Genomic DNA, 114,406 nt, shown 5'->3' with positions numbered 1-114,406 from the left:
TCCTCCTCCGTGTCAGGAATCGAGTTATGGCATTCACCTGACATTTGCGGAAGGGTCTACAAGGAAAGCCAATATCCTGCACCGGATCGAAGCACAAAGCTCTGTATCCCGAGCATTTACGGCACCGTTTACTGTAACGTACTTCCGGATATACGCCCGGTATGTTTCGCTTTTCATGGGTCGCCAGCAGGTCCCCAGTACTTTGCGTCCTGTTCCTTGCCAGCGATGCCCGACGTCAATCGAAATCCTGCCACATCCTACATTTCGTTCCGGGGGGAAACGCACATGACAATCCAGTTTGGAATCAAGAGCCTGTTGCGGACACCTATGTCGTTCGCATTTCTGACAATCGCTTCGATCGCCATTCCGGCTGCACAGGAGGCCTCAGCCGCTTCTCTGACGGAAGAGGAAGCGCGGCAGATCGGCATCGAAGCCTATGTCTACTTCTATCCGCTGATAACAATGGATATTACGCGCAAACAGCTGACCAACATGGAAGCGAAGGAAGGGGCGATCGGCGGGCCGCCCAATCAGTTCAACAATATCCGCGCATTTCCGGCGGCGGATATGAAAGCCGTAGTGCGGCCGAATTTCGATACGCTCTATTCGAGCGGCTGGCTCGATCTGACGAAGGAGCCGGTGGTGGTGACCGCGCCGGATACGGCGGGCCGCTACTATCTGCTGCCGATGCTGGACATGTGGACGGATGTGTTTGCCGCGCCGGGCTGGCGCACGACCGGGACATCCGCCGGAAATTTCCTGGTCGCACCGCCCGGCTGGAGGCCAGAACTTCGCGGCACGTTCGGCGAATTCAAGCTGCCGGAGGGGACCGAACGGATCGATGCTCCGACACCCTATGTCTGGATCATCGGCCGCACCAAGACCGATGGCCCCAATGATTACGATGCCGTCCACAAGATCCAGGACGGTTACAAGATCACCTCGCTGTCGCAGTGGGGTACGGACACAAAGCCGACCGCCGTCAAGATAGACCCATCCATCGACATGAAGACGCCACCGAAGACGCAGGTCGATACGGCGTCGGCGGAAGACTATTTCGCCTATGCCGCCGAACTCCTGAAACTTCATCCGCCGCACAGCACCGATCAGCCGATCATTGCCCGCATGAAGCGGATCGGCATCGAGCCCGGGAAGAGCTTCGATCTTTCCAAGGCCGATCCTGTCGTCCAAAACGCCTTGAAGACGGCGCCACAGGATGGGCAGGCACTGATGGGCTGGAAGCTGAAGACATTGGCCCGCGTGGTCAACGGCTGGTCGATGAATACCGACACGATGGGCGTCTACGGCAATTACTACCTGAAACGGGCGATCGTGGCGCAGCAGGGGCTTGGTGCCAATCTGCCCGAGGACGCCATCTATCCGCTCAACCTTGCGGATGAAAGCGGCAACCCGCTCGATGGACGAAGCAACTATACGATCCATTTCGAGAAGGAGGAGATCCCGCCGGTCAATGCTTTCTGGTCTGTCACCCTCTATGACAATGACGGTTTCCAGGTCGCCAATCCGCTCAACCGGTTCGCCGTCAGCAGCTGGATGCCGTTCCAGTACAACGCCGACGGCTCGCTCGACCTCTATTTCCAGACGGAAAGCCCGGGCAAGGATAAGGAATGGAACTGGCTGCCGGCGCCGAACGGCCCGTACAATCTGACGATGCGGCTCTATGCGCCGAAGGGGACCGCTCTGATCGGCAAGTGGAACCCGCCGCCGGTGACACGTGCGGCTCCAGCGGCTCCGCTCGCCGCTCAGTGACAAGGCTAAAGGCATCGGAAACCTTGGGGCGCGCGTCATGATCCACGCGCGTCCCGCCAAGCCATTCTTTTCCATCGACAGTTCGGCCCACATCGAAGCATTTCGCGCCCGCACCCGTTAAATAGGCGGTCGGTTTTGCACGGCTGACGAATGGGATTGCGATGGATAAGACCGCGACGATGACAACGGAACTGGCGCTGCTGCTGGCGCTTTCGACGCTCTGGGGAGCCTCCTATACCTTCATCAAGATCGGCGTCGAGACCATCCCGCCGCTGACACTGGTGGCAGCACGAACGCTCATTGCCGGCGCGCTGCTTCTCGCCATCATCGGCTGGCGTGGCCTCAAGCTGCCCCGCGATCGAAAGACCTGGACCTATTTTCTTTTTCAGGCCTGCCTCAACAGCGTCCTGCCCTTCACGCTGATCGCCTGGGCCGAGCGGACGACGGATGCCGGCCTGGCGGCGATCCTGAATTCCACGACACCTATCTTCGCCTTCCTGATCACGACACTGGTTACCCGGCACGAGGCCCTCACGGGTCGCAAACTATTCGGCGTGTCGGCGGGATTGGCCGGCACCGCGCTGGTCATTGGCCTTGGCGCGCTCGGCACTTTGGGGCAGGGGCTATGGGCGCAGCTCGCAATCGTTGCCGCCACGATCTGCTATGCGGGCGCTGCCGTCTTCGGGCGGAATTTCAGAGAGCTTGATCCGATGATGCCGGCCGCCGGTTCGTTGCTCGCAGGGGCGGTGATCCTCATCCCCATCAGCATCGTCATCGATGCTCCGTGGAAATTGAGCCCCAGCCTCGATTCGATCTTCGCGCTCCTTGCCCTCGCAGTCTTCTCCACGGCGCTCGCCTTTGTGATCTATTTCCGCCTCGTGCAGACGCTCGGTTCGGTCGGCGCGACGGCCCAGGCCTATCTCAGGGTGCCGATCGGCGTTGCAATCGGCGTCGTCTTCCTCGGCGAAACGCTGTCTTCGACGGCAGGCCTTGGGCTTGCCTGCATCATGGCCGGCGTCATTGCCATGACGCTGCCTGCCAGAGCGCGGGTCCGTCAGGCAATCCGATCCATGCCGCCATCGACATGAACGCCCGGCCTCGGTTCAGCCTCGCGGTCGGAGGCACCGGGGCCGCGACCGCTATTCGACAGATATCGAAAATCGCCTGTTGTCATCGCGCCGTCATTAATGATGAGGATACGGGGCGGACAATAGGGGATATTGGCGTGGACGCGAATGAAATGACCAGGGAGAAGACAGCGGCTCCACCGGCGGGTACGCCTGCGGAGGTGTTCGGCGCCTTTCTGAAACTTGGCCTCACATCGTTCGGCGGACCGATCGCGCATCTCGGCTATTTCCGCGACGAGCTCGTGACGCGGCGGAAATGGATCGACGAGAAGGGCTATGCCGATCTCGTTGCGCTCTGTCAGTTCCTTCCCGGTCCCGCATCGAGCCAGGTCGGTTTTGCCATGGGCCTCTTGCGCGGTGGGCCGCTGGGTGCGCTTGCGGCGTGGAGTGCATTCACGCTTCCGTCCGCGCTGATCCTCTTCATCTTCGCAACCGCCGCCACCGCGCTCGACAATCCTCTTGGACAGGGACTGCTGCACGGATTGAAGCTCGTTGCCGTCGCCGTCGTGGCACAGGCCGTCTGGGGCATGGCGCGATCGCTGACACCCGACAAGCCGCGCGCCGCCATTGCGCTGGCCGCGATCTTCATCGTGACAGCCGCGGGCGCGCTCGGCCAGCTCGCCGCCATCGCGCTGGGGGCAATTGCCGGGCTCATCCTTTGTCGCCAGGCCGCCGTCGAGCACAAGGCAGGTTTTTCGTTCGGAATATCGCGATCAACCGGCATTGTCTGCCTGCTGGCCTTCCTGCTCCTGCTGTTCGGATTGCCGCTTGTCGTCGCTGCCTTCGATTCCCAGGGGCTGCGCCTCTTCGATGCCTTCTATCGCTCGGGCGCGCTGGTGTTCGGCGGCGGCCATGTCGTCCTGCCGCTGCTTGAGGCGGAGGTCGTGAGACCGGGCTGGGTTTCCGAAAACGCGTTTCTCGCCGGTTACGGTGTTGCGCAGGCCGTGCCTGGTCCGCTCTTTACCTTCTCTGCCTATCTCGGGGCGGTTGTGGCGCCGGCTCCCAACGGTGTCGCAGGCGCAGCGATCGCCCTGGTGGCGATCTTCCTGCCCGGTTTTCTGCTGCTGCTCGGCACCCTTCCTTTCTGGGACAGGCTCAGCGCCTATCCACTGGCGCAGGCGGCCATGCGTGGCGCAAATGCCGCCGTGGTCGGCCTGCTGGGTGCAGCGCTCTACAATCCGGTATGGACGAGCGCGGTCCTGACATCGGCGGATTTTGCTCTTGCCTTGACCGGCTTTCTTCTGCTGGTCATCTGGAAGGCGCCGCCATGGATCGTGGTGGTGCTCATGGCGGCAAGTGCGATCCTGCTGCAGCTTTCCGCCTGACTCGTACGAGGCCATCAATCCCTTGGCAATAAAGCGGCTTCTATCGCCGCCCATGCCATCAGGCCAAGCCTTGCATCCGCAATGTCGCTGCCGCCATGAGCATGAAGGCTGGAGCGAGGCGTCGTCTCGCCCGGGAGCAGGACGCGATGGCCCGCCGCGGTATCAACGACCAGTGACACCGGCCTGCCGCTTCGTTCGCGACGGCTGGCAAGCTCGCGTGCGAACCTCTCCGATGGCCAGAGCGCATCATCGCCACCGGCCACGAGGATGATCTCTGCGGCGGTTTTCTCGATGGGGATCTCGGCCAGCCCCAGGGTCTCTTGGTTCGTCTTCAGGCATTTTTCGAAAAAGGAACGAAAGGATATCAGCCCATCGCGATAGTCCCGCTCCCAGGCAGTGTCAGCGGAAACGAAATCCAGCGACTCTCCCTTCCAGGACCAGGACGAGCGTTCGGGCCATTCCACGCCGTCTTTGCCGGGGCCGATATTACCCCAGACGAAGGCGGTTGGGCTGATCGCGACAACGGCGTTGATGCGCGGGTCCCGGATCGCGACGAGCAACGCGGCTTCTGCGCCTTTCGATGTCCCGACGAAGACGATGCGCCGGCATCCCCGCGAGATCAGATAGTCGATTGCCTCACAGAAGGTCTCCAACGGGATTTCGCAGATTCCAGGCGACTGTCCCATTGCGCCGAACCATTGCAACGCCAATGCCTTTGCGCCGGCCTCGGCAAAGAGCCTGGCGCGGTCGGTATCGACCCTGCCGCTGGAACCGCCGAGCACGACGACGCCGGTTTCGCCCGCATCTGGCCTGAAAACGAATGCACCGTTTATCCGGCCTTGGAGACGCTCGATTCTGCAGCCCTCCGTCGCGCTTGTTACCATACTGACATCTTCTTGAATTATCGGATGGTTCTCGACTGTCACTAGAGGCGGAGCCTACCATGGTCGAGCATGCGCGTGCAGGGTCTTCCTTCGAGGATGCCGATGTCGTCAGCAACTATCGCTATCGTCCGCCTTATCCCGAGGCGGTCTACGAGAAGCTGCTGGCCATCGCGCCGAAACGTGGCTGTCTGCTGGACATAGGCTGCGGCCCCGGCAAGGTTTCACGACCTCTCTCGCGGCATTTCGACAAGGTCATAGCTGTCGATCCGTCCCGCCACATGATCGAACTCGGTCAGAGCCTGGAAGACGGCCGGGCGCGCAATCTTCACTGGATCGTGGGTTTCGCCGAGGATATCGACATCCCCGATCGTCCCGATCTCATCGTTGCCGCCGCCAGCATTCACTGGATGGATCACCGGCGCCTTTTCTCGCGGCTGAAAACCTATGCGGCTGCCAATCACAAGGTGGCGGTGATTTCAGGAGATGCGCCCTTCCAACCTGCCTGGGAGGCCGACTGGCACTCGTTTCTTGCAAGGTGGGTTCCGGCCATGACGGGCAGAGCCTTCGATCCCGTCGGCAAGGAAGAGAGCTGGTCGGCTTACAAGGCGTTCCTCGACATCGATGGTTCCGAGCACTTTCTATCCGCCCCGTTTGAGCAAAGCGTCGAAGACTTTATCCGCTGCCAGCATTCGCGCGATACATTCGCGCCATCGCGCCTCGGCGACAGGATGACGGCTTTCGATGCCGAGATCAGGGAAATTCTCGCCCCCTATGCCTCTGCCGGAAAACTCAGTTTCACGGTCAAGACCAAACTGGTCTGGGGTTCGATCAGGTCATGACCATCGCCAGAGACTGAATTCAAAGCCGCAAGCTATCGTCCAGCCAGACCCGGAAACCGCCGCGGAAAGCATTGTCATTATTGCCGCGCCGGCACTTCGGGGGCAAATCCTTGAGCCGTCCGACATTGCCGCCGCCGATGACGATGTAGTCGGGCAACAGGGCAGCACTCAGGCGATCGGCAACGTCGAAGACCGATTTTCGCCATTTGCTCTTGCCGCGACCTTCCAGGCCGCGTTCGCCGACGTAGTCTTCGAAGGTCTTCTTCCTGTAGGGCATATGCGCCAGTTCCAAAGGCAGGCAGACATTGTCCGCGACCAGGGCCGAGCCGAGGCCGGTGCCGAGACCGAGGAAAAGCATACGGCCGGCCTCGTAGCTGCCGATCGCCTGCATCAGCGCATCATTGACCATGCGAACGGGCTTGCCGAGGGCTTGCTCGAAATCATAACCCTTCCATCCCGGACCAAGGTTGAACGGGTCCGCCGCGGCACGGTGGGCGGAGACGGGGCCGGGATAACCCATGGCGACGACGTCATAGTGCCAGTCGGCGGTGAGATCCTTGAGGGCGGCGACCATCTTTGCCGCCGTCATTTCGCGCCCCGAGACGACCGACCGCCGCTCGCTGCCGCTGCTGAGTTCCGCCTTCACATGCGAGCCGCCGATATCGACGGCAAGCACGATACGGCTCACCGATGCGGCCGCTTCCTTGCCATGCTCGCCTGCCTGAGTCGCATCTGGTGCTTCCGTCATGTCCGTCATGCTGGCGCTCCTCTCCGGGTTTGGCCTCAATCCTTCCCGCGCCATTCTATCGGGCGCAAGATAGGTGCCGGCTGTCAAGCCCGGTATATTGCGGATCGCCCAATTTCATCTCAGGATAGCGCATTCAGTGGAGAACCCTCAAGCGGAGGAACAGCACTTGGCCTTTCCGACACTGCCACCCGGTTCCGTCGAACCACCAGGTGCTCCCGGCATCGAGCCCCGCTGGACCTCCAGCGACAAGAGTGCGGTTGGCACATCAGTCAACTCGGCGAGCTGCGTCTGGTTCACCACGAGCCACGGCATTGTGAACGAGATCTACGCGCCGCGGCTCGACATGGCCTGTGTGCGCGATTTCGGCTTCATCGTTACCGCTCAGGGCTATTTCTCCGAGGAGAAACGTGATGCCGATCACAGCGTGCAGGCGATCGAGGATGGCGTTCCGGGCTTCCGCCTGGTCAATACCGCCCGCGACGGTCGCTATCGCATTACCAAGACCATCTTTTCCGACCCGGAGCGCGAGGTGGTGCTGCAGGACATTTGCTTCGAGGCTTTGACGGGCAGTCTCTCAGACTACAGGCTGCACGCGCTGATCGCCCCGCATCTCGTCAATGGCGGCGCAGACAACACCGGCTGGTATGCCGATTTCAAGGGCAGGCCGATGCTCTTTGCCGAGGGTTCCGGCCGCTCGCTCGCCGTCGCCGCCTCTGTGCCCTGGCTTGCGCGCTCGGCGGGTTATGTGGGCTTTTCCGATGGCTGGCAGACGCTGTCGCGCGGCGAGGGACTGAAGGAGGAATATTGCTATGCCGGCTCCGGGAACATCGCGCTGTCGGGGACACTGGATATTCAATCTGGGGGGGGCCGAGCAGACCAGGGACGGGCGCTGATCGCCATCGGTTTCGGCACGCAGCCGGAGGAGGCGGCCCTGCGGACGCTGCGCAGCCTGGAACAGGGCGTCGAGCCGGCGCTGAAACATTATCGCAGCGGCTGGCGAGAGTGGCAGGCCGGACTGCTCGCACTCGACGAGCCGCATGATCCGACCCAGCTGAACCGGTACCGGGTGAGCACCGGCGTGCTCGCCACCCACCGGGACGATGCCTCCGGCGCCATCATTGCCAGCCTTTCCATCCCCTGGGGCTTCAGCAAGAGCGATGACGACCTTGGCGGCTATCATCTGGTCTGGACGCGCGATCTGGTGGAAACGGCGGGCGGACTGCTCGCAGCCGGGGCAATAGCGGATGCGCGCTCCGTGCTCGACTATCTCGCCGTCATCCAGGAAGGGGACGGCCACTGGGTGCAGAATGCCTGGCTCGATGGCAGGCCTTACTGGAACGGCATCCAGATGGACGAGACGGCCTTTCCGATCCTGCTCTACGACATGCTGCTGCGCGCAGGCGCAATCGATGCCGCCGAGCGGGGGCGATATCTGCCGATGATCGAGGCTGCGGCGGGTTATATCGTCAGAAACGGGCCTGCCACCCAGGAGGACCGGTGGGAGGAGGATGCCGGCTATTCACCTTTCACGCTCGCTGTCGAGATTGCAGGCCTGCTTGCAGCGGCCGATGCCGTGGAAGCGGCCGGGCGGCTGGATGCGGCGCGCTATCTGCGCGAGGTGGCTGACGGCTGGAACGAGCGCATCGAGGAATGGACCTACGCCACCGATACCGAGCTGTCGCGCCGTGTCGGCGTCGAAGGCTATTATGTTCGCATCGCCTCGGCGACCGATGGCAGCCCGTCACTGCGGCGTGACTTCATTCCGATCCGCAATCGGGATGATCTCGGCGAGGTGCTTGAAGCGGACCTGCTGATCAGTCCGGATGCGTTGGCGCTCGTACGTTTCGGCCTGCGGGCCGCCGACGATCCGCGCATACTCGGCACAGTGGCCGTGATCGATGCGGAGTTGCGCCGCGACCTTCCTGCCGGTCCCTACTGGTATCGCTACAATGACGATGGCTATGGCGAGCGCATCGACGGCGCGCCCTTTGCCGGCAGCGGTGTCGGACGGCTGTGGCCGCTCTTGACCGGCGAGCGCGCCCATTATGAACTCGCTGCCGGGCGAGCCGGCGAGGCGCGGCGGATGCTCGCAGCACTCGAAGCCTCGGCAAGCGAAGGCGGGCTCCTGCCGGAGCAGATCTGGGACAGCGAAGACGTGCCGCGGCGCGAACTCTTCCTCGGCCGCCCCTCCGGCAGCGCCATGCCGCTCGTCTGGGCGCATGCCGAACATATCAAGCTGCTGCGATCGCTGCGCGACGGCGTGATCTTCGATATGCCGCCCCAGACCTTTGCCCGCTATGTCGCGGCAAAACCGGAACCGGCACCTTTCTCGTGGCGGCTGACGGCGCGGCAGGACCAGATGCCGGCCGGCCGCAAGCTGCGCATCGAACTGCCGTCACCCGCCCTGGTGCGCTGGTCCACCGACTGCTGGGCAAGTGCTACCGACAGCCCATGCCGTGACACCGGTTTCGAAACCCATGTCTTCGACCTGCCAACGGAGACGCTCGGTCCCGGCAAGATCGACTTCACGATTTTCTGGACGGATGTACAGCGCTGGGAGGGCGCGGATTTTCAGATCGAGGTGGTTTGAGGTTCGTGCCGTGCGCCGCCGAGCGGACACAAAGAAAAAGCGGCCGTTGCGGCCGCCGAAAAAACTCAGTTCATCGGGTGCAGAAATCAGGCCTTATATATCAGCCAGCTCTTGGTGAACTCCTTCTGCATGCCGTCCTCATAGACGGCGGTGCAGTTACGACCAGCGTTCTTGGCGCTGTAGAGGGCGATATCGCTCTTGGAATAGAGTTCGCCGGCATCGTCGGCATGCGAGGCCATGCAAATGCCGATGGAGACGGTGACCGGGCCGTAATTGACGCGCGTGCGGGAATTCTTGAAGGGTGTCGATTCCAGCGTCCGGCGGATGCGCTCGGCGATCGCGGTGACTTCATCCAGCGTATTGCCGTCAATGATCAGGGCGAACTCCTCGCCGCCGGTGCGGGCGACGAAGACATCGCGGCGGACGTTGCTGCGGATGACGGAGGCGACTGTCGCCAACACCTTGTCGCCCACCGGATGACCATAGGTGTCGTTGATCTTCTTGAAATTGTCGATGTCGGCCAGGAGCAGGGCGGTTACCGGGCGTAGCGCCGGAGTGTTGAAGACGGCCGCCAGACGGTCGTCGAACGCGCGACGGTTGGAAAGGCGTGTCAGCGAGTCGGTATTGGCGATGCGCTTGTATTCGTCGAGTTCCTTGCGGACCTGATCCATCTCCTGCGAGCGCTGAACCATGTCTTCGACGGTCTTTTCGCCATGGGTGATCGTATCGCCAGTTGCCTGGGTGAGCAGGTCGATGGCGTTTTCGATCAGGTCGGCGCTCGTCGTGCTCTTGGAGCTGATGCGCTTGCAGGTCTCGTTGAGCAGCCGATTGTAGCTTTCGAGCGAGGTCTGCTCCTGGCGCAGCACGCGCAGCAGGCCTTCCAGCTCACCGGCGATGCGGCTGTGGGCGTCGTCGAAAATCTTGGCGGGCGCCGTGTGGGAACAATGTTGCGAGCCAAGCGCATCGAGCTCGGCCTGCGACGCCTGGCTGCCGAGGGCGGCAAGGTCGCGGGTGAGTGCCGGATTGGAGCCGATATAGGCTTCGTAGAAGAGTTCGTAGTTACGGGGAATTGGCGCAACGCCCATGGAGCGCATGGCATAGGTGATCTGACCCGCCACATCGGGAACCTGCACCTTGGGCGCAACAGCCGTGTTCATCCGGCAACTCCTCATCCAATTCTTAAGCAATCTTCTATTTGTTACCTTAGATTTCTTGGGAAATGATTAAAGCGACATATACCAAAGATTACATACGATAAGTTTGACGGGCATCAATACTACGATCAGCCCTATGATTTTTCACAAATATTTGTAAGTTCGACTGCAACGGAGACACCTCTTATGCGCGAGGTGTTCCAAAAAAGTTCAATCGTTTTCTCTTTTTAGGGATTGTTTTCGCTTTGTTGACGGTCGGTATCTTTTGTCTGATCTGCAGACCGGCGTGGCGAGACCACAGATTCCATCTCAGGAAATCGAATTCATCGGGACCGGATCGCGGTCCCCGCCTTTGGGCATGAGATCATGGAATCGTCTCGCCACACGTCACCCGTCATTCTTGGTCTCGCCGTTCTCGCCGGCACCATCTTCCTTCTGCAGCAGAGTGGCTTTTTCAACGGCATCTTCAGCACAGACATCCTCGCCAGCGTGAAGGCAGAGGACGTCCTGAGCGCTGCCGATATCGCCACAATGGAGAAGCAGCCAGCCCCGTCCATGACGGCCGTCAATCTCGAAGGGCCTCAGGCGGCTCCGGTGCGGTAGAATATGGGATTTGAGGGGCGATCCGGCACGCGGCCAATCGCCCTTCACCACTTCCTTAGCCCAGATTCAGTTCCTGGAAGAAGTCGTTGCCCTTGTCGTCGATGACGATAAAGGCCGGGAAGTCCTCAACCTCGATCTTCCAGACGGCTTCCATGCCAAGCTCAGGATATTCCAGCACCTCAACCTTGCGGATGCAATCCTGCGCCAGACGGGCGGCCGGGCCGCCGATGGAGCCAAGATAGAAGCCCTGGTGCTTCTTGCAGGCTTCGCGCACGGCGCGCGAGCGGTTGCCCTTGGCAAGCATCACCATGGAGCCGCCGAAGGACTGGAACTGGTCGACATAGCTGTCCATGCGGCCGGCAGTCGTCGGGCCGAAGGAGCCGGAAGCGTAACCGGCGGGCGTCTTGGCCGGGCCGGCATAATAGACCGGGTGGTTCTTCATGTAGTCGGGCATGCCTTCGCCCTTTTCCAGCCGCTCACGGATCTTGGCATGGGCTAGGTCGCGGGCGACGATGATCGTGCCTGTCAGCGACAGGCGCGTCTTGACCGGATGCTTCGAAAGCTCGGCGAGGATATCGGCCATCGGCTGGTTGAGATCGACACGCACCATGGACTCGGAGAGCTTAGCCTCGTCGATCTCGGGCAGATACTTGGACGGATCGGTTTCCAGCTGCTCTATGAAAATGCCATCGCGGGTGATCTTACCCTTGGCCTGTCGGTCGGCGGAACAGGAGACGCCGAGGCCGATCGGCAGCGACGCGCCATGGCGGGGCAGGCGGATGACGCGCACGTCATGACAGAAATACTTGCCGCCGAACTGAGCGCCGACGCCGAGGCTTTGCGTCAGCTTGTGGATTTCCTTCTCCATCTCGATATCGCGGAAGGCGTGTCCGCCTTCCGAGCCTTCAGTCGGCAATTCATCGAGATAGCGAGTGGAGGCAAGCTTGACGGTCTTCAGGTTCATCTCGGCCGAGGTGCCGCCGATGACAACAGCCAGATGATAGGGGGGACAGGCTGCCGTACCCAAGGTGAGGATCTTCTCCTTGAGGAAGTCCAGCATGCGATCATGCGTCAGGAGCGAGGGCGCGCCCTGGAAGAGGAAGGTCTTGTTGGCCGAACCGCCGCCCTTGGCGACGAAGAGGAAGTCGTAGCTGTCGGTGCCTTCCTCATAGATATCGATCTGTGCCGGCAGATTGTTCTTGGTGTTCTTTTCCTCGAACATCTTGATGGGCGCGAGCTGCGAATAGCGCAGGTTCTTCTTTTCATAGGCGTCGAGAACGCCCCTGGAGAGGGCTGCGGTATCGCCGCCTTCGGTCCAGACGCGGCGGCCCTTCTTGCCCATGATGATCGCAGTGCCCGTATCCTGGCACATGGGCAACACGCCGCCGGCGGCGATATTGGCGTTCTTCAGGAGGTCGTAGGCGACGAAGCGGTCATTGTCGGTCGCTTCGGGATCGTCGAGGATCGCGGCCAGCTGCTTCAAGTGACCGGGGCGCAGCAGATGGTTGATGTCGGCAAAGGCGGTTTCGGCAAGAAGGCGGATACCCTCGGGATCGATGGTCAGGATCTCCTGGCCCTTGAAAGTATCGACAGAGACATGGTCGCTGCTGATCTTGCGGTAGGGGGTGTTGTCGGTGCCAAGTGGGAAGAGATCGTCAGCCATCGAAGTGACCTTTCTGGGTGGGATAGTTTGGAACGGGTCTAAATCTGGCACGAGCTAAAAGCAATTGGGAAGGGTGGGGGATTGGTGGTGAAAATTCCGCGGTGGTTTCGCTGCGGAAGGACCACATCTTTCAGCCATCATGGTTGCGATTGACCCAGCCGCGTTCGCGGCAGGCAAGTGAAATCTCTCGGCCAGTGGCTCCAGCAACCAGCATGGCAATAAGCTTTCATTTTACAATCGAAGAGTTTTAGTTGAGCGGCATGCCCCGTGACTCGAATTTCGAGAGACAGAGATGAAGGATATCGAGGAAGAGATTGGCAAGGAGTTCCGCGCAGGCGGGCACTTTTATGATATGCGGAAGATGAACTTCGTTGAGATCGAGGCTGTACGGGCTATCGAGACGATCCGCCGTATCGATCCGCAGAAATACAATTCGAATGAGAAATGCAAACTTGTGCTCCTCATCTGGCAGCTGCCTCTGTATGCACTATGGTGGCGAGATCGCTGTGTGCAAATGGGGGCCGACAGGATAAAATTTGAAGCATATGTCCGTGAATTGGAGAGAGTTGTCGAAGAAAAGCTAAAGGGACTGCTTTCATAAGACCCGCTAATTTTATGCTCCCGCATAAATGCAGTCCTCGGTGACAATCTCACAAGATTCAGGCGACGTCTGCCCTTATCAGGTCAAGTTGATCTGACCTAAAGATGAAGGAAGGATCCCGGCCATCTCAAACAAGAAAGGCCGGCTAAGCCGGCCCTTTCATACTTCAATTCATCAACTCACTTGGGGCTGATCATCGTCTCCGGGCGCACGATCGCGTCATACTCTTCCGACGTCACCAGCCCGCTCGCCAAGGCCTCTTCCTTCAGCGTCGTGCCGTTCTTGTGGGCCGTCTTGGCGATCTTGGCGGCGGCGTCGTAGCCGATCTTCGGGGCAAGGGCGGTCACCAGCATCAGCGAGCGCTCGAGGCCGGCCTTGATATTGTCTTCGCGGGCCTCGATGCCGACGACGCAATTGTCGGTGAAGGAGACGGCGGCGTCACCGAGCAGCTGCACCGACTGGAGGAAGTTATAGGCCATCATCGGATTGTAGACGTTGAGCTCGAAATGGCCCTGGCTGTCGGCGAAGGTCAGTGCGGCGTGGTTGCCGAAGACGTGGATGCAGACCTGCGTGAGAGCTTCGCACTGGGTGGGGTTCACCTTGCCGGGCATGATCGAGGAGCCGGGCTCGTTTTCGGGCAGCGCCAGTTCGCCGAGACCGGCGCGCGGGCCGGAGCCGAGAAAGCGGATGTCGTTGGCGATCTTGAAGAGGGCGGCGGCGGCCGCATTGATCGCGCCATGGGCGAAGACCATCGAATCATGCGAGGCGAGGGCCTCGAACTTGTTCGGCGCAGTCACGAAGGGCATGTCGGTGATGACGGCGATCTCTTCGGCAACCTTTTCGGCAAAACCGACCGGTGCATTCAGCCCGGTGCCGACGGCGGTGCCGCCCTGGGCGAGTTCGCAGAGGCCGGGCAGGGTCATTTCGATACGCTTGATGGCGGAGCCCACCTGCGCTGCGTAACCCGAGAATTCCTGACCTAACGTGAGCGGTGTCGCATCCTGCGTATGGGTGCGGCCGATCTTGATGATGTGGCTGAACTCCGTGACCTTCATGTCGAGCGCGGCATGCAGATGCTTCAAGGACGGCAGCAGGTGATGGGCGATCTGTTCGGCGCAGGCGATGTGCATGGCCGTCGGATAGGTATCGTTCGACGACTGACTCATATTAACGTGATCGTTCGGGTGCACGGGCTTCTTGGAACCCATGACGCCGCCGAGCATTTCTATCGCGCGATTGGAGATCACTTCATTGGCGTTCATGTTGGATTGCGTACCGGAACCCGTCTGCCAGACGACCAGAGGGAAATGGTCGTTCAGCTTGCCGTCGATCACTTCCTGGGCGGCATCCACGATAGACTTGCCGATGTCGGAATCGAGCTGGCCGAGCGCCATGTTGGCGCGGGCGGCCGCCTGCTTGACGATGCCGAGCGCACGCACGATCGAGAGCGGCTGCTTTTCCCAGCCGATCTTGAAATTGCCGAGAGAACGCTGCGCCTGCGCGCCCCAATATCGGTCGCTGGCGACTTCGATCGGGCCAAATGTGTCGGTTTCGGTGCGGGTTGAACTCATGGCTCATGCCTTCCTGTCACATGCTGTTGGGCAGTCTTTGAAGATGAGGACTTATAGGGTGGAAAACCTGCCAAGAAAACCAGACGCCACACGAAATATTGAAGACGGATCTCATGTTTTGCATCTCCGCCCTGGCGCTTCAGCGGCGTGTTTTTTCGGCCACGCAGGGAAATTAATGCAAATAGCGACAGAAAGCGCACTTTCTCAAACCGGAAAATTCGGTAAAAAATTAACTAATAATTTCATAATTTTGTGTGAACTGCTGCACGGCGCTTGCGTTCGACTCCGTCACACAAAGTTGAGCCTGAAAACGCTGGCGCCTCAGGCCGGTTTCTGATGAATGGGCCGCGGCTGCCGTGAAGAATTGATCTGAGCCATTTGCTCGACAACAGCATTATACTGGGACTGGAAAACAAGATGAAGTTCGTTTTGAAAAGCGCGGTTTCCGCATTGGCACTTTCCTGCGTAATGGGCGCGATTCCTGCGCATGCCTATACGCTGATGGATATGCTGCGCGGCGACCGGGCAAGAAGCGGTCAGAGCACGATCATCATGGACCCTTCGGCTCCAATGCGCGGCAATCCGGGCAATCGTAACGGGCTTGGCGGCGATATCGATCCGGAAGCGGCGCTGCCGAAGGTTTCCAGCCCGCGTTATTACACCTACAAGGCCGAAACGCTGCAGTTCGTCGACACGACGAAGTTTGCAGATCCCGTCGTCACCGGTGCAGTCGCCGACGTCTCCGGTTCAACCACTACCGACGGCGCTCCGCAGCGCCATTTTCTGACGGAAGCCAAGGTCCGCGCCAATCCGGATGTCGCCAAGGCCCTGCAGGGCTATTACGGCGACGGCAAGAACCCGCTGGTCTGGGTGTCCGGCGAGGGTGTCAACGAGCGCGGCAAGGCGGCGCTGAGCGTGCTCGCCGATGCGGCAAGCGTCGGCCTCGACCCCGCTGATTACGCAGTGTCCGAGCCGAGCATCGATCCGGCTAATCCGGATCCTGACGTCCGCGACCGTGCGCTGACGCAGTTCGAGCTCGCGCTTTCCTCCAAGGTTCTCTCCTATGTGCAGGATACGACCCGCGGCCGCGTCGACCCGAACAAGCTCTCCGGCTATCATGATTTCCAGCGCAAGGTCGTCAAGCTCGATCCGGTGCTGAAGCTGTCGCGCATGAGCCCTGACGTTGCGGCCTATCTTTCCAGCCGCAACCCCGACGGCACACAGTTCCTGGCGCTGAAGGCCGAGCTTGCGAAGCTGCGTGGTCTCGGCGATGGCTATGAAGAGCAGATCACCATTTCGCTCGACAGCCTGCTGCGGCCGGGCGACAGCTCGCCGGAAGTGGCCAATATCGTCAAGGCAATCCAGAAGCATGGTTCGGAAGGACTGAAGACGGCGCATGCTGCCACCTTCTCGGCCTATACCGGCAGCAGCGACTATTCGCCCGAGATCGTGTCACTGGTCGAGGACTTCCAGAAGGAACACGGCCTGAAGCCCGATGGCGTGATCGGCCAGGCGACCGTGCGCACCATGACTGGCGGCGACTCGAACGGCTCCAGGATCGGCAAGCTCGTCGTCGCCATGGAGCAGGCTCGCTGGCTGCCCGCGGATCTCGGCCCGCGCTACGTGATGATCAACCAGCCGGCCTTCATGGCCTACTACTATAACGACTCCAAGCAGCAGCTTGCGATGCGCACCGTCGTCGGCGGCAAGAACAACCAGACCTATTTCTTCGACGACGAGATCGAAACTGTCGAGTTCAACCCGTTCTGGGGCGTGCCGCAGTCGATCATCATCAACGAGATGCTGCCGAAGCTGCGCTCGGACCCGAACTATCTGGACCAGATGGGCTACGAGGTCCAAGTCGGCGGCCGCGCCGTTCCGTCCTCCAGCGTCGACTGGTACGGCTCGACCCAGAACATCTCGGTCCGCCAGCCGCCGAGCAGCGACAATGCGCTCGGTGAGTTGAAGATCCTGTTCCCGAACAGCCACGCCATCTACATGCACGACACGCCTTCGAAGAGCTTCTTCAAGCGTGACATGCGTGCGCTGAGCCACGGTTGTGTGCGCCTGTCCGATCCGCGCGCGATGGCCGCTGCCGTTCTCGGCACGACGGTCGATGACGTCGCCAAGCAGATCGCTACCGGCCAGAACCATGCCGTGAAGGTGCCGCAGAAGATTCCGGTCTACGTGTCCTATTTCACCGCATGGCCAAACAAGGACGGCGTGATCGAGTATTTCGACGATGTCTATGGCCGCGATGCCTATGTGGAAAAGGCATTCGATGTGACGACCAAGTCGCGTGAGGCGCAGATCTAACGCTTGACGCCGGATGAGGATTTTGACGGGCGGTCTTCGGGCCGCCCGTCTTGTATTTGAGGGTGCGAGTTGAGAAGAGAGGAGCCCTCAGCGCAATCGGCACGGCCAGCTCTATCAGCCCTCAAACAGCAACCTTTGCCTCAGCCCCCTTCAGCAATCCTTCCACCAATTCCACCGTCAGCTCATCATAGTGCGTGATGATCACATCCGGGTCCAAACTCGACACCGGTACATCCGAATAGCCGAAGGGAACCGCAATCACAGGCACCCCGGCGTTCTTGGCCACCGCAATGTCATTGATGCTGTCGCCGACCATCGCCGAGCGGGAGACATGGCCGCCGGCGCGCTCGATCGTGCCGGTCAGATGGCGGGCATCGGGCTTTCGATGTTCGAACGTATCGCCGCCGGTGATCACCTCGAAATAATGCGTCAGGCCGAGCTTCTCCAAGAGACCCGTGGCGAGACCTTCCAGCTTGTTGGTGCAGACGGCGAGCGCATAGCCATCGGCCTTCAGGCGGTCCATGGCAGCGACGAGGCCAGGGTAGGGCTCGGTATGACCGGGCATGTTCGCACTGTAATGGGCGACGAAGCGCTCGACGAGCGGGGCGAGTTCCTCCGACGAGATCGGGCGGCCCTGCAGTTTGCAGGCGCGCTCGATCATCACGCGGGCTCCCTGGCCAACGAGATGCGTGAGATCGTCATAGGTGACGGGCTCAAGATCAAGAGCGGCGATCGTGTAGTTCAGGCTTTCGACCAGGTCGACATGGGTATCGAGCAGCGTGCCGTCGAGATCGAAGACGACGAGGCCTTTATTCTTGGAGGGAGCCTGGCCGGCATTTTCGGGAGCGGGGGTCAAAGTCGTGCCTCTTTGCGGAGTAGGGTCATCCGGGAGTAGGCGATGAACAGGCGAAAAGCAACGGCGCACCGGCAGACGGAAAAGTCGCAGCCGAAACGCGTGGCTTTCAATCGCAGGACGATGATTTTGGCTTTCGTTTGCAATACGAGCCGTGTAAACAGCACATCCAACGCAATATCAGGAGCTGGCGGCGCATGGATGCCCGCGAAATGAAGATCAAGGCCGCCGAGGCAGCACTCGTCCATGTCGAATACGGCATGCGGCTTGGAATCGGGACGGGAAGCACGGCTGAAGAATTCGTCCGCCTGCTCGCCGAAAAGGTCGCCGCCGGTTTCAAGGTCGAGGGCGTTCCGACGTCCGAGCGCACGGCGCGGCTCTGCGTCGAACTCGGTGTCCCCCTGAAATCGCTGGACGAATTGCCGCAGCTCGATCTCACCATCGACGGTGCCGACGAGGTCGATGCGGCACTCCGGCTCATCAAGGGCGGCGGCGGCGCGCTGTTGCGCGAAAAGATCGTCGCTGCAGCCTCGAGCCGGATGATCGTCATCGCCGACGAAAGCAAGCTGGTCGAGACGCTCGGCGCCTTCGCGCTGCCGATCGAAGTCAATCCCTTCGGCCTCGTTTCTACGCGCATGGCGATCGAAAAGACCGCCTCGCGCCTTGGGCTTTCCGGCGAACTGACGCTGCGTCAGTCCGGTGACGGAGACTTTACGACCGATGGCGGACATCACATCATCGATGCATCTTTTGGCCGCATTCCTGATGCAGAGGCGCTTGCGAGGGAACTGAATTCCATACCCGGTGTCGTGGAGCACGGGCTTTTCATCAACATGGCGGCGCTTGCGATCATTGCCGGTCCTGCAGGCGCCCGTACGCTGCAGGCAAACAGATAACAGGAGCATAGAAACTCATGATGAACATTGCAGGTCTTGGCCGTCTTGCCGCTGCGACCATCGTTCTTTCCGGGCTTGCCTTCGGCTCTGCCGCAAGAGCGCAGGAAGTTTCCGAGGAGCAGCTGAAGGCTGCCCGCGCAGCCATGGATGCCATTGGCGCCACCACCCAGTATGACAACATCCTGCCGGGTCTGGCCGAGCGCCTGAAGGCCGGCCTCATCCAGGATTCGCCGAACTATCAGGACGTGATCACTGCGACCGTCGACACCCAGGCTCTGGCTCTGGCGCCGCGTCGTGCCGACCTCGAAAAAGAAGCGGCTCTGACCTATGCAAAGGCCTTCTCGGTAGAAGAGCTGAAGGCGATCGCCGACTTCTACAATTCCGACGTCGGCAAGAAGCTGCTGCGCGACGGCCCCGTCGCTTCGCGTGAAACCGCCAAGGCTGCCGATATCTGGGCGCAGGGCATTTCCCGTGATCTGGAAAAGCAGAGCAATGCCGAGCTTTCCAAGGTCATCAAGGCTCCGCCGGCGGCAACCGACAGCCCGGTAACGCCGGCTCCGGCAGCAGCGCCGGCTGCCCCCGCTGCTCCGGCACCTGCCAAGAAGTAAGACCATCCTTCATTTCGACAAAAGCCCGGCCTCGTCCGGGCTTTTGTTTTTGTGGCGCTGCCACCTATATGTTGAAAACCCGTCCAGCGATTCCCTCCGGAGATCATCATGCCTTCCTACGACTACGACCTCTTTGTCATCGGCGGCGGTTCGGGCGGCGTGCGAAGCGCGCGCGTTGCAGCCTCGCTCGGCAAGAAGGTGGCGATCGCCGAGGAATATCGCTACGGCGGCACCTGCGTGATCCGGGGCTGCGTGCCGAAGAAGCTCTTCGTTTATGCTTCGCAGTTCCACGAACATTTCGAGGATGCGGCCGGCTTCGGCTGGACGGTCGGCGAAAGCACGTTCGACTGGCAGAAGCTGATCGCGGCCAAGGACAATGAGATCGCGCGGCTGGAAGGGCTCTACAAGAAGGGCCTTGCCGGCGCCAATGCCGAAATCCTGGAGACACGCGCCGAACTCGTCGATGCGCATACGATCAGGCTCCTGAAGACGGGCGAGACGGTGACGGCCAGGACCATCGTGATCGCGACCGGCGGCCGGCCGAACCCGCATGAGGCGCTGCCCGGCCACGAGCTCTGCATTTCCTCCAACGAGGCCTTCCACCTGGAAGAATTGCCGAAATCGATCCTGATTGCCGGCGGCGGCTACATCGCCGTCGAATTCGCCAACATCTTCCACGGGCTCGGCGTCGAGACGACGCTGATCTATCGTGGTACCGAAATCCTCTCGCGCTTCGACGAGGACCTGCGCCGCGGGCTGCATGAGGCAATGGTCGCCAAGGGCATCCGCATCCTCTGCCAGGACGTGATGCAGAAGGTGACGAAGGGTGAAGACGGCCTCGTCATCGAGACGCTGAAGAACGGCACGCTCAACGCCGGTATCGTCATGCTTGCGCTCGGCCGCGATCCGAACACGAAGGGGCTGGGGCTCGAAAAGGCGGGCGTTGCAGTCAACGAGCGCGGCGCCATCATCGTCGACGATTATTCTCGTACCAATGTCGAGAACATCTATGCGCTCGGCGACGTCACCGATCGGGTACAGCTGACGCCGGTCGCCATCCATGAGGCGATGTGCTTCATCGAGACGGAATACAAGGACAATCCGACCAAGCCGGATTACGACCTCATCCCGACGGCGGTCTTCTCGCAGCCGGAGATCGGCACGGTCGGTCTTTCCGAAGAAGAGGCGGCCATGCGCTACAAGGAGCTGGAAGTCTATCGCGCCCAGTTCCGGCCGCTGAAGGCAACGCTCTCGGGCCGGGCGGAAAAGATGATGATGAAGCTGATCGTCGATGCCGCAAGCCGCAAGGTGGTCGGCGCCCATATTCTCGGGCATGACGCCGGTGAAATGGCGCAGATCCTTGGCGTCACGCTGAAGGCAGGCTGCACCAAGGACGATTTCGACCGGACCATGGCGCTGCACCCGACAGCCGCCGAAGAGCTGGTGACCATGTACGCGCCGAGCTACCGTATCCGCGACGGCAAGCGCGTCTGATCCATCCTCATGAATTGATTCCTGCCGCACGGGCGGCAGGCGAGGGTGATCCCTGTTTTATGCCGTCCTTGTCGCGAAACGGCTTCGCAGTTCTGCGCGACATGCTTAGCTCGTCAGGCGCGGCGCGCGGATAACCTTCAGGAACAGTGCCTTCATGGCATCAGCAATGCCCTCGGTCGGTGACACCTCGAAATAGAGGCCCGGCGAGGCGCAGGCGGCCATGCGCGTGGATATCTCGTTCTGGAAGGGCTTGATCCAGGTATTGTACCAGTTGTTGCTCGGCAGCGGCAGGTAGGTGGTGTATAGAATGGCGATCTTGACGCCGCGATCCTTGAGCGGCTTGCAGAAGGACGCGTCGATCGGCTCCTGGCAGCGGCCACCCGTTGTCTTCTTGGTGCAGGTCGAAGGCTTGTAGCTGTCGCCCACACCATCCGACACGAAGAACAGGATTTTTTCGGGCTTGGTGTTCGACGTGCCGTCGCCGGCCGGATCGATGATGGTGTTCATCTGCGTCATAGCACTGTCGAAGCTGGTGAGCTGGTCCTGATTGTAGTTCTGATAGGGAATGGTCATCAGGTCGACGGCGTTGGTGTAGTTTTTCACCGTCGTCAGATCCGAGGTGAGATTTGAGATCGTCGTCAGCTTGGCATCCTCTGCCTTGGTGCCGAAGGTGTAGACGCCCATGCGGAACTGGTCGGCGCTGACGCGTTCTGTCTTGGCCGTATCGGTCAGCGCCTGGGTTGCCTGGCGCACCACATCGATACGCATGGCGACGCCGAGGCTCTTGGCGATCGTGTAATTGTTGGAGGCCTGGTCCATCTGGTGGCAGGCGAAGGCGCAGCCGGTCTTGGCCTGCAGCTTGGAAACGTCGGTCGGCGTTGCGGCGACACCCATGGACGGCGTGTTATCCAGAAGGATGTAGAAATCCATGAAGGATGCGGTCTGATATTCCGCCGTCGCCGAGCCCGATATGGTGATCGAGTCCTGGCCGAGGATATGCATGAAGGTGGTGGGTACGGAGGCGCTGAAGGTGACCTTCGAATTGAGCTTGTTGGCCGTCTTGGTGACGTCGATGCTCAGATTCACCGCCACCGAGGTCAACTCGCCGGACATCTGCGAGAAAAAGATGCTGCGGGCATCGGTCTTGGCGACAGAGATGGTGCCGTCTCCCTGCATGGTCATGGCAGCCGCCACCGCATCCGATTTTTCGGAAATCGAGCCGACGGCTGCAGCATCGGCCGCGGCATAGAGCTCGGTGCGCAGGCTCAGTGCATGGGCATAGTCCAGCGCCAGACCGGCAGAGCCTACCAGCGGCACCATCAGCAACGCCGTCATGATGCCGAAATTGCCGGATCGGTCCGAAAGGAACGCGGACGAAAGGATACCCATGCTCAACCCCTATATTATTAGGGTCTGCTTTACATACGAAATCTAAATTAGCCGGAAAATAGCATGGTATATATCGCCTTAACGCCAGGTTCGACGTCGGACTGGCGCAACCGGAGTGACGCTGCGAGCCGGCGATGGAAACTCTTTCGGGGCGCCGAACGCGCTACTAGGCAAGGGAAGCCGAAAGGTTTATAAGCCGCCGCATTCTTTAACGGGCAGGCATCCGGGTAAACCGGGTGGGGAAGCAGATGAGCGACATGGCACAGAATTGGACCCCGAGCAGCTGGCGGAGCAAGCCAATCCAGCAGGTTCCGGAATATCCCGACGCGGCCGCACTGGCGGCGACTGAAGCCACGCTTTCCACCTATCCGCCGCTGGTTTTTGCCGGTGAGGCCCGCCGCCTGAAGAGCGCGCTTGCCAATGTCGCCGAAGGCAATGCCTTCCTGCTGCAGGGCGGCGATTGTGCCGAGAGCTTCCTGGAGCACGGCGCCGACAATATCAGAGACTTCTTCCGTGCCTTCCTGCAGATGGCCGTCGTGCTGACCTTTGGCGCCCAGCTTCCCGTCGTGAAGGTCGGGCGCATCGCCGGCCAGTTTGCCAAGCCGCGTTCGGCGCCGATGGAAACGCAGAACGGCGTTTCGCTGCCGAGCTATCGCGGCGATATCGTCAACGGCATCGAATTCACGCCGGAATCCCGTATCCCGAGCCCGGAGCGCCAGCTCGATGCCTACCGCCAGTCGGCCGCAACGCTGAACCTGCTGCGCGCATTTGCGATGGGCGGCTACGCCAATCTCGACAACGTGCACAAGTGGATGCTCGGCTTCGTCAAGGACAGCCCGCAAGGCGAGCGCTACCGCAAGCTCGCCGACCGCATTAGCGAAACCATGGATTTCATGAAGGCGATCGGCATCACCTCGGAAAACAATCCGAGCCTGCGCGAGACCGATTTCTTCACCAGCCACGAGGCGCTGCTGCTGGGTTACGAAGAGGCGCTGACCCGCGTCGACTCCACCTCCGGCGACTGGTACGCCACATCGGGCCACATGATCTGGATCGGTGATCGCACCCGCCAGCTCGACCACGGGCATGTGGAATATTTCCGCGGCATCAAGAACCCGATCGGCCTGAAATGCGGCCCGTCGCTGCAGCCCGACAACCTGATCGAGCTGATCGACGCATTGAACCCGGCCAACGAAGCCGGCCGCCTGACGCTGATCTGCCGCTTCGGCCATGACAAGGTCGCCGACAGCCTGCCGAAGCTCATCCGCGCCGTCGAGCGCGAGGGCAAGAAGGTCGTCTGGTCCTGCGACCCGATGCATGGCAACACGATCACGCTCAACAACTACAAGACGCGGCCCTTCGAACGGATCCTCTCGGAAGTCGAAAGCTTCTTCCAGATCCACCGTGCCGAAGGCACGCACCCGGGCGGCATCCATATCGAGATGACCGGCAAGGACGTAACCGAATGCACCGGCGGCGCCCGCGCCGTCACGGCCGAGGACCTGCAGGATCGCTACCACACCCATTGCGACCCGCGCCTCAACGCCGACCAGGCACTCGAGCTGGCCTTCCTGCTGGCCGAGCGCATGAAGGGCGGGCGTGACGAGAAGCGGATGGCCGCAAGGGCCTGAGGCGATTAGCCGATAGAGTTTGAAAAGCCCGGCCTAGAGCCGGGCTTTTTGTTTGTGGAGTCACAGGCATCGCCAGTACCCCCTGTGATAAGCCCACCGATAAGGGAGGCGAGGGCTTCACCGCAACTGAACATGAAGATGGTCGTCGTGACGCGCAGCGCGGCATCCCTGAAACCGCACATGATCGTCGGTGATGCCGAGCGCTTTTTTCAGATGCGGTTCAAGAAATACCTTCTCCACTCCGAACCGGCTCACGCCCTCGGTGGTGAGCCAATTCACCGCCGCCACCGTCCGTTGCTTCTGAAGCCGGTAGGCAGGAAACAGCGGCTGGAGAACATCGAGGTCCAAACGCCCCGTCAGCCAGTCGTTCCGCCCCTTGCATGGCTGCTCATCACTATTGGCGGGCTGTTCGAAAGCGAAATAGCCGATTGGTGAGCGGGTGACATCATCAAGGAAATTACCGCTGGAATCCTCGTAATAATAGGCGAAGTCGAGCTTCCTGCCGTCAGTATGCGACAAATGCGGCAGCAGCGGAAAGCCGGTCAGGAAGGGGAAATTGGCATCCAGTGCGATCGTTGTCGTGCCGGGAAATTGCCTGTCCATATTGTCTGCAAGGGCATAGGCCAGATTGCGCACTGCAGGCGTGACATAATTTCGATTGAGGGCGCAGTAGACCGGTGAGCGGACGACAAGCTTGTCTGCAGCGTCTGCCAGACAGGACAGGGGAACACGCCCGAAGATCGGCGCGACGATGCTGGTGACAATCGTCAGGCTGGTATAGACGAGCAGGAAGATTGCGAGCTTCGGCACAAATCTACGCACGGCCCAAAGGCGTGCAACCACGATGCCGACGAGATAAGCGAGACCGCCGATCTGTGTGAGCAGGGTCAGAAAGACGACGATTGCGAAGCGAAAGCCGAAACGAAGCATCTGATGCTTTTTTTCACCGGAGGTTGCGATTTTCTTCCATTGCCATTCTCATGAGCGATGACACAAGAGGTAAGTTTGATGCGAACACGTCCGGCCGCGCGGCTGCTTCTGCTCGATCAGTTCGGGTGCGTCCTGCTTTTCAAATTCGTCTTCAGATCGGGCGCGCTTGCGGGGCGGCAATATTGGGCGACGCCGGGCGGCGGGCTTGAGGAGGGCAAGACGTTCGAGGCCGCGGCCTTGCGCGAACTCGCGGAGGAAACCGGCCTCCATGTGGATCAGGTGGGATCATCGATCGGCAGCCGGTCTTTCGAATTTCAGCTCCACAATGGCGAGATGGTGCGCGCCGAGGAGCAGTTTTTTGTGGTGCGGACCGAGCGTGGGGCGATCTCCGATAGCGGCTGGACGGATCTGGAACGAGAGGTCATGGCGGATCACCACTGGTGGTCGACGGAAGAACTGCTTGCCAGTGCCGACGTCATTTTCCCGGATGGTATCGTCGATCTCATGAAGACCGCAGTCTCGCAGCCTGCGTTGCCTATCGCCATGAGACGCTGACCGAGGCCCTTGTCGTGACACCACGCGCCCTGTATGCATTGCGCATGACCCGTGTACCGACCCTGTCCGGCCTGTATTACGCGCTGCTCCCATAGAGCGGTGACGGTCATCTATTCGAAACCCGAACGCCGCACGGTCGGCGGCGCGTGTTTCAGCAGAAGGTCTCCGGCCTCACGGCCCCACTGGAGACCCTCATGACCATCAATTTTCAGCCTTCCATCAAGCTTCGATCGGAGTTTCTGCGCGTTCTCGCGGAGCGCGGATTCATCCAGCAGTGCACTGATCTCGAAGCCCTCGACAACCGGCTCGGCACCGGGATCGCGACAGCCTATAACGGTTTTGACCTCACGGCCGACAGCCTGCATGTCGGGCATCTCATCCCCATCATGATGCTGCGCTGGTTTCAGAAGACCGGCCACAGGCCGATCGCGCTGATGGGCGGCGCCACGACGCGGCTCGGCGATCCGAGCTTTCGCGATACGTCGCGGCCATTGCTCAGCGAAGAACAGATCGCCGCCAATCTCGCCGGCATCCGGCGCATCTTCGAGCGGTTCCTGACCTTCGGCGGCGGGCCGACAGATGCGCTCATGGTCAACAATGCCGACTGGCTTGGTAGCCTGAAATACCTGGATTTCCTGCGCGATGTCGGTCCGCATTTCTCCGTGAACCGGATGCTGACCTCCGAGAGCGTGCGCCAGCGGCTGGAGCGAGAGCAATCGCTCTCGTTGCTCGAATTCAACTACATGGTCATGCAGGGTTATGACTTTCACGTGCTTGCCGAAACGCATGGCTGCCTGCTGCAGCTCGGCGGTTCGGACCAATGGGGCAATATTCTCAGCGGCGTCGAGTTCGGGCGGCGTGCCGGCGGGCGAACGCTGTTCGGTTTGACGGCGCCGCTGCTCACGACCGCGTCGGGTGCGAAAATGGGCAAGAGCGCATCGGGCGCGGTCTGGCTGAATGCAGATCGGCTGTCGCCCTACGAATTCTGGCAGTTCTGGCGCAACACCGAGGATGCCGATGTCGGCCGCTTCATGCGGCTCTTCACCGAGCTGCCGCTTGACGAGATTGCGCGCCTGGAAGCTTTGCGCGGCTCCGAGATCAATGTTGCGAAGAAGGTGCTTGCCGACGCGGGTGACACGGCTCTGCCATGGCGCAGACGCGGCGACGCAAGCCTCCGAGACCTCTCGCCGCATGTTTGAAGAGGGCGAGGCCGCTGCAGGATTGCCGACGGTTGCCATCGAGGGCGATCTGCTGCGCCAGGGCCTGCCGCTGCCGGATGCGCTTGTCGCATCAGGGCTTGCAAGGTCGAAAAGCGAGGCGCGGCGGCTGATCCTCGGCGGCGGCGTGCGTGTCAACAGCAGCAACGTGTCCGATGAAGCCATGCGGCTTACCGATACCGACATGGAGGAGGGCGTCATCCGCCTGTCGGTCGGCCGGAAGAAAACATGTGCTGTTGCGGCCGGAACCGTAATGCCATCGCGAAAGGGCTGCCTCACACGGCAGGCGGCCCGCTTGCCGATGTCAAAGGGCATGGTGCTGACGGAAATGCCGCTGCAGGAAAGACCGGGCCTTGACGAAGCTCCATGTCCTGGGCGCGTCGGGCAGGAAACCATCGTCGTTCAGGATATCACTCAGCGGTGACGCGAAGAGTTCGGCCGCCTCGTTGCGGTCTGGTGCATGATGGGCGCCATCGAGGATCGCGGCTGATGTGGAGCGGCTCGATGCCAGAATGAAAAGCTCGGGGTGGCAATGAACGGGATCGTAGGCGAGGCCGATCGCGAAGGCGGTGGAGCGATCGATATCGGTGACGGCAACCTCCTCGGCAAGTTCGCGGGCCGCCTCGTCGAAGAGATCGACTTCTTCGCTGGCACCCGGCTCCGCATAACCGCCGATCAGATAAAGGGCGCCTGGATTCTGCTCCGCAGTCAGGCTCCGCTTGGTGACGATCACCTGCTGGTCCGCGGTAACAAGGATAATGGTGAGCCCCAGCGGATCGGAGCGCTCGGCGTCAGGGTGCTCCGCGGCAAAGCCGGCATGGCGGGTCACGACATAGGCGGAGAAGCTCGTGCTTTGGGCCATGATGGTCAATCCGCCATTCTCGATGCGATGCTCGGCCAAGCGCAGGAGCTGCCCGTCGAAGGCCGTTGGGTGTCTTTCGAGAAAGCGATCCCAGCCGGCCCGCCGCAGCGCCTCGACCGGCTCGGAAAGCCGGAAGGTTCCGGCGCAACGGCAATGAATATGATCGACTGATATTGTGAATGCCTGGTCTGCGAATGTCATGCGCGCAATGTCTTTCTCAGCAATTCGATCGTCTCGGCAACAGATGGCCCCTTTATCGGTGGCGGCTCGGCCCGCTCGCAGAATTCGCGCCAGATGAAGAAGGTCAGCTCGGCCCCATCGGTCGGGGTTTCGCCCGGGCCTTCGGCAAAGGTCTGCAGCAGACGGTAGCGCTGATCCTGCCAGAAGAGGTCTTCCACCCAGTCGTAGATCGGGATGATGTGGAAGTGGATGGGAAAGCCGGGCGAGTGGCCGTAGCGGCCAATATAGACGCGCTTTGCGCCGAGCACCTTACCGAGGGCATGCTGAGCTTTCGCCAATAACGGGCCGAGCTCGCACAAGGCTTCAGCCGACAGGTCTGCAAGATCGTTGGTGAAGCTTCGCGAACTGACCATGAGATAGCCCGGCAGGGCGGAATTGATGCGATGGTTCACCAGCCAGCCGGATGTTTCGGACACATGGAACTGTGCAGGAATTTCCAAGGATGCCTTCCTCTCTTGCGTGGGCATGCGCGCAGATTCGCAAATTGGCTGACGATGACGTGCTTCGGCAAGGGCCGTGACTTTCGCTTCTTGTCGGGCAAATTGCGGACGCACCGAGAGGGAATGTCTTGACTGAAATTGCATGCGCCATTTTCTGGCGGGAAGGCCGGGTTCTGCTGGTCAGACGTGCAGGGCACAAAGAGCGCTTTCCTGATTGCTGGGATCTGGTCGGCGGCCATGTTGAAGCCGGCGAGAGCCCCGCGGCGGCAATGGTGCGCGAGGCAAAAGAGGAAGTTGGCCTGACCCCATCCCGATTTCGAAAGCTCGCCGAGCAGCCCGAGGAAGACACCATCTATCATCTCTTCCTCGTGAGCGAATGGCAGGGTGGAGAACCTGTATTGCTGGGAGATGAGCATACGGCGGCGCAGTGGGCCACGCCCGTTCAGGCCGAGGCGCTGGACGATTTGGGCCACCCACAATGGTGTTCGATCTTCCACGAGATTCAAGAACAGTCTCTGGCCGGTGATATGCGTGGCTAATCGAAGTCAATTGCCTGAGACCGGACAATATATATAGATATATCTATATTTAAAGTGCGGGCCGGATTCCTGAATAAACGCGGCCCGCAATGTCTTACAGGCTCGTCGCAAGATCCCAGTTGTAGACGCAGCGATCAAGGCCGATGGCGATTTCCAGCACGAGAACATCCTGTTCCACAGCCGGGCCCTTTTTCGGCAGCGTCCTGTAGCGCTCGGGAAAATCCGTGCGGCGCGAGATAGAGCAGACTTCCATCCACTTGTCGCCGTTATCCACCTCCACATCGACTGTCGTCTGCGAATAGGCGGGCAGCCGGTCGGAAGGCACGATGCGGGTCGGCAGCGGGATGAGCGCGGCGATCATTCGGCGCACGGGCTCCAGCGCAGCGGCATGATAGTCGTTGCCGCTGTCAGCCGTGTAGGCGCACTGGAATTCCAGCTGCCAGAACTCCTTCAGGCGCATGTGCTTGGTCGGCTGCTCCTGCTCGCGCCGGTAGGATCGGCCGGCCTGCCAGACGCAGAGGGGCAGACGCGTCCTCGAATGATTGCCGAGAATGTGCTGCATGTAGACGTAGGTCGAGGGCGTCGTTTCCGGCCTCAGCACGAGCGGCGCCTCGGTCTCGGTCAGTTGCTCCTGCGCCCAGATATCGGCATTGGTGTAGGCGTCCGAAATGAGGGCGCGAGGCGTCAGCGCCGGCGCCTCGACCCTTCTGACATCCCACGCGGGGTTGACCGCTCGGAGGAAGGTTCGCACCTCCTCGGAAAAGAAACGGACCATGTGGTCACGCATGTTGATTTCGCGCTCTTCCCAGTGGACGAGCGAATTGACATTGAAAAGATTGAGCACGGTGCCTGTCTCCCTGGCAGCCCTAACAGAAGGATGGGGGCTTTACGTCCAGCAGTTCGCCGGACGCATCAGGGCATCCGGACGTTACGGCTGGACGCGGAGACCTCGTCCGCCAAAAGCGCGCAGAACGGCAACCTGCGGGCAGGTGCGGTCGAGACGGAAAAGATGCGCGCTGTTGGAACTCATGGCTGACGTCGTATCCGCGGGACCAGCGCTTGTCAAACCGGCTGCTCGCCTTGCGAGCAACGCTTCATCCATGCATTCTGCCGGCATGAGCGACATGGATCTGGACCATATTCTTGGAGAACTCGCGGCCCGCGAGCCGATCTTTCACCGGCGCGAATTCGGCACGTCGCGTGCCGATCTCGAACGGATGACCGATAGCAACTTCTGGCAGATCGGTGCGAGCGGAAAAGTCTATCAGCGCGGCTATGCGATCGAAACGTCGCTTGCGCGCTACGAGAAAGGGCCAGAGCCGCATGATTGGCCCTGCCGGGATTTCACCATCACGGTGCTGGCGGACAGGCTCTTCCTTCTCTCCTACATTCTCGAGGAGCCGCAGCGCGTAACGCGCCATTCGACCATCTGGCGTCAGGCCGCCGATGGCTGGAAGATCGTCTTCCATCAGGGCACGCCGATGGGGTGAGCCGGTTCGGCGCTCATCGCTATTGCACCAGTACCGACTGCTCGCAGTGAACATCCGTCACCCGCACATCGGCTTCGCCGATCTTGACGCCGAGCAGGGTGAGTGTGTTGACAAGCAGCTCGTCGAGCGGCTTGGCAAGCCCGGTCAGCGTATCGGCGACCGCGCCCTGGATGACGGCCTTCGGCAGGCCGATACCGAGACCGAGCATGGTGACCTGGATGTCGGCATTGGTAAGCAGGCTGGTGACCGTCGAGGTCAGCGTGTCCCTGGTCGAAACATTTTTGATGGTCTTGGCGGAAATGTCCTGCGCAGCTTGATGCCGGCAATCGAGCTGATGCCAAGAACATTCAGATCAAATGCAAGCCGCACCTGGGCGGTGCGCACGACTGCACCCGTGGTGCCGACGGCGTTGGAGGCCATTTCCTTCGGCGGCTCCCCGATCGCGAGCGTCAGTTTCGCGCCGGCAATGCCGGGGACTGCGGCGCTCAGGTTGACGGCCACCTGCTTCTTCTGGTTGGCGGCGATTGCGGCAGCCGAAAGGATATCCATCATTCTGGCATCGACATATCGCCCTGCAACTGATGATGCTCTGCTCCAACGCTTCAGTTTTCCTGAAGCCTTTGATCAGCGCTTTGGATTTGACTGGCTGTTGTGCCGACGTCACTCTCCGGACTATTTCAGGGGGAACGGACATGAACGAACATCATGCGGGCGGGTGCCTGTGCGGCGCAGTGCGGTTCGAAGCGCGGGAGAGGCCCGATGTCCTGGTCGGCTGCCATTGCTCGCAGTGCCGGCGACAGACAGGGCTCTATTATGCCTCGGCCGACGTGCCGGTTTCGGCCGTCACGATAACAGGCGAGGAAAACCTGCGCTGGTATCAGTCAAGCGATGAGGCCCGGCGCGGTTTCTGCTCGCAATGCGGTTCGGCACTGTTCTGGCAAAGGCTGGGCGGGCCGGCTATTTCCATCCTGGCCGGCGCTTTCGACGAACAGAACGGGCTCAGCTTCGGCTATCATATCTTCTGTGCCGGTAAGGGCGATTTCTACGAGATTCCAGATGGCGTTCCGCAATATGCTGCGGGACGGCCGTAGAGCTTTTTGATTCACGCAATTCCCTACGCAAAACCGCTACACGCCTTTGCTGGAATTGCTTTAGGCCTTCACGAAGCGGTAGGCGCTGTCCTTGCGTTCGGCATGACCGACGCCCGGATAGGACCAGTGATAGCCGAGCAGCTTGATCTTTTCCGAAGCAGCGCGGTCAAGAAGCATCCGGCGGTTTTTCAGGGCGGTTTCGGGATCTGTGTCGAAGCCGAAATGCCAGGCGGGGTGCTCGAAGAAGATCACGTCATTGGTGCAGGCGTCACCGGTGATGAGGAGATTGCCGTCGCCGGCCAGTTCCAGCGAGATATGGCCTGGCGTGTGGCCCGATGTTTCGATCACCTGCATTCCAGGCAGGATTTCCTGACCCGGCTTGACGAGGGTGAGCCGGTCCTTCACCGCAAAGAGATCACGCTGCGCACCGCGGGCGAAATCGTGCAGGACGGCGGGCATATGGGTCTCGTAGTCCTTGTCGGTCCAGAAGTTCCATTCTGTTTCGCTGACGAAATACTGGGCATTCGGATAGAGCAGCTTGCCACCGGCCAGGGTCGTTGCGCCGGAATGATCCGGATGGGCGTGAGTGAAGATCACCTTGGTGATGGCTTCCGGCTCGATGCCTGCTGCCTTCAGGTTGGCGGCGAGCTTGCCGGCGCTTGCCTGGAAATGCGTGCCGGAGCCGTTATCGATGAGGATCAAGTCGCTGCCATGGCGGATGAGCGGAATATTGGCCTGGACTGGCGCACCCGCCGCGTCGCCGCCGAGCTGCGCCAATATCGGCCGGCGCTCTTCCGGCGTCGCGTCGGGAAGCAGGACTTCGGCGGGCAGGGTGATGAAGCCGTCGCTGACGACAGTGATATCGAAGGCGCCGTGCGTAAAGCGATAGGACGCCGCCGCATAGGTGCCGCGCGGCAGGACAAGGGCCGCCGCGCCCGAGAGGGCGCCGGCCAGAAGCTGACGGCGCGTGGCCGACAGGCCGAGATTATCCGGATTGTTCATCTGCTCGTCTCCTCGTCGGTATCACCATGAGGAGACAATAACAGCACAACGATAGGACTTCGCCTATAAAATTCAATATTATCAATTATTTACATTGATTTTCAGTTCTTTACGGCTGATGCCGGGTCACCATACCGGACAACCATTCCCTGACGACGGCGACAACCGCAGATCAGGAAGAAAAAGGCGCGCCACAAGGGCGCGCCGGCAACTCTTCGAGAGAACTCAGCCCTTGATGAAGGCCAGCAGGTCCGGGTTGATGACTTCCGGGTGCGTGGTGCACATGCCGTGCGGGAAGCCCGGATAGGTCTTCAGCGTGCCGTTCTTGAGCAGCTTGGCGGAGAGCGGCGCGGAATCGGCATAGGGGACAATCTGGTCGTCATCGCCGTGCATGACGAAAACGGGCACGGTGATCTTCTGAAGGTCTTCGGTGAAGTCGGTTTCGGAGAAGGCCTTGATGCAATCGTAATGGGCCTTGGCGCCGCCCATCATGCCCTGGCGCCACCAGTTTTCGATCACGCCCTGGCTGACCTTGGCGCCCGGACGGTTGAAGCCGTAGAAGGGGCCGGTGGGTATATCGAGGTAGAACTGGGCGCGGTTGGCAACGAGGGCTGCGCGGAAGCCGTCGAAGACTTCGAGCGGCAGGCCGCCGGGGTTCTTGTCCGACTTGACCATGATGGGCGGCACGGCGCCGATGATCACGGCCTTGGCGACACGACCTTCCTTGGCGCGGGCGACATAGTGGACGACTTCGCCGCCGCCGGTCGAGTGGCCGATATGGACGGCATTCTTGAGATCGAGGTGATCGGTCAGTGCGGCAACGTCAGCCGCATAGGTGTCCATCTCGTTGCCTTCCCATGTCTGGGTGGAGCGACCGTGGCCACGGCGGTCATGGGCGATGACGCGAAAACCCTTTTCGAGGAAAAACATCATCTGTGCGTCCCAATCGTCGGAGCTGAGCGGCCAGCCGTGATGGAAGACGATCGGCTGGGCATCCTTCGAACCCCAATCCTTGTAGAAGATTTCAGTTCCGTCCTTGGTCTTGATGAAAGGCATGGTCTGGCTCCGATTTTCTGATGATGTTGAACTGGTTGCGGCAAGCATGGTTTTCGGCAGGGCGAGGGCCGCAATGGCCGCGCCGCCTGTCAGAAGAACGTCCCGCCGTGTGGCATCCGCTGTCAGTGCAATGCTGCGTTCATTCTCAGCTGTGGGCATGATCGCCTCCGTGTGGGCTTCTCCGCGCCTCTTCGACGAGAATAAGCTGACCCACTTCCGGCGGCGATGCGAGTTAACAGTCGTAAATTGATGCAAAGCAATAATGACAGCAATGCGCCATTAGGCGTAATTACCTCATGAACACAATATGTTATCAGCAGGTTTTTCTTCTCAGAGCCGCTGCATGTTGCGCCGGACGGCCTGCCTGTTCTCCTCGAATGATCTTGCTTCCCTGCGCCAATGCTCGAAGTGGCCGCCGTCGCGCAATCTGACCGCGGCGTCTCGGCCAACCATCTTCTCGGCCGCCGCCTCATCACCCATGTGCTCCAGCACCTCAGCCACCATATCGAGCAGGGCGGCATGATCGTTGGTATCGTAGACCGAGCAGAGCAGCTTGAGCCGGGGGCTGCCGGAAGCAAGTTCGCGGGCGGCGTGCTCGGCCAGGTCTTCGGAGGAAAAGGAAAGCGGGGCAAACCAATATGCAAGGTAGGCGAGGTCTCGCAAATGCGGACCCGGGCCCGCCAGATCGAAATCGATGATCGCGATCGGAAGGCCGTCCCGGAAGATCATGTTATAGGGTGCGAAATCATTGTGGCAGATCACGTCGTTGCGGTCGGCAACGGGGTAGGTGTAGGCCCAATTGCCATCGGGTACGAAATCAAGGTCTTTCGTCGCGTCATGGAATTGCCGCAGCATGCCCACGGCTTCGACGAGCGCGGCATCATTCGTCCAGAGCGTGTCCGGCATCGTCGCAGAACCCGCCATGTAAGAGAGGATTTCTCTTCCGCTGGCATCGATGCCAAGGAAGCGCGGGGCATGGCCATAGCCTCGCCTCTCCAGTTGCTCCAGGAGCTTGTGGACATTGCCGCTGTTTGGGCCGATCGCACGGCGGACAGTATTGCCAACCCTGACAACGCCGGCATTGACATTGCCGCCGGCAAGCGGGATTTCCTCTGAAATCGGCATCGTCGTCCCCCGGGCATGGTTCGCTCGTGACCGAATAGCGGAAACAGGCACCTTTGCCCATGCACCGCTTGCGATCTGTTCAGGAGATCGCGACGTCACCCGCCCGCCTCTTGTCGAAGCCGCGGAAACTGCGATGTGCCAGCGGTGCAAGCGTCGTCACGAGATAGGCAAGGCCCGTCAGGAAAAGTGCGGCCGAGAGGCCGAAGCCATCGATCAGCGCGCCGCCGACAAGGCCGCCGAAGGGAATGAGCGCCCAGCAGAGTGCGGCATTCAGCGAGGTGACGCGCCCCATCAGCGGCTTCGGGATGCGCTCGAAAAGCACAGCCGTGAGAATGGGATTGAGGAAGCCCGAGGCGAAGCCGCCGATGGCGAGGATCGCGAAGATCAGGGCGAGTGGGGAGTCCATTGCAAAGACCAGGAAGCGGGGGAAACCCGTCAACAGAAAGGCGACCGTGTAGACGGCAAGCCGCGGTAGGCGCTCGCTGATCATGGCGGCAATCGCAGCGCCGATCATCGACGCACAGGAGAAGACGGCAAACAGGGTTCCGAGCAGGGCCGGGCCATGGCCGGCCCCCTGGGTCCAGACCGGAACCAGGACGACATAGTAGGCCTGATCGAGCAAGTTGGTGGTCGCTACCATCAGCACGATTGCGACGAGCACGGCATCACGCCGCATGAAGTGCCAGCCTTCCGCGAGTTCCCGCCCATAGGCCTTGATGCCGGATGCTGCGGACTTCACTGCATGCCGAATTGCAGGAATGCCGATAGCGACGATCAGCGCGGAAGCGGCGAAGGTGACGGCGTTGACCACCAGCGCCTGGCTCGGCCCGACAAGGGCAATCAGCCCACCGGCACCTGCCGCACCCACCGTCGATGCGAGGCGGTCGATGACGCCGATGACCCCGGTCACGCGTTCCAGCGGTACGGCGGCAAGCCCGGCAATATCGGGGACCATGGATTGTTTTGCAGCATCGGAGGGGCCGCGCAGCACCCCCATGACAAAGACAGTCGGCAGTAGGATCGGCATGGTGAGCAGGTCGAGGAGATGCAGGAGCGGCACGAGACCGACCGTGATCACCGAGGCGCTGTCGCAGATGATGGCAACGCGTTTGGGGCCGACACGATCGATCATGGGGCCGCCGAGCGCCTTGGCGACGACATAGGGCAGCATTTCCATCATAGCGACGATGCCGGTCAGCATGGCGCTGCCTGTGGTGCTCAGTACCAACCAGGGAATGGCGATGCCCGAGAGGCGCGTGCCCGAAAGGGAGAGCATTTCTGCAACTGCGAGCGCGACAAAGGGGCTGCGGCTCATGGCTCGCTCTCTTCCTCGCCATACGGCAGGCGGCCCGGATAGGGAAAGGCGTGCAGCATGACAGTGAAAGGCACCGTGTCGGCGGGCAGTGGCTCGCCAAGGGCCGGGGCTTCACGCATCGCTTCCATGAGAAACTCGTTCAGCCGCGTCGTCAGGGCTTCGGCTTTCTCGGCGGTCAAGCGAATGACGATGTCGCTTGCGGTGCTGGCCTTGCGCCATTCGAGCGGCAGTTCGGCATATTCCTCGGCGGCCTTCTGCATCTGGCCGACCTGCTGGGAGAGTATCGCCTGCGCGAAGGCGACGTCCATGTCGAAAGCCTCACCTTCGCTTTCCGCCGGTCGCACCGAGGTGATCTCGTGGGAAGCCTTCCACCAGCGATCCCGGCGCGATGTCGCAGGCGCGTCCTCGATGAAACCATATTGGGCGAGCTGGCGCAGGTGGTAGCTCGTGGCACCACTGTTTAGGCCGAGGCGCGCGGCAAGCTGGGTTGCCGTTGCGGGACCATCGATGCGCAGCATGCCGAGCATGCGCAGGCGTACCGGATGGGCGAGCGCCTTCAGAGCGGTGACATCGGGAACGATCTCGCGGACGTTACGCGAGGTGGCTGACGCTTGTGTAGGGACTGGCGGTTTCATGACGACAGCCTAATATCACAAACGATTCTTTGCAAATGTTTCTTTGCAAACTCTGAGAGAGGCTTTCAGTCGGCCGGAGCCCGGGCGTTGCGCCGTTCCAGCGCCACCTTGAGCAAGGCATGGGCCGAAAGAAGCGGAGAGGATTCGCTATCACCGAGGATCAGAAGACCGGCGGAAGCACCTTCAGGTGTTATGTCCAGATGCCTGCCGGGTACGATGGCGACGGGCTTGCCCGAGGTCAGGAAAGTACGGATCGTGGCTGCAACGCCATCGGCCAACCAGAGCGGGCCGGAAAGACCGATACAGAAGGCAGCATCGAAATCCTCCGTCACGATCTGGCCGAGATGTAGCGTATCGGCGAGATCATCTCGGGCAGCGCGGTCGGCGAGGAAGCGGCGGGTCGATGGTTCCGGATGCGTGGTCTGACGCAATTCGCTGGTCAGATCAGGGAATCCGCCCGACGGGGTTGCCAGGACGACCTCTGCATGTGCGTCTCTGAAGAGATAATAGGCCGGCGCGAGGCATGAGATCCGGACCTCGCTTCTATCTCCATCCATGGCGAGAACGATCAGAATACGGATGGGTATGTCGCCGTCCATGGCATGCTCCTCTTGAAGGGCAATGATGCACGGATGGCGAGTGGCGGACGAGTTGATCGTTGTAAATCGGTGTAAAGGGGTCAGCCTGCAGCACCCGAAAGCTGCGCCGGCTCATGACCGAGGGCTTCGAGATCGAGGTTGATGCGACGTTCCCAGCCGGCGGCGCGATCCTGTCTTGCAGCTGTGCGTGCCACTTCGAGGATCGCCGAAGCGGCATCCAGTGCGTCCGGGCCTTGTCCCTTTGCGGTGACCAGCGCTTTCACCCGCAGGAGTTCGGGCAGGCACCAGCGCTCGCCCGAGACATCGCAATGGACAAGTGCAGCATCGATTACGCTGCCGGCCTCTATATGCTGGCCGAGGCCGGAGAGGGCTTGCGCCTCGATGGACTGGAAGTAGGTGCGGAAGAGATTGAATCCGGCGCGATCGAGGATATCCATCGCCGGACGCAGCTTTGCGAGACAGAGCCGGTATTCGCCGGCATGCAGATGCAGCTCCGCTTCGAATCCATCGGCATAGGTGTGCCAGACATCGAGCGACAGGGCCTTGGTATGGTCGCGCAGCAGCCGGATCGCGTTCGCGGCTTCTTCGTCATTGCCGGAGTGAAGCGCAAGCGGGCAGACGGCTTCGGCGAGCAGATTGCTGATCGAATGGTTGTGGCCGATCTCGCGGGCGTAGCGCATGGTCTCTTCGACCTCGTCCAGCGCGGCCTTCTCGTCGCCCGACATCCAGAGGCAACGGGCCAGGATGATGCGCGCCGTCACGCGCTGGTCGAACTGGAAGCGTACGGAGTGGCGCGCCTGCGGCACATGCTCGTAGTCGGCCAGCATGGCCAGAAGCTCATCGCGGGCTTCGGCATGGCGGCCGAGCCAGTGCAGCGTTGCGGCCCTCATGCGCCTGCCGATGATAATATCGCTCGGATCGGAGGAGGAGGGAGCAAGGGCTGCAAAACGCGCCGCCAGCTCCAGTCCCTGGCGCGGCTCGGCGCGGTTCAGCATGTCGACCCAGAGCGCCCAGATGGCGCGCAACTGATGGTCGATATCGCCGAGCTCCTCGGCAATGCGCCTGGCGGTCGTCCAGGCAGCGACGCCAAGTTCCGGCGCATGGGTGGCGCGCAGCTGCGGCCAGCCCAGTGCGGCATAGAGCTTCATGCGGCTCCTCTCATCCAGGCCGTGGCGGGCATCGAGAAAGGCGATCGCATGGGTCAGCGCCGCCAGGCATTCGTCAAGCAGCGACAGGCGGAAGAAGAGTGGCAGGGCAGCGACCGTCAGGCGCACGCCGAGCAACGCGTCGCCGGATGGACCGAAGGCCCAGTCGACGGCTGCGCGCAAACCCGGAACCTGCTGGGCGAAATCGTCAGGCCATTCCTCCGGCAGGGCGGCGTAGAGATCCTGCTCGGCGCTTTCGAGCGCGACGGAGAGATGAGTGGAGAAGCGGGCCATGGCGCCGGGGAGTTCGCCCGATGCGCCAAGCTTCTCACCGGCATAGAGGCGCGTCGTATCCAGCAACCGGTAAAGCGTTTCGTCGGTCGCGTTCTCGACCACGACCAGCGATTTGGCGACAAGGGCGGCAAGCAGATCCTCTGGCTCGCTGCCGGAGAGCACGGCACCTGCGGCCCTGCCACTGAAGCGGCCGCGGAAGACGGAGAGTTCGCGCAGGGCCTGCTGCTCCTGCGGCGACAGGATGAGATAGCTCCAGTCGAGCGTGGCGCGCAGCGTCTGGTGGCGCGGCAGGGCCGTGCGCCGGCCGCGGGTCAATACCCGGAAACAGTCGGACAGCGAGCGGGAGAGGGCGGCAATGCCCATCGCCTCCAGCCTGCCGGCCGCAAGCTCGATTGCCAGCGCGATACCGTCGAGCCTCGTGCAGATATCGACGACATCGGTGGCATCCTCATCCGTCAGTTCGTAACCGCCGAGGCAGGCATCGGCGCGTTCGACGAAGAGCTGGACGGCGGGCGAGACGAGAGCAGCTTCCGCCGTCACGCCTGACGCCGGCAGGTCGAGGGGCAGCAGGCGGTGAACGCGTTCGCCATCGGCGCGCAGCGGCTCACGGCTGGTGGCGAGGATATGCAGATCGGGCGCTTCCGCGAGCAGATCCTCGGCAAGCTCGGCGATATCGGCCACGACATGCTCGCAGCTATCCAGCACGAGCAGGAGGTTGCGTGGCTGCAGATGGACGGCGATTTCCCTGACGATGTCATCGCTGCGGGAGAGGATGCCGAGCGCAGACGCCAAGACGGTGGGCACAAGATTTCCGGTCGCGACTTCCGACAGGTCGATCCAGACGATTTCGCCTTCGAAGCCGCCGCGCGCAATCAGGGCGCGGGCGACGGTGGACTTGCCGATGCCGCCAGGACCGGCAATCGTCACCAGCCGGCTCTTGGCAAGCTGTCCGGCCACGGCCGCGATCGTCTGTTCGCGGCCGAAGATGCGCCCAGGCAGGCGTTCCGGACGGGATTTCTGAGGTATCGGTGAGGCGGCGGCAGGCTCAGCGCCATTGCTGCGGCGGTTGACGGGAGCGATGAACGTATAGCCGCGGCCCGGCACATTGGCGATGAACTGCGGCTCGCGCCTGACGTCGCCCAATGCCTTGCGCAGCGCCGAAACATGGACGCGCAAATTGGCCTCATCCACGAAAGTCTCAGGCCAGACCTGCCTGACGATCTCGGCATTGGTCTTCAACTCGCCCGGATGATGGAGCAGAAACAGGAGTATGTCGATGGCGCGGCTACCGAGCGGCACGGCAGAACCGTCCCGCATCAGGCTGCGCCTGGCGGGCACGATCGAAAATGCGCCGAAGTGAAACTCTTCTTCCAAACCCGGCCCCTTGCGTGGTGCCGGCAGGTTGATCCCAATGGCAGCGCCCTGTCAAATGAAACGCAGCGGCAGGGCGGGAATTGCAAGGGGATTTCAGATGTTTAAGGCCACGCTATTTTAGCGGCGTCAAGCCTGTCCGCGTTCCCCAAGGATGGCGTTCAGCCGGGAGACGTCTTCGCGCAGCGCGGTCAGTTCCGTCAGAACCCGCATGTCGATCTTCTGATGCAGCGAGAGCACCTCCAGTTCAGCCTTCAGGTTCACCTCGTAATCCTTGGCCGCTTCGAAACGGTCGCGTTCAGCCTGACGGTTCTGCGACATCATGATGATCGGCGCCTGGATGGCGGCGAGCATGGAGAGGATCAGGTTCAGGAAAACGAAGGGATAGGGGTCGAAGGCGCGGGTCATCAGGATGACCGTATTGATGACCGTCCAGATCAGGAGGAAGGCGAGGAAGGCGAGGATGAAAGACCATGAGCCGCCGACGCGGGCGATGCCATCCGCCAACCGCTGGCCGACGGAAGATTCGGCAGCAATGGCAGCGTTGATGTCGGTGGAGATGATCTTGCGCTCATGTGCCTTGGCCAGCACGCGCTTTTCGATGTCACCCAGTTCTTCGGCCGATTTGCCGAAATGCAGGTGGACGAAATTCGGAAGATTATACATGGCATTGTCCCGGGAATGGATCGAATTGGCGCGCAGTATTCCGCCACTGCTGCAAATTGCAATGCGTATCGGCGTCGCGCAAGGCAAACAGAAGTGTGAGTCAGCATTCATAAATTTTTCGCCGCAGATCGTTACGGCTTTTGACGCCGCTTATTGCGGTGCACGAAGGGGCGGATTAAATGAATGACATGACACAGGAAAACGCTCTCTCCCATACGTTCGACATCGCCATCGCCCAGCTGAACCCCACGGTGGGCGATGTCGCCGGAAACCTTGCCAAGGTGCGCGAGGCGCGTGCTGATGCAGCCCGCCAGGGCGCGCATATCCTCATGATGACCGAGCTTTTCATCTCCGGTTACCCGCCGGAAGACCTCGTTCTGAAGCCAGCTTTCATCCACGCCTGCTGGAAAGCGGTGGAAAGCCTTGCGGCCGATACCGCCGATGGCGGACCGGGCATCGTCATCGGCTTCCCGCGCCAGGACGAGACGGGCCGCTACAATTCCATCGCCGTGCTCGACGGCGGCAAGGTGATCGCCGTCAGAGACAAGATCGACCTGCCCAACTATGGCGAGTTCGACGAGAAGCGCGTCTTCGACCAGGGCGCCATGCCGGGGCCGGTGAATTTCCGCGGCGTTCGCATCGGCATTCCGATCTGCGAAGATATCTGGGGCGATCTCGGCGTCTGCGAGACGCTGGCCGAAAGCGGGGCGGAAATCCTGCTCGTGCCGAACGGTTCGCCCTATTATCGCGGCAAGGTCGATATCCGCCATCAGGTCGTGCTGAAGCAGGTAATCGAAACCGGGCTGCCGATGGTCTATGCCGCCCAGCTCGGCGGCCAGGACGAGCTCGTCTTCGATGGCGCAAGCTTTGCCTTCAATGCCGACAAGTCGCTCGCCTTCCAGCTCAGCCAGTTCGAAACGGCACTGGCCGTGACGACCTGGAAACGCACCGAAAACGGCTGGCATTGCTCGCAAGGGCCGATGGCGCGCATACCCGAGAGCGAAGAAGCCGACTACCGCGCCTGCCTGCTCGGTTTCCGCGACTATGTGAACAAGAACGGCTTCAAGAATGTCGTGCTCGGGCTTTCCGGCGGCATCGATTCGGCGATCTGCGCGGCGATTGCCGTCGATGCGCTCGGCGAAGAGCGGGTGCGCACGGTGATGCTGCCATACCGCTATACATCGGAGGATTCGTTCAAGGACGCCGCTGATTGCGCCAAGGCGCTTGGCTGCCGCTATGACATCGTTCCGATCGAAGAACCGGTTGCTGGCTTTTCATCCGCACTCTCGAATCTCTTCGAGGGCACAGACAGCGGCATCACCGAGGAAAACCTGCAGAGCCGCGCCCGCGGCGTCATCCTCATGGCGATCTCCAACAAGTTCGGCTCGATGGTCGTCACCACCGGCAACAAGTCGGAAATGTCGGTCGGCTATGCGACGCTCTACGGCGACATGAACGGCGGCTTCAACCCGATCAAGGACCTCTACAAGATGCAGGTCTATGCGCTCGCCCGCTGGCGCAACGAGAATGTGCCGCCGGATGCGCTCGGCCCTTCGGGCGTGGTCATTCCGCAAAACATCATCGACAAGGCACCGTCGGCCGAACTTCGCCCGGATCAGAAGGACCAGGATTCGCTGCCGCCTTATCCAGCGCTCGACGACATTCTTGAATGCCTGGTCGAACGGGAAATGGCGGTCGAGGAGATCGTGGCGCGCGGCCATGACGTCGAGACGGTGCACCGCATCGAGCATCTGCTCTATCTCGCCGAATACAAGCGCCGCCAGTCGGCACCGGGCGTGAAGATCACGAAGAAGAATTTCGGCCGCGACCGGCGCTACCCGATCACCAACCGGTTCCGGGATCGCTGAGACGCTTCAAATATCTGGGAGGGATGAATGCGCAGCTCAGTTGAAATCTACAATGTGCGGCGGGGCGAAAGCCGTGTCATCTGGCAGACGGAAGCGCTGGTCGAGGCGCCGAATTTCTCGCGCGACGGCGCCTATCTGCTGATCAATGGCGACGGGCTGCTCTATCGCCTGCGTCTCGATGGCAGCGACCTGGTGGAGCGTGTCGATACCGGCTTTGCGGTCCATTGCAACAACGACCACGGCATATCGCCCGATGGCGAGCAGATCGTCATTTCCGACAAGACCGAATTCGGCAAGTCGGCGATCTACATCCTGCCGATCGAAGGCGGCAAGCCGCGTCTGATCACCAGGAACCTGCCCTCCTACTGGCACGGCTGGTCGCCAGACGGGCGCGAGCTTGCCTATTGCGGTATCCGCAACGACGTCTTCGATATCTATACGATCTCGGTCAATGGTGGTGAGGAGAAGCGGCTGACGCATGGCGAGGGCCGCAACGACGGGCCGGACTGGTCGGCCGACGGGCAGTGGATCTATTTCAATTCGAGCCGTACCGGGCTGATGCAGATCTGGCGCATCCACCCCGATGGCACGGGTCTCCAGCAGGTGACATCGGACAATTACGGCAACTGGTTCGCCCATCCATCACCGGACAATGACAAGGTGCTGATCCTTTCCTACGACCCCGACGTTTTCGATCATCCGCGCGATCTCAATGTGCGCCTCAGGATGATGGACATGGATGGCGGCAACCTGACGGAACTGTTCGAGCTTTTTGGCGGGCAGGGCACGATCAACGTGCCGAACTGGTCGCCGGATGGCGAGGAATTCGCCTATGTGCGGTATTTTCCGGTGAGATCTTGAGAGGGCGCACCGCCATTTGATGATGGGGTGGTGGGAGATAACTGATTAGCGGGGTCCGTTTTCCGCTGGGCACGGTGTTTCAGAAGCGCGGTGCACAGTAATTCTTGAGTGCCCTCCGATACTTTGGAGTTGCACCCGAACAGACTCGCCTTCGGAAGGGGCGAATGTTGAATCGATACTTGAGACAGTGGTTTGTCCGAGCGGAAACGCCACGACTGTCGTCTTCGGTTGACCATATTTGGATGTAAATGAATAGGACACGATCGAGGCGAACTCATCAACGCCTCCATCTCGAGTTTTTGAAACGCTGGCAATCTTGTTGTTGTTATCGCAGACGAAAAGATTAACCTCTGCCCCATCAACATACCATTGACCGGGAAGGTCGGGTGAAAGCACTCTCACCTTCCAACCCCGCTCGCTTGAGATGCGACGGGCCTCATCTAGTGAACTACCCAGTTTAAAAACACTTGGGCTATCAGCTGTGTCAGCGTTGGCGAGCTCGGCATTGAATCCTAAGGTTAACGCTATGCAGCAGGCAAAAAGTAAGCGAGCAGGAGCGGCAATCAAGTTTTTGTCCTTAAAATATTCAATCATAAGGCGTTACGATTGCATTGATGTCACCGACTCCACAAGCCATTTTGTAAACAGGCGGCGGGTGCTGCCCGCCGCGCTTGATGCTGCCTATCAAGCCGCAACAGCGGCCTTGCGGCGATCACGGACGGCCTGAGCCAGATCCTCGAGAACGTCGACCGACATGTCCCAGCCGATGCAGCCGTCGGTGATCGACTGGCCGTAGACGAGCGGCTTGCCGGGAACGAGGTCCTGACGGCCGGCGACGAGATTGCTCTCGATCATCATGCCCTTGATGTGATCGTTGCCGGCGACGATCTGGCCGGCGACGTCGTGGACGACCTTCGGCTGGTTCATCGGATCCTTGCCGCTGTTGGCGTGGCTGGCATCGATCAGCATGCGCGGGTCGACACCGAGCTTGGTTGCCTCGGCGATGACGGCCTGGACGTCGGCTGCCTCATAGTTCGGGCGCTTGCCGCCGCGCAGGATGATGTGGCAGTCCTCGTTGCCGCGGGTGGAGGCGATCGCTGCCTGTCCATCCTTGGTGACAGCCGGGAAATGGTGCGGCTGGGAAGCCGCCATGATCGCGTCGAGCGCGACACGCGCGCTGCCGTCCGTGCCGTTCTTGAAGCCGATCGGGCAGGAGAGACCCGAGGCGAGCTGACGGTGGATCTGGCTTTCGGTCGTACGCGCGCCGATGGCGCCGTAGCTGACGAGATCGGCGATGTATTGCGGCGTGATCGTATCGAGGAATTCGCAGCCGGCCGGCAGGCCCATGGCGTTGATGTCGAGCAGCAGGCGGCGGGCGAGGCGCAGACCTTCCTCGATACGGTAGCTGCCGTCGAGATGCGGATCGTTCATCAACCCCTTCCAGCCGACGGTGGTGCGGGGCTTTTCGAAATAGACGCGCATGACGATTTCGAGATCGCCGGAGAGGCGTCGTCGCTGCTCAACGAGGCGGGAGGCGTATTCGCGGGCGGCTGCCGGATCATGGATCGAGCAGGGACCGATGATGACCAGCTGGCGGTCGTCCTTGCCCGTCAGGATATTATGGATCGTGTCGCGCGTGCCGGTCACGGTCTCGGTCACCGCTCGGTCACGCGGGATTTCCTTGATAATATCGGCAGGTTTGGTCAGCGGGGTGATCTCGACGATGCGCAGATCATCAATAGTGTCAGTCACGGTATGCTCTCCTGTTTGGTCATACCGTGGCGGAACAAAAAAGCCGCCAGGTTGACTAGCGGCTGTTCGGGTGTGTCGTCGCGTTAGTTTCGGTTACGCACAGACCCGCATCCGCTGGAAGCAGCGGTACGAATAAAATCGCGATGCGTAAACGGACGAAATCGACATGCCGCCTATGTAGACATGCGAATTGGAATTGTCACGTGGATTCTGTGAGGAAAAATGACAGGCCTGTGAAGTTTTATCGGCTTTCGGCCATTGCCTCTCTCTGGGCATCTTCCGGCGCAGCCGCTTCGGCATGTCCATGCTTGGCGCGGCGTGTCGTCATGTCATCGCCGGCATTGGCGGGCAGGCGCAGGAAAGTGATGCAGGCGAGCGAGGAAATCCCTGCCACGATAAAGAAGGCGATATGGAAATCGGTGACCGTGAGTTGGCCGCCGTGGAAGCTCGCGGACACTTCCAGGATCGTCCCTGCGACTGCAACACCCATGGCCATGGAGATGCGCTGCGCCACGGCATTGATGGCCGTCGCCTGGCTGCTGTCGGCCTCGTCGACATCCCCGAAGGCCATGGCGTTAACACCTGAGAAGGCCATGGAGCGCAGCAGTCCGCCGACGAGAAGAGAGCCCATGATGAGATAGATCGGCGTTTCAGCAGTGAAGAGGCCGTTCACGCCGAGGAAGATTGCGGCAAGGAAGGTAGTGAGGGCGATGACGTTGCGGAAGCCGAAGGCGTTATAGGTGCGGGTTGCAGCGAATTTCGAGCCCATGGAGCCGAGTGCGCTGACGAAGGTGACAGAGCCAGACTGCAGCGGTGTTAGACCGAAACCGAGCTGCAGCATCAGCGGCATGAGGAAGGGCAGCGCGCCGAGCCCCATGCGGAAATTCGAGGCGCCGAGGATCGCCGCCCGAAACATCGGGTAGCGGAACATTTTCGGATCAAGCAGCGGATGCGGCGTGCGCCTGGCATGGACGAAATACAGGATGCCGGAGAGGACGCCGACCGCGACGGTGACATAGCCGTAAATGACGGGAACGGCCGGCAGGCTGATGACGGATATGCCGAAGACGAAACCGGCAAAGCCGATCCCGGACAGGAAGAAACCCGGAAAATCCATCGGCTTCGGGCTGCGTGGCTCAATTGCCGGCAGGAAGCGGGTGACCAGCGCAATGCCGATAATGCCGATCGGCACATTGATCCAGAAAATCCAGTGCCAACTCAAATAGGTCGTCAGGAAGCCGCCGATCGGCGGGCCCATGATCGGGCCGATCAGCGCCGGAATGGTGAGCCAGGCCATGGCATTCACCAGCTGGTGACGTGGTGTGCCGCGCACCAGCAGCAATCGCCCGACCGGTGTCATCATCGAGCCGCCGGCGCCCTGGATGAGGCGGGAAATGACGAAGGCGGCGATGGAATTGGAAAAGGCGCAGGCGATCGAACCGGCCATGAAAACGAAGATTGCCAGACGGAAAATGTTGCGCGCGCCGAAGCGATCCGACATCCAGCCGCTGATCGGAATGAAGATCGCAAGCGCCACAAGGTAGCTGGTTACCGCAAGCTTCAGCGCGATCGGCGAAGTGCCGATATCGGCCGCTATAGCCGGCAGGCTGGTGGCGATCACGGTCGAATCCATCTGTTCCATGAACAGGGCGACCGCAAGTATCATCGGCGTTAGGCGGGACACGGGCAACCGGGATGCAAGGAGAAGGGATTCGGCGCCAGTGGCGCCGCTCGGATCAGGGTCTCGTTCTAGGCCAGCATTTTCAACCTGTCCACGAAATGAATGTCGCATGTGGCTTGCGGCCATGCCCTTTCCGCGCCATAGATCGCCTGTCAGGTGCCCGCTGTCACCAGCGGGAGAATCGGGAATCCGGTGAAAGACCGGGACGTGCCCAACGCTGTAAGGCCGACGCTCGCCGTTCAAACTACGCCACTGGCTTTTCGGCCGGGAAGGCAGCGGCCAAGCGGAGGACGCCGAGTCAGAAGACCGGCCTGGCAAGATAGACCCAACCCGCGCGGACGGCGGGCGGTTGCGTTGTTGGGGATTTGACGATGCGACCCATTGATGATGCCGTTTGTCCGGCATCCAGCTTTTCTGCGGCCGAACGCGAGGCCGTCTATCACGCGATCATGACGCGGCGTGACGTGCGCAGCCAGTTCCTGCCCGATCCCTTGCCGGATGATCTGGTGACGCGGCTTTTGACCGCCGCGCACCACGCGCCTTCGGTCGGCTTCATGCAGCCGTGGAATTTCATTCTGGTGAAAAGTGCCGAGGTGAGGGCGCGCGTGCGCGATGCGTTCCTCGGGGCGAATGAGGAAGCGGCCCGCATGTTCACCGGCGAGCGGCAGGAAAAGTATCGTTCGCTGAAGCTTGAAGGCATTGTCCAGGCGCCGCTCGGCATCTGCGTGACCTGCGATCCCACCCGCAGCGGCAGCGTTGTGCTGGGACGCACGCATAATCCGCGCATGGACAGCTATTCCACCGTCTGCGCCATCCAGAACCTGTGGCTCGCGGCCCGTGCCGAAGGCGTCGGCATCGGCTGGGTCAGCATCTTTCGCGAGGGCGACCTCAAGGAGATACTTGGCATTCCCGATCATATCGAAGTCGTCGCCTGGCTCTGCGCCGGCTTCGTCGACCGGCTCTACGATGAACCGGAACTGGCGGTCAAAGGCTGGCGGCAGCGGGTGGCGCTGGAAGAACTGGTCTTCCATGACGGCTGGGGGCAGGTGGAAGGCGAGGCCGCGCCGGTCTGAGCCGGCGCGGGGGTGCTTCACTCGGCCGGCTGGGTGCTGCAATCCTTGGCGCAGGCCGGTGTCCTCCAATGGCCAAAGGTGAGGAAGCTCGCAGCAGCGAGAAGCCAGACGCCGATCGCTCCATAGAGCATGACACCGCCGAAGCCTGCGACCAGCGCATCATGGACCGTCTCGGCCGGAATATCAGGCAGGGCGGCGATGCTGCCGGCGGAGATCCGTTCGGCAAGCAGGCGCAGGTCGCCGGCATCCATCGAGTTCGGCAAGACGTTCTTCAGATGGGAGAGCACGCCGCTGAACAGGATGAAGCCCATGACCGCGATGTTGATCGCGAGCGAGATCATCCGGGCGCTCATGTCGATGCCGGAGGCCATGCCGGCGCGGTCGCTGGATACCGCACCGGTTGTCGTGTTGGTGACCGGGGTATTGGTGAAGCCAAGCCCGATGCCGGCAAGCAGCGCGCCGGGCAGCATCGTCAGCCAGCTTGGCGCAGCGGCGGCACTGCCTGACTTCATCAGCAGGAAGCCCAGCCCGATCGTGAAAAGGCCGCCGGGAATGATGATGCCCGGCCGATAGCGCAGCATAAGCCGCTCGGCAAGCGGCGGCACGACCAGCGTCGGCAGCGTATAGGCCAGCAAGGCGATGCCGGCGGCCACACTGCCGTAACCGAGGCCGGCTTCATACCAGATCGGCAAATAGATCATGAAAGGCCAGAAGCTGATGTTCATGGCGGCCGAACCGACAATGGCGCCCGAGAAGGTGCGGATGCGGAACACCGAGGCATCGAACATCGGTCGCGGGTTCAGCTTTTCGGCAACGACGAAGGCGACGAGGCTTGCGGCGCCAAGTCCTATAATGCCAAGCGCAGCCGGGCTCGCAAAACCGAGAGCAGGCCCCTGGGTGATGAAGAAGGCAAGGCAGAAGACCGCCAGCGAAAGGGTGGCGATGCCGGCGATATCGAGCCGTCCGGCCGCGGGATCACGCGATTCCTGAATTCCCGTCAGCGCGAGAGCGATTGTCACGGCCGCCAGCACGGCATGGATGAGGAATACCCATTGCCAGCCGGCCACCGCCACGATGCCGACGCCGACGATCGGGCCAAAGCCCAGGCCGATGCCAAAAATGATGCCCCACCAGCCGAAGGCGATGCTGCGGGCGCGGCCCTCGCGAAATTGATGGGAGAGCACGGCTACCTGGCAGATCAGCATGAAGCCGCCGCTCATTCCCTGCAGAAAACGAGCAACGATCAGCAGTGAGACATCCTGCGCGAGTCCGGCAATCAGCGAGGTGAGGCCGAAGACGGCAATGCCGATCAGGAAGACGCGCTTGCGGCCGTAGCGGTCGGCCAATGTGCCTGCGGCCATCAGCACCGTCGTAACGGCGATCGTATAGGCGTTCATGATCCATTGCAGGGCACTGAAATCGGCGTGAAGCACTTTTTCCAAAGTGGGCAGGATTGCCGGCACGCTCGATATTTCGAGGCCGAACATCAGCGAGGAGAGACAGGCAGCCAGCAGGGCAATGATGCCCCGCGCACGAGGGGATGAATGGGAATCAGGGGGCATGTTTTGGCCTTTCGACGTTGAGGCGCACAACGTGACATCCGCTGTGGTCCATTTGCGTCAGCATAGGCGGGACTTGATCATTACAGAATTGGATGATTACATATTTCAGACACAACAAATTCGAATGATTGGTTTCAACCATGCTCGATGTCGATTCCGTTCAGGCCTTCGTGGCGATCGCCGACAACAAGAGTTTCACCCGCGCCGCCAACGAACTCGGCAGCACGCAAGGAGCGATCAGTGTCAAACTGAAGCGGCTGGAGGAGCGGCTCGGCCACCGGCTGATCGAACGCACGCCACGGCTGGTGCGGCTTTCGGCGCAGGGGGCAGTGTTTCTACAGGCCGCACGGGAATTCCTCGAAGCCCACGACAGGGCCGTTGCGGCGCTCTCTTCGTCGCGCCGCCATTTCACGATCGGCATTGCCGCGCATGTAGCAGGGCCTGAGGTTCCGACACTGCTTGCGCGCCTCAACGCCCATGATCCGGGTCTGACGATCGAAGTGCGGATCGATAATTCCTGCACCCTGCTTGCAGCCTTCGATCGCGGCGAACTGGATGCGGCGATCATCCGCCGGGACGAAGACCGGCGCGACGGCGAGGTTCTGGGGCCTGAGCATTTCGGCTGGTTCGCCACGCCGCAATTCGAGTATCGCCGCGGCGAGCCGTTGCGTCTTGCAGCACTCTCGCCGACATGCGGAGTGCGGGCTGTCTGCACCCGCGCGCTCGATGTGGCGGGCATTCCCTGGACCGAAGTGTTCCTCGGCGGCGGCTCTTCGGCTGTGACCGCAGCCGTTTCGGCCGGGCTTGCCGTTTCAACCTTCTCCTATCGCCTGGCCCCCGTCGGCACTGTCGAAGTCAGCGAGCGTTTCGGCCTGCCGCCATTGCCGTCTTCGGAGATCGTGCTGCATTCGACGCTGACGGACGCCAAATCGCGCGCGGCACTACGCACGCTGGCAGCCGCCTTCAGAGAGCATCGCGTGTCCAGCTGATAGCGCGGTTTCTATTGCACCGAGATCGTGATTATTGCTGCTGTTGGGGCTGCGGGCCCGATGCCGCGGGATTGGCGAGATCGATCTTGCCCTGATCGCCGGCGAGGAATTGCGGGCCGACCTGGCGCACCTTGTTGCTCGCGGGATTATAGGGACGATCCGGTACTTGCGCCTGCGGGGCAGGCGGGGCGCTCGCCGCTTTCGGGGCTTCGGTGTGGATCGTGGTGATGGAGCTTTTCGGCTCAGGCGCCGGAGCAGAGGCCGTCTGGCTCTTGCGCATTTCCTCGTAATAGGCACTGAGATTGCACGAGCAGGCGGATTTTTCGCCAGGCGCGCGGGTCTTGTAGGCGAACGCGTTCTTCATCGCGCCATAGGGCGCGCCTGTCGCCGTCGAGATCATGTTCGAGGCTTCGGTGCTGGAAATATCCCGGTAATAGAGTTCCGTCTCCACACCGGGGCACATTTTCGAGCACGTTGCGGCATCGCGGCCGAAATCGACCGAAGTGGTATTGTTGCTGATCGGGAAGAAGCCGCCATCGCAGGTGCGCACGCAGATGGTGCTGACGGGCGAAAGCATTTCGGCCCGCGGCAGGCCGTAACGCTCACCGCCGCCGAGTGGAATGAAGGTATCGCCGCGCATTGCCTGCTCCTCGATGGAAGGAGCGGGTGCATAAGCGTCACCTTGCGCGGATTCTGTAAAGCTGTCGCTGTTGCAGCCATTGTCTTCGAGGGCCGCCATCAGGCCTTCGCGGGCCGGATCGGCGCCGGACTGGCGCAATTCGCTACGGCGGTCCTGCAGATAGCGGATATTGTCGACCATCTTTGCTTGCGCCTGCTCGAGCTCCTCGCAAAATCCCGCATTCTCACCGCCGAGGACGACCATGCTGCCGGAGGTGCAGCCATATCGGCGCAGATCGCCGCGCACCTTGCGCAGTTCCAGATTCTGTTCGGCAAGCGCGCCTGCATATTGGCGCATCTCGGGACCATTATTGCCGAAAGTTTGCGGCAGATCGGCCAGGCGTCCGCGCAGATCTTCGCAGATCGCGTTGGTCTCAGCTGCTGCCGGAACCGCGAATGCCAGAAAGAAAACAAGATACAGGTTTCGGCGCTTCACGACGTCGTCCCGGAATGAGAAAAGCATCTATCGGTGAATTGCGGCTTCAATCCACCGCGCTTTGTCTTAACGTATTTCCCTTAATAAGCTCGCAGTAATTCCTAGCGCATTTTTGCAATCTTATCCAGCAAGCCTAATGCTTGCATACCTTCGCTCCTGCAATCACGCGGGGAGTCTATTGATCTCTAGACAGCTGATATGACAGGCATTTCCGACGAAACTCACCTCACCGAGGCGACAGCAGGAATACCGGAAACCGGGCACGGCCTGCACCTCTTCGTGGACGGTTGTTTTGAGCCTCGCTCGGGGCACGGCGGGTGGGCCTTCATCGCCTATCGCGATGGGGTGGAAATAGGCACCGGTTTCGGGGGCGTGGAGAATGGCGCCAACAACACGATGGAACTGACCGCGTTGCTTGAGGCGACAATCTGGGTCAGCCGCGCGGTACCCGGCGAAGCCGCGATCATCTGGTCCGATTCCGTCTACACCGTCGAAGGCTGCAACAGCTGGCGCCCCATCTGGAGGAACAATAGCTGGAAGAAAAGCAATCCGAACGGCAGGGCCAGAAACAGAGCGATATCGGATGCCAAGCTCTGGAAAGCGCTCGACATCGAGCTATCCCGGAATCCATCGATAACAATTGTCTGGTGCAAGGGTCATTCCGGCATTGAAGGCAACGAACGCGCGGATGAACTGTCGGATCAGGGACGCCGCTCGATACGGCGTGCCTGATGTGCCTGATGTCAGCGGCCGTCGTTTCACAGACGGCCGCAGCGCAAGTTACGCCGGCTGCGATGCCTCGACGACAGCAAGCGCTGCCATATTGACCACACCGCGAGAGGTGACCGACGGCGCCAGGATATGGGCCGGCATCGCCGTGCCGAGCAGGATCGGGCCAACATGCAGGCCGTCGGTCATCGATTTGACGACACCGAGGGTGATATTGGCCGCATCGAGGTTCGGGAAGACCAGCAGGTTGGCTTCGCCATGCAGCGTAGTATGCGGCATGACCCGGCGCCGCAGCTCCTCGGAGATCGCGCTTTCGCCATGCATTTCGCCGTCGACTTCGAGATCCGGTGCCGCCTCGCGAACCAGCTGCAAGGCGTTGCGCATCTTGCTTGCGCTTTCAGACTCGCGCGAGCCGAAGTTCGAATGCGAGACCAGGGCAGCACGCGGCGTAATGCCGAAGCGCTTGATTTCCTCGGCGGCCAGAACCGCCGCCTCGGCGATTTCTTCAGCCGTCGGGTTGAAGGTCACATAGGTGTCTGTGAAGAAGGTCGCGCCGCGCTGCGAGATCAACAGGCTGAGCGCGGAGAAATCGCGCACGTTCGGGCGTTTGCCGATGATCTGGCGCACGTCACGCAGATGCTTCTCATAACGGCCTTCAAGGCCGCAGATCAGCGCATCGGCTTCGCCACGCTTCAGCGCCAAGGCACCGATGACGGTCGTGTTGGTGCGCACGATGGTACGGGCCGCTTCCGGGATGACGCCGCGGCGCCCGACGAGCTGCAGATAAAGATCGACATATTCGCGGAAGCGCGGATCGTCCTCGGGGTTGATGACATCGAAATCCTGCAGCGGGCGAATGCGCAGGCCGTAACGCTTCAGGCGCGTTTCGATGACTTGAGGACGGCCGATGATGATCGGTTCGGCGATGCCTTCTTCAAGCAGCACCTGGGCCGCGCGCAGCACGCGTTCGTCTTCGCCTTCGGAGAAGATGACGCGCTTGCGCTCCGCCACCTTGGCCGCCGTGAAGATCGGCTTCATGACGAAGCCGGAGCGGAAGACGAAGCGGTTCAGCTGGTCGAGATAGGCGTCGAAATCCGTGATCGGGCGGCGCGCTACGCCGCTTTCGGCCGCAGCCTTGGCAACGGCAGGCGCGATGCGCAGGATCAGGCGCGGATCGAAGGGCGAGGGGATGAGGTAGTCGGGCCCGAAGACCGGGGTTTCGCCGGAATAGGCGCGGGCCGCAACGTCCGATGGCTCCTCGCGGGCGAGGGCCGCGATGGCGCGCACTGCCGCCATCTTCATTTCCTCGTTGATCGTCTCGGCGCCACAGTCCAGAGCACCCCTGAAAATATAGGGGAAGCAGAGAACGTTATTGACCTGGTTCGGAAAGTCGGAGCGGCCGGTGCAGATCATCGCATCGGGGCGGGCGGCGCGGGCAAGATCCGGCATGATCTCTGGCGTCGGATTGGCAAGCGCCATGATGAGCGGCTTTTCGGCCATCTGCGCCAGGAGTTCCGGCTTCAGCACGCCAGCGGCTGACAGGCCGAGGAAAACGTCGGCGCCGCCGATATTTTCGGCAAGCGTGCGCGTGTCGCTCTTCTGGGCGTAGATCGCCTTCCACTCGTCCATCAGCTCGACGCGGCCTTCATAGACGAGGCCTTCGAGATCGTGGACCCAGATGTTTTCGCGTCTGGCGCCGAGCGTCACCAGCAGGTTCAGACAGGCAAGGGCGGCGGCACCGGCGCCGGAGGCGACGATCTTCACCTCATCGATCTTCTTGCCGGCGAGTTCGAGGCCGTTGAGGATGGCGGCGGCAACAATGATCGCGGTGCCATGCTGGTCGTCGTGGAAGACCGGGATCTTCATCTTCTCGCGCAGCTGCTTCTCGATGCGGAAGCATTCCGGCGCCTTGATGTCCTCGAGGTTGATGCCGCCGAAGGTCGGCTCCAGCGAGGCGACGGTGGAAACCATCTGGTCGACATCTGCCGCGTCCACTTCGATATCGAAGACGTCGATGCCGGCGAACTTCTTGAAGAGGACGGCCTTGCCTTCCATGACCGGCTTGGAGGCAAGCGGGCCGATATTGCCGAGGCCGAGCACGGCGGTGCCGTTGGAGATGACGGCGACGAGATTGGCGCGGGACGTATAATCGGCCGCCTGCTCCGGATTGTCACGGATGGCGAGGCAGGGAGCGGCGACACCGGGAGAATAGGCAAGCGCCAGGTCGCGCTGGTTGCCGAGCGGCTTGGTCGCCTGGATTTCGAGCTTGCCGGGGCGCGGATAGCGGTGGAAGAAAAGCGCCTGCTCGTCGAGGCTGCCGCCCGTCAAATTCTTTTCCGATTTGGATTTTTCCTGGTGATCCATCGCCGCCTCCAGCGTTGTTCGAAGTCTTTTGAAGCTTCCTCCATACATCAATCGACCCGTGGGAACAGTACGGAAATAAGCGCAGCGGAACTTTTTGATCTGATGGTAACGGGGAGCTGACATCGGAGTTTTCCCGGTCAGCTGCGGCACTCCGACCAGGAAGGGCCCTTATCGGTGGATTGAGCGGCTTTGCAGGGCTTTCCTGCGGTTTGTCATCTTCCTGATACACGAGTCTGATTTTGGAAGACCAGACGAAGAACGATGGGACACGAGCGGAAAGGCTTGTGACAGACATGATGGAACCCCGGCGCTTCCGCACCCTCTTCATTTCCGATGTGCATCTCGGCTCGAAGGCCGCCAAGGCGGATTTCCTGCTGGATTTTCTGAAATACCATGAGGCAGAGACGATCTACCTCGTTGGCGATATCATCGACGGCTGGCGCCTGAAGCGCAGCTGGTACTGGCCGCAGGTCTGCAATGACGTCGTCCAGAAACTCTTGCGCAAGGCACGCAAGGGTACGCGCGTCGTCTATATTCCCGGCAATCACGACGAATTCCTGCGCGCCTTTCCGGGCACGCATTTCGGCGGCATCGAAGTCGTCGACCGCATCATCCACGACGGCGCCGACGGCAAGAAGTATCTGATCCTGCACGGCGATGAATTCGACGTGGTCGTGCGCAATGCCCGGCTGCTCGCCTATCTCGGCGATTGGGCCTATGACATGGCGATCCGCATCAATATCGTGCTGGCTGCCGTGCGCCGCCGCCTCGGCATGCCCTATTGGTCGTTTTCGGCCTGGGCCAAGCTGCAGGTGAAACACGCCGTCAACTTCATCGGCGAATTCCAGCGTGTGGTTGCCGAGGAAGCCCGCAAGAGCGGCGCCGATGGCGTCATCTGCGGCCATATCCATCACGCCGTGATCGAGGATATGGACGGCGTCCGTTACATCAACACCGGCGACTGGGTCGAAAGCTGCACGGCTATCGTCGAGCATGAGGACGGCCGGTTCGAACTCATCACCTGGCGTGCGCTGACCAGCAACGTGCCGGCCCTGACCTCTGTCGAATTGCTTGAAGAGGGCGATCTCGCCCCGCAGGCTGCTTGAATAATGTGTGCGTACCGCACCGGCCTGGCCGGTGCATCATGAATTTAGCCGTTGCCGTCAGGCGACAGGCCCAATTTATTTTTTAAATCGTTTCGAGTTATGTCCGAAACGTTACAGGCGGGCTATTTCTCGCCATAGTCGTGTCGGATTGGATGTGTTAGGCAACGGTCAGTTTCCTTCAGGTCCATCATGATTCCCGCACAAAATCCCTCGACGGGTGAGGGAGCGCCGCCGCGCTTCCGGCAGCTTAGCGCGCTGTGCTACAGCGCGCCGCTGCTGGTCAACGGTATCGTTCTGCCCTTCTTCCCCGTCTGGCTTGCAAACCACCAGTTCAATGACCACCAGATCGGCACGATTCTGGCCGTACCTATGGTGGTGCGCGTTCTCGTGGCCCCGATCGTGGCGGTCTTTGCCGACCGCATGCAGGAGAGGGCGCATGTGCTCCTTTGGTCGGGCATCCTCTCGCTGCTGACCGCCATAGCACTTTACTGGACCACGAATTTCTGGCCGGTGCTGATCGTCTTTGCGCTGCAGGGCGCGACCTTCGCTCCTTATGTGCCGGTCGTCGAATCGATCGTGATCTCGGGGGTGCGCCGCTGGGGGCTCGATTATGGCTCCATGCGCGTCTGGGGCTCGGTTGCCTTCATTGTTTCCACTTTGATCGGCGGCGAACTGGTCGGCAAATGGGGCGGCGCCATGGTGTTGCCGGTGATGATCTTCGGCTTCACGCTGACGATCGTCATGGCGGTTTTCTGTCCGCGCATCGGGCCGACACGGCGGCGCGGCCAGCCGATCAATCTGCCGGCGACGACGGGCAGCGGCCTGCGCGAGCCGCATCTGCTGCTTCTGCTGCTCGGCGTTTCCATACAGCAGGCAAGCCATGCGCTGCTCAACGCCTTCTCCTCGATCTATTGGCACCAGCTCGGTTTTTCGGGCACAGCGGTCGGCCTGCTCTGGAGCGCCGGCGTCGCCTCCGAGGTGACGGTGTTCTTCCTGTCGCGGCGGCTCAACCGCCGCTTCAATGCCTGGACGCTGATCCGCTTCGGCTGCGCCGTCAGCATCTGCCGCTGGGTGTTCTTCCCGATGGAAACGAGCTTCATCGGCTTCTTCATGCTGCAATGCCTGCACGGTTTTACCTATGCCTTCGTGCATACCGGCGTGCAACGGCGCATCGTGGCGACGGTGCAGGAGACGCAGGAAGCCTCGGCCCAGGGCGCCTATTTCTTCTATATCGGCATGGCCTCCGGCCTGATGACGATCGCCTCAGGCTACATCTATTCCGCGCTCGGCCTCGACAGCTTTTATGTCATGGCCTGTGTCGCGGCCTTCGGGCTCGCCCTTGTCATCATCGCCTATTATCTTCAGCCCCAGAGGCTGGCGTCGGGCGGGAATACGAGGGAGCCGGCATAGTTCAGACCGGGCTCGCGGTCGCGGGCCAAGAGCAGCGGGCCGTCGAGATCGACGAAATCGGCGTCCTGCGCCAGAAGAACGGCAGGCGCCATCGCAAGCGACGTGCCGACCATGCAGCCGACCATGATGGAGAAGCCGAGCCGCTGGGCTTCCTCCTTCATTTCCAGCGCTTCCGTCAGGCCGCCGGTCTTATCCAGTTTGATGTTGATCGCGTCATAGCGGTCGGCAAGGCTTGCGAGGTCGCCGGTGTGATGGACGCTTTCATCGGCGCAGACGAGCACATGGCGAGCGATCTCGGCCAGCATGTCGTCACGGCCGGCCGGCAGCGGCTGCTCCACCAGCGCGATATTGGCTTCGGCAGCGATACGAAGATGATGTTCAAGCCTGTCTTCCGGCCAGCCCTCGTTGGCATCGAGGATGATGGCGGAATCGGGCGCGGCGGCGCGCACTGCCAAAATGCGGCTTTCGTCATCGCCAGTGCCGACCTTGACCTTCAGAAGCGGGCGCTGCGCATGTTCACGCGCCTGGGCTGCCATGACATCGGGTTCTCCGAGCGAGATCGTATAGGCTGTCGTCAGGGACTTCAGCTTGCGCAGATCGAGCCGGTCGGCAACGCTCCGGCCTGATAGCTTGGCTTCGAGATCCCACAGCGCGCAATCGACGGCATTGCGGGCCGCGCCCGGCGGCATGGCATGCAACAGTGCGGCCCGGGAGATGCCATCCTCGATCAGCGGGCGGGCCGCTTCGATCTGCGCCATCACGCTTTCCGTCGTCTCGCCATAGCGGCGGTAGGGCACACATTCGCCCCATCCTTTGGCACCTGATTCTGTCAGCGTGCAGGTGATCACCTCTGCGGAGGTCTTTGCCCCGCGCGAGATGGTGAAAGTTCCCGCAATCGGGAATGAATTCATCTGGATATCAAGATTGCGCGGCATATTTGCTCTCCTGCGAGCATGGAAATTGCGCGTTGCTTCTGTATATTAACGCGCCGGGCGGCGAATATCACGTTCGCGAGTCGGGACTGTCGCTGCAAGCATTGAAAGACACAAGTATTTTGAAGTCCGAGAAACGCAACGCCGCCTCGCTGCATGTGGACGACCGAGCCGAGGGCTCTGGCCAGCATGTGCATCTCGAAGGCAATTGGCGCAGCGCCAACCTCCATCTCGTCCTGCAGGATTTCGACAAGCTCGCACGCAGCAATAGCGGCGACCTGACGCTCGATCTTTCCAATGTCACAGATATCGACACGGCCGGCATCTGGTTGCTTTGCCGGCTAAAGAAGCAGCAGGAAGAAGCTGGGCGGACTGTCCGTTTCGAAGGCACGAACCAGCATATCGACGAGCTGATCGCCACCTTCTCCAAGGAGCCTGATAAGCAGGAGCCCGAGCAGAAGGAAAACGGTTCGCTCATGGAGCGCGTCTTTGCGCCGATCGGCCGCATGACCTTTGATGTCTGGGACAATCTGGCCGCCGCCATGTACATCCTCGGATCGGCGGTGCGCGGCGCGCAGATGAAGTTCGGCCGAGGCAGCGGCGTATCGCCCGCTTCGATCGTCAACCAGATCGACCATATGGGTGTGCGGGCCGTTCCGATCATCCTGCTGATGTCCTTCCTGATCGGCGCGATCATTGCGCAGCAGGGCGCCTTCCAGCTTCGCTATTTCGGCGCTGAAATCTTCGTCGTCGACCTTGTCGGCATCCTGCAGCTTCGTGAAATCGGCGTGCTTCTGACGGCGATCATGATCGCCGGCCGCTCGGGCAGTGCCATCACCGCCGAAATCGGCTCCATGAAGATGCGCGAGGAAGTCGACGCGCTGAAGGTGATGGGCCTCAACCCGATCGGCGTGCTGATCTTCCCGCGGCTGGTGGCGCTCACTGTTGCGCTGCCGCTTCTGACCGTGATTGCCAACTTTGCTTCGCTGGCGGGTGCCGCTGCCGTCGCCTATCTTTATTCGGGCATTACATTCGCCACCTTCCTGTCGCGCCTGCATGAGGCCGTAACGCTTTCGACCATATTGGCCGGCATGATCAAGGCGCCGTTCATGGCGCTCGTCATCGGCATCGTCGCCGCGGTCGAAGGCCTGAAGGTCGGCGGCAGCGCCGAATCGCTCGGCCAGCATGTGACCGCCTCCGTCGTGAAGGCGATTTTCGTCGTCATCCTGATGGACGGACTTTTTGCGATGTTCTATGCAGCGATCGATTTCTGACATGGCGGACAACGTGGATCAGCAACCGATCGAAGAGACCAGGAACGGTGATCGCGACATCGTGCTTTCAGCGCGTGACGTCACTGTCGGTTTTGGCTCCAAGGTCGTGCTCGACAAGCTCAACCTCGATATCTACCGCGGGGAGATCCTCGGCTTCGTCGGCGCTTCCGGCACCGGCAAATCGGTGCTGATGCGCACCGTCCTGCGCCTGCTGCCGCGCCGTTCCGGCACCATCAAGATTCTCGGCCAGGATTTCGACGAGCTCAACGAGCAGGAACGCAATGCGCTCGACATGCGCCTTGGCGTGCTCTTCCAGCAGGGCGCGCTCTTCTCCTCGCTGACGGTGAAGGAGAACATCCAGGTGCCGATGCGTGAATATCTGGACCTGCCGAGTTCGCTGATGGATGAGCTTGCGCATCTGAAGATCCGCATGGTGGGGCTCGCGGCGGATGCGGCCGACAAATATCCTTCCGAGCTGTCAGGCGGCATGATCAAGCGCGCGGCACTTGCCCGCGCGCTGGCGCTCGACCCGGAACTCGTCTTCCTCGACGAGCCGACGTCAGGCCTCGATCCCATCGGGGCTGCGGAATTCGACGAGCTGATCGCCAATCTGCGCGATAGCCTGGGGTTAACAGTCTATATGGTGACCCACGACCTCGACAGCCTGTTCTCGGTCTGCGACCGTATTGCCGTGCTTGGAAAGAAGCGGGTAATGGTGGAAGGAACGATCGACGACATGCTGGCCTACGACGATCCGTGGGTTCAGGCCTACTTCAAGGGCAAGCGCGCGCGTTCGATCGTGCCGCAGGACGACGCGCCGGCGGCCCGGGCGCAGCATGACAGCGGGAAGTGACCGGAGACGATGGAAACCAAAGCCAATTACACGATCGTCGGCTTTTTCACCGTTCTGGTGATCGCGGCCGCATTCGGTTTCGTCTACTGGATGGCCGAATATGGCCGCAGCGGGCCGATGGCCGAGCTGATCGTGCGCATCCCGGGCTCAGCCAACGGCCTCAGCGTCGGTTCGCCTGTCCGGTTCAACGGCATTCAGGTCGGCTCGGTGCAGACGCTCTCCATCGATGCCGACGACCCGCAATATTCGCTGGCCTTTACCGAAGTTCGCTCGGATGCGCCGATCTATCCCTCGACCAAGGCTGCGCTTGAAATTCAGGGCCTGACGGGTGCGGCCTATATCGAGCTTTCCGGCGGCCGCAAGGAAGACAAGAACATTCTCCAGCAGGCACTGGAAAGCGGCAAACGCGCCGTCATCGTCGCCGATCAGTCGAGCGTCACCAACCTGCTCGCAACCGCCGACAAGATCCTCGACCGTGCCAATGATGCCGTTGGCGATGTGCAGGGCTTCGTGCGCGACGCGCGCGGGCCACTGACCAAGACCTTGCAGAATGCCGAAACCTTCTCGGATGCGCTGGCCAAGAATTCCGGCAATATCGACAGCTTCCTGCAGAGTGTAGGCGATCTCTCCAACACGGTGCGCAATGTCTCCGGCCGTGTCGATTCGACGCTTGCGGCCGTCGAGGATCTGGTGAAGGCGGTCGACGCGAAGAAGATCAACACGATCCTGAGCAATGCCGAGAAGGTGAGCCGTGACATAGCCGACGCCTCCGGCGGTCTGAAGGGGCTCGTCGACAAGGTCGACCAGACGGTGACGACCTACAACGAATTCGGCAAGAAGGCACAGGTCACACTCGATCGTGTCGATACACTGGTCGCCGCCATCGACACCAACAAGATAAAGGGCTCGGTCGACGATATTGCCCAGGCGACGAAGGATGCCCGCGCCGCCGTCGCCTCGATCCGCGATGTCACCAACACCGTGGCGGACCGGAAGAAGGATATCGACCAGACGATCCAGGATGTTCAGCAGATGGCAAACAAGCTGAACTCGGCTTCGACCCGTGTCGACGGCATCCTCATCAAGGTCGATGCGCTGCTCGGCTCCGACAATACCAATTCGCTCTTTACCGAGGCGCGCGCGACGCTCGAATCCTTCAAGAAGGTTGCCGACAGCGTCAATGCGCGCATCGGGCCGATCGCCGACAACCTGCAGCGCTTCTCAGGCAGCGGGCTCAGCGACGTCCAGACGCTGGTCAATGAGCTGCGCGGCACGGCGAACAATCTCAACAATGCCATCAGCAATTTCGACCAGAACCCGCAGCGGATCATCTTCGGCGGACCGACGGTCAAGCAATATGACGGGCGCACACGGCGCTAGAGCAATTTCGGTCGGGAATTGCGGGAAAGAAAACAGAGGTCAGGGGTAGCGTAATATGGGTCTATCGCATGTGATGTCGCGCCGTTCCTGGATCCGCGGAACGGCGATTATTTTGCCGCTGACGGCAGCCCTTCTCGCAGGCTGCGGAACGACGGCAAAGAACGACACCTATGATCTCTCGGCAGCCTCAGTCGATGGCAGCGGTCCGTCGGCCAAAAACAAGCAGATCCTGATTGCCGACCCGACTGCGCTCAAGGCGCTGAACAGCGACCAGATCGTCATCCGCGTTTCGCCCTCGGAAATCCAGTATCTGTCACGCTCGCAGTGGAGCGATACGCTGCCGCGCATGGTGCAGGCAAAGCTCGTCGAAGCCTTCGAGAATTCCGGCAAGCTCGGCGGCGTCGGCAAGCCGGGGCAGGGACTGGCGATCGACTATCAGGTCGTGAGCGACATCAGATCTTTCGAAATCGATGCTTCCTCCGGCAACAAGGCCGTGGTGGAGATTTCGGTGAAGATCCTCAACGACCGCAACGGTACAGTGCGCGCCCAGCAGGTCTTCCGTGCGACGGCGGCTGCCGGCGGCGACAATGCGGGCTTCGTGAAGGGGCTCGATCGAGCGTTTACGGCGGTGACCGACCAGATCGTCGGCTGGACGCTGAAGTCGATCTAAGGCATCTCATTTCAATGAAAAGGCCCGAAACCGTCTGCCGGTTTCGGGCCTTTTTGTTTCTGGCGTATCGCCACCGCTTATTTGGTGGGCTGGGCATCCGTCATCGTCGGCGTGCCGCCCGTTGCCGAGGCTGTGGCGGTGGTCGCCGAGGGCAGGTAGCTGTCGAGCAGGCCGGCCATCTTGTCGTCGCGCAGGCTGGCGGTCTTTTCGCCCATGACGACGCCGACGACGCGGCGGCCATCCTTGGCGGCCGAAGTCACGACGTTGTAGCCGGACGCATCCGTGAAGCCGGTCTTGATGCCGTCGACGCCGTTGTAGCGGTACATGAGGTTGTTGTGGCCGCGCAGCTTCATGCCGCGGAACTGGAAGCCGCGCATGGAGAAGAGCTTGAACTCTTCGGGGAAGTCGCGCATCAGCGAAACGCCAAGTGTGGCCATATCGCGCGCGGTCGTCACCTGTTCCGGATCCGGCAGGCCCGACGGGTTCTTGAAGACAGTGTCCTTCATGCCGAGCTGACGGGCCTTTTCCGTCATCAGTGTGCCGAAGGCCTGTTCGGAGCCGCCCAGCTGTTCGGCGAGCGCCACAGCGGAATCATTGGCCGAGAGAACGACGATGCTTTCGACGGCCTCCTTGACCGTGACCTTGCGGCCAGCGCCGACGGCAAGCTTGAACGGCTCCTTGCTCTCGGCATTTTCCGACATGGTGATCTTCTGGTCCCAGGTCAGGCGTTTGTCATGCAGCGCCTGGAAGGTGAGATAGAGCGTCATCATCTTCGTCAGCGATGCCGGATAATTCAGATCGTCCTGATTGGACGCTTCGAGAACCTGGCCGGTCTGCACGTCCACCAGAAAACTTGCCTGGCCGGCTTCGGCCTGAATGAACGCGCCCAGAAGAAATGCTGAGGATAAGGCGGCGGCTATCAGCCGGGAGGTCGTCTTGGTCATCAATGTCTACGGTCTCTGTCGTGGCAAGCAAATGGCTTGGCTATGGTCTGGCTGGGCCTTATGCCCCGTTGGTGCATGCGGATCAGGGATGTTTGTGACGGAATGAAGGAGCCGGGGCAATAAAAAAGGGTCATCCACAGATGACCCTTTTTGTCTCACCATGTCAGGTTTTGCCCTGCAACTCAGCTCAACCGGCCTGCAGCGTGGGCAAGCATCGTATAGACCTTGCCGGTATCCGAAGTCAGGTAGGACTGCGTGACCGTGCGGTTCGGATCGGTGCGGGCGACATCGGCAAGCAGCTTTTCAAAGTCACCGATGTAGCGATCGACGGCGGTGCGGAATTCCGGCTCGCGGTCGTACTTGCGCTTGATCTCGTCGAAGGTCTGCTGGCCCTTCAGCGTGTAGAGACGACGGGTGAAGACGTCGCGCTCGCCGCGCTGGTAACGGCGCCACAGATCGACCGAGGCATCGTGATCAATGGCGCGGGCGATATCGACCGAAAGCGAGTTCAGCGATTCAACGACATGGCGCGGGTTGCGCGCATCATTGGCACGCTGAGCGGGAGCAGGGGCCGGAGCAGCAGCTTCCGCTGCCGGACGGGCCGGCGCGCGCGGCGCTTCTTCGGCCTCGTCACGCGAGGCTCCACGCAGGAGATCGCTGATCCAGCCGCCACTGGTGGGTTCCGTCCGCGGCGCTTCCTGGCGAACCTGCGGAGCAGGTGCCGGCTGGGGAGCCTGGGCAACCGGGCGCTGCGGGGCGGGCGCAGAAGCCGGGGTGGGAGCAATGGCGCCGCGCAGGCCCATGGATTCGATCGACTGACGAGCTGTCGGTGCCGGCTGCGGGGCCGGAGCCGTTGAGATCACCGGCTGGGTGACGCGAGGCGCAGGTTCTGCCTGGGCAAGCGTGCGGGCGACCGGCTCGGAGATTTCCAGACGCTGGCTGGAGCGGCCAACGATCTGCGAAATATCCTGCAGGGCCTTGATCTGCTCGGCAACGGCGCGGCGCATGGCGGACGCGCTTTCCTTGGCTTCTTCCGGCAGGTCGAACGCGCCGCGCTTCAGTTCAGCGCGGGTAGTGTCGAGTTCGTTGCGGATATCGGCTGCGGAGCGGCGGATTTCTTCCGTTGCACCCGAGAAGCGGCCGACCGCTTCATCGATCGCATCGCGAAGCGATTCACGCAGGTTCTGCGCCGCATGATCGGAGGCGCGCCCGGCTTCGCCGAGCATGCGCTCGACTTCCGACAGCGAAGCCGTCAGCCCGCCACGCAGGCGGTTGGTGAGGTCGCCCGAACGGCGCTCGACATTGGCAAAGCTGGTGTCGATCGTGGCATTGGCTTCCTCGCCGGCGCGATTGATGGCTTCGCGCATGTTGGACGCTGCCTCTTCGGCGCGCTTCTCGGTGTCCGAAAGCACGCGGCCGATATCGGCAAACGAGGCCTGCACGCTCTGACGCAGCGTACCGGTAACCTGATTGGAACGCTGCTCGGCGCGCTCGAATACCGTTTCGATCATGCCGCCGAGGCCGCGCATGGTCTTTTCGATCTCGCCAGAACGCTGCACGAGGCCAGCTGCCAGCGTCTGCAGGGCGGTCTCGCGTTCTTCGAGCGTCGAGACGAGACCGGACTGGGCGGCAGCAAGAAGATGCGAGGCCTGTCCCAGAACCTTCGAATGGTCGTCGAAGCGGCCGATGATGCTGCCCACCTGGGCGAGCGTCTGGCCTGAAATATCCGACAGGCGGTCGACCTTGCCTTCGAGAAGGCGGGTCGAAGCGGAGACCATTTCGGCAGCCTTGGCGGCAGAGTCCGTGAAGCGCGTGGTCGTATCGCCGAGGCGGCTGTCGACGCCGCTCAGCTGATCGGCGGCGCGCGTCATCATGACAGACATGGCGGCGCTGCTTTCCGACAGGCGCTGAACGAGACCGTTGACGTTGTTCGTCAGGCTGTTCTCGATGGCGGCGACGGCATTGGCGACATTTTCCGCGCGGGTGGCAACGGCCTCGGTGAGTGCTTCATTTTCCGCACGCAGGCGCTCGGCGCTCAGGCTTGCGGCCGCGGTGATGCGGGCTGCAGCTTCCTGACCGGCGTCGGTATAGCGGTCGATGATCGGACGCGCCGTCTCATCCAGGATACGCGACAGCTCGGTGGAGCGGCCGGCAAGCATGGAGTTCAGGTCGCGGCTGCGCTCGTCGAGCGTTGAGCGGATCGAGTTGCCGCGTGCTTCCAGCGCCTTGTCGATATCGGTGAGCGTGGTGTCGATTTCGCGGGCACGCTGCTCCAGGCTGGAACGAATGATGCTGCTGCGGGCCTCAAGCGCACGGTCGACCTCGGCCATGCTGGATGTGATCTGGCTGCCGGCATCCGTCAGCGTCGAGCGGATCGAGTTGCCATGCGCGGCCAGCGTCTGGCCGGCATCGGCCAGCGCATGGTTGATGGCGCTGACCTGGCTGCTGACGATGTTTTCGGCCTCCGCCACCTTGCTGACGATGACGTTGCCGGCCTCGGAGAAGGTCTGAGCAACGGCGGCAGCCTGGCCGGCGAGGCGGCTCTGTGCCTCGGCGACGCGGTTGACGATCTGCGAGGAACGCTCGTCCATGGCTTCGGCGAACTGCTGGCCGGTGCGGCTGAGCAGCTCGGAGGACTTGGTGGCTTCGCCATCCATGCCTTCGGCAGCTTCGGCGACGGCGTTGCGCAGGCTTGCGGCAAGACCGGCTGCCTTGCCTTCGATCGTGCGGTTGACAGCATCGAGACCGACGGTAAGAGCGCGGTCCATGGTGGAGAGACGCTCTTCGATGCGCGCGGTGCCGCGATCCATCATGTCGCCCAAAGCGGAGGTCCGGCCGTCGATCGACTGGGCCATGTTTGCACTGCTGCTGTCGAGCGTTTCGGCAAGATGTGCCCGGCGGCTGTCCAGAGCCTGGGTGAGGTTGGCACTGTGGCTGTCGAGAGCATGCGTAAGGTTGGCGCTGCTGTTGTCGAGGGCCTGGGTGAGGTTGGCGCTGCCGGCTTGCAGTGCATCCGTCAGGCTGGCGGCGCGGCCGTCGAAAGCATCCTTCAGGCTGGCGCCGCGGCTGTCGAGCGCCTGGGTCAGGTTTGCGGCGCTGGTGCCGAGCGTTGCGGCGATGCGCTGGGCTGCGTCGTCGCCGATCGAGCCCAGACGGGAGACGCCATCATCCAGGAGGCCGGAGATCTGGTTGCCCGCAACATCGACCTTGTCGGCGAGCCCGCCGACGCCATCGGCAATGCGGGTCTCGATGGCAGCAAGGCTGGCCTCGACACGGGCGCCGGTTTCCGTGAAGCGGCCCGTCAGGTTGTCGACGGAATGGTCGAGATGGCCGGAGAAATCGGCGGCCGAACGCGAGATCGTGTTGGCAGCTTCCTGGAAGCGGCCGGCGATCTGGCCGGCCCCTTCGCGCATGCGATCCTCGAGCGCCTGGGCGCTGCCGTCGATGGCCTGGCGGATAGCAGCTTCGCGATCTTCCAGCGACATTTCGAGCATGCTGATGCTCGTCGCAACCGAGGTACCGATCGAGGTCGCCTGTTCGGAGAGCGTGTCGTTGATGAGGTTATGGGCCTCGCTCAGCGTCAGCGTGATGGCATTCGTACGGTCGTCGAGCGTGGCGCGGATACGATCATGCGCGGCGGCAAGACCGCCTTCGACATTGCTTGCGGCATCGTTGGCAAGGGCGGCCATACGCTGCTGGGCGTCGGTCAGGCCATCCTCGATGCGGCCCGTCATGCTGCCGATAATGCCTTCCATGCGGACGCTGCCGGCATCGAGGGCTTCGGACAGGGTCGACGTGTGCTCGGCGAGCGCCGTTTCCAGACGTGCCTGGTTGTCCGTATAGGCAGCGCGGATCGCTTCCGTGCGGTCGGCGAAGGCGCCGGCAACACGCTCTTCGGCATTGGCAACGGTATCCATGATGGAGTTGCTGCGGTTTTCGAGCGCAGACTCGAAGCGGCTCTGGCCGTCGTCGAGCGAAATGGCGAGCGCCATCGTCTTCTCGTCGAGCGTATCGGACAAGCGGTCGGCGCTGTTCGTGACGGCATTGACGATGGATTCGGCGCGATTGGCGAGCGCCTCCTCGATGCGGAGCTGGCTTTCGCCCAGCGTTGCGGCGATCCGTTCATGCGTGCCGGCGGCTGCATTGGCGAAAGCGTCGGCGCCCGTTGTCAGCGTATCTTCCAGGCGGCTGTGGCTTTCGTTCAGCGAGATTGCAAGCGCCATGGCCTTTTCGTCGAGCGTTTCGGCGAGGCGGTCATGGGTGCCAGAGACGGCATTGATCAGCGCCTCCGAACGCGTCGACAGCGTATCCTCGATGCGCGACTGCGTTTCGTTCAACGCAATGCCGAGCGCCATGGCCCGCTCGTCGAGGGTCTCGGCGAGGCGGTCATGCGTGCCGGAGACGGCATTGATCAGCGCTTCCGAACGCGTCGACAGCGTGTCTTCGATGCGCGACTGCGTTTCGTTCAGCGAAATGCCGAGCGCCATGGCCCGCTCGTCGAGGGTCTCGGCGAGGCGGTCATGTGTGCCGGAGACGGCATTGATCAGCGCTTCCGAACGCGTCGACAACGTGTCTTCGATGCGCGACTGCGTTTCGTTCAGCGAAATGCCGAGCGCCATAGCCCGCTCGTCGAGGGTTTCGGCGAGGCGGTCATGCGTGCTGGAAACGGAGCTGAGCAATGCCTCCGAACGGGTCGCCAGCGTATCATCGATGCGGGCCTGACCTTCGTTCAGCGAGATGGCAAGCGCCATTGCCTTTTCATCGAGCGTCTCGGAAAGGCGCTCATGGGTGCCGGAAACAGCCTCGATAATGGCTTCCGAGCGGGTCGCCAGCGTATCCTCGATACGGGCCTGGCCTTCGTTCAGCGAAATGGCAAGCGCCATTGCCTTTTCGTCGAGCGTTTCGGAAAGGCGCTCATGGGTGCCGGAAACGGCGTTGATGAGCGATTCAGAATGGGTCGAGAGCGTGTCTTCGATGCGCGACTGCGTCTCGTTCAGCGAGATCGCCAGAGCCATCGCCTTCTCGTCGAGGGTTTCGGCGAGGCGGTCATGGGTGCCCGAGACAGTATTTATAATGGCTTCGGAACGGCTCGAAAGCGCCTCGTCGAAGCGGCTGTGGTGGTCTGCAAGGGCGCCGATCAGCGCTCCGCCGCGTTCGGCCATCACGCTGTCGAGGTTGGTATGCGCGGTCTTCAGCGCGCCGGTGATTTCGGCGGCGCGGGCGGCGAGAACGCCGCTCAGCTCTTCGGCGCGGCCGCTGAATGCGCCGGTCACCTTTTCGGTGCCGCTGTTGACGGCAGTCGTGATGTCTGTCGTGGTCGTCTGCAGCGTGTCACGGAATTCGGCTGCCCGGGCGGCGAGATTGTTCTGCAAGTCGGACGTGCCGGCTGCCAGCGCCAGCGAAATCTCTGACGTGGCGTTGCTCAGCGCCGAGCCGAGTTCGCCGGTGCGGTTCGTCAGCGCCGAGGTGATTTCGTCTGCACGGCTGGAAAGGGTGCTGTCCAGCACTTCCTGACCGGTTGCCAAGGCCGTCGCCAGCGCCAGCGACTGTTCGGTCATGGACGTGCCAAGGCGCTCGATATTGCTATTGAGGATGCCTTCGATGGAATCCGCGTTGCCGGACAGCGTCTCGTTGATGCGGGTGAGGCTTTCGATGAGCTTGGTATCGAGCGAGCCGGAACGCTTGTCGAAGGCATCGGTGAATTCGGCGACGCGTTCGTCGAAGGCTGTCGAAAGCTGGGCGACGGTCGTCTGCAGGCGCTCTTCGAAGAAGCCGGAGCGCACGTCGAGATCCATGACCGCATCGTCGGCGCTCGATTGCAGGCTTTGGCGGAAGCTCGCACCCTTTTCATCGAGAGCGGTGTTCAACCTGGAGAGCACGTCGTCGAGCGTGCCGGTGATCGTGCGTTCACCTGATGTCAGGCTCTGATTGATCTCGCGGGTGCGGGACACCAGAATTTCGTTGAGCTGCTGGGTGCGCTCCTGCAGGGCGGCATTCAGGCGCTCGGTGCTTGCATCCATCGTCGAGGCGCGCGTCTCGAACTGGGTGAGCAGGCGCTCGCCATGTTCGTTGATCGTGCTCGTCAGCGCGTCCAGGCGATTGTCGAATTCATTGCCGATCGCAAGACCGGAGGCCGTCAATGTATGGAGCAGCGTATCGGTCTTGGCGGCAAGCAGCGTGCCAAGCGACTGGATGGCGCTGTCCGACTTCTCCATGATCGCAGCAGCGCGCGTATCGATCAGCGAGGCGAAAGCTTCGCCCGAGGTGGCAAGACGGATGGCAATCTCTTCCGTCGCCAGCGACAGTTCTTCCTTCAGCTGGTCGTGGACGCCGGCGATGGAAGAGCGGATGCGGTCGGCGTGATTGACGATCGCCTCACGCTCGGAGCCAAGTTCGTGGACGAGGCCGCGCACGCGCAGTTCGTTATCCGCATAGGAGCGCTCCAGCGCATTCACTTCGGAATGCACGAGCGTTTCGAGTTCGGAGGCGCGCGCGATGGTGCGCTCGATGCCTTCGTTCATGGCGGAGACTTCACGGCGCACGGCCTGGCCGACCGTCATGATGCGTTCGGAAGCAATGGTTTCCGGCTCGGAGAGGCGCAGCGCCACTTCCGCCATCGAGCGCGCGGCGTTACGCATGTCCTGGGCGCGCGATATCATGATGGCAAAGGCATAGAACATCATGACCGGCACGATGATGCCGACAAGGCCGGCAATCACGCCCGGCAGGGCGGCAAGATCGGTCAGCGAGCGGATCTGCGAGATCTGCGGCGCATAGAGCATGAACATCAGCCCGAGGCCGATGACGACCCACAGGATGGAGACGAGAGCGGCCGTGCGCAGGGCAGAGCGGCTGGAGCCGTTTTCCAGCGACTTCAGAAGCGAGGCGGGTGAATTGCGGCTGGCATCGTTGGCCGGAGAGAAGGCGGGTGCCCGCGGAGCCTGCTGGTCGCCGGTTCGGGCGGCGCGGCCGCGGCGGCGCTGTGCTTCTTCCTGGGCCTGATTGCGGGCATTGGATGGGTCAGTCACATTAGCCTCCGGGGCGTGGGGCGCGTTACCGCGGCGAGACGGCACGTTTTCCTGGCCGAAATCAATCTGAAGCGCCTCGTCCAATGCCTTGAACGCTTTGTCCTCGATCGATTCATTGTATTTGTTATTCGCCATTCCGATACGCCTCACAATTCCCGGCAAGTCCGGCAGCGCATCCGGGCCATCGCCTTCGCCCGGAAAGAACCTTCGCCGTTCCAGCCTTCCATCCCAAGACGGACGGATAAGCATGTCATTTCAGAGTAGATAGCCGATTTTGCAAACGAAAGGTATCAAAACACTACCATTATCCACTCTAACGGCAAAGGCGCGCGGCAGGAGCCCGCCTCAACAGTATCGTAGTGACACATCTGGGTGCCTTACACAATTAATGAACCCTTGCGTTTCCATCGCTCTTAACCTGTTGTTAACACCTTTAAAATTTCGAAGCGGGCCAAAAGCCGATATTTTAGCGATATTTAAGGGACGTTAACCATGTGGTTAGATTTCCACGCCGAATGTGCCGGAATTTAACGGGATCGCCATTCTCCGACCGCACAACAGTAGCAAGCGCGGGCAATACAAGACGGGAGAATTGGCAAATGGCAGCAGTGAGCATCGCTTTCGAAGCACCCGACAATTCCGCGGGGCCTTCGCCTTCCAAGATCCGGCCGATCGATCTTGTCCATCTCGCGCGCCAGACGATGGGCGACAAGACGGTGGAAATCGAAGTTCTCCAGATGTTTGCGCGCCAGGCGCGCGCCTGCCTGCAGGACATTGCCAGCGGCGAGTCCGCCAGGGTGGGTGCTGCAGCGCATCGCCTGAAGGGAGCGGCAAGTTCAGTCGGCGCCTTCCGGGTTTCGCAGTCAGCGGAAGCGGTGGAAGAGAACAATGGCGATGTCGCCGCGATGGCAGCACTCGGTGCGGCCGTTGTCGATGCCGAGAATTTCATTCTGAAACTCTGCCGCGGATAAGGCAGGTCAGGTCAGCAAGAAGCTAGGCCCGCTGTTCCATTTGGGAACGGCGGGTCTTTTTGCGACTTCCTCGATGACGCATTGAGAATGGCGGAGCCTTGCCTGATCTGCGAGGTTTGCAGGCGAAACCGGCATGTTGACTGACGCGCCGAATTATCGGAAGAAAATCCGCCCATCTCCTATGAAAGACCGGAAATCATCCTGATGCCTAAACTTACCATCGTCGCCTTTGACGGAACGCGCTTCGACCTCGATGTCGATCAAGGCTCCACCGTGATGGAGAATGCGGTCCGCAATTCCGTGCCCGGCATCGAAGCCGAATGCGGCGGCGCCTGCGCCTGTGCGACCTGCCACGTCTATGTCGACGAGCAGTGGACCGAGGTCGTCGGCCCGCCGGAAGCGATGGAAGAGGATATGCTGGACTTCGCCTTTGACGTGCGTCCGACCTCGCGCCTTTCCTGTCAGATCAGGATGAAGGCCGCCTATGACGGGCTCACCGTGCACGTGCCGGAACGGCAGGCATAATTCCCCAAAATAGCGGCTTTTTCCAAAAAGAGAGCCTCGCACGCCGGAGGCGAGCGAGGCGAGGCGGGCGCATTACCTACGGATGAGGGAGGAACACCCGCGGCTTCGGAACGCGCCAGGAGAACACCGTCACGAAAGCCAGCTGCCTTACTGCACTTTCGAATATAGTCATATTACCGCGTTCCGGTTGAGTCCACCAGAATGAAAAATGATTGGTAAAAGCCTGGGAGTTCCACAAGCTTCGCACAAGTTTCATTGCGCAGCTAACGATCTGTGCTCGCCTTGAAGGCAAAAAGGGCTTATCTTTCGCCGCCCTTGCCCTTGAGTCGGTTGTTAAGCAGTCTCAGCATCCGATTCTGAAAATTGACCGCCTCGACGCGATCGAATCGGGCTTGCAACTTATCGTGCTCCTCTATCCCGCGAGCCGAAGCATCCGAGACGAGTTCCTGCATGGCTTCGCAGCTGCGCTGCGAAGGAAGCGCCTTGAGTTCGCGTTCCATGACGCGCGCCTGGGTGCGGGCTATCTCGGCATGGCGTTCCTCGTGGCGCCGGATATCGCTCGACAGGGCATCCCAGATCATCGACAGCTCGCGGCTGGCACCCTTGCGGTTGTTCCAGCGCGGCATGATGATCTGTGTGTGGACGGTGACCTTGACGTTGCCGACGCGGCAACGGCCACCTTCCTGGATATAGGTCGCCTCGCCACCGAAACGGATCTTGGTGGCGCCGGGGTGGCGGGCGGAGGAGCCGTTCGCCGTCGGGCCGCGACGACTCAGCTCATCGTCCAGCTGGTCTGCCGTCTTCCCCTTGATATTGAAATAGGAATAGCTTTTCGTCGCAACGACTTCAGCTGCCGCGGGGCCGCAGAGGAAAAGGGCAATCACTGAAAAGGCGACGGGAAGGCGTATATAACGCAACGCAAGCGGCATTCTGAACTGAACCTGTGTTGAAGTTTGGCGGAGCTTGGGGCATAGCCACCACAAGCGCAATATCGGATAGCGGCCTTTTTTCGATAAAGCATGTCGCGCAAAACTGCGCGGCGGTCTTGCGATAACGACATACGTAAAACAAAGGCTTAAAGTGTGGCAAGCGGATCTGGATGATCGCAGACACGCTTTAGCGACGGGATTAGGCTGGTGAAGCAGTTCGACAGCAGTTTCTGGCGTGTGGCCCATGGCCGCGAGATCGAGCTCGGCAAGCGCTCGGTGATCATGGCGATCATCAACGTGACACCGGATTTCCTTCTCCGACGGCGGGCGCTACGACACGGTCGACAGAGCTGTCGCATATGCGCTTCAGGCAGTTGCAGACGGCGCTGACATTCTCGATATCGGTGGTGAGTCGACGCGGCCGGACGCGGCCTCCGTCAGCCCGGCGGAGGAACAGGCGCGGGTTCTGCCCCGTTATCGAAGCGCTCAAAGGGCGCACGCAAGCCCTGATTTCCATCGATACCTATCGCGCGCGGAGACGGCGCGGCGAGCCATCAGTGCAGGCGCCCATATCGTCAACGATGTCTTCGGCCTGCAGAAGGAGCCCGAAATCGCCACCCTGTCGGCTGAAACCGGGGCAGGGCTCTGCATCATGCATACCGGTCGCGACCGGCAGAAAACTTGCCGATATCATCGAAGACCAGGTCTTCTTTCTCCAGCGCTCGCTCGAGATTGCTTCTGCGGCCGGCGTGCTGTGCGACCGGATCGTGCTCGATCCAGGCTTTGGGTTTGCCAAGGAGACGCCGGGCGAGAACCTGGGAGCTGATGGCGCGTTTCGAAGAGCTGCACCGCTTCGGCCTGCCACTTCTCGCCGGCACTTCGCGCAAACGCTTCCTCGGCGCCGTCACCGGCCGGGAGCCGGCGGAGCGCGATGCGGGAACGGCAGCGACGAGCGCGCTGTTGCGCATTCAAGGCGCGGCTGTTTTCCGCGTACACAATGTCGCAATCAACAGGGATGCGCTTGCCGTAGCCGATGCTATGCTGGCTGCCCGGAACGATATTTCCAAAGCGCGTCACGATCCATCAGATCCGCATGCCGCACTTTGAATCTCTGTTTTTTCACATGACGTTACCGCAAAATCGATAGAGAATTTTGCGCGACATGTCTTAGGGGGAGGCCGTCATGAGTACCTATACGATCCTGATGCAGAATTGCGCCTTCTTCGCCCGGCATGGCGTCCATGCCGAAGAGGAATTCCTCGGCCAGCGTTTCTTCGTGGATGCAGAACTGGAAGTGGAAGCTGGCAGCGCGCTGGAAAACGATTCCATCGACGAGACGGTGCATTACGGAACCGCCTTCACCATCATCGAGGAGATCGTCGTCGGCCAGCGGCGCTACCTGATCGAAGCGCTGGCGTTCGATATCGCCAAGGGCCTCTGCAAGAAATTCCCGCAGATCATCAGGGCCAAGATCACGGTGCGCAAGCCGAATGCGCCGATCCCCGGCGTGCTCGATTTCGTGCAGGTGACTGTTGAGCACCGTGCCCGATAATCCATTCCGCCTCGCAACGCTCGGTCTCGGCGGCAATATCGGCGACCCGGTCAAGTCAATGGCGTCAGCGCTTGCGGTACTGGACGCCCATCCGGACTGCCGCGTGGCCGCCGTCTCGCGGCTTTATCGCACGCCGCCCTGGGGCAAGACCGATCAATCCTATTTCTTCAATTCCTGCGCGGCGGTAGAAACGCGGCTTGCACCGGAAGCGCTGCTCGATCTCTGCCTGTCGATCGAACGGGAGATGAAGCGCGAACGCATCGAGCGCTGGGGGCCGCGCACGCTCGATATCGACGTATTGACTTATGAAGGTATCGAGCAGGATGCGCCGCGGCTGGAACTGCCGCACCCGCGCATGACGGAGCGAGGCTTCGTGCTGATGCCGCTTGCGGATATCGCGCCCGGACTCGTGGTCAGGGGCAGGGCGGTTTCCGACTGGCTGGCCGGCGCTGACATCGCGGGTATCGAGATCGCAGACGAGAGCCGCGAGTGGTGGCGCAAGACTTAAGGGCTCATCAAGTGCAGGCTGCGAAACTTGAACGGGCTCGTAAGCCTCGCCCATGCGTCAGAGACCGGTGAGGAATGCATCCGTTTCGGTGATCTCCACCTGCACCGAGAAGCGGCCGCCCAGCAGTTCGAGCGTGGCGTCATGCGTCTCGTCGGCGCTGCTGCAGACGGCATCCTTCAACAGGACGACGCGGTACCCGAGATCGATTGCGCCAAGTGCTGCAGCAAGCACGCAGATATCGGTTTCGCCGCCGGTGATGACGATGGCCCCGACCTTTTCCTGCGCAAGCGTTTCGTGGAGCCGGCCGTCGACCCAGGGAGAGTAGGTTCGCTTGTTGAAGAAGCGGGCAGGCGGCGAGAAAGACTTCAGATCGGCAACGATGTCCACGAGTTCCGGCCGCAGGTGTTCGCCAGTCATCATTGGCCATTTTTCGTAGTAATTCCTCCACATGCCGGGCATGGCATCGGCATTCGGCGGAGGAACGAAGCGCGTGAAAATCGTTCGCTCGGCATACCGTGCCGAGAGTTCAACAATCTGCGGCGACACCGTCGCCATCCATGGCACATGCCAAGCTGTCTGTTCCGCGAACATCCTCTGCATGTCGATGCAGAGATGGATCCAGTTTTCGCGCATCGAACCTGCAGATTCGAGCATTCAAGGCGAATTGATGCTGGGCAGGAAATCCTCGACCTGCTTGCGGTCGGCTGCTGAAAGCGGCTGCACCTGCTCCTGCCAGAAGCGTTCAGCCTCCGGGGGATCCTTCTCCCACTGGCGCACAGTGGTGATGTTGTCGTCGATCTTGGAGCGGCGGTGTCCGCCAAGGCGCAGATATTCCTTGGCGAGCTTCAGGCTCCTGGTTTCCGTATCCGTGTGGGTTGCGTTCATGGCCTTCGTCTCCATAGCTGGGCAGGAGCAAGCCTGCCGTTTACGAAGAACGGCGCGTGGCGGGAAATGATCCGATACCATCACGAAATATTAAAATGGGGAACGTGGCGGCGCCCGAGCGGTTGACCTAACGAGACGGCAGTCAAGCCGCTCTCGCAGACAATTACCGAAAGGAGAATTGATCATGGCAAACCAAGGCGGTTCACACGAACAGCACGTCAAGGCAGGTCAGCAGAGCCACAAGAATACCGGCTCGCAGCAGCAGGCTTCGTCGCGCGACAATCAATCCAGTTCGGGTACCCGCGGCGGCACGCATGAACAGCATGTGAAGGCCGGTCAGCAGAGCCACAAAAACACAAACTAAAACCTGACCGATACAGAAAGGAGCCCGCAGAAGCGGGCTTTTTTCATGTCTACTTTTGAGCGGAGTTCAGTGTCCGCCCACTGGAGATTCACTCATTCGGCTTTGCCCGGATAGTGGTTCTGCTTGAGCAGTTTTGCCAGATGAACCGTATTGCGCGCCAGCATGTCGACTGCCGTCGTGACCGTTTCAGGTACCTGCTTGAGATCGACGAAATTGGTGCTGCCCATGGCTTCGCCCACCCAGTACGCCACAGCATTGGCCGATATGGTGAAGCCGACATCGTTCAATGCCTGATAGAGTTCGGCCGAGACGTGATGCGCGCCATCCTCATTGCCGACAACGGCCACTGCCGCTACGCGGCCATAGGAGACCATACGGCCCTGATCGTCCGTCTCCTCAAGGAAGGCATCCATACGCTCCAAAGCGCGCTTGGCAACGCTGGACGGTTGTCCCAACCAGATCGGCGTGCCGAAAACGAGGATGTCGGCATCGAGAATCATCTTTCGGATATCGGGCCAGGCATCGCCAGGTCCCTCGTCGGACGTCACACCAGGAAGGATATTATGGTCAGCAAGGCGGATCGTTTCCGTCTCCACATCCTGTTTGCGCATTGCTTCGCCGATGAGGGCGAGCATGCGGTCGGTGGAGGAGGGCTCACTGCTGCTGGATTTCAGCGTGGCATTCAGGGCGACAGCTTTCAGGGGCACGATCGATCTCCGGGTTGTTCGTCCGCACACAACCCGACCAAATGCTCATGGTTCCCCACGCCCAAAAAGCAAAAGCGGCGGAAACCCGCCGCTTCAGGAAAATCCGATCCGAATGAATTGCTTACTGGATCGAGCCGACAGCCATTTCATCCACCTGGCGGGTCAGTGTCAGGCCGATGACCGGGATCATCTGGCTTTCGACCTTGACCGAAACGGTGACATTCATGGTCTTGTCGTCCCGCACGCGGGCAATCATCGCACCGTTCAGCTTGGAACGATTGATGCCGACGACGACGGTATCTGCGGTAACGGCGCCGGAAACAACGTCGAGGCCCTTGCCCTCGGCGCCATCCAGGAACTTGCCCTTGTACGTGGAACCGGACTGGGAGATGACGGCCGTCATCGGCTGCTTGAAGACACCGACGCGGCAGGTGCCGTCGAGCTTGATGCCGGCAGCGGAATCATCAGCCGGCGAGCCGACGAGATTGCAGGTGAATTTCGTGCCCTTGTACTTGCCGGCAACGATTTCGCCCGGTCCCTTCCAGGTGCCGGCGATAGATTCGAAGAAGGCTTTGTCGCGGGTTGCGGCAGTGGCGTTGGAAGCGACGTCTGCCACCGGAGACAATGCCGCGGCGGCCAGGCCGCATACAAAAAGAAACTTGCGCGAGTACATGGATTTTCCTTGGCAAACACCACTCGGGAACTGGTCCGAAGTTTTGCCGAAAAATGGTTAATCCTTTCTTTCCGAGGCGCCAAAATGCGTGGAAATACAGGGCTTTCGCTAGGCAATGTTTCTGAGGCGGCGCGTGTAGCGCATTGAATCCGCTGGAATTTTCTGCAGGGTTGATAAGAAGGCCGGAATGTGTCGCAATCCAGCTTTTTCTTAAGGATTGCCGTTTCGCGTCGTCATCGACGGTGTCAAATCACCGATAAAGTCACCGATTCCCGGCCGCTTCAGCGCCCTGAAAGTCAGCGGGCGGCAGAGATCCATGGCGGCAATGCCGATGCGCGCCGTCATCAACCCGTTGATCACGCCTTCGCCGAGTCGCGCCGAGAGCTTCGAGGCAAGCCCATGGCCCAGCACTTGCTGCACGAGGCTGTCGCCGACGGCAATCGAACCGGTTACGGCAAGATGGGCAAGCACGTCGCGCATCAATCTCAGCATGCCGAGCGTGCCGGGGCGACCACCGTACAGTTCGGCCATGGCGCGGATCAGGCGGGCGGCCTCATAGAGCACGTAGAGCAGATCGACGATGGCGCGCGGGCTGACGGCCGTGACGACAGAGACACGCTTGGAGGAATTGACGATCAGCGCGCGCGCCCGGCGGTCAAGGGGGCCAAGGAGTTCGCGCTCGGCAAGCGCAATCAGATGCGGAGCATCGATGACGTCGCCTTCGGTTTCCTTCAGCGTGGCGCGGCCCTTGGCAGTTTCCGGCTTGTTATCGAGCAGGCCCGTCAGGCGGGCAACGACGGCACGGGCCTTGGCAGGACGGGTTTCGAGGATCGCGGCGTCTGCCTCGGCCTTGATGGTCTGCACCGCGGCAAGCCGCATCATGCCCGCCGTCTCCCTGACGACGACGGCGATAACGGCGAGGATGCCGATCGCGAGGACGGCAAGCGCCGTGTAACCCAGCCAGTCGGCACGGCTGAACAGGTCGCGGATCAGCTGGTCGGTCCAGAGGCCGAAGGCAAGCGACAGGAGGATGCCGAAGGCGCCTGCGGCGATGCCGGCAAACGAGGTGCGGCGCTTGCGCGGGGTCGCGACCGGCAGCGGGCTCAGATCCTGTTCCGGATTGAGGAAGGGATCCTCCTCATCCGGCGTCAGCACCACCTCGCCGGAAAAGCTTGCCGGCTTGCGGCGTTCCGCGCGGGGGGATTCGGGTGCTGCGTTTTCCTCCTCATAGGTGAAGGCGGCAGGGGCGCGACGCGGCGGATTGGGCTGGTCGATCGGCGGCTTGCTCATGCGAGGCGGTCTCCGAACAGGAACTGCATGGCGCGGTCAAGACGGATATGCGGCACGGAAAGCTTGATGCCGCCGCCGGTTTCCTCAAGCTGCGGGGGACGGAAGCGCACCACGTTGACATCGGGCAGCTCGACCGTGCTGTCGCCGGCTTCGATGCGTTCGAACAGCGATTGCGGATCTTCCGGCAAGTCGCCTGGGAAGATCGCCGTCTTGCGCTCACCGTCAAAGATCTCGCCGGCGATCTTTTCACCAGTCATAGGCGTGCCGACAATGACGGGCAGGTCGTGGCCGTCGCGCCGCACGGTGGCTTCGCGTGTGGCGCGCACGGAGGCGAGTGCCATGACATCGATGCCGGCGCCGGCCATGCCGATGCGGTCGATGGCGCGATCGACGAGACGGCGCGTGAGTCGATCCAGCCGGTCGTGGCTCTCGTGGTGCAAGTGGTCGGCCTTGGTGGCGGCCACCAGAACGCGGTCGATGCGCCGGCCGAGCAGCGATGACAGGATGGAATTGGTGCCGGGGCGGAAACAGGCCAGCACATCGGTCAGGGCGCGTTCCAGATCCTGCACGGCTTCCGGACCGCGGTTCATCGCCTGGAGAGCGTCGACCAAAACGATCTGCCGGTCGAGCCTGGCGAAATGCTCACGGAAGAAGGGTTTGACGACCACGGACTTGTAGGCCTCGTATCGGCGCTCCATCATCGCCCAGAGCGAGCCATGCTTCGGCCGGCCTTCGGGCGGCAGGGAAAGCGGGGCGAAGGTCAGGGCAGGCGAGCCGTCGAGATCACCGGGCAGCAGGAAGCGGCCGGGAGGAAGGGTGGAGAGAGAACGCTCGTCCGCCTTGCAGGCCTTCAGATAGTCGGCAAAGCTCACTGCGAGGTCGCGGGCGACCATTTCGTCAGCGGGAGCATTGATGTCCGTCGCTCTCGTCAGACCCAACCAGGCGCTCGACAGCTCGGCGCGGATGCCGGTTGCGGCAAGGGCGATGGTTTCCTCGCTGAACGTCCGGAAATCCTTGCCGAGCAGCGGCAGGTCGAGCAGCCATTCGCCGGGATAGTCGACGATATCGATGGAAAGCCGGCCGGGGGAAAACATGCGCGTCCAGGAACTGGCGCTCTGATAATCCAGCGTGATGCGCAGCTCCGAGATCGCGCGGGTGGAATCCGGCCAGATGCGCTCCTTTACCAGCGCGCGGATATGATCCTCATACTGGAAGCGCGGCACGGCATCATCCGGCTGAGGCTCCAGACGCACCGCCGAAACGCGGCCGGACTGCACCGCTTCGAAGAGCGGCAAGCGGCCGCCATGCAGGAGATTATGGACCAGCGAGGAAATGAAGACGGTCTTGCCGGAGCGGGAAAGGCCGGTGACACCGAGCCGGATGGTCGGATTGACGAGACCGCTGGCGCGGTCCGCAAGATTATCCAACGCGATCAGCGCGTCGTCGGCAAAGGATGTCAGGCGTGGCGGCAAATCGGAATCCCTGGTGGCACTGCCTGCAATATAGGGAGGGGCCGCGGCCCGAAAAAGAAGCGGCGCAAAAGCTCAGTCGACGACGAAATCGACGAGACGCCATGCCGAAGTCGTAGCGACATAGTCGATGACAGCGAGACCGGCTGTCGGGAAACCTTTCGGCACCGAGGCTGCCATAGCCTTTTGGCCGATCAGCGCCGATAAGGCTTGCTCCATGGTCGGGTTGTGACCGACGAGCATGACGCTTCCCACATCCTGCGCGTCGATAATTTCGAGATAGGTATCGACGGAGGCGTTATAGAGCGTGTCGACAAAGAGCATGTCGAGCGTTTCGCCCATGGCCCGATGCACGGCCTCGGCGGTGTCGCGGCAACGAAGCGCGGTCGAGCTTATCAGGACATCAGGACGGTAGCCCTTGTCGGCTGCGCGGTCGGCAACAATCTCGGCATCGCCAAAACCCTTCTCGTTCAGCGGGCGGTCGAAATCGCGCTGTCCGGGCTCGGCCCAGGCGGCTTCGGCGTGACGCAGGAGGTAGATCCGGTGCGGTGGAGGCAGGAGGGCGGCCATGGGCAAATCCAGCTTCGAACGGAGCCTTTTCAGTAGCGGTTGCACTCCCGCAACGTCAACTGCCAGCCGGCCTTCAATAGCGCGAAACGCCATGCTCTACACGGCATGTTGAAGGCGAAGCAAAAATCGCGGTTCGGAATAATGGTGAGAAAATAGACTGTTAGCTCAAATTTATGACAGATTTAAAAATCTGTTTACGTGTCTTATTTGGCTTGAATCGCGGATAGCCCTTGGGATATACACCCGGCCAGATGAGATGTTCTTCAGGAGAATCGCGTTGAGTGAGAAGATCGATCTTAGCAATTATGTTCCCTCGGAAGACGAGGAGTTCATGAATACGAACCAGCGAGCTTATTTCAGAGCCAAGCTGGTTGCCTGGAAAAACGATATCCTTAGAGAAGCGCGTGAAACGCTCGACCATCTGGCCGAGGAGAGCGCAAACCACCCCGATCTTGCAGACCGTGCATCCTCAGAAACCGACCGGGCGATCGAACTTCGCGCCCGCGACCGTCAGAGAAAGCTGATCTCCAAGATCGACGCAGCCCTGCAGCGCATCGAAGACGGTACTTACGGTTACTGCGAGGAAACCGGCGAGCCGATCGGTCTCAAGCGTCTCGACGCCCGCCCGATCGCCACGTTGTCGATCGAAGCCCAGGAACGCCATGAGCGTCGCGAAAAGGTTTACCGGGACGAATAATCGCTCCCGACCGGAATTGAAAAAGGCACCGCGGGACGATCGCGGTGCCTTTTTGTTTTACCGGTTTGCTCCGGTGATCCGACCCCGGACTACTTGTCGCGATTGACGCTCATTTCGCCGAAAATGCGGGCAACTTCCTTCTGAAGGGCGGCATCCGCACCTGTCATTGGCGCCATTTCAGGATCACGGCGCGGCATCGAGCCGGGCTGAGGGGAACCTGGCTGTGGGGCAGGGCGCGCCTGCTGCGCATTGGGTACGGGAACCACGCGCTCGGCGGCCGGATTGGCCGAGATTTCCTCATCAAGGATGCGCTGGAAATCCCGGCGGATGGCGGCCGATTGCAGACCGCCATCTTCCGTGGCGACCGGGGCACCGCGCGAGACGGCGGGAATGCTCTGGGCCGGCGGGGTGGATACTTCCGGTTCGATACGCTGCTGTGGCAGTACGCGCTGACGGGCTGCATCGAGGATATCGGCGGCGTTGGCGGTATCGGGCACCGGTTGCGGAGCTGGGCGTTCGGGCTGGCGCGACTGAGGCTGCGACATGCGCTGCGGGATATCGCGCTCGGCACTCAGCGGCGGAGCAGAAACCTGTGGCGCGGAAGCCTGCTGCCCGGACATCGGCGGAGCCACGGCTGGAGCAACCGGCGGCTCGGAACGCTGGCGGATAGGCTCGGCCGGCGGTGCGATGACCGGGACGATGACCGCAGCCGGTGCCGGGCTATAGGGTTCGAGATCGGGTTCGGCGCTTGCCGCCACAGGCGGTGCGACGGGAGCGGCGACCGGCCTCGGCTGCGGCGCTGGTTGCGGCTCGCGGCGCGGCTGGACGACCTCACGCTCCGGAGCGAGCGAACGCTCCTCGACCGGCTGCGGGCGGAAATCACTTCCGGTTTCGGCTTCGGTTTCCGGCAGGATGCGGCTTTCGATGACGATATCGGTCGGACCGCCGATCATGACGAGATGTTCGACATTGTCGCGACGCACGAGCACCAGGCGGCGGCGGGCATCGACGGCGGCGGCATCGAGCACCTGCAAACGCGGCTGGCGGTTGCGCCCGCCACGAACGAAGGGCGAGGGCGCGCGGTTGCGCAGGAACCACAGAACCAGGATGAGCAGGATGAGGGCAATACCGACGCCGCCAGCGGCAAGCAGGAAGCGGCTACCGTAAGCTCCTACAACATCATCGAACATAGGCACTCACTCCATTTCGCATTATGGCACAACAGACGACTTTTCCGCTCCTTAGGCAAGAGCCGCCGGGTCTGTCCAGTCACCGGCGAAGGTGATTTCGTGTTGTGCAGTTATTTGGCCGGCGAGCTCTCGCCGTTACACCAGCGGGCTTGCAAGAAAACTGGCGCGTTTGCCTGTGAATTCAAGCAGTCTGACGAAACCTGCTGTTTTTGCGGGCGCAGCAAGTTGATAAGAAGGAAAGAGTGCCTGATTCCTGTTTCGCAGCGATGTTAGCGAGCGCGGCAGGAGGGGCTTATGCGAGGAATAGATGACGAAATCGCGTCAGGTCGACGACTATAACGCGCCGCTTGTGGATCGTGGGGGGCGTTCTGGCACGGCGATACGCATCATTCTGCTGGCGATCGTGCTGATTGCGGCGGCGGCAGCCTTCGTCTTCTTCAAAGATTCGCTCGGCAACGAGCTGGTACTCGGCTGTCTCGGCGTTCTCGCCATGGTCGGCATCTTCTTCCTCGTTTCCTCCGTTATCGGCTTCATCGAGGTCATGCCGCAGCGCCAGTCCGACAGCCTGGCGCGCGCTTTCCTGAACAGCCATCCGGACGGTTCGCTGATCACAGACGAGAAGGGCCGCATCGTCTACGCCAACGCCGCCTACGGGGCGCTGACGGGCGCACGCAAGGCAACAGAGGTGCAGACGCTGGAAACGCTGCTGTCGCGCCACCGCGAATCGAATGAGGCGCTCTACCGCCTCGTGAACGGCTTGCGTGAAGGCCGGGAGGGGCGCGAGGAATTCCGCCTGCTGCGCGCAGTCGGACCGGGAAGCAGCGCTGGCGCACATTGGTATCGTCTCAAGGCCCGTCTGCTGCAGCCTGACGATGGCGACGGCAAGCCGCTGCAGATCTGGCAGATCACCGATATCACCGCCGAGCGCGAGGACCAGGAGCGCTTCTTCAAGGAGCTGCAGAACGCGATCGACTATCTCGACCACGCTCCGTCGGGCTTCTTTTCCGCCGGGCGCAAGGGCGAAATCTTCTATCTCAATGCGACGCTTGCCGAATGGCTGGGGCTCGACCTCACCAAGTTCATGCCGGGCTCAATGAATATCGGCGATCTCGTCGCCGGCGAGGGGCTGGCGCTGATCCAGTCGGTGCAAGCCGAACCGGGTCTGAAGAAGACTGTCACGCTCGATCTTGACCTGCGCAAATCGAACGGCCAGAGCCTGCCGGTGCAGATCATCCACCGCGTCACTTCCATGCGCGACGGGGCGCCGGGCGAAAGCCGCACCATCGTGCTCACGCGCGACAAGGATGGCGAGAACGGGCAATCGGCCTCGGCAGCCGCCATGCGCTTCACCCGCTTCTTCAACAATACGCCGATGGCGATTGCCTCCGTCGACGGCAAGGGCAAGATCCTGCGCACCAATGCGCCTTTCCTGAAGCTCTTCTCCAATATCGTCTCGCGTGACGATCTGGAGCGCGGCGCGCTGATGGAAACGATCGTGCAGGAGAGCGACCGGCCGCAGCTTGCCGCAGCGCTTGCCGCCGCCAAGGACCGGCAGGGCGACATCGCCCCGATCGATTCCCGCACGCCGACCGACGATGCACGCTTCTTCCGCTTCTACGTGAATGCCGTGATCGACCAGAGCGACGAGGCGCCCGAGGAGGCGGCCATCGTCTATGCGGTGGAAGTGACCGAGCAGAAGGCGCTCGAAGCGCAGATGGCGCAGACGCAGAAGATGAATGCGGTCGGCACGCTCGCCGGCGGTATCGCGCATGACTTCAACAATGTGCTGACGGCGATCCTGCTTTCCTCCGACCATCTGCTCCTACAGGCACGGCCGGCCGATGCAAGCTTTGCCGATCTCATGGAGATCAAACGCAACGCCAACCGTGCGGCCGTTCTCGTGCGCCAGCTGCTCGCCTTCTCGCGCAAGCAGACGATGCGGCCGACGGTGCTCAACCTCACCGATGTCGTCGGCGATCTTCGCATGCTGGTCGACCGGCTGATTTCAGGCACGAACGTCAAGCTCGACGTCGAATATGGCCGCGATCTCTGGCCGGTCAAAACCGATCTCTCGCAGTTCGAGCAGGTGCTGATCAATCTCAGTGTCAATGCGCGCGATGCGATGCCGAAGGGCGGCACGCTGACGCTGCGCACGCGTAATCTGCCGGCCGCCGAAGTCGCCGCCTTCAACTACTCCTACATGCCGCATGAGGACATGGTGCTGGTGGAAGTGACCGATACCGGCACCGGAATTGCGCCCGAGATCATGGACAAGATCTTCGAGCCTTTCTTCACGACAAAGGAAGTGGGCAAGGGTACCGGTCTCGGCCTCGCCATGGTCTACGGTATCGTCAAGCAGTCCGGCGGCTATATCCAGCCGGAATCGGAAGTCGGCAAGGGCACCACCTTCCGCATCTTCCTGCCGCGCCATATCGTCGAACCGGCCGTTGCCGCCGAGGCGGAGGCAGCCGATCAGGCGGTTGCGGCGGGTGGCGCGAACGTCGTGGAACTGGTGCAGCCGAAGCAGCCCGAAGACCTGACGGGCTCCGCCGTCATCCTGCTCGTCGAGGACGAGGAAGCGGTGCGGCGCGGCGGCAAGCGCATGCTGGAGACCCGTGGCTACACGGTCCACGAGGCCGGCTCCGGCGTCGAGGCCCTCGAGATCATGGAGGAGCTCGAAGGCAAGGTGGATATCGTCGTCTCCGACGTGGTGATGCCCGAGATGGACGGACCATCGCTGCTGCGCGAGCTGCGCAAGAACTATCCGGATCTGAAGTTCATTTTCGTATCCGGTTACGCCGAGGATGCGTTCGCCCGCAACCTGCCGCCGGAAGCCAAGTTCGGCTTCCTGCCGAAGCCATTCTCGCTGAAGCAACTGGCTGTGGCGGTGAAAGAGACGCTGGACAGCTGATACGAAAAAGGGGCGCTGGAGCGCCCCTTGAATTTCTCAGTGATATTGGCGGGGCGAACCCCGCGGACGATTGGTTATTCGCCGAGTGCGACGGCAATCTCTGCCGCCAGCCGCGCATTGTTCTCCACGAGCGCGATATTCGTCTTCAGGCTCTGGCCATCCGTCAGGTCGAAGATCGTGCTCAGCAGGTAAGGCGTCACCGCCTTGCCGGTGATCTCGTCACGCTCGGCGCTGTCGAGGGCGCGTTCGATATAGATTTCCATTTCCTCGCGGGCAATTTCGTCGGCTTCCGGTACCGGATTGGCAATTAACATGCCGCCGTCGATACCAAGCTGTTCGCGCGTCGTCTGGAAATTGGCGATCGCTGCCGGGCTGTTCAGGGTCAGCGGGCTGCGGATGCCTGAGGAGCGCGACCAGAAGGCCGGGAATTCATCGCTTTCATAGGTGACGACGGGCACGCCGCGGGTCTCCAGCACTTCCAGCGTCTTCGGAATATCGAGGATCGCCTTGGCGCCGGCACAGACGACGATGACGCCGGTGCGGGCCAGTTCTTCCAAGTCGGCGGAGATGTCAAAGGTTTCTTCGGCACCGCGATGCACGCCGCCGATGCCGCCGGTCGCGAAGACCTTGATGCCGGCGCGTGCCGCGGCAATCATCGTGGCAGCGACAGTCGTTGCACCCGTGCGGCGTTCGGCGATCGCGAAGGCGATATCGGCGCGCGATACTTTCATCACGTCCTTGGCCTTGGCGAGCTGTTCCAGTTCGGCGGTCTCCAGGCCGATATGCAGCGTGCCGTGGATCACGGCGATGGTGGCAGGAACGGCGCCCTGGTCGCGGATGATCGCTTCGACGCTGCGCGCCATTTCGATATTGCCGGGGTAGGGCATGCCGTGGGTGATGATGGTCGATTCGAGCGCCACGATCGGTGCGCCGCGCTGCTTGGCGGCGGCGACTTCCTTGGAATAGGAGATCGGCAGGAGGGGCGAGATAGGTTTGGTCATGATCCGTATCCGTTTATCGATGTTGCCGCTTCATTGCAGAATTCTGGCGGCCGGGACAAGCGAAAGCATGTCGCGAAGAAGGTTCGGCGCGAGATTTTCGTTCACCGCATGCCGCGACTGGACGGTGAGGGCGGCTGCCGCCGCACCATGGCGGACCGCTTCTTCGAGCGGATGGCCGCGCATCAAGGCAGACAGTGTGCCTGCTGCGAGCGAATCTCCCGCGCCTGTGACATCGGCCACATTGTCAGAAATCGGCGGCTGCAGGAGAAGTGCGCGACCGTTCTTGAAGGCGACAAGCTCGCGCTGGCCGCGGGTGACGACCGCGCCGCCGATGCCGATGTCACCGAGCAACGACGGCCAGCCGGCAGCGTCGTCCGGCCGCTTGCCGGTGAGGGCTGCAGCCTCGGCCTCATTCATGAAGAGATAGTCGATGCCTCCGAGGCAGGGCAGGAGACGCACGACCTTGGCCGGTGAAATGGCAATTGCCGCGACCGGCTTGCCGAGCGCCTTAGCCCTTGCAACGATCGCGGCTGCGGTTTCCTCCGGTAGGTTGGCATCGAAGAGGATGAAATCGGTGGCGGCGAAGGCATCGCGCACCCAGCGGATCGACAGGCGGCGCGGCACGAAGAAGCGGTAGAGTTCCATGTCGGCGAGCGCGATGACGAGATTGCCGTCCTTCTCGATAACAGCCGTATAGCTCGGCGTCTTGCGGTCGAGGAAGACGAAAGGACGGTCGTTGATGCCGGCAAAGTCGGCCGCCTCGCTCACCATCTCGCCGATCGGATCGCCGCCGCGCGGGGAGATCATCGTCACGTCGAATCCGAGACGGGCAAGATTGCGGGCCGCGTTGAAGCCGCCGCCGCCCGGCTCCTCGAACCATGAGCCGGGGTTGCTGGCGCCCGGTGCCGTCTCACCGGCGATACGGCCGCGACGATCGATATGGGCGCCGCCGAGGACAAGAATCTTGCCGCTCATTTCTGCACCTCGAAAGCGAATCGAATGCGGCGCAAAGCGGCAGGATTCAGTGCCTGCGGGACATTAAGCCGTTGCTTTGCATCGATAAAACAAAAATAGAACACAGGCCGTTTTACCTTTTTCTTTCAATTATTTGCAACCCCATTGCGAAATAAGAACAAATCAGGTACAAACTTCGCATCAGCGGCGACATTGCTAGAGCAGCGTCAATAACCTAAAGGTGGATCGAATGTCTCAGAATTCATTGCGGCTCGTAGAGGACAAATCGGTGGACAAAAGCAAGGCGCTCGAAGCGGCACTCTCACAGATCGAGCGGTCGTTCGGCAAGGGCTCGATCATGAAACTCGGCTCGAACGAGAACATCGTCGAGATCGAAACGGTTTCCACAGGTTCGCTCAGCCTCGATATCGCCCTCGGCATCGGCGGTCTGCCGAAGGGTCGCATCATTGAGATCTACGGTCCGGAAAGCTCTGGTAAGACGACGCTCGCCCTGCAGACGATTGCCGAAGCGCAGAAGAAGGGCGGCATCTGCGCCTTCGTCGATGCCGAACATGCACTCGATCCGGTCTATGCCCGCAAGCTCGGCGTCGACCTGCAGAACCTCCTGATCTCGCAGCCCGACACCGGCGAACAGGCGCTCGAAATCACCGATACGCTGGTGCGCTCCGGCGCGATCGACGTTCTCGTCGTCGACTCCGTGGCAGCGCTGACGCCGCGCGCCGAAATCGAAGGCGAAATGGGCGACAACCTGCCGGGCATGCAGGCCCGCCTGATGAGCCAGGCGCTGCGCAAGCTGACGGCTTCGATCTCCAAGTCGAATACGATGGTGATCTTCATCAACCAAATCCGCATGAAGATCGGCGTCATGTTCGGTTCGCCGGAAACGACGACAGGCGGCAACGCGCTGAAGTTCTATGCCTCCGTCCGCCTCGACATTCGCCGTATCGGCCAGGTCAAGGAACGCGAAGAGGTCATCGGCAACCAGACGCGCGTCAAGGTCGTCAAGAACAAGATGGCGCCTCCCTTCAAGCAGGTCGAATTCGACATCATGTATGGCGAGGGCGTTTCCAAGACCGGCGAACTGATCGACCTCGGCGTCAAGGCCGGCATCGTCGAGAAGTCGGGCGCCTGGTTCTCCTATAACAGCCAGCGTCTCGGCCAGGGCCGCGAAAACGCCAAGATCTTCCTGCGCGACAATCCGGATCTCGCCCGCGAGATCGAAACGGCGCTGCGCCAGAATGCCGGCCTGATCGCCGACCGCTTCCTGCAGAATGGCGGTCCGGATGCCGGCGATGATGCTGGCGATGGCGACATGTAATCCAGCCTAGCACATAACGAATTTGAACCGGCCGCATTCCCTCACGAGAATGCGGCCGGTTTTGTTTGTTGCTGGACAGTGGCAAGGTCGGACGATAAAAGCCGATGGATTTAATTTTACCTGCCTGCTGGCAGCATCGAAGGGCATGAAATGAGCGGTGTAAACGATATCCGGTCGACCTTCCTCGACTACTTCAAGAAGAACGGCCACGAGATCGTTCCATCGAGCCCGCTCGTGCCGCGCAATGACCCGACGCTGATGTTCACCAATGCCGGCATGGTGCAGTTCAAGAATGTCTTCACCGGTCTCGAAAAGCGTCCCTATTCGACGGCGACGACCTCGCAGAAATGCGTGCGCGCCGGCGGCAAGCATAACGACCTCGACAATGTCGGCTATACTGCACGCCACCTGACCTTCTTCGAAATGCTCGGCAACTTCTCCTTCGGCGATTATTTCAAGGAGAATGCGATCGAGCTTGCGTGGAAGCTGGTCACCGAGGGCTTCGACCTGCCGAAGAACCGGCTGCTGGTCACCGTCTATTCCGAGGACGAGGAAGCTGCGACGCTCTGGAAGAAGATCGCGGGTTTCTCCGACGACAAGATCATCCGCATCCCGACCTCTGACAATTTCTGGCAGATGGGCGATACCGGCCCCTGCGGTCCGTGCTCGGAAATCTTCATCGACCAGGGCGAGAATGTCTGGGGCGGCCCTCCCGGTTCGCCGGAAGAAGATGGCGACCGGTTCCTGGAATTCTGGAACCTCGTCTTCATGCAGTTCGAACAAACCGAGCCCGGCGTTCGCAACCCGCTGCCGCGCCCGTCGATCGATACCGGCATGGGCCTGGAGCGTATGGCCGCCGTTCTGCAGGGCGTCCAGAGCGTCTTCGACACAGACCTGTTCCGCACGCTGACCGGCACGATCGAAGACGCTGTCGGCGTCAAGGCCGAGGGCAGCGCCAGCCACCGCGTCATTGCCGACCACCTGCGTTCGTCCGCCTTCCTGATCGCCGACGGCGTGCTGCCGTCGAATGAAGGCCGCGGCTATGTGCTGCGCCGTATCATGCGCCGCGCCATGCGCCATGCCCAGCTTCTCGGCGCCAAGGAGCCGCTGATGTACCGGCTGCTGCCGACGCTGGTGCAGGAGATGGGCCGCGCCTATCCGGAACTGGTGCGCGCAGAAGCGCTGATCTCCGAGACGCTGAAGCTTGAGGAAAACCGCTTCCGCAAGACGCTGGAACGCGGCCTGTCGCTCCTGTCGGACGCAACGGCCGATCTCTCCAAGGGCGACATGCTCGATGGCGAGACCGCCTTCAAGCTCTATGACACCTACGGCTTCCCGCTCGACCTGACGCAGGACGCGCTGCGCGCCCGCGAAATCGGCGTCGACATCTCGGGCTTCACCGATGCGATGGAGCGCCAGAAGGCCGAGGCACGCTCGCACTGGGCAGGTTCCGGCGAGAAGGCAACCGAAACCGTCTGGTTCGAACTCAAGGAAAAGCACGGCGCGACCGAATTCCTCGGTTACGACACCGAGACGGCCGAAGGCGTCGTGCAGGCGATCGTCAAGGACGGTACTGTCGCGACCGAAGCCAAGACCGGCGACAAGGTGCAGATCGTCGTCAACCAGACACCGTTCTACGGCGAGTCCGGCGGTCAGATGGGCGATACCGGCGTGATATCTTCCGACCACGGCAAGATCGAGATTTCGGATACGCAGAAGAAGGGCGAAGGCCTGTTCGTGCATCTGGGCACCGTCATCGAAGGCGTGGTCAAGGCCGGCGAGCCTGTCGCGCTGACAGTCGATCACGCCCGCCGCTCGCGCCTGCGCGCCAACCACTCGGCAACCCATCTCCTGCATGAGGCGCTGCGCGAAGTGCTCGGTACGCACGTTGCCCAGAAGGGTTCGCTGGTCGCGCCCGAGCGCCTGCGCTTCGACGTTTCGCATCCGAAGCCGATGACGGCTGACGAACTCAAGGTCGTCGAAGAGATGGCCAATCAGATCGTGCTGCAGAATGCTCCGGTCACGACCCGCCTGATGAGCGTCGACGATGCCATTGCAGAAGGCGCCATGGCGCTCTTCGGCGAAAAATACGGCGATGAAGTGCGTGTCGTGTCGATGGGGACGGGTCTGCATGGCGCCAAAGCCAACAGGCCCTATTCGGTCGAACTCTGTGGCGGCACGCATGTGTCGGCAACCGGCCAGATCGGTCTCGTGCGCATCCTCGGCGAAAGCGCCGTCGGCGCCGGCGTTCGTCGTATCGAAGCGGTCACCGGTGAATCGGCCCGCGAATATCTCGCCGAACAGGACGATCGGGTGAAGACGCTGGCCGCCTCGCTGAAGGTGCAGCCGTCGGAAGTGCTGTCGCGTGTCGAGGCGCTGATGGATGAGCGCCGCAAGCTCGAAAAGGAACTGGCCGATGCCAAGCGCAAGCTCGCCATGGGCGGCGGGCAGGGCGGGTCTGCCGATGCCGTGCGCGAGGTCGCCGGCATCAAGTTCCTCGGCAAGGCCGTGGCCGGCGTTGATCCGAAGGATCTCAAGGGGCTTGCTGATGACGGCAAGGCAAGCATCGGCTCTGGCGTCGTGACGCTGATCGGTGTTTCCGACGATGGCAAGGCCAGTGCCGTCGTGGCCGTGACGGCCGATCTCGTCGGCCGTTTCAGCGCTGTCGATCTGGTGCGCGTCGCTTCTGCTGCTCTCGGCGGCAAGGGCGGCGGCGGCCGTCCCGACATGGCGCAGGCCGGCGGCCCAGATGGTGCCAAGGCTGACGAGGCGCTTGAGGCCGTTGCGGCCGCACTCGCAGGCTGAGCATTCGCCTGACGACAGGTCAAAATCAAACCGGCTGCGAGATCATCGATTTCGCAGCCGGTTTTGTTTCCGGCACGCCCTGCGGTCAGTTTCTCGTCTGCAATGCGAGGCGGCAGGCGAGGCCGGTGAATACGCCAGCCAGCAGATATTGCGGCAGCTTCGGGAAGCGGCGCATCGAGCCCAGACGCGAGCGGATCTGACTGCCGAGCAGGATGACTGCGCCGTTGACGACAAGGCCGATGCCGTTCAGCACGCTAGCGAGTACCAGAATCTGCACACCCATCGAACCGCCCTCGGCAGTCACGAATTGCGGAAAGAGCGCGATGACGAAGAGTGCCATTTTCGGATTGAGCAGATTTGTCGCAAGACCGGCAAAGAAGATGCGCCGTCCCGGCAGCCGCCTCAGTGTCGAGGCCGGCGCAAAGGTGGTGCTTTCGGAACGGATCGTCTTGTAGGCGAGATAAAGCAGATAGAGGCAACCGGCCCAACGCACCGCCTCGTAGGCAACGGGCACGGCCACGAGGAGCTGCGAGAGCCCGAAAGCTGCGGCGAGCGCGTGACAATAGGTGCCGAGAGCAATGCCTGCATAGGTCAGAAATCCGGCTGTGCGTCCCTGGCTGATACTGCGCGAGGCAATCAGCAGCATATCGGGACCGGGCGTTGCAGTGAGCACCAACGCTGCGGCGGCAAAGAGTATCAATGTAGTAAAGTCCGGCATCAGTCTTCCTCTTGGGTTCGAGCCGGAATTCCGGTCTACGCAGGATTCGCTCCCAGCACCAGGCTTTTCCGAAAATATGAATCGATTTTCGGAAAAGCCTGGTGCGTAGATTCAAAGAGTTAGAGCGTCCTTTGTGCGTCCGAACGGAAGCACGGCGCTCTAAGGTTCAAGTCAGCAGGATTTGTCAAATCGGGCTATGCTTTGGTGAGCCGATCGATTTGCAAAGGGTTTGACATGGTGGGTGAAACGGCATGGGCGCTCTACGAGAACCGTCTGAGACGGGTCTCGGCCTATATCCACGATCATCTCGACGAGGATCTGGATATGGAGCGGCTGGCCGAAATCGCGTGCCTGTCGAGCTATCACTGGCACCGGATCTACAGGGCGATTTACGGCGAGACGCTGGCGGCAACCGTCAAGCGGCTGCGGCTGCATCGCGCGGCGGGCGATATCGTCCGCACGGATCTTGATGTCAGCGAGATTGCGAAGCGATCAGGCTATCCCAATCTCCAGTCCTTCAACCGCATCTTCAAATCGGTCTATGGAATGCCGCCGGCACGCTACCGGAAAGAGGGAAGCCACACAGTCTTCGAACCCTCAGATACCGGAAAGGCACCAGCCATGTTTGATGTCACGCTGAAAACCATCCCGCAGCTCGAACTCATCGGCGTTCCCCATACCGGCTCCTATATGGAGATCGGCAAGGCCTTCGAAACGCTGTTCGGCACGCTTTATGCCCGCGGGCTCGCAAAGCCGGAGATGCGCATGATCGGCGTCTATCTCGACGATCCCGATCTCGTGCAGCCCGAGAAGCTGCGCTCTGTCGCCTGTGTCGCAGCAGGAGAGGAGACGACCGCCAATGCGCCACTGGAGCGACGCATGGTGGAGGGCGGCGATTATGCCGTGCTGCACCACAAGGGCCCCTACGCCGATATGTACAAGGCCTATCAGTGGCTCTACGCCCAGTGGCTGCCTGCGTCCGGCCGGCAGATCCGGGATCGCGTGATGTTCGAGGAATATCTCAACAATCCACGCGAAGTCGCGCCGACCGAATTGCGGACGGATATCTACATGCCGCTGGTGTAAACGGCTCTTTTCTGTACGCATTCCGGACGCAAAACCGCTACGCACTTTTGCTGGAATTGCTTCAGGCCGCCTGCATCGCCTTTGCCGCTTCTTCATCCAGCGCCGTTGCCCGCTTATAGGCATCGCGTTCGGAAAGCCGGCCGAAATAATCGACGAAGGCCTGGCGCTTTTCGATGCTGCCGAAGGCAAGACCCCAGCCGATATGCGAACCGACATAAACATCGGCAGCGGTAAAGCGCTTGCCGGCAATATAGGGGGAGGCGGCCGAAACCGCCTTTTCCAGCGTGCCCATGACATCACCGAACGAACCGCAACCTGCCATGCGCAGCCGCTCCTGCGGAATTTCGAAGCCGAGCGCCTTCAAGGTGACGGACGCTTCCAATGGCCCGGCGGCGAAGAACATCCAGCGGTAGTAATCGGCTCGCTCATCCGCCTGCGGGCCCAACCCTGCCTGCGGAAACGTGTCCGCAAGATACGCACAGATCGCCGCGCATTCCGTCACGATCGTCTTCCCATGACGGATCGCCGGCACCTTGCCCATCGGGTTGACGGACAGATAGTCCGGTTCCTTCATCGTCCCGCCGAAGGTCAGGACTTCGGTATGATATGGTATGCCGGTTTCTTCCAGCATCCACCGCGCTATCCGGCCGCGCGACATCGGATTGGTGTAGAAGGTGATTTCCTCGGTCATCCTGCTTTCCTCTCTCCCAAGCTTCTTTCGTAGCGCTGGCGCGGGAGATTTCAACCCTTGGAGAAGGCGGCGCCTTCACTGCCGCGCGGGAAATGACCTCTGTCGCCGGCGCTGCGTCAGGGCCGGCGGTCCGGCCGGAAAGGGATCGCCAGCGCTGATTGTAGTGCAGGGTCTGGGTCTCTAGCAAAGCAAGATCAAGGTAAAAGACAATCATATCCTGGCCCTCGCGGCGCGCGAGAAGCCTTACAAGCTGCAGGAATTCGGGGACAAAACTCTTCTTGGCCATCAGAACCTCCATGCCTAGGCGAGTTTCTGAATAGGCTTTGCAACTTACGCGAGGCTTACTTTTCAAAGGTGTTGCTAATTTAGCATCAATGAGCACAGTGGCAGCAACAAAAAACCCGGCACAATGGCCGGGTTTTCGATCTCTATGCTGACAGGGCTCAGGCCATTGCGGCCTGCAGGTTCTGGTCGATCTTGTCGAGGAAAGCCGTCGTGGAGAGCCACGGCTGATCCGGGCCGATGAGCAGCGCCAGGTCCTTGGTCATGAAGCCGGCTTCGACGGTATCGACGCAGACCTTTTCCAGCGTCGAGGCGAACTTTGCGAGTTCGGCATTGTCGTCCAGCTTGGCGCGGTGTGCGAGACCACGGGTCCAGGCGAAGATCGAAGCGATCGAGTTCGTCGAGGTTTCCTGGCCCTTCTGGTGCTGACGGTAGTGGCGGGTGACCGTGCCGTGAGCGGCTTCGGCTTCAACCGTCTTGCCATCAGGCGTCAGCAGAACCGAGGTCATCAGGCCGAGCGAACCGAAGCCCTGGGCAACGGTGTCGGACTGGACGTCGCCGTCGTAGTTCTTGCAGGCCCAGACGTAGCCGCCGGACCACTTCAGAGCGGAAGCGACCATGTCGTCGATCAGGCGGTGTTCGTAGGTGATGCCGGCTTCCTTGAACTGATCCTTGAATTCGGTCTCGAAGACTTCTTCGAAGATGTCCTTGAAGCGGCCGTCATAGGCCTTGAGGATGGTGTTCTTGGTCGACAGGTAGACCGGCCACTTGCGCATCAGGCCATACATCATCGAGGCGCGGGCGAATTCGCGGATCGACTCGTCGAGGTTGTACATGGCCATGGCAACGCCGGCGCCCGGTGCGTTGAAGACTTCCTTCTCGATGACGGTGCCATCTTCGCCGACGAACTTGATCGTCAGCTTGCCCTTGCCGGGGAACTTGAAGTCGGTGGCGCGGTACTGGTCGCCGAAAGCGTGACGGCCGACGACGATCGGCTGCGTCCAGCCGGGGACGAGGCGGGGAACGTTGCGGCAGATGATCGGCTCGCGGAAGATGACGCCGCCGAGGATGTTGCGGATGGTGCCGTTCGGGCTCTTCCACATTTCCTTGAGGTTGAATTCCTTCACGCGGGCTTCGTCCGGCGTGATGGTCGCGCACTTGATGCCGACGCCGTACTTCTTGATGGCGTTGGCGGCATCGACCGTGACCTGGTCGTTGGTGGCGTCGCGGTTTTCAACCGAGAGGTCGAAATAGTCGATGTCGAGGTCGAGATACGGATGGATCAGCTTGTCCTTGATGAGCTGCCAAATGATGCGAGTCATTTCATCGCCGTCGAGATCGGCGACGGGATTGGCGACCTTGATCTTCTTCATGTATCTGCCTCGTAAGCTTAGGAAAGGGACAGCTGTCCCGGGTGGGTGATGTGGGTCCGGAGCGCTATAGCATTGTGAGCCGGGAACGCAAAGCAGAACGGGCAGGGACGTAGCGTTTTTGCCACCATTGCCAAGTACTGGAAAATGGCTAGTCTCGCCGGCAGAAGCCCCCCGAGTCCCGGACATTTTGCCATGAAGAAGATCGCCGTTCTGTTCGCCGGCCTCGTTGCCGCCCTGTCTTTTGCACCCGGCCTTTCACTTGCGGCCGATGCGACTGGGCCGGTCAAGGAGATCATTGATGATACGAAGAAAAACTGGGCGGGCGAGAACAGCGACTGGATCGATATTTTCGACGAAGGAATGCTCGGCAGGCTCTACAGCAAGGATTTCGGCGACAAATACAAGGCGGCAGCCCAAAACCCTGCGGCCGACGAGGACGGCATTTCGCCCTTCGACTATGACGTCATCGTCAACGGTCAGGATGCCTGTCCGCTGCAGGATCTCTCCATCGAAAGCGGCCAGCCGGCAAACGGCACGACCGAAGTGACGGTGAAATTCAAGGCGGCGACCTGCATGGAAGGCGCACCCAAGAAGGATGCCTTCACGACCGTGCGTTTCGAGGTAATCGAGGAGAGCGGCAAGGCCGTCATCGACGACATTATGATCCAGGGCGAAGAGGGGCAGGGACCGATCTCGCTCAAGGAGGCCATGGTGCAGATCGCTAATGGCGAATGACTGCCAAAGAAGTCACCGTCTGGCGACTCCGGAGAACACGACGACTAATGACTCTTGGCATCATCATTTTGGTGTGATTTGATTTTTGCCGAGGCGGCGGTATCTCGCTCTCGGGTTCGCCACATCCCGCGCGCATGAGGACTGGCAAGGGTGATTTCCGGCTTTGAGTTCCGAGACTGGCTGCTTGCCAATGACCCGGCGCTGTCGCGCCTGCGTATGGGGTCACGAGTCACTCTGTCGATCCTGCTCTCCTTCGCGATCCTGCTTTCGATACACATGCTCATCGTGCCGTTGCCGATCGCGTCCTACGGTCTCGGCATCGTGCTGTCGATCGAAGGCGGAGTTGCGGTACGCGACAAGGGCTCGGCGAGCCAGCTCATCACCAGGCTGCTCGGCTGCCTTGCAAGCCTTGTCGTCGTCGGTATCGCGGCGGCGCTGGAGTCGCAACGCGTTCTCTCGGATTTCATCTTCCTCGTGGTGATCTTCCTCGCATCATCCGCGCGCGTCTACGGCCCCCGCGGCTTTGCGATCGGGATGTTTGCCTTCACTTCCTATTTCATGGGCTCCTACTTCCGCCCGACGATCGCTGAATTGCCTGTCGTCCTGATCGGCCCTGTTGTCTCGGCGCTCGTCAGCCATTGGGTGAGGGCGGTGCTTCTGCCCGACAACTGGCGGCGCGACCTGCTGCGATCGCTCGAGAGCGTGCGGGGCCGCATCAACCAGATCCTCTTCAAGCTCGCTGCCCTTGCTGCGGATGGAAAGGTCGATGAGGCCGATCGGCAGGAACTGCGCCAGCTGGAGGACCGGCTGAAGGAAGTCGTGCTGATGGCCGAGAGCTTCATTCCGCGCCCGCCGGGCGGCGTTTTCGATGGCGCTTCGGCACCGGCCGCTGAACTGGCGATCCGGCTATTCGATGCGCATCTGGCGACCGAAAGCGCCATCGTGCTGAGCTATCAAAGCCCGCCATCCTTTGTGCTCGTCCATGCGGTGATCGAGGATGACAAGGCAGTGCTCTCGGCTCAGGAGAAGGCGGTCGCCGACATGGAAGGCCAGCCGCAGGGCGAGACGGCACGGGCGTTGCTATGGTTGGGTGCCGCACGCCGGCAGCTTGCGGAGACGATCGATGCCGGGCGCAGGTCCGACTTTGCCGAGATTGCCTCGATTGAGGAGGCCAGCCCATCAACGCCGATCGATTTTTCGCTGAAGAATCCGCTGATGCGCTCGGCCCTGCAGATCACGCTCGCGGCGGCAATCGCCATGACGCTTGGGCTGGCGCTCTCACGCGAACGCTGGTTCTGGGCGGTGCTGGCGTCCTTCCTCGTTTTCAGCAATACCAATTCGCGCGGCGATACTGCTATCAAGGCGCTGCAGCGCTCAATCGGTACATTGTTCGGCATCGCCTTCGGCCTGGTGCTGGCGACATTGCTGACGCACCAGCTGGCCATCGCCATCGCGGTTTCAATCGTCTGCGTCTTCCTTGCCTTCTATTTCCTGCAGATTTCCTATGCGACGATGACCTTCTTCATCTCGATCGTTCTCTGCCTGGTCTATGGCATGATGGGTGTCCTCACCTTCGATCTCCTCAAGTTGCGACTGGAGGAGACGCTGATCGGCGCGGTGGCGGGAACGCTCGTCGCCTTCCTCGTCCTGCCGGCACGCACGCGCGGGACACTCGATACGGCGGTCGCCAAGTGGTTCAACGCCCTGAAGGAGCTGCTCCTGGCCGTATCGGAAAAGAAGAGCCAGCCGGAGCTCATCGTCATCTCGCAGAAGGTCGATGCCTGCTATCGCGACATCACGCTTTCGGCGCGCCCGCTCGGCTCGACCTGGTCCATTGTCACCAGGCCGGGACAAATTCGCCAGACGCTGGCGATTTTCCTCTCCGTTACCTATTGGTCGCGCATTCTGGCCCGCAACAATACGGCCGATGCCGTCGACGAGGATCTCAAGGGGCGGATCACCGCAGATATCGGCCTTCTGGACAGATTTGCGCAGCGCGGCTCGGAGTGTTTCCTCGTCACCCGCAAGCAGATGCGGCACGTCAGCCGTCACCTGCCACTGTGGCAGGAAGGGTCGCGGCTCGCCGTCGAAATGATCGGCTCGACCATCGAACGGCTCTATCCGACAGAGACGCAGGACTTGCCGTTTGCGGCCGGCAAAGCTATTGCGCCCGTAAATCAGGAATAGGAAGCACAAATAAGCACCATGGCGGGCACCAACAGCGAGCGTCAACTTTTGGCCGAAGGGCCTGTTATCATTCTGGTCGAGCCGCAGATGGGCGAGAATATCGGCATGGTGGCACGCGCCATGGCGAATTTCGGCCTTGCCGATCTTCGCCTCGTCAATCCGCGCGACGGCTGGCCGAACGAGAAGGCGCAGGCCGCAGCCTCCAAGGCCGATCACGTCATCGAAGGCACGAAGGTTTTCGCTACGTTGGAAGAGGCGATCGCCGATCTCAACTTCGTCTATGCGACGACGGCGCGCAGCCGTGACAATTACAAGCCGGTGCGCTCACCGGTCTTTGCCGCCGGAAACCTGCGCAGCCGCTTCAGGGCAGGCGAGGCGACGGGTATCCTGTTCGGCCGCGAGCGCTGGGGACTGACCAATGAGGAAGTGGCGCTTGCCGACGAGATCGTCACTTTTCCGGTCAATCCGGCCTTTGCATCGCTCAACATCGCCCAGGCGGTGCTGCTCATGTCCTATGAATGGATGAAATCCGGCATGGAGGATCTGGAGGCGGTGCCGTTCCAGGCGCTTGAACAGCGACCCTCCACCAAGGAACAGCTCTTCGGCCTGTTCGACCAGCTGGAAGAGGCGCTCGATTCCCGCAACTATTTCCATCCGCCCTCGAAAAAGCCGAAAATGGTCGACAACCTGCGCGCAGTTCTCTCCCGCCGGGCCTTCACGGAGCAGGAAATCAGCGTGCTGCGCGGCGTCATCTCCTCTCTCGACCGCTTCTCGCGCAATAGCCCGCGCAAGGGCGGTTCCACCAGATCCCGCAAGGAAGCGCCCGCCGATGACAGCGCCGACGAATGAGCTGAAACCCGTCCTCGTCTTCGATTCAGGCATAGGTGGGCTCACCGTGCTGCGCGAAGCGCGCGTGCTGATGCCGGAGCGCGGCTTCATCTATATCGCCGACGATGCCGGCTTTCCCTATGGTGGATGGGAGGAGCAGGCGCTGAAGGAGCGGATTATCGGCCTCTTCGCCAAGCTCCTTGAAGATTACGATCCCGAGGTCTGCATCATTGCCTGCAATACGGCTTTTACGCTTGTGGGCGCCGACCTGCGCGCCGCCTTTCCGCAGATGACATTCGTCGGCACTGTGCCGGCGATAAAGCCTGCTGCCGAGCGCACACGCTCCGGGCTGGTCTCGGTGCTGGCGACCCCCGGCACGGTCAGGCGCGCCTATACACGCGACCTCATCCAGTCCTTCGCGCAGCAATGCCATGTGCGGCTGGTCGGCTCGGAAAACCTGGCGCGCATGGCTGAAGCCTATATCCGCGGTGACGTCGTTTCTGACGAGGCAGTGCTCACCGAGATTGACCAATGTTTCGTCGAGAAGGATGGGCGCAAGACCGACATCGTCGTGCTCGCCTGCACGCATTATCCCTTCATGGCGAATATGTTTCGCAGGCTGGCGCCTTGGCCGGTGGACTGGTTGGATCCGGCGGAAGCCATTGCGCGGCGCGCTCGCACGCTGGTACCGCATGTTGCGGACGCCGTTCATCCTGACAATTTCGACTTTGCCGTCTTCACCTCGGGCAATCCGGATTTTGCCACGCGGCGGCTGATGCAAGGTTTCGGCCTGAGCACGCGATAGGGTACTGCGCGCTTTATTTCCCCTGTCTCATCACGCAAGATCCCAGCGGGGAATCGCGAGCAGGTGTTTACCGCTCAAGATGCAAAGGGATGCGCCGTGCCGCTGCAAAGACTTGTGATGCTGATCTTCTTTCTGCAACCGATCGCCTTTGGCGCCTGGTTGCCGCGCATTCCCGATATCCAGGCGAAGCTTGAACTTGGCACTGCCGATCTCGCGGTAGCCCTTCTGGGATTGCCTATTGGTACGCTGATCACGCTCCCGTTTGCCGGCCGGATCGTCTCGCGCATCGGCGGGCGCATGGCGATCATCTATGGGTTCATCTTCTTTCTTGCCGTGGTCTCGCTGCCGGCCTTCGCACCCAGCGCCGTGCTTCTTTTCCTTGCCCTGATGATCGTCGGGGTCGCGCTTTCCACGGTGGAACTCGGCATGAATGTCGAGGCGGATGTGACGGAGAAGGCGACGGGGCTGATCATCATGAGCCGCTGCCATGGCTTCTGGAGCTTCGGCATCATGGCCGGCAGCCTGATCGGCGTTGGCGCCATCGCCATCGGGCTTTCACCGCACTGGTCGATCCTGATCACGGCGATCATCGTCCTGCCGATCGCGTTGGTGGCCAGCCTGCGCCTGCCGAAATTGCCTGAAAGTCACCATGCGGAGAATTCGCAGACAAAGACCGGCTTCAAGCCGCCAAGCCTTGCCCTGCTGGGGATCTGCGCCTTCGTCTTCGGCGTGACGATGACCGAAGGTGCGATCGCCGACTGGTCGGCGGTCTATCTCCGCGATGTCATGAATGCCGAAGGTGCGCAAACCGGCCTTGGTTATTCGGTTTTCGCTTTCATGGTTGCGGCGGGGCGCTTCAGCGGTGATTACATGAAGGGCCGTTTCGGCGCGGTTGCCATTGCCCGCGGCTGCGGCATCGCCTCGCTTGCCGGCATGCTCGTCGTTCTCCTTGCGCCGGCGACGCCGCTTGCCCTGCTTGGCTTTGCAGCCGTCGGTGTCGGTGTCTCGGTCGGATTTCCGCTTGCGGTGACGGCCGTCGCTTCGCTGACCGACCGACCACCTGCTTCAAGCGTTGCCATACTCTCCTTCGCGGCGCTCAGCGGTTTTCTCATCGGGCCGCCGATCATCGGTTTTCTCGGCGAACTCCTGGGCTTGCGGGTCGGGCTCGCGGTCCTGCTGGTGCCGCTCTTTGTCAGCCTGCTCTGCACCCGTTTGCTGATTCCGACGCAAAACGACATGGCGGGCGATCTCGTCGAGCGCGAGGCGGTGTAGGGCGTCTTTCCAGGCCTGACTTTCCCTGTGGGTTTTTAAAGGTTTGACGACAACAGCGCCTGCGAATCTGCTAGAGACGGGGGCTGGAATTTGTAAGGGGAATTGGGCGTGCAGGTTGGCATCGATATGGGAATGGCGTCCGGCAACCCGGCGACGCTCGATATCGAGGAATTGCTGGCGACGCGTCTGCTCGTGCAGGGCAATTCCGGCTCCGGCAAATCGCATCTGCTGCGCCGCCTGCTGGAACAGTCGGCCCAATGGGTACAGCAGGTCATCATCGATCCCGAAGGTGATTTCGTCACGCTGTCCGACCGGTTCGGCCATGTCGTCGTCGATGGCGAGCGCACCGAGGCCGAGCTTGCCGGCATTGCCAACCGCATCCGCCAGCACCGCGTTTCCTGCGTGCTAACGCTGGAAGGGCTCGATATCGAGCAGCAGATGCGGGCAGCCGCGGCCTTCCTCAACGGCATGTTCGATGCCGATCGCGAATATTGGTATCCGGTTCTTGTCGTTGTCGACGAAGCGCAGATGTTTGCGCCCTCGGTCGGCGGCGATGTCTCGGAAGATGCGCGCAAGGCGTCGCTCGGCGCCATGACCAACCTGATGTGCCGCGGACGTAAACGCGGGCTTGCCGGCGTCATCGCCACGCAGCGTCTCGCCAAGCTTGCAAAGAACGTCGCGGCCGAAGCCTCGAACTTCCTGATGGGCCGCACCTTCCTCGATATCGACATGGCGCGCGCCGCTGATCTGCTCGGCATGGACCGCCGTCAGGCGGAAATGTTCCGAGATCTGAAGCGCGGTCATTTCGTCGCCCTTGGACCGGCGCTGTCGCGTCGGCCGCTGCCGATCCAGATCGGCAATGTCGAGACATCGGCGCGTTCTTCCAGCCCGAAGCTGATGCCGCTGCCGGATTCGCCACAAGATGTCGAAGACCTGATCTTCACGCCGGATCCGGAAGAGTTCCAGCGGCCGATCGTACGGCGTGCTCCACCGGCGCCGCGCCCGACCACCGATATCCTGGCCGAGCTCTCGCGCTCGACGCCGGCCACCAGCTCCATGCAGGCCGCCGAGCCGCGTGTGGCCCAGCCGGAACTGTCGGCCGAAGAGCGCGAGGAGCGGCTTTCCGGCGTGCTCTCCGAGATCCTCGACGATCCGGGCTCCGGTTTCCGCACGGATGCAGTCCTCTATCAGGAATTCCTGGTGCGGCTGCGCATGCGCCGTGTTCCGGGAGCCCCAATGTCCTTGCAGGATTTCCGGCGGCGCGTGGCGGTTTCCCGCTCCGGCGTCGATCCCGACATGGCAGCAGGGGAGGCCTGGGCGACGGCGCTTTCGCTCTCCAATGGCGTCACCGACGATCTTCAGGGTGTGTTCCTGATGATGGCGAAGGCCGCGATCGGCGGCGAGGCCTGCCCGTCCGATGCCCGCATTGCCCGCGCTTATGGCACGCATTCGGCCCGGCGCGCGCGCCGGCTGCTTGGCTATTTCGAAGAACAGGGGCTTATCGTCGTCCACACGGACTTTACCGGCAAACGCATCGTCGCCTTCCCGGACCTGCAGGCCGAGACCGCGCCGGGTTCGGCCGATGCGCCTGACACCGAGGCCCTGAAGAGCGCCGCAGAATAAGCATCAGACCCAGCTCTGGATGATCTCGGGGCTGGCATGGATGCAGGTGAGCTCCAGCCGCGTCGTTCCCACATTCTTGAAGCAGTGGGGCGTCTCCGCATTCACGATGACTATATCGCCGGGATTGGGCTCCAGCGTCTCTTCGCCAACGGTGAAACGCGCCTTGCCGGAGCGCACGATCCACATTTCCGTATAGGGATGAACATGCAGGTCCGGGCCCTGGCCAGGCTCGTTGTCGATCAGGAAGATCGAGACCGGGGCGCCGAAATCCCGGCCCTCGAAGCGAATGGTCCGGTTGGCGAATTGCTGCTGGATTTCACGCGGTATGACATGGAACATGATTTCCTCCTTGGATCACGCTACGGACTTCGCTATGAATTTATCTTCTCGAGAAGATACTTCACCCAATTTATCTTCTCGTCAAGATAGTTTGGAGCCATGATGGAAACGGAAGATCACGTCGATCGCCTACGCACCCTCTGGGCAAAGGAGTTGCCCGATCTCGACACGACGCCCATGAGCATCCTCGGGCGCATCTACCGGCTCTCCAATCTGGTGCGGCCCTCCATCGAGGCGACATTCGCCGAATTCGATCTCGACCGGGGCGAGTTCGACGTGATTGCGACGATTCGCAGGGCAGGGCCGCCCTACAGGATGACGCCGACCGAGCTCTACAGCCTTCTGCTGATCTCGTCGGGCGGGCTGACGCATCGGCTGGACAGGCTGGAGAAATCGGGGCTGATCCGGCGGGAGCGCTCTGCCCAGGACAAGCGCAGCTTCGAGGTGGCGCTGACCGATGAGGGCATCGAACGCGCAGAAGCCGCCTTCCGCGAAGATATGAAGCGGGAACTCGCCCATCTCGGCGGGCTTGAGGAAAGCGAGCGCCGCGCGCTTGCCGCTCTGCTGCGCAAGCTCGCAGGTTCCCTTGAGCGAACCGGCGATAACGGCCTCGCCGTGGCAGATTCTGTTTGACAATCCTGTGACTTATCCCTAAAGACCGCGCCAGCACCGGGCAGCAATGTCCGGTGTTTCATTTGACATGTCCCGTGGATCAGATCCGTTCGCGTAATGGAAAGATCCTGTCGGCTCCCGGAAACGGGATCAAAGGAGGGCGTGTTTCCTTCGTGCGGTTTGGCAACAAACCGTCCTAACACTTTGAAAGGAAATACGATGAGCAAGCGCGAATCGTCCAAGTACAAGATCGACCGCCGTATGGGCGAAAACATCTGGGGCCGTCCGAAGTCCCCGGTGAACCGCCGCGAATACGGCCCGGGCCAGCACGGCCAGCGCCGCAAGGGCAAGCTTTCCGACTTCGGCGTGCAGCTGCGCGCCAAGCAGAAGCTGAAGGGTTACTACGGTGACCTGCGCGAGAAGCAGTTCCGCGCGATCTTCGCTGAAGCTGACCGCCGCAAGGGCGACACCTCGGAAAACCTGATCGGTCTTCTGGAGTCCCGCCTCGACGCGATCGTCTACCGCGCCAAGTTCGTTCCGACGGTCTTTGCTGCCCGTCAGTTCGTCAACCATGGCCACGTTACGGTCAACGGCGTCCGCGTCAACATCGGTTCTTACCGTTGCAAGGTCGGCGACGTCATCGAAGTTCGTGAGCGCTCCAAGCAGCTCGTTACGGTTCTGGAATCGGTTTCGCTCGCAGAGCGCGACGTTCCTGACTACGTCGAAGTCGACCACAACAAGATGGTTGCCACTTTCGCACGCGTTCCGACGCTTGCCGACGTTCCGTACCCGGTTGTCATGGAACCGCATCTGGTCGTCGAATTCTATTCTCGCTAATCAGCGAGAGGCGTTTTCGCATTCTGGAAAAGCCGCCTCTCGGGGCGGCTTTTTCGTATCCGGAGGGAAGATGGTGGATTTGCAGGCAGTCCTCGACAGCATCTACAAGGAGCTGACGCCCCGTATCGGCGAGGGCAAGGTCGCGGATTATATTCCCGAACTTGCCAAGGTCGATCCGAACCAGTTCGGCATGTCGATCATCACCGTCGACGGCAAGGTCTACAGCGTCGGCCATGCCGATGTCGCCTTTTCCATCCAGAGCATTTCCAAGGTCTTCATGCTGACGCTGGCGCTCGGCAAGGTGGGCGAGGGGCTGTGGAAACGGGTCGGCCGCGAGCCTTCGGGCTCAGCCTTCAATTCCATCGTCCAGCTCGAGCATGAGCACGGCATCCCGCGCAATCCCTTCATCAATGCCGGCGCGATCGCCGTCAGCGATGTCGTCATGGCCGGCCATGCGCCGCGCGAGGCGATCGGCGAGTTGCTGCGCTTCGTGCGTTACCTCGCCGACGACGAATCCATCACCATCGACGACAAGGTGGCACGCTCGGAGACGGCGACCGGCTATCGTAATTTCGCGCTCGCCAATTTCATGCGCTCCTACCGCAATCTCGATCACCCCGTCGATCATGTGCTCGGCGTCTATTTCCACCAGTGTGCGCTCTCGATGACCTGCGAGCAGCTGGCCCGCGCCGGCATGTTCCTTGCGGCACGCGGCGGCAATCCGCTGACCGGCCATTCGGTCGTGTCGCCGAAGCGGGCGCGGCGCATCAATGCGCTGATGCTGACCTGCGGCCATTACGACGGATCGGGCGACTTCGCCTATCATGTCGGCCTGCCGGGCAAGAGCGGGGTCGGCGGCGGCATCTTTGCGGTGGCGCCCGGTATCGCCTCGATCGCGGTCTGGTCGCCGGGGCTTAACAAGGTCGGCAATTCGCAGCTTGGCGCCGTGGCGCTGGAGATGCTGGCGGCGCGTACGGGCTGGTCCGTTTTCGGCGATTGAGGCTGTGTTGGCCGGCGGCTTTCTGCTAAGCAGGGCAGGCACATCAGACAGGTAGCAAGATGAATATCGCAGCCAATATTGCCGACGATCTGGAAGCGGCTGAAGCCGGCATCGGCCATACGCTGTTTGCCGACGCGCCCCACTCGGTCTCCTTCAACAAGCTGCGCAAGCGCCTGCTGCGGCAGGTGCGCCAGGCCTTCGATGATTTCGACATGCTGAAGGGCCAGAAACGCTGGCTGATCGGCATATCCGGCGGCAAGGATTCCTATGGCCTGCTGGCGCTGCTGCTCGACCTGCAATGGCGTGGTCTGCTGCCGGTGGAGCTGATCGCCTGCAACCTCGATCAGGGCCAGCCGAATTTCCCGAAACATGTGCTGCCGGAATACCTTTCAAAGATCGGCGTCAAACATCGCATCGAATATCGCGACACCTATTCGATCGTGAAGGAGAAGGTACCGGAGGGAGCGACCTACTGTTCGCTCTGCTCGCGCCTGCGCCGCGGGAACCTCTACCGGATTGCCAAGGAAGAAGGCTGCGACGCGCTGGTGCTCGGCCATCATCGGGAAGACATTCTCGAAACCTTTTTCATGAATTTCTTCCACGGTGGACGGATGGCCGCGATGCCGGCGAAGCTTCTGAACGACGAAGGCAATCTGATGGTGCTCAGGCCGCTCGCCTATTGCGCCGAGGACGACATGGCCAAGTTTGCCGCTGCCATGCAGTTTCCGATCATTCCCTGCGATCTCTGCGGCTCTCAGGATGGTCTCCAGCGCAATGCGATGAAGGATATGCTCGCCGATATCGAGCGCCGCATGCCCGGCCGCAAGGACACGATGCTGCGTGCGCTCGCGCACGTGAACCCGTCACACCTGCTCGATCCGAAACTTTTCGACTTTTCTGCGCTGGCCGTCACCCAAACGTCATAATGGACTTGCTATGAGCCTCAGCAGTTCCATGCAACGAGTCCAAAATGATTTTCTCAGACAAAGACATAGAGTTCCTCGGTGATTGCCTCAGGCATGTCGCCGAAGAAGAGATCATGCCGCGCTTCCGCAATGCGGCTGCGGCCAATGTTTCCGAAAAGACGTCTTCCGTCGATCTCGTAACGCAAGCCGACCTGCGCTCCGAAGCTTACCTTACGGCAGCAATCCGCGAGCGTTTTCCCTCGGCACTCATTGTCGGCGAGGAAGCCTATGAGGCGGATCGCTCGGTCGTGCCGGCGCTTGCCGATGCCGACCTTGCCTTCGTCATCGATCCCGTCGACGGCACGTTCAATTTTGCGGCCGGCATGCCGGTTTTCGGTACGATCCTTGCCGTGACGGTAAGGGGAGAAACGGTTGCCGGCATCATTCACGATCCGGTGCTCGGCGACACGGTCGTTTCCCTCAAGGGCGCCGGCGCCTTCCAGCAGAGACGCAATTGCGAGCCCGTCCGCCTCAAGGTCGCGGAACCTCTGGAACTGGGCCTCATGATCGGCGCCATGGCCTGCAGCCATATGGCAGAGCCGGATCGTTCGCGCGTTGCCGGCAATATGGCGAAGGTTAAGATGACCTTCGCGTTCAATTGCTCGGCTTACGAATATTGGATGGTGTCCTCGGGCAAGCTGCATTTCATCGGCCACCCCAAGCTGATGCCCTGGGATCATCTGGCCGGCGTGCTGACCCATCAGGAAGCCGGCGGCCATACCGCCAAATTCGACGGAACGCCCTACAGGCCCGGCGAGATTTCCGGCGGCATCATCTCTGCTCCCGATAAGGAAAGCTGGCAGATGATCCGAAACGAGATCGTCGGCTACCGATAAACCGAAAGGAACCGCCATGACGACTGCCATAGATACGATGAAGCTTGCCGATCTCCTGCGGCAGGCAGCGAAAGCCGAGATCCTGCCGCGCTTTCGCCGACTGGGCAGCAGCGATGTGCGCGCCAAGACGGAAGCGACCGACCTCGTGACCGAGGCCGATGAGCAGGCCGAAAGGATGATGAAAGCCGAGGCCGCGCGCCTCTGGCCGGAGGCATTGTTCATCGGTGAGGAATCGGTTGCCGCTGACGAAGCGCTTCTGGACAAGCTCGAAGGTGCCGATCTCGCCATCGTCGTCGATCCCGTCGACGGCACCTTCAACTTTGCTTCCGGGATTCCAGCGTTCGGCGTCATGGCATCGGTCGTCTCCAAGGGCGAGACGGTTGCCGGCATCATCTATGATCCGATGGGCGACGACTGGGTTATGGCTGAGAAGGGCGGCGGCGCCTGGCTGCGCCGGCCGGATGGCGAGGCGCAGCGGCTGCGAGTGGCAGAACCTGTCGCGCTCGACCAGATGGTCGGCATGGCTTCCACCGGCTATCTGCCGCAGGAAAAGCGCGCCGAAATCCTTGGCAATCTCGCCAAGGTTCGCTTCCTCACCAACTACCGCTGCGCGGCACATGAATACCGCACCTTTGCCGGCGGGCATGTGCATTACCTGATGTACAACAAGCTGATGCCCTGGGATCACCTGGCGGGCACGCTGATCTGCCAGGAAGCCGGCGCCTATGCCGCCCGCTTCGACGGTTCGGCCTATCTGCCGCATCATGTGACCGGCGGGTTGCTGATTACGCCGGACAAGGAGAGCTGGGAAATCTTCCGCCGCGAGATCGTGACCGTCTAAGCCTGAACTGGCCTGAGTTCGAACTCAGGCCAGTATCTGTTTCAATGCGTCAAGGAGCGTGTCGCATTCGGCATCGGTGCCGATGGTGATGCGCAGGAAATCCTGGATGCGCTGCCCCCGGAAATTCCTGACCAGCACCGCACGCTTGCGCAGCTCCGCAGCCAGTTCGGCGCCGCCGCGGGTGCTGTGGCGAACGAAGACGAAATTGGCGGAGGAGGGCAGAACCTCGAAGCCGAGTTCGCCGAGGGCCGCGGTCAACCGCTCGCGGCTAGCGACGATCAGCGCGCAATGTTTCTCGAACCAGTCCTGATCCTCCCAGGAGGCCACGGCACCGGCCTGAGTCAGCCTGTCCAGCGGATAGGAATTGAAGCTGTCCTTGACCCGTTCCAGCGCATCGATCAGCGGCCGCTGGCCGACGGCGAAACCGACGCGCAGGCCGGCAAGGCCGCGCGATTTGGAGAAGGTCTGGATGACGAGCAGGTTCGGATATTTCCGCACAAGCGGAATGGCACTCTGGCCGCCGAAATCCACATAGGCTTCATCAATGACGACGACCTGATCCGGATGTTCCTGTACCAGCGCCTCAATCGCCGCAAGCGGCAACGCCGAGCCGGTCGGCGCATTCGGGTTCGGCAGGATGATCGCGCCGCAGGGCTGGCGGTAGTCCTCGATGCGCACCTGCATCTTCTCGTCCAGCGGGATCTCGCGGAAATCGATGCCGTAGAGACCGCAATAAGTCGGGTAAAAGCTGTAGGTGATATCGGGATAGAGCAGGGGCAGGTCGTGCTTCAGGAGCGCCTGAAACGTATGGGCCAGAACCTCGTCCGAGCCATTGCCGACAAAGACTTCGCCGGGATCGAGATCATGGCTCGAGGCAATCGCCTGGCGCAGTTTCAGGCCGGTCGGCTCGGGATAGAGCCGCAGCGTGTCGTTGACGGCTTGCGAGATTGCCGCCAAGGCACGCGGCGACGGGCCGTAAGGGTTCTCATTGGTGTTGAGCTTCACCAGCCCCTCAATGACAGGCTGTTCGCCCGCCACGTAAGGTGTCAGGGATTGAACAAGGGGACTCCAGAAACGGCTCATCGTGTACTTCCGGTCAAAGACATGTCGCGCATAAACGTGCAGCGGCCTTGCGAGAGCGACTGCGAAAACAAAAGCCTAAAACGTGGCAAGCGAAGCTGAATGATCGCTGCACGCTTTAGGCCTCAAGCAGCATTACATGTGAACCGCACCGGGGTCGAGTTGCGGGCTGTCGCCGGGATGGGTGAACAGCTTGCCCTTTTCCGCCCAGAGAACCATGACGACGGTGACCGCGCCGAAGAGCGCGAAACCGCCGAACAGCGGCTGAACCGTGCCGTTGAACAGCTGGCCGACGCCGCCGCCGAGGAGGGCGCCGAACGTCGTCGACACGAAACCGGTGACAGCCGTTGCCGTGCCGGCGAGATTGCCCATCGGCTCCAGGCTGATCGCGGTGAAATTGGTGGCGATGACGGCAAACATCATCAGCAGGATCGAGAAGAGGGCGTAGGAGAAGGCGAAGGACGGCGTGCCGCCAAGTGCTGCGACAAAGCCTACCGCCGAGACGATGGTGAAAAGCAGCATGGCAGCATGCGAGATGCGGCGCATGCCGAAGGTGCGCACCAGCATGCCGTTCAGGAAGTTGGCAACGGCAATGCCGCCTGCCGTTGCGGCGAAGGCAATCGGCAGCCAGTCGCCGAGGCCATAAACCTCGCCGAAGACCTGCTGAACCGAGATCACATAGGCGCTGATGACGCCGGTGAACATGGTGAGCCCGATCATGTAGCCGCAGGTGATGCGGTTGGTGAGAACCGTCCTGAAGCCATCGGCGACAGCGCCAACGGACAGCGGAATGCGCTCTTCCGGCGGCAGCGATTCCTTCAGGCGCAGGAGCGCCCAGACGAAGAGAATCGTCGCGACGATGCCGAGCAGGATGAAAATCCAGTTCCAATGCGCATAGGTGATAATGAGCTGGCCGACAGAGGGGGCGACGATCGGCACGATCATGAAGACGATCATGACATAGGACATGACGCGGGCCATCTCACGGCCACCGAAGCAATCGCGGACGATCGCCATGGTGGTGATGCGCACGGCCGCGCCGCCGATACCCTGAACGAAGCGCATGATCAGCAGCATTTCGAAACTGCCGGTGGCCGCAGCGGCAAACATGCCGACCACGTAGCAGGCAAGGCCGCCAAGCAGGATGTTGCGGCGGCCGAAGGCATCCGACAGGCTGCCGAATATGATCTGGGATGCGCCGAAGCCCAAGAAGAAGACGCCGATGACGAGCTGCGCATCATTGTTGCTGGTAACACCCAGCGAATGGCCGATATTGGGCAACGCCGGCAGCATGCTGTCGATCGCCATGGCAATGCTGGCGGTCATGATGGCGATGGTCACCACGAATTCGAAGAAGCCCATGCCAATGCGGGCAGAACCCTGGTTTTCGGTGTGCGGTTTGTGCGTCGGAGTCATCCGTATCCCCCTGAATGACGGAAGAGCGGCCGGAAAGCGGCCGAATATTGTGTGGGAGGGCGGCGAACCCCTACCAAAATGTGCCGCCGCCTGATGTGTCTGAAAGCTTCAGTGCTGATTGGGCGCCTGATCTCAGTGCCCGATATCGCTGAAGCTGGAAAGTGATGCGTCCTTCGACAGCGGCGCATGCTGCGCCCTGAACAGCCGGCCCTTTTCTGCGATCAGCACGAAGACGATACCGATCAGCGAGACGCCGAAGTAGCCGGCGATCATCGGCGTTGCCGTGCCGTCAAAGGCCTGTCCGACCATGGCTCCGATCAATGCGCCGCCGATCGTGCTCATGAAGCCGATGACAGAGGAAGCCGTGCCGGCGAGATGGCCGAGCGGCTCCATGGCGAGCGAATTGAAGTTCGAGCCGATCCAGCCGAACTGGAACATCACCAGCGCGAAGAAGACGATGAAGATCGGGAAAGGCATCGGCTGCGGTCCTGATATCTGCACCATCAGCCAGATGAAACTCAAGCCGCAGAAACCGAGAAGGGATGCGTGCGAGAGCCGGCGCATGCCGAAGCGGCCTACCAGCTGCGAATTGATGAAGGACGAGAAGGCCATGAACAGCGCCACTCCGGCAAAGGCGACGGGCATGTAGACGCCGAGACCGTAGATGCCGACATAGATCTGCTGGGCAGAGTTGATGAAGCCGAACAGCGCGCCGAAGAGGATCGTGCTGGCAATGGTGTAACAGAGGGCGATGCGGTTGGAAAAGAAGATCGCAAAGCCCTGCGCCACCGAGCGGACCGTGAACGGACGGACATTGGCGGGATCCAGCGTTTCCGGCAGGCGCAGATACATCCAGATGCCGACGGCCGTCGCCATGGTGCCTATGAAGACGAAGATCATGTGCCAGGTGCTGACGAGCATGATGATCTGGCCGCTGCCCGGCGCAATGACCGGCACGACCATGAAGACCATCATGATAAGCGACATGACTTCCGCCATCTGCCTTCCGCCGTAGACATCGCGGACGATGGAAATAGTAATGACGCGGGTGGCGGCAGAACCGAGCCCCTGAATGAAGCGCAGCGTCAGAAGCCCGGCAAAGGTCGGGACCACAGCGATGCCGAAGGCGGCAACGACGTAAATGCCGAGGCCGATCAGCAGCGGAACACGGCGGCCGAAGCGATCGGAAAGCGGCCCGTAGAAAAGCTGGGCGAGTCCGAAACCGAAAAGATAGGCGGAAACGACATACTGGCGATGATTTTCGTTCTCGACGCCGAGGCTGGAGCCGATCTGCTGCAGTGCGGGCAGCATGATATCGATGGCCAGCGAGTTGACTGCCATCAGGAAAGCCGCAAGCGCGATAAATTCCAGCTTGCCCATGGGCAGCCGACCCGCGGACATGGCTTGTGATGAATCTGTCACAATGAAATTCCCATAAACAGGTCAAGGCGCTGCTTGGCGCAGCGCCTCGAACTCAAGATACAGATTTGGAAACCGGACGGACGCCCGGTGACCGATCAGGCGACGGCGGTCTTGACCGTGACGCCGTTTTCCTGGAGGTGCTGCTGGAGCTCACCGGCCTGGAACATTTCCCGGACGATGTCGCAGCCGCCGATGAACTCGCCCTTGACGTAGAGCTGGGGGATCGTCGGCCAGTTGGAGTAATCCTTGATGCCCTGGCGGATTTCCGAATCGGCGAGCACGTTGATGCCCTTGTAGTCGACACCGATGTAATCGAGGATCTGGACGACCTGACCGGAGAAACCGCACTGCGGAAACTGCGGCGTGCCCTTCATGAAGAGGACGACGTCGTTGCTCTTGATCTCGTTTTCGATGAATTCGTTGATACCGCTCATGGGACCTAATCCTTTCAACAGGCGGGTTAAAGGCCCGCCGTTTCAATCGTTTTCCTTAGATAGCATGTGGAAGCCGGAATTCCACCCGCGAAAACCAAAAAAAGACCAATCCGCGACACTTAGCGGCACAGGTTGTTGCCTATGCGTTACGCCTCGTTGCGATAGACCTTGATCGGCTCAATCTCGGTATCGGTGGAAAAGGCTCTAGGCGCGGCGCTGCCTGCTGCGGCCTGCTGCCGTGCGGCGCTTGCTGACCTGCTTGCGAGCAGGCTTGCGACTCACCGGCGTTGCCTTGCGGGTGGTGCGGCTCGCCGTTGCAGACGCTGCCTTGCGGCGCTTGCGCTTGGTTGTGGTGGTACGGCCCGTTGTCTTCTTCAGGATTTCCTTCAGTACGCTATTGACGACGCCTGACACCAGTTCATTCACGAGATTGCCCACAAAATCCCCCTCGACCCTGCCGAAACGCAGCTGCCCCTATTGAATTCCGGAAGAGTTCGCTTAGCAAGACGGCTCGACGGTTTTATCCGGTTTTTCGCCGTATTTTCAGGCGAACCCGTCATCCTGGCAACGGCGCACTCAACCCGCCGGAAAGAAGAAAAAGACTATGAAACTCATCGACAAGCGGGTTGTGCTGCATTTCCCCGGATTTGAACCACTTGATGGCGCAGCGCACCGGGCGCGGTATGAGCGTACCGCAAGGCAAAGCGCATCCGTCTGGGGCTATAACATCGAGACGGGTACTGCCGATGCCGGTCCCTATGTTTCCTTCGATGTCGGCACCCGCGCCGATGGCTGGCAGACGCAGACCCGCGTCCATGTCTTCGACCATGACGAGCTGGTGCAGCGGTTGCGCGCCGGCAATACGGCAAGCCGCATCGCGGCGGGCTTTGCAAGCTTCTGGCAGGTTGTGCGCGAGGGCGGCATGGCCGGCTATTTCCGGCATGCCTGGCGCTTTGGCCTCTTCTTCATCTTTCCCTTCCTGCTGACGGCTCTCGCAATCGTCGTCACGCTGCAGATCCTGACGCTGCAATATTTGCTCGGACTTCCCGTCTGGCACATCGGCTGGAGCGCGCCGCTCGCGGCCATCTTCTTCATCTTCGGCTTCCTGCCGTTCTCGGAGCGCTTCCACACGCTGCATCTTTTTGCTGACTGGGAGATGGCCGTGGCGCTCGCACGCATGGACAAGCCTGTTTTCAACGACTGGCTCGAACAATGCGCGACATCGATGCGGGCAGCACTCAACGAAGAGGCCGATGAATATGTCATCTCCTCGCACAGCATGGGCTCCAGCGTTGCGGCCCATGTCGTCGGCATTCTGCTGGAGCGGGAGCCGGATGTCTTCAAGGGGAAACGCGTGGTCTTTGCGACACTCGGCTGTGCGATCCTGCAATGCGCGCTGATGTCGTCTGCTACACTCCTGCGCTCGCGCGTCGGGCTGATTGCGCGGTGCCCGGATATTT

The 114,406-nt window shown here is 61.3% G+C and carries 103 protein-coding genes, 2 pseudogenes and 1 riboswitch (1 of these 106 cut by a window edge); of the genes and pseudogenes, 55 read left to right on the top strand and 50 right to left on the bottom strand.

Going from position 1 to position 114,406, the window contains the following annotated elements; all coding sequences use genetic code 11:
* The first annotated feature begins 285 nt into the window (after window positions 1-285).
* The 3 genes from LVY75_20170 (at window position 286) to chrA (ending at window position 4,222) form a co-directional block, all read left to right on the top strand.
* Window positions 286-1,770 (top strand): DUF1254 domain-containing protein, encoded by a 1,485-nt coding sequence (locus tag LVY75_20170; protein XAZ25456.1) that lies wholly within the window; start codon window positions 286-288, stop codon window positions 1,768-1,770.
* 161 nt (window positions 1,771-1,931) lie between these two features.
* On the top strand, window positions 1,932-2,858 hold the full coding sequence (locus LVY75_20165; protein ID XAZ25455.1) for an EamA family transporter: 927 nt from the start codon (window positions 1,932-1,934) through the stop codon (window positions 2,856-2,858).
* Between the two features lie 152 nt (window positions 2,859-3,010).
* Window positions 3,011-4,222, top strand: coding sequence for a chromate efflux transporter (chrA, locus tag LVY75_20160; GenBank protein XAZ25770.1), 1,212 nt, complete (start codon window positions 3,011-3,013; stop codon window positions 4,220-4,222).
* A gap of 14 nt (window positions 4,223-4,236) precedes the next feature.
* Here the strand turns inward: chrA and LVY75_20155 are convergent, their stop codons facing one another.
* A complete protein-coding gene (locus LVY75_20155) occupies window positions 4,237-5,106 on the bottom strand; it encodes an acyl-CoA thioesterase (protein XAZ25454.1) in 870 nt (289 codons plus the stop codon).
* A 59-nt stretch (window positions 5,107-5,165) separates the two neighbouring features.
* Here LVY75_20155 and LVY75_20150 point away from each other — a divergent pair, with 59 nt between their 5' ends.
* Complete coding sequence (locus LVY75_20150) at window positions 5,166-5,945, top strand: class I SAM-dependent methyltransferase (GenBank protein ID XAZ25453.1); 780 nt, start codon at window positions 5,166-5,168, stop codon at window positions 5,943-5,945.
* 19 nt (window positions 5,946-5,964) lie between these two features.
* Here the strand turns inward: LVY75_20150 and LVY75_20145 are convergent, their stop codons facing one another.
* Window positions 5,965-6,702 carry an ROK family protein gene (locus tag LVY75_20145; protein XAZ25452.1) on the bottom strand — a complete coding sequence of 246 codons (738 nt, stop codon included), beginning with the start codon at window positions 6,700-6,702 and terminating at the stop codon, window positions 5,965-5,967.
* Window positions 6,703-6,859: 157 nt separating this feature from the next.
* On the opposite strand from LVY75_20145, the gene LVY75_20140 reads away from it, so the two are divergent.
* On the top strand, window positions 6,860-9,283 hold the full coding sequence (locus LVY75_20140) for a glucan 1,4-alpha-glucosidase (protein ID XAZ25451.1): 2,424 nt from the start codon (window positions 6,860-6,862) through the stop codon (window positions 9,281-9,283).
* A gap of 86 nt (window positions 9,284-9,369) precedes the next feature.
* Here LVY75_20140 and LVY75_20135 read toward each other — a convergent pair whose 3' ends face one another.
* Window positions 9,370-10,440: a GGDEF domain-containing protein gene (locus LVY75_20135; protein XAZ25450.1), complete on the bottom strand. Its 1,071-nt coding sequence runs from the start codon at window positions 10,438-10,440 to the stop codon at window positions 9,370-9,372.
* A 363-nt stretch (window positions 10,441-10,803) separates the two neighbouring features.
* Here LVY75_20135 and LVY75_20130 point away from each other — a divergent pair, with 363 nt between their 5' ends.
* A complete protein-coding gene (locus LVY75_20130) occupies window positions 10,804-11,040 on the top strand; it encodes a hypothetical protein (GenBank protein XAZ25449.1) in 237 nt (78 codons plus the stop codon).
* Between the two features lie 55 nt (window positions 11,041-11,095).
* On the opposite strand, the gene LVY75_20125 is transcribed toward LVY75_20130, so the two are convergent.
* Window positions 11,096-12,703 (bottom strand): fumarate hydratase, encoded by a 1,608-nt coding sequence (locus LVY75_20125; GenBank protein ID XAZ25448.1) that lies wholly within the window; start codon window positions 12,701-12,703, stop codon window positions 11,096-11,098.
* Between the two features lie 292 nt (window positions 12,704-12,995).
* On the opposite strand from LVY75_20125, the gene LVY75_20120 reads away from it, so the two are divergent.
* Window positions 12,996-13,304, top strand: a complete 309-nt coding sequence (locus LVY75_20120) for a hypothetical protein (protein XAZ25447.1) — start codon at window positions 12,996-12,998, stop codon at window positions 13,302-13,304.
* Between the two features lie 179 nt (window positions 13,305-13,483).
* Here LVY75_20120 and fumC read toward each other — a convergent pair whose 3' ends face one another.
* Window positions 13,484-14,875, bottom strand: a complete 1,392-nt coding sequence (fumC, locus tag LVY75_20115; protein ID XAZ25446.1) for a class II fumarate hydratase — start codon at window positions 14,873-14,875, stop codon at window positions 13,484-13,486.
* Between fumC and LVY75_20110 the strand changes: the two genes are divergently transcribed.
* Both LVY75_20110 and LVY75_20105 read left to right on the top strand, forming a co-directional pair.
* Window positions 14,874-15,212, top strand: coding sequence for a hypothetical protein (locus LVY75_20110; protein XAZ25445.1), 339 nt, complete (start codon window positions 14,874-14,876; stop codon window positions 15,210-15,212). The genes fumC and LVY75_20110 overlap by 2 nt on opposite strands.
* Before the next feature lie 80 nt (window positions 15,213-15,292).
* Window positions 15,293-17,191 carry a murein L,D-transpeptidase gene (locus LVY75_20105; protein XAZ25444.1) on the top strand — a complete coding sequence of 633 codons (1,899 nt, stop codon included), beginning with the start codon at window positions 15,293-15,295 and terminating at the stop codon, window positions 17,189-17,191.
* A 121-nt stretch (window positions 17,192-17,312) separates the two neighbouring features.
* On the opposite strand, the gene LVY75_20100 is transcribed toward LVY75_20105, so the two are convergent.
* Window positions 17,313-18,047 (bottom strand): phosphoglycolate phosphatase, encoded by a 735-nt coding sequence (locus LVY75_20100; protein XAZ25443.1) that lies wholly within the window; start codon window positions 18,045-18,047, stop codon window positions 17,313-17,315.
* 194 nt (window positions 18,048-18,241) lie between these two features.
* On the opposite strand from LVY75_20100, the gene rpiA reads away from it, so the two are divergent.
* From rpiA to gor, 3 genes are all read left to right on the top strand, one after another.
* Complete coding sequence (rpiA, locus tag LVY75_20095) at window positions 18,242-18,940, top strand: ribose-5-phosphate isomerase RpiA (GenBank protein ID XAZ25442.1); 699 nt, start codon at window positions 18,242-18,244, stop codon at window positions 18,938-18,940.
* Between the two features lie 17 nt (window positions 18,941-18,957).
* A complete protein-coding gene (locus LVY75_20090) occupies window positions 18,958-19,548 on the top strand; it encodes a DUF2059 domain-containing protein (protein XAZ25441.1) in 591 nt (196 codons plus the stop codon).
* A gap of 108 nt (window positions 19,549-19,656) precedes the next feature.
* A complete protein-coding gene (gene gor / locus LVY75_20085; protein ID XAZ25440.1) occupies window positions 19,657-21,042 on the top strand; it encodes a glutathione-disulfide reductase in 1,386 nt (461 codons plus the stop codon).
* 105 nt (window positions 21,043-21,147) lie between these two features.
* Here the strand turns inward: gor and LVY75_20080 are convergent, their stop codons facing one another.
* Complete coding sequence (locus LVY75_20080; protein XAZ25439.1) at window positions 21,148-22,431, bottom strand: pilus assembly protein TadG-related protein; 1,284 nt, start codon at window positions 22,429-22,431, stop codon at window positions 21,148-21,150.
* A 257-nt stretch (window positions 22,432-22,688) separates the two neighbouring features.
* Between LVY75_20080 and LVY75_20075 the strand changes: the two genes are divergently transcribed.
* Window positions 22,689-24,062, top strand: coding sequence for a 3-deoxy-7-phosphoheptulonate synthase class II (locus LVY75_20075; GenBank protein ID XAZ25769.1), 1,374 nt, complete (start codon window positions 22,689-22,691; stop codon window positions 24,060-24,062).
* 117 nt (window positions 24,063-24,179) lie between these two features.
* Here LVY75_20075 and LVY75_20070 read toward each other — a convergent pair whose 3' ends face one another.
* On the bottom strand, window positions 24,180-24,992 hold the full coding sequence (locus LVY75_20070) for a hypothetical protein (protein XAZ25438.1): 813 nt from the start codon (window positions 24,990-24,992) through the stop codon (window positions 24,180-24,182).
* Window positions 24,993-25,070: 78 nt separating this feature from the next.
* Here LVY75_20070 and LVY75_20065 point away from each other — a divergent pair, with 78 nt between their 5' ends.
* The 3 genes from LVY75_20065 to LVY75_20055 all read left to right on the top strand — a co-directional run bounded on the left by LVY75_20065 (window position 25,071) and on the right by LVY75_20055 (window position 27,188).
* A complete protein-coding gene (locus LVY75_20065) occupies window positions 25,071-25,547 on the top strand; it encodes an NUDIX domain-containing protein (GenBank protein XAZ25437.1) in 477 nt (158 codons plus the stop codon).
* Window positions 25,548-25,741: 194 nt separating this feature from the next.
* A complete protein-coding gene (gene tyrS, locus LVY75_20060; GenBank protein XAZ25436.1) occupies window positions 25,742-26,746 on the top strand; it encodes a tyrosine--tRNA ligase in 1,005 nt (334 codons plus the stop codon).
* Window positions 26,739-27,188 carry a hypothetical protein gene (locus tag LVY75_20055; protein XAZ25435.1) on the top strand — a complete coding sequence of 150 codons (450 nt, stop codon included), beginning with the start codon at window positions 26,739-26,741 and terminating at the stop codon, window positions 27,186-27,188. Before tyrS ends, LVY75_20055 begins: the two co-directional genes overlap by 8 nt.
* Here LVY75_20055 and LVY75_20050 read toward each other — a convergent pair.
* Both LVY75_20050 and LVY75_20045 read right to left on the bottom strand, forming a co-directional pair.
* Window positions 27,069-27,827, bottom strand: coding sequence for an NUDIX hydrolase (locus LVY75_20050; GenBank protein XAZ25434.1), 759 nt, complete (start codon window positions 27,825-27,827; stop codon window positions 27,069-27,071). The two genes, LVY75_20055 and LVY75_20050, sit on opposite strands and share 120 nt — an antisense overlap.
* A complete protein-coding gene (locus LVY75_20045) occupies window positions 27,824-28,306 on the bottom strand; it encodes an HIT family protein (GenBank protein ID XAZ25433.1) in 483 nt (160 codons plus the stop codon). The genes LVY75_20050 and LVY75_20045 overlap by 4 nt, the downstream gene beginning before the upstream one ends.
* 128 nt (window positions 28,307-28,434) lie before the next feature.
* On the opposite strand from LVY75_20045, the gene LVY75_20040 reads away from it, so the two are divergent.
* Complete coding sequence (locus LVY75_20040) at window positions 28,435-28,845, top strand: NUDIX domain-containing protein (protein XAZ25432.1); 411 nt, start codon at window positions 28,435-28,437, stop codon at window positions 28,843-28,845.
* 94 nt (window positions 28,846-28,939) lie between these two features.
* On the opposite strand, the gene LVY75_20035 is transcribed toward LVY75_20040, so the two are convergent.
* A complete protein-coding gene (locus LVY75_20035) occupies window positions 28,940-29,689 on the bottom strand; it encodes a hypothetical protein (GenBank protein ID XAZ25431.1) in 750 nt (249 codons plus the stop codon).
* A gap of 184 nt (window positions 29,690-29,873) precedes the next feature.
* Between LVY75_20035 and LVY75_20030 the strand changes: the two genes are divergently transcribed.
* On the top strand, window positions 29,874-30,335 hold the full coding sequence (locus LVY75_20030; protein ID XAZ25430.1) for a DUF4440 domain-containing protein: 462 nt from the start codon (window positions 29,874-29,876) through the stop codon (window positions 30,333-30,335).
* Between the two features lie 19 nt (window positions 30,336-30,354).
* On the opposite strand, the gene LVY75_20025 is transcribed toward LVY75_20030, so the two are convergent.
* Both LVY75_20025 and LVY75_20020 read right to left on the bottom strand, forming a co-directional pair.
* On the bottom strand, window positions 30,355-30,543 hold the full coding sequence (locus LVY75_20025; GenBank protein ID XAZ25429.1) for a hypothetical protein: 189 nt from the start codon (window positions 30,541-30,543) through the stop codon (window positions 30,355-30,357).
* A 47-nt stretch (window positions 30,544-30,590) separates the two neighbouring features.
* Window positions 30,591-30,887 (bottom strand): hypothetical protein, encoded by a 297-nt coding sequence (locus LVY75_20020; protein XAZ25428.1) that lies wholly within the window; start codon window positions 30,885-30,887, stop codon window positions 30,591-30,593.
* Between the two features lie 140 nt (window positions 30,888-31,027).
* Between LVY75_20020 and LVY75_20015 the strand changes: the two genes are divergently transcribed.
* A complete protein-coding gene (locus LVY75_20015; protein XAZ25427.1) occupies window positions 31,028-31,426 on the top strand; it encodes a GFA family protein in 399 nt (132 codons plus the stop codon).
* Between the two features lie 60 nt (window positions 31,427-31,486).
* Here LVY75_20015 and LVY75_20010 read toward each other — a convergent pair whose 3' ends face one another.
* From LVY75_20010 to LVY75_19975, 8 genes are all read right to left on the bottom strand, one after another.
* The gene (locus LVY75_20010) at window positions 31,487-32,428 is read right to left on the bottom strand and encodes an MBL fold metallo-hydrolase (protein XAZ25426.1); all 942 of its coding nucleotides are present in this window, start codon (window positions 32,426-32,428) and stop codon (window positions 31,487-31,489) included.
* A gap of 225 nt (window positions 32,429-32,653) precedes the next feature.
* Entirely contained in the window at window positions 32,654-33,484 is an 831-nt protein-coding gene (locus tag LVY75_20005) for an alpha/beta hydrolase (GenBank protein ID XAZ25768.1), read from the bottom strand.
* Window positions 33,485-33,814: 330 nt separating this feature from the next.
* On the bottom strand, window positions 33,815-34,609 hold the full coding sequence (locus LVY75_20000) for an aminoglycoside phosphotransferase family protein (GenBank protein XAZ25425.1): 795 nt from the start codon (window positions 34,607-34,609) through the stop codon (window positions 33,815-33,817).
* A 79-nt stretch (window positions 34,610-34,688) separates the two neighbouring features.
* On the bottom strand, window positions 34,689-35,924 hold the full coding sequence (locus tag LVY75_19995; GenBank protein XAZ25424.1) for an MFS transporter: 1,236 nt from the start codon (window positions 35,922-35,924) through the stop codon (window positions 34,689-34,691).
* Complete coding sequence (locus LVY75_19990) at window positions 35,921-36,559, bottom strand: helix-turn-helix domain-containing protein (protein ID XAZ25423.1); 639 nt, start codon at window positions 36,557-36,559, stop codon at window positions 35,921-35,923. The genes LVY75_19995 and LVY75_19990 overlap by 4 nt, the downstream gene beginning before the upstream one ends.
* Before the next feature lie 65 nt (window positions 36,560-36,624).
* Window positions 36,625-37,158, bottom strand: a complete 534-nt coding sequence (locus LVY75_19985; protein ID XAZ25422.1) for a transporter — start codon at window positions 37,156-37,158, stop codon at window positions 36,625-36,627.
* A gap of 80 nt (window positions 37,159-37,238) precedes the next feature.
* On the bottom strand, window positions 37,239-39,971 hold the full coding sequence (locus LVY75_19980; GenBank protein ID XAZ25421.1) for a helix-turn-helix transcriptional regulator: 2,733 nt from the start codon (window positions 39,969-39,971) through the stop codon (window positions 37,239-37,241).
* Window positions 39,972-40,097: 126 nt separating this feature from the next.
* Complete coding sequence (locus LVY75_19975) at window positions 40,098-40,634, bottom strand: DUF1003 domain-containing protein (protein ID XAZ25420.1); 537 nt, start codon at window positions 40,632-40,634, stop codon at window positions 40,098-40,100.
* Between LVY75_19975 and LVY75_19970 the strand changes: the two genes are divergently transcribed.
* The 3 genes from LVY75_19970 to LVY75_19960 are packed head-to-tail and all read left to right on the top strand — an operon-like array spanning window position 40,633 to window position 43,363.
* Window positions 40,633-40,821: a hypothetical protein gene (locus LVY75_19970; protein ID XAZ25419.1), complete on the top strand. Its 189-nt coding sequence runs from the start codon at window positions 40,633-40,635 to the stop codon at window positions 40,819-40,821. The two genes, LVY75_19975 and LVY75_19970, sit on opposite strands and share 2 nt — an antisense overlap.
* A gap of 1 nt (window position 40,822) precedes the next feature.
* Entirely contained in the window at window positions 40,823-42,502 is a 1,680-nt protein-coding gene (locus LVY75_19965; GenBank protein XAZ25767.1) for an NAD+ synthase, read from the top strand.
* 27 nt (window positions 42,503-42,529) lie between these two features.
* Window positions 42,530-43,363, top strand: a complete 834-nt coding sequence (locus LVY75_19960; GenBank protein XAZ25418.1) for a hypothetical protein — start codon at window positions 42,530-42,532, stop codon at window positions 43,361-43,363.
* A gap of 45 nt (window positions 43,364-43,408) precedes the next feature.
* On the opposite strand, the gene LVY75_19955 is transcribed toward LVY75_19960, so the two are convergent.
* The 3 genes from LVY75_19955 to LVY75_19945 form a co-directional block, all read right to left on the bottom strand.
* Window positions 43,409-43,957 (bottom strand): hypothetical protein, encoded by a 549-nt coding sequence (locus LVY75_19955; protein ID XAZ25417.1) that lies wholly within the window; start codon window positions 43,955-43,957, stop codon window positions 43,409-43,411.
* A gap of 90 nt (window positions 43,958-44,047) precedes the next feature.
* Window positions 44,048-45,115 carry a 3-deoxy-7-phosphoheptulonate synthase gene (locus LVY75_19950; protein ID XAZ25416.1) on the bottom strand — a complete coding sequence of 356 codons (1,068 nt, stop codon included), beginning with the start codon at window positions 45,113-45,115 and terminating at the stop codon, window positions 44,048-44,050.
* A 241-nt stretch (window positions 45,116-45,356) separates the two neighbouring features.
* Entirely contained in the window at window positions 45,357-46,781 is a 1,425-nt protein-coding gene (locus LVY75_19945) for a DHA2 family efflux MFS transporter permease subunit (protein XAZ25766.1), read from the bottom strand.
* Window positions 46,782-46,933: 152 nt separating this feature from the next.
* Window positions 46,934-47,126, top strand: a riboswitch (cobalamin riboswitch).
* Between the two features lie 41 nt (window positions 47,127-47,167).
* Here LVY75_19945 and bluB point away from each other — a divergent pair.
* The gene (gene bluB / locus LVY75_19940) at window positions 47,168-47,869 is read left to right on the top strand and encodes a 5,6-dimethylbenzimidazole synthase (GenBank protein XAZ25415.1); all 702 of its coding nucleotides are present in this window, start codon (window positions 47,168-47,170) and stop codon (window positions 47,867-47,869) included.
* A 17-nt stretch (window positions 47,870-47,886) separates the two neighbouring features.
* Here the strand turns inward: bluB and LVY75_19935 are convergent, their stop codons facing one another.
* Window positions 47,887-49,431 carry an MFS transporter gene (locus tag LVY75_19935; GenBank protein ID XAZ25414.1) on the bottom strand — a complete coding sequence of 515 codons (1,545 nt, stop codon included), beginning with the start codon at window positions 49,429-49,431 and terminating at the stop codon, window positions 47,887-47,889.
* A gap of 140 nt (window positions 49,432-49,571) precedes the next feature.
* On the opposite strand from LVY75_19935, the gene LVY75_19930 reads away from it, so the two are divergent.
* The gene (locus LVY75_19930) at window positions 49,572-50,420 is read left to right on the top strand and encodes a LysR family transcriptional regulator (protein ID XAZ25413.1); all 849 of its coding nucleotides are present in this window, start codon (window positions 49,572-49,574) and stop codon (window positions 50,418-50,420) included.
* 31 nt (window positions 50,421-50,451) lie between these two features.
* Here LVY75_19930 and LVY75_19925 read toward each other — a convergent pair whose 3' ends face one another.
* Window positions 50,452-51,534, bottom strand: coding sequence for a DUF2865 domain-containing protein (locus tag LVY75_19925; protein ID XAZ25412.1), 1,083 nt, complete (start codon window positions 51,532-51,534; stop codon window positions 50,452-50,454).
* A gap of 198 nt (window positions 51,535-51,732) precedes the next feature.
* On the opposite strand from LVY75_19925, the gene LVY75_19920 reads away from it, so the two are divergent.
* Window positions 51,733-52,266 carry a ribonuclease HI gene (locus LVY75_19920; protein ID XAZ25411.1) on the top strand — a complete coding sequence of 178 codons (534 nt, stop codon included), beginning with the start codon at window positions 51,733-51,735 and terminating at the stop codon, window positions 52,264-52,266.
* A 48-nt stretch (window positions 52,267-52,314) separates the two neighbouring features.
* On the opposite strand, the gene LVY75_19915 is transcribed toward LVY75_19920, so the two are convergent.
* Window positions 52,315-54,627, bottom strand: a complete 2,313-nt coding sequence (locus LVY75_19915; protein ID XAZ25410.1) for an NADP-dependent malic enzyme — start codon at window positions 54,625-54,627, stop codon at window positions 52,315-52,317.
* 293 nt (window positions 54,628-54,920) lie between these two features.
* On the opposite strand from LVY75_19915, the gene LVY75_19910 reads away from it, so the two are divergent.
* Together LVY75_19910 and LVY75_19905 are read left to right on the top strand one after the other, a co-directional pair.
* Window positions 54,921-55,733: a UDP-2,3-diacylglucosamine diphosphatase gene (locus LVY75_19910; GenBank protein ID XAZ25765.1), complete on the top strand. Its 813-nt coding sequence runs from the start codon at window positions 54,921-54,923 to the stop codon at window positions 55,731-55,733.
* A gap of 189 nt (window positions 55,734-55,922) precedes the next feature.
* Window positions 55,923-57,143, top strand: coding sequence for an MFS transporter (locus LVY75_19905; GenBank protein ID XAZ25409.1), 1,221 nt, complete (start codon window positions 55,923-55,925; stop codon window positions 57,141-57,143).
* On the opposite strand, the gene LVY75_19900 is transcribed toward LVY75_19905, so the two are convergent.
* Entirely contained in the window at window positions 57,095-58,078 is a 984-nt protein-coding gene (locus LVY75_19900) for a dipeptide epimerase (protein ID XAZ25408.1), read from the bottom strand. The genes LVY75_19905 and LVY75_19900 overlap by 49 nt on opposite strands.
* Before the next feature lie 101 nt (window positions 58,079-58,179).
* Here LVY75_19900 and LVY75_19895 point away from each other — a divergent pair, with 101 nt between their 5' ends.
* Genes LVY75_19895 through LVY75_19880 form a run of 4 tightly spaced genes read left to right on the top strand, consistent with a single transcriptional unit; the run spans window position 58,180 to window position 62,252 of the window.
* Window positions 58,180-59,349, top strand: a complete 1,170-nt coding sequence (locus LVY75_19895; GenBank protein ID XAZ25764.1) for an MlaE family lipid ABC transporter permease subunit — start codon at window positions 58,180-58,182, stop codon at window positions 59,347-59,349.
* Between the two features lies 1 nt (window position 59,350).
* The gene (locus LVY75_19890; protein XAZ25407.1) at window positions 59,351-60,202 is read left to right on the top strand and encodes an ABC transporter ATP-binding protein; all 852 of its coding nucleotides are present in this window, start codon (window positions 59,351-59,353) and stop codon (window positions 60,200-60,202) included.
* 9 nt (window positions 60,203-60,211) lie between these two features.
* Window positions 60,212-61,582 (top strand): MlaD family protein, encoded by a 1,371-nt coding sequence (locus LVY75_19885; protein XAZ25406.1) that lies wholly within the window; start codon window positions 60,212-60,214, stop codon window positions 61,580-61,582.
* A gap of 55 nt (window positions 61,583-61,637) precedes the next feature.
* Window positions 61,638-62,252 (top strand): ABC-type transport auxiliary lipoprotein family protein, encoded by a 615-nt coding sequence (locus tag LVY75_19880; GenBank protein ID XAZ25405.1) that lies wholly within the window; start codon window positions 61,638-61,640, stop codon window positions 62,250-62,252.
* 77 nt (window positions 62,253-62,329) lie between these two features.
* On the opposite strand, the gene LVY75_19875 is transcribed toward LVY75_19880, so the two are convergent.
* The gene (locus LVY75_19875; GenBank protein ID XAZ25404.1) at window positions 62,330-63,196 is read right to left on the bottom strand and encodes a D-alanyl-D-alanine carboxypeptidase; all 867 of its coding nucleotides are present in this window, start codon (window positions 63,194-63,196) and stop codon (window positions 62,330-62,332) included.
* Between the two features lie 182 nt (window positions 63,197-63,378).
* Window positions 63,379-70,359 carry a hypothetical protein gene (locus tag LVY75_19870; GenBank protein XAZ25403.1) on the bottom strand — a complete coding sequence of 2,327 codons (6,981 nt, stop codon included), beginning with the start codon at window positions 70,357-70,359 and terminating at the stop codon, window positions 63,379-63,381.
* Between the two features lie 464 nt (window positions 70,360-70,823).
* Here LVY75_19870 and LVY75_19865 point away from each other — a divergent pair, with 464 nt between their 5' ends.
* Together LVY75_19865 and LVY75_19860 are read left to right on the top strand one after the other, a co-directional pair.
* Entirely contained in the window at window positions 70,824-71,195 is a 372-nt protein-coding gene (locus tag LVY75_19865; protein ID XAZ25402.1) for an Hpt domain-containing protein, read from the top strand.
* A gap of 204 nt (window positions 71,196-71,399) precedes the next feature.
* Window positions 71,400-71,720, top strand: a complete 321-nt coding sequence (locus tag LVY75_19860) for a (2Fe-2S)-binding protein (protein XAZ25401.1) — start codon at window positions 71,400-71,402, stop codon at window positions 71,718-71,720.
* Between the two features lie 299 nt (window positions 71,721-72,019).
* Here LVY75_19860 and LVY75_19855 read toward each other — a convergent pair whose 3' ends face one another.
* Window positions 72,020-72,649 carry a DUF922 domain-containing protein gene (locus tag LVY75_19855; GenBank protein ID XAZ25763.1) on the bottom strand — a complete coding sequence of 210 codons (630 nt, stop codon included), beginning with the start codon at window positions 72,647-72,649 and terminating at the stop codon, window positions 72,020-72,022.
* Window positions 72,650-72,956: 307 nt separating this feature from the next.
* On the opposite strand from LVY75_19855, the pseudogene LVY75_19850 reads away from it, so the two are divergent.
* The 3 genes and pseudogenes from LVY75_19850 to folK all read left to right on the top strand — a co-directional run bounded on the left by LVY75_19850 (window position 72,957) and on the right by folK (window position 74,709).
* A pseudogene (locus LVY75_19850) lies at window positions 72,957-73,756 on the top strand (dihydropteroate synthase).
* A gap of 76 nt (window positions 73,757-73,832) precedes the next feature.
* Window positions 73,833-74,201: a dihydroneopterin aldolase gene (folB, locus tag LVY75_19845; protein XAZ25400.1), complete on the top strand. Its 369-nt coding sequence runs from the start codon at window positions 73,833-73,835 to the stop codon at window positions 74,199-74,201.
* Window positions 74,191-74,709 (top strand): 2-amino-4-hydroxy-6-hydroxymethyldihydropteridine diphosphokinase, encoded by a 519-nt coding sequence (folK, locus tag LVY75_19840; protein XAZ25762.1) that lies wholly within the window; start codon window positions 74,191-74,193, stop codon window positions 74,707-74,709. The genes folB and folK overlap by 11 nt, the downstream gene beginning before the upstream one ends.
* Window positions 74,710-74,766: 57 nt before the next feature.
* Here folK and LVY75_19835 read toward each other — a convergent pair whose 3' ends face one another.
* Complete coding sequence (locus LVY75_19835) at window positions 74,767-75,342, bottom strand: cysteine hydrolase (protein XAZ25399.1); 576 nt, start codon at window positions 75,340-75,342, stop codon at window positions 74,767-74,769.
* Between the two features lie 21 nt (window positions 75,343-75,363).
* Window positions 75,364-75,579 (bottom strand): annotated as a pseudogene (locus LVY75_19830) (hypothetical protein).
* A 199-nt stretch (window positions 75,580-75,778) separates the two neighbouring features.
* Here LVY75_19830 and LVY75_19825 point away from each other — a divergent pair.
* Window positions 75,779-75,958, top strand: a complete 180-nt coding sequence (locus LVY75_19825; GenBank protein ID XAZ25398.1) for a hypothetical protein — start codon at window positions 75,779-75,781, stop codon at window positions 75,956-75,958.
* A gap of 92 nt (window positions 75,959-76,050) precedes the next feature.
* Here the strand turns inward: LVY75_19825 and LVY75_19820 are convergent, their stop codons facing one another.
* The 5 genes from LVY75_19820 to LVY75_19800 all read right to left on the bottom strand — a co-directional run bounded on the left by LVY75_19820 (window position 76,051) and on the right by LVY75_19800 (window position 80,667).
* Complete coding sequence (locus LVY75_19820; protein XAZ25397.1) at window positions 76,051-76,665, bottom strand: flavodoxin family protein; 615 nt, start codon at window positions 76,663-76,665, stop codon at window positions 76,051-76,053.
* Window positions 76,666-76,786: 121 nt separating this feature from the next.
* Window positions 76,787-77,338, bottom strand: coding sequence for a hypothetical protein (locus LVY75_19815; protein XAZ25396.1), 552 nt, complete (start codon window positions 77,336-77,338; stop codon window positions 76,787-76,789).
* A 210-nt stretch (window positions 77,339-77,548) separates the two neighbouring features.
* Complete coding sequence (locus tag LVY75_19810; protein XAZ25395.1) at window positions 77,549-78,628, bottom strand: TIGR01620 family protein; 1,080 nt, start codon at window positions 78,626-78,628, stop codon at window positions 77,549-77,551.
* A complete protein-coding gene (locus LVY75_19805) occupies window positions 78,625-80,100 on the bottom strand; it encodes a YcjX family protein (GenBank protein ID XAZ25394.1) in 1,476 nt (491 codons plus the stop codon). Before LVY75_19805 ends, LVY75_19810 begins: the two co-directional genes overlap by 4 nt.
* A 72-nt stretch (window positions 80,101-80,172) precedes the next feature.
* Complete coding sequence (locus tag LVY75_19800) at window positions 80,173-80,667, bottom strand: histidine phosphatase family protein (GenBank protein XAZ25393.1); 495 nt, start codon at window positions 80,665-80,667, stop codon at window positions 80,173-80,175.
* Window positions 80,668-80,944: 277 nt separating this feature from the next.
* Between LVY75_19800 and dksA the strand changes: the two genes are divergently transcribed.
* Window positions 80,945-81,364, top strand: a complete 420-nt coding sequence (dksA, locus tag LVY75_19795; GenBank protein ID XAZ25392.1) for an RNA polymerase-binding protein DksA — start codon at window positions 80,945-80,947, stop codon at window positions 81,362-81,364.
* A gap of 89 nt (window positions 81,365-81,453) precedes the next feature.
* Here dksA and LVY75_19790 read toward each other — a convergent pair whose 3' ends face one another.
* Window positions 81,454-82,554: a flagellar biosynthetic protein FliO gene (locus LVY75_19790; GenBank protein ID XAZ25391.1), complete on the bottom strand. Its 1,101-nt coding sequence runs from the start codon at window positions 82,552-82,554 to the stop codon at window positions 81,454-81,456.
* Between the two features lie 307 nt (window positions 82,555-82,861).
* Between LVY75_19790 and LVY75_19785 the strand changes: the two genes are divergently transcribed.
* Window positions 82,862-85,465: a response regulator gene (locus tag LVY75_19785; GenBank protein ID XAZ25390.1), complete on the top strand. Its 2,604-nt coding sequence runs from the start codon at window positions 82,862-82,864 to the stop codon at window positions 85,463-85,465.
* 74 nt (window positions 85,466-85,539) lie between these two features.
* Here LVY75_19785 and LVY75_19780 read toward each other — a convergent pair whose 3' ends face one another.
* Window positions 85,540-86,466 (bottom strand): pseudouridine-5'-phosphate glycosidase, encoded by a 927-nt coding sequence (locus LVY75_19780; GenBank protein ID XAZ25389.1) that lies wholly within the window; start codon window positions 86,464-86,466, stop codon window positions 85,540-85,542.
* 30 nt (window positions 86,467-86,496) lie between these two features.
* Window positions 86,497-87,441 carry a carbohydrate kinase family protein gene (locus LVY75_19775; GenBank protein ID XAZ25388.1) on the bottom strand — a complete coding sequence of 315 codons (945 nt, stop codon included), beginning with the start codon at window positions 87,439-87,441 and terminating at the stop codon, window positions 86,497-86,499.
* 229 nt (window positions 87,442-87,670) lie between these two features.
* Here LVY75_19775 and recA point away from each other — a divergent pair, with 229 nt between their 5' ends.
* The gene (recA, locus tag LVY75_19770) at window positions 87,671-88,759 is read left to right on the top strand and encodes a recombinase RecA (protein ID XAZ25387.1); all 1,089 of its coding nucleotides are present in this window, start codon (window positions 87,671-87,673) and stop codon (window positions 88,757-88,759) included.
* A gap of 150 nt (window positions 88,760-88,909) precedes the next feature.
* Window positions 88,910-91,564 carry an alanine--tRNA ligase gene (alaS, locus tag LVY75_19765; GenBank protein XAZ25386.1) on the top strand — a complete coding sequence of 885 codons (2,655 nt, stop codon included), beginning with the start codon at window positions 88,910-88,912 and terminating at the stop codon, window positions 91,562-91,564.
* Between the two features lie 85 nt (window positions 91,565-91,649).
* On the opposite strand, the gene LVY75_19760 is transcribed toward alaS, so the two are convergent.
* Window positions 91,650-92,282 carry a LysE family translocator gene (locus LVY75_19760; protein ID XAZ25385.1) on the bottom strand — a complete coding sequence of 211 codons (633 nt, stop codon included), beginning with the start codon at window positions 92,280-92,282 and terminating at the stop codon, window positions 91,650-91,652.
* A 234-nt stretch (window positions 92,283-92,516) separates the two neighbouring features.
* Here LVY75_19760 and LVY75_19755 point away from each other — a divergent pair, with 234 nt between their 5' ends.
* Window positions 92,517-93,368, top strand: coding sequence for an AraC family transcriptional regulator (locus tag LVY75_19755; protein ID XAZ25384.1), 852 nt, complete (start codon window positions 92,517-92,519; stop codon window positions 93,366-93,368).
* 61 nt (window positions 93,369-93,429) lie between these two features.
* On the opposite strand, the gene LVY75_19750 is transcribed toward LVY75_19755, so the two are convergent.
* Both LVY75_19750 and LVY75_19745 read right to left on the bottom strand, forming a co-directional pair.
* Window positions 93,430-94,059 (bottom strand): glutathione S-transferase family protein, encoded by a 630-nt coding sequence (locus tag LVY75_19750; GenBank protein XAZ25383.1) that lies wholly within the window; start codon window positions 94,057-94,059, stop codon window positions 93,430-93,432.
* A 443-nt stretch (window positions 94,060-94,502) separates the two neighbouring features.
* Complete coding sequence (locus LVY75_19745; GenBank protein XAZ25382.1) at window positions 94,503-95,714, bottom strand: NADP-dependent isocitrate dehydrogenase; 1,212 nt, start codon at window positions 95,712-95,714, stop codon at window positions 94,503-94,505.
* Between the two features lie 192 nt (window positions 95,715-95,906).
* Here LVY75_19745 and LVY75_19740 point away from each other — a divergent pair, with 192 nt between their 5' ends.
* From LVY75_19740 to LVY75_19715, 6 genes are all read left to right on the top strand, one after another.
* Window positions 95,907-96,449, top strand: a complete 543-nt coding sequence (locus LVY75_19740; protein ID XAZ25381.1) for a hypothetical protein — start codon at window positions 95,907-95,909, stop codon at window positions 96,447-96,449.
* Window positions 96,450-96,599: 150 nt separating this feature from the next.
* A complete protein-coding gene (locus LVY75_19735) occupies window positions 96,600-98,636 on the top strand; it encodes an FUSC family protein (GenBank protein ID XAZ25380.1) in 2,037 nt (678 codons plus the stop codon).
* 18 nt (window positions 98,637-98,654) lie between these two features.
* Window positions 98,655-99,485, top strand: a complete 831-nt coding sequence (locus tag LVY75_19730; GenBank protein XAZ25379.1) for an RNA methyltransferase — start codon at window positions 98,655-98,657, stop codon at window positions 99,483-99,485.
* Window positions 99,466-100,269 carry a glutamate racemase gene (murI, locus tag LVY75_19725; GenBank protein ID XAZ25378.1) on the top strand — a complete coding sequence of 268 codons (804 nt, stop codon included), beginning with the start codon at window positions 99,466-99,468 and terminating at the stop codon, window positions 100,267-100,269. Before LVY75_19730 ends, murI begins: the two co-directional genes overlap by 20 nt.
* Before the next feature lie 96 nt (window positions 100,270-100,365).
* Window positions 100,366-101,541 carry an MFS transporter gene (locus LVY75_19720; GenBank protein ID XAZ25377.1) on the top strand — a complete coding sequence of 392 codons (1,176 nt, stop codon included), beginning with the start codon at window positions 100,366-100,368 and terminating at the stop codon, window positions 101,539-101,541.
* Between the two features lie 108 nt (window positions 101,542-101,649).
* The gene (locus LVY75_19715; protein ID XAZ25376.1) at window positions 101,650-103,164 is read left to right on the top strand and encodes an ATP-binding protein; all 1,515 of its coding nucleotides are present in this window, start codon (window positions 101,650-101,652) and stop codon (window positions 103,162-103,164) included.
* A gap of 3 nt (window positions 103,165-103,167) precedes the next feature.
* Here LVY75_19715 and LVY75_19710 read toward each other — a convergent pair whose 3' ends face one another.
* On the bottom strand, window positions 103,168-103,503 hold the full coding sequence (locus LVY75_19710) for a cupin domain-containing protein (GenBank protein XAZ25375.1): 336 nt from the start codon (window positions 103,501-103,503) through the stop codon (window positions 103,168-103,170).
* A gap of 102 nt (window positions 103,504-103,605) precedes the next feature.
* Here LVY75_19710 and LVY75_19705 point away from each other — a divergent pair, with 102 nt between their 5' ends.
* The 6 genes from LVY75_19705 (at window position 103,606) to LVY75_19680 (ending at window position 108,594) form a co-directional block, all read left to right on the top strand.
* Entirely contained in the window at window positions 103,606-104,136 is a 531-nt protein-coding gene (locus LVY75_19705; GenBank protein ID XAZ25761.1) for a MarR family transcriptional regulator, read from the top strand.
* Between the two features lie 198 nt (window positions 104,137-104,334).
* Entirely contained in the window at window positions 104,335-104,952 is a 618-nt protein-coding gene (gene rpsD / locus LVY75_19700; GenBank protein XAZ25374.1) for a 30S ribosomal protein S4, read from the top strand.
* A 70-nt stretch (window positions 104,953-105,022) separates the two neighbouring features.
* Entirely contained in the window at window positions 105,023-105,952 is a 930-nt protein-coding gene (locus LVY75_19695) for a glutaminase (GenBank protein XAZ25373.1), read from the top strand.
* Window positions 105,953-106,011: 59 nt separating this feature from the next.
* The gene (gene ttcA, locus LVY75_19690; GenBank protein XAZ25372.1) at window positions 106,012-106,878 is read left to right on the top strand and encodes a tRNA 2-thiocytidine(32) synthetase TtcA; all 867 of its coding nucleotides are present in this window, start codon (window positions 106,012-106,014) and stop codon (window positions 106,876-106,878) included.
* 44 nt (window positions 106,879-106,922) lie between these two features.
* Complete coding sequence (locus tag LVY75_19685; GenBank protein XAZ25371.1) at window positions 106,923-107,753, top strand: inositol monophosphatase; 831 nt, start codon at window positions 106,923-106,925, stop codon at window positions 107,751-107,753.
* Between the two features lie 16 nt (window positions 107,754-107,769).
* Window positions 107,770-108,594: an inositol monophosphatase family protein gene (locus LVY75_19680; GenBank protein XAZ25370.1), complete on the top strand. Its 825-nt coding sequence runs from the start codon at window positions 107,770-107,772 to the stop codon at window positions 108,592-108,594.
* A gap of 24 nt (window positions 108,595-108,618) precedes the next feature.
* Here the strand turns inward: LVY75_19680 and hisC are convergent, their stop codons facing one another.
* The 5 genes from hisC to LVY75_19655 form a co-directional block, all read right to left on the bottom strand.
* A complete protein-coding gene (gene hisC / locus LVY75_19675; protein ID XAZ25369.1) occupies window positions 108,619-109,677 on the bottom strand; it encodes a histidinol-phosphate transaminase in 1,059 nt (352 codons plus the stop codon).
* A gap of 132 nt (window positions 109,678-109,809) precedes the next feature.
* Window positions 109,810-111,090, bottom strand: coding sequence for a multidrug effflux MFS transporter (locus LVY75_19670; protein ID XAZ25368.1), 1,281 nt, complete (start codon window positions 111,088-111,090; stop codon window positions 109,810-109,812).
* A gap of 132 nt (window positions 111,091-111,222) precedes the next feature.
* On the bottom strand, window positions 111,223-112,470 hold the full coding sequence (locus LVY75_19665; protein ID XAZ25760.1) for a multidrug effflux MFS transporter: 1,248 nt from the start codon (window positions 112,468-112,470) through the stop codon (window positions 111,223-111,225).
* Between the two features lie 137 nt (window positions 112,471-112,607).
* Window positions 112,608-112,946: a Grx4 family monothiol glutaredoxin gene (gene grxD, locus LVY75_19660; protein XAZ25367.1), complete on the bottom strand. Its 339-nt coding sequence runs from the start codon at window positions 112,944-112,946 to the stop codon at window positions 112,608-112,610.
* A gap of 204 nt (window positions 112,947-113,150) precedes the next feature.
* Window positions 113,151-113,384, bottom strand: coding sequence for a hypothetical protein (locus LVY75_19655; GenBank protein ID XAZ25366.1), 234 nt, complete (start codon window positions 113,382-113,384; stop codon window positions 113,151-113,153).
* A gap of 166 nt (window positions 113,385-113,550) precedes the next feature.
* Here LVY75_19655 and LVY75_19650 point away from each other — a divergent pair, with 166 nt between their 5' ends.
* Window positions 113,551-114,406, top strand: partial view of a hypothetical protein gene (locus tag LVY75_19650; protein ID XAZ25365.1) — the 5' portion only. The gene runs 290 nt beyond the window's last position; the window shows 856 of its 1,146 coding nt (coding positions 1-856); it begins with the start codon at window positions 113,551-113,553; its stop codon lies off the right edge, out of view.

It is taken from the genome of Sinorhizobium sp. B11, from assembly GCA_039725955.1.
Classification (GTDB): domain Bacteria; phylum Pseudomonadota; class Alphaproteobacteria; order Rhizobiales; family Rhizobiaceae; genus Rhizobium.
Note: the sequence above shows the minus strand (reverse complement) of the source record. Positions and strands in the feature narration are given on the sequence as shown.

Coding starts and splice junctions, on each gene's coding strand:
- LVY75_20110 (XAZ25445.1), top strand. CDS start 14,874: ATGGCTCATGCCTTCCTGTCACATGCTGTTGGGCAGTCTTTGAAGATG.
- LVY75_20015 (XAZ25427.1), top strand. CDS start 31,028: ATGAACGAACATCATGCGGGCGGGTGCCTGTGCGGCGCAGTGCGGTTC.
- LVY75_19815 (XAZ25396.1), bottom strand. CDS start 77,338: ATGTACTCGCGCAAGTTTCTTTTTGTATGCGGCCTGGCCGCCGCGGCA.
- LVY75_19860 (XAZ25401.1), top strand. CDS start 71,400: ATGCCTAAACTTACCATCGTCGCCTTTGACGGAACGCGCTTCGACCTC.
- LVY75_19885 (XAZ25406.1), top strand. CDS start 60,212: ATGGAAACCAAAGCCAATTACACGATCGTCGGCTTTTTCACCGTTCTG.
- LVY75_19785 (XAZ25390.1), top strand. CDS start 82,862: ATGACGAAATCGCGTCAGGTCGACGACTATAACGCGCCGCTTGTGGAT.
- LVY75_20105 (XAZ25444.1), top strand. CDS start 15,293: ATGAAGTTCGTTTTGAAAAGCGCGGTTTCCGCATTGGCACTTTCCTGC.
- LVY75_19665 (XAZ25760.1), bottom strand. CDS start 112,470: ATGGGCAAGCTGGAATTTATCGCGCTTGCGGCTTTCCTGATGGCAGTC.
- murI (XAZ25378.1), top strand. CDS start 99,466: ATGACAGCGCCGACGAATGAGCTGAAACCCGTCCTCGTCTTCGATTCA.
- LVY75_19695 (XAZ25373.1), top strand. CDS start 105,023: ATGGTGGATTTGCAGGCAGTCCTCGACAGCATCTACAAGGAGCTGACG.
- bluB (XAZ25415.1), top strand. CDS start 47,168: ATGCGACCCATTGATGATGCCGTTTGTCCGGCATCCAGCTTTTCTGCG.
- LVY75_19790 (XAZ25391.1), bottom strand. CDS start 82,554: ATGTTCGATGATGTTGTAGGAGCTTACGGTAGCCGCTTCCTGCTTGCC.
- LVY75_20130 (XAZ25449.1), top strand. CDS start 10,804: ATGGAATCGTCTCGCCACACGTCACCCGTCATTCTTGGTCTCGCCGTT.
- LVY75_19930 (XAZ25413.1), top strand. CDS start 49,572: ATGCTCGATGTCGATTCCGTTCAGGCCTTCGTGGCGATCGCCGACAAC.
- LVY75_20145 (XAZ25452.1), bottom strand. CDS start 6,702: ATGACGGACATGACGGAAGCACCAGATGCGACTCAGGCAGGCGAGCAT.
- LVY75_19960 (XAZ25418.1), top strand. CDS start 42,530: ATGCGCAGCTCAGTTGAAATCTACAATGTGCGGCGGGGCGAAAGCCGT.
- LVY75_19935 (XAZ25414.1), bottom strand. CDS start 49,431: ATGCCCCCTGATTCCCATTCATCCCCTCGTGCGCGGGGCATCATTGCC.
- rpiA (XAZ25442.1), top strand. CDS start 18,242: ATGGATGCCCGCGAAATGAAGATCAAGGCCGCCGAGGCAGCACTCGTC.
- LVY75_19705 (XAZ25761.1), top strand. CDS start 103,606: ATGGAAACGGAAGATCACGTCGATCGCCTACGCACCCTCTGGGCAAAG.
- ttcA (XAZ25372.1), top strand. CDS start 106,012: ATGAATATCGCAGCCAATATTGCCGACGATCTGGAAGCGGCTGAAGCC.
- LVY75_20120 (XAZ25447.1), top strand. CDS start 12,996: ATGAAGGATATCGAGGAAGAGATTGGCAAGGAGTTCCGCGCAGGCGGG.
- LVY75_20070 (XAZ25438.1), bottom strand. CDS start 24,992: ATGCTTCGTTTCGGCTTTCGCTTCGCAATCGTCGTCTTTCTGACCCTG.
- LVY75_19945 (XAZ25766.1), bottom strand. CDS start 46,781: ATGATACTTGCGGTCGCCCTGTTCATGGAACAGATGGATTCGACCGTG.
- folB (XAZ25400.1), top strand. CDS start 73,833: ATGAGTACCTATACGATCCTGATGCAGAATTGCGCCTTCTTCGCCCGG.
- LVY75_19825 (XAZ25398.1), top strand. CDS start 75,779: ATGGCAAACCAAGGCGGTTCACACGAACAGCACGTCAAGGCAGGTCAG.
- LVY75_19990 (XAZ25423.1), bottom strand. CDS start 36,559: ATGAAACCGCCAGTCCCTACACAAGCGTCAGCCACCTCGCGTAACGTC.
- LVY75_20090 (XAZ25441.1), top strand. CDS start 18,958: ATGATGAACATTGCAGGTCTTGGCCGTCTTGCCGCTGCGACCATCGTT.
- LVY75_19915 (XAZ25410.1), bottom strand. CDS start 54,627: ATGGATCACCAGGAAAAATCCAAATCGGAAAAGAATTTGACGGGCGGC.
- LVY75_20080 (XAZ25439.1), bottom strand. CDS start 22,431: ATGGGTATCCTTTCGTCCGCGTTCCTTTCGGACCGATCCGGCAATTTC.
- alaS (XAZ25386.1), top strand. CDS start 88,910: ATGAGCGGTGTAAACGATATCCGGTCGACCTTCCTCGACTACTTCAAG.
- hisC (XAZ25369.1), bottom strand. CDS start 109,677: ATGAGCCGTTTCTGGAGTCCCCTTGTTCAATCCCTGACACCTTACGTG.
- LVY75_20125 (XAZ25448.1), bottom strand. CDS start 12,703: ATGGCTGACGATCTCTTCCCACTTGGCACCGACAACACCCCCTACCGC.
- LVY75_19965 (XAZ25767.1), top strand. CDS start 40,823: ATGACACAGGAAAACGCTCTCTCCCATACGTTCGACATCGCCATCGCC.
- LVY75_20055 (XAZ25435.1), top strand. CDS start 26,739: ATGTTTGAAGAGGGCGAGGCCGCTGCAGGATTGCCGACGGTTGCCATC.
- LVY75_19970 (XAZ25419.1), top strand. CDS start 40,633: ATGGCATTGTCCCGGGAATGGATCGAATTGGCGCGCAGTATTCCGCCA.
- LVY75_19745 (XAZ25382.1), bottom strand. CDS start 95,714: ATGAAGAAGATCAAGGTCGCCAATCCCGTCGCCGATCTCGACGGCGAT.
- rpsD (XAZ25374.1), top strand. CDS start 104,335: ATGAGCAAGCGCGAATCGTCCAAGTACAAGATCGACCGCCGTATGGGC.
- LVY75_19740 (XAZ25381.1), top strand. CDS start 95,907: ATGAAGAAGATCGCCGTTCTGTTCGCCGGCCTCGTTGCCGCCCTGTCT.
- LVY75_19775 (XAZ25388.1), bottom strand. CDS start 87,441: ATGAGCGGCAAGATTCTTGTCCTCGGCGGCGCCCATATCGATCGTCGC.
- LVY75_19750 (XAZ25383.1), bottom strand. CDS start 94,059: ATGACCGAGGAAATCACCTTCTACACCAATCCGATGTCGCGCGGCCGG.
- LVY75_20050 (XAZ25434.1), bottom strand. CDS start 27,827: ATGACATTCGCAGACCAGGCATTCACAATATCAGTCGATCATATTCAT.
- LVY75_19955 (XAZ25417.1), bottom strand. CDS start 43,957: ATGATTGAATATTTTAAGGACAAAAACTTGATTGCCGCTCCTGCTCGC.
- LVY75_19870 (XAZ25403.1), bottom strand. CDS start 70,359: ATGGCGAATAACAAATACAATGAATCGATCGAGGACAAAGCGTTCAAG.
- LVY75_20030 (XAZ25430.1), top strand. CDS start 29,874: ATGGCTGACGTCGTATCCGCGGGACCAGCGCTTGTCAAACCGGCTGCT.
- LVY75_19800 (XAZ25393.1), bottom strand. CDS start 80,667: ATGGCCGCCCTCCTGCCTCCACCGCACCGGATCTACCTCCTGCGTCAC.
- LVY75_20005 (XAZ25768.1), bottom strand. CDS start 33,484: ATGCCTTTCATCAAGACCAAGGACGGAACTGAAATCTTCTACAAGGAT.
- chrA (XAZ25770.1), top strand. CDS start 3,011: ATGACCAGGGAGAAGACAGCGGCTCCACCGGCGGGTACGCCTGCGGAG.
- LVY75_19910 (XAZ25765.1), top strand. CDS start 54,921: ATGATGGAACCCCGGCGCTTCCGCACCCTCTTCATTTCCGATGTGCAT.
- LVY75_19855 (XAZ25763.1), bottom strand. CDS start 72,649: ATGCCGCTTGCGTTGCGTTATATACGCCTTCCCGTCGCCTTTTCAGTG.
- gor (XAZ25440.1), top strand. CDS start 19,657: ATGCCTTCCTACGACTACGACCTCTTTGTCATCGGCGGCGGTTCGGGC.
- LVY75_19680 (XAZ25370.1), top strand. CDS start 107,770: ATGACGACTGCCATAGATACGATGAAGCTTGCCGATCTCCTGCGGCAG.
- LVY75_19975 (XAZ25420.1), bottom strand. CDS start 40,634: ATGTATAATCTTCCGAATTTCGTCCACCTGCATTTCGGCAAATCGGCC.
- LVY75_20025 (XAZ25429.1), bottom strand. CDS start 30,543: ATGCTCGGTCTCGGTATCGGCCTGCCGAAGGCCGTCATCCAGGGCGCG.
- grxD (XAZ25367.1), bottom strand. CDS start 112,946: ATGAGCGGTATCAACGAATTCATCGAAAACGAGATCAAGAGCAACGAC.
- LVY75_19810 (XAZ25395.1), bottom strand. CDS start 78,628: ATGAGCAAGCCGCCGATCGACCAGCCCAATCCGCCGCGTCGCGCCCCT.
- LVY75_20075 (XAZ25769.1), top strand. CDS start 22,689: ATGGCACAGAATTGGACCCCGAGCAGCTGGCGGAGCAAGCCAATCCAG.
- fumC (XAZ25446.1), bottom strand. CDS start 14,875: ATGAGTTCAACCCGCACCGAAACCGACACATTTGGCCCGATCGAAGTC.
- LVY75_19985 (XAZ25422.1), bottom strand. CDS start 37,158: ATGGACGGCGACATACCCATCCGTATTCTGATCGTTCTCGCCATGGAT.
- LVY75_19900 (XAZ25408.1), bottom strand. CDS start 58,078: ATGCCGCGCAATCTTGATATCCAGATGAATTCATTCCCGATTGCGGGA.
- LVY75_19730 (XAZ25379.1), top strand. CDS start 98,655: ATGGCGGGCACCAACAGCGAGCGTCAACTTTTGGCCGAAGGGCCTGTT.
- LVY75_20165 (XAZ25455.1), top strand. CDS start 1,932: ATGGATAAGACCGCGACGATGACAACGGAACTGGCGCTGCTGCTGGCG.
- LVY75_19880 (XAZ25405.1), top strand. CDS start 61,638: ATGGGTCTATCGCATGTGATGTCGCGCCGTTCCTGGATCCGCGGAACG.
- LVY75_19780 (XAZ25389.1), bottom strand. CDS start 86,466: ATGACCAAACCTATCTCGCCCCTCCTGCCGATCTCCTATTCCAAGGAA.
- LVY75_19670 (XAZ25368.1), bottom strand. CDS start 111,090: ATGACTCCGACGCACAAACCGCACACCGAAAACCAGGGTTCTGCCCGC.
- LVY75_20020 (XAZ25428.1), bottom strand. CDS start 30,887: ATGATGGATATCCTTTCGGCTGCCGCAATCGCCGCCAACCAGAAGAAG.
- LVY75_19890 (XAZ25407.1), top strand. CDS start 59,351: ATGGCGGACAACGTGGATCAGCAACCGATCGAAGAGACCAGGAACGGT.
- LVY75_19835 (XAZ25399.1), bottom strand. CDS start 75,342: ATGCGCGAAAACTGGATCCATCTCTGCATCGACATGCAGAGGATGTTC.
- LVY75_20000 (XAZ25425.1), bottom strand. CDS start 34,609: ATGCCGATTTCAGAGGAAATCCCGCTTGCCGGCGGCAATGTCAATGCC.
- LVY75_19685 (XAZ25371.1), top strand. CDS start 106,923: ATGATTTTCTCAGACAAAGACATAGAGTTCCTCGGTGATTGCCTCAGG.
- LVY75_19755 (XAZ25384.1), top strand. CDS start 92,517: ATGGTGGGTGAAACGGCATGGGCGCTCTACGAGAACCGTCTGAGACGG.
- LVY75_19710 (XAZ25375.1), bottom strand. CDS start 103,503: ATGTTCCATGTCATACCGCGTGAAATCCAGCAGCAATTCGCCAACCGG.
- LVY75_20170 (XAZ25456.1), top strand. CDS start 286: ATGACAATCCAGTTTGGAATCAAGAGCCTGTTGCGGACACCTATGTCG.
- LVY75_19905 (XAZ25409.1), top strand. CDS start 55,923: ATGATTCCCGCACAAAATCCCTCGACGGGTGAGGGAGCGCCGCCGCGC.
- LVY75_19875 (XAZ25404.1), bottom strand. CDS start 63,196: ATGACCAAGACGACCTCCCGGCTGATAGCCGCCGCCTTATCCTCAGCA.
- LVY75_19760 (XAZ25385.1), bottom strand. CDS start 92,282: ATGCCGGACTTTACTACATTGATACTCTTTGCCGCCGCAGCGTTGGTG.
- tyrS (XAZ25436.1), top strand. CDS start 25,742: ATGACCATCAATTTTCAGCCTTCCATCAAGCTTCGATCGGAGTTTCTG.
- LVY75_19920 (XAZ25411.1), top strand. CDS start 51,733: ATGACAGGCATTTCCGACGAAACTCACCTCACCGAGGCGACAGCAGGA.
- LVY75_20065 (XAZ25437.1), top strand. CDS start 25,071: ATGCGAACACGTCCGGCCGCGCGGCTGCTTCTGCTCGATCAGTTCGGG.
- LVY75_19995 (XAZ25424.1), bottom strand. CDS start 35,924: ATGAGCCGCAGCCCCTTTGTCGCGCTCGCAGTTGCAGAAATGCTCTCC.
- recA (XAZ25387.1), top strand. CDS start 87,671: ATGTCTCAGAATTCATTGCGGCTCGTAGAGGACAAATCGGTGGACAAA.
- LVY75_20155 (XAZ25454.1), bottom strand. CDS start 5,106: ATGGTAACAAGCGCGACGGAGGGCTGCAGAATCGAGCGTCTCCAAGGC.
- LVY75_20135 (XAZ25450.1), bottom strand. CDS start 10,440: ATGAACACGGCTGTTGCGCCCAAGGTGCAGGTTCCCGATGTGGCGGGT.
- LVY75_20010 (XAZ25426.1), bottom strand. CDS start 32,428: ATGAACAATCCGGATAATCTCGGCCTGTCGGCCACGCGCCGTCAGCTT.
- LVY75_20150 (XAZ25453.1), top strand. CDS start 5,166: ATGGTCGAGCATGCGCGTGCAGGGTCTTCCTTCGAGGATGCCGATGTC.
- LVY75_19865 (XAZ25402.1), top strand. CDS start 70,824: ATGGCAGCAGTGAGCATCGCTTTCGAAGCACCCGACAATTCCGCGGGG.